The following is a 115,343-nucleotide window of genomic DNA, read 5'->3' on the forward strand; positions in this document are numbered from 1 at the left end:
GCGCTAACCCCCCACCCACCGCTGCACCCACCCCAAAACGCAGGGTGCCAGCCAGTGAAGCTGCCGTACCGGCCATATGTGGGAAGTCCTCTAAAATAATCGCCATCGCATTAGAAGAGATCATAGAAATGCAGCCCATATAACCCGCAACGCCAATCACCAAAGACCAAAAACCCAGTCCGGCGACCAGAGAAAACACCAACCACATTCCCATAATAAACTGAACGGTTAGCCCTAAACGCAACATTTTAACCGCCCCCATACGACGGACATTGCGACTGTTAATCGTTGTCATAATAAACAGACAAACGATGTTTAAAGCAAAGTAATAGCCGAAATTTTGCGGTGATACACCATTCAAACCAATATATACAAACGGACCGGCACTCAAAAAAGAGAACATACCGGCAAAAGAGAATGCGCTGGATAACATATAGCTAATCACCCGGCGATGGCGAAACAGAGAGGCAAAGTTACGCAGCGTGGTCATAAAATTGAATTTCTGCCGATTCTCTTTACGCAGCGTTTCCGGAATGCAAAACTTAACCAACAATACCGCTAATAATGCGGTACCACTTAATACCCAGAAAATAGCGTGCCAACTGAACCAAATCAGTAAAAAACCGCCAATAATCGGCGCCATTAGCGGGGCGATTGTCATCACTAATGTCACAAATGACATCATGCGTGAGAATTCTTCTTTACTGAACATATCGCGCATTAATGCACTAATGACCACGCTTGCAGAAGCAGCAGCCAGCCCGTGCAAACAACGTAATAAAATGAGTTGCTCCACCGTTTGTACCAGCGCACAGCCTGCCGCAGCCAAAGCAAACACAAAAACGCCGCCGATAATCACCGGCTTACGACCAATACTATCCGCCATCGGGCCATAGAACAGTTGTCCAACGGCAAATCCGATAATGTAGGCACTCAGCGTTAACTGTACCATGCCATCACTAACGCCAAAATCCAGCGCGATGCCAGGCATAGCCGGTAAATACATATCGATAGATAGCGGCATTAACATCGATAACAGGCCAAGAATGAATATCAGGCCACGTCGGGAACCTCCCGGCGTTATCTGCTCAGTCGTATATTGTGGTGCAGGATTTGACACTAAAAACGTTCTCCTGATACAGGACGTATCTATTAATAACGGTAAACTCAGGCGTTGGACTCGCTCCAACTAATGACGCAAATCACTACTATTTGCTCAGCCCAACGCTATCGATTTCTTGCTGCGTTAGCGCACGATACTCACCAGGCTGCAAATCTTCATCCAGAACAATATCGCCGATTCGCTCGCGATGCAGCTCAACCACATGGTTCCCTACCGCAGCAAACATTCTTTTAACCTGATGATAGCGTCCTTCCGAGATGGTCAGGCGTACCAGATTATCTTCAACCTGCTCAAGCAAAGCCGGTTTAGTCAGATTCTTCTCGCCGTTAAGCTGAATACCAGCAGCAAACTGCTCAGCGGTATTTTCCGCCACAGGATGTTCCAACGTCACCAAATATGTTTTTTCACAGTGATGACGAGGCGACGTTATTCGATGAGACCATTGCCCATCGTCAGTTAAGAGCACCAACCCGGTTGTATCCATATCCAGACGTCCGGCGGAGTGCAGCTTTTCCGCAACCGGTTCATCAATAAAATAGAGGATGGTCGGATTGATTGGATCGTCAGTGGAACAAACATACCCTTGAGGCTTATGTAACATAAAATAACGCGGCCCACTGAGCTGCTGGAGTGAATTGCCATCGTATGCCACATCATCTTCCGGCTGAATTTTATAAGAACCGCTTTTCGCGATTTCACCATTAATTGTCACCAGCCCAGAACGCAATTCACGCACCACTAAGCTACGGCTAATACTTAACTGTTGTGACAAAAACTTATCCAATCGCATGCATTGTATACCCAATAATAAAGTAGCCCATTAGTATACTCTTTCCCCTTGTCCAAACCTATAAAGACTCGCCCTGAATACATAGGAAAGGCATAATAAACAGAATTTCTCGTTAACTCCGGAGATAAAAATGTCTTCAATTCATGGTCATCAAGTATTGGAAATGATGATTGCTGCTGATGAACTCTATACCACGGAAAGTCTGATTGCGGCTATCCAACAACGTTTCGGTCAAGAAGCCCGCTTTCATACCTGTGCTAAACAAGGCCTGACCGCTGCTGAGTTAGTCGATTTTCTGGCCTCTAAAGGTAAATTTATTCCTGCCAATAGTGGTTTCACCACGAATATCAGTAAAATCTGCAATCACTGATGGCTTTTACCTTACGCCCTTATCAGCAGGAAGCGGTTGATGCAACGCTGAATTATTTCCGCTCACGCCAGGAACCGGCGGTCATAGTCTTGCCTACAGGGGCAGGAAAAAGTCTGGTGATCGCGGAATTAGCCCGCCTTGCCCGCGGAAAAGTGTTGGTGCTGGCCCATGTTAAAGAGCTGGTGGCGCAAAACCACGCCAAGTATTGTGCTTACGATCTGGAGGCGGATATCTTTTCCGCCGGGCTACAGAAAAAACAGAGTTCCGCCAAGGTGGTATTTGGCAGTATTCAGTCCGTTGCCAAAAATCTCCACGCCTTTAATGATAAATTCTCTTTACTGATTATCGACGAGTGCCATCGCATCAGCGATGACGGCGAAAGCCAATATCAACAGATTATCCAGCACCTGCGTCAACAGAACCCTAAACTCTGTCTGCTGGGATTAACCGCAACCCCTTATCGACTAGGTAAAGGTTGGATATATCAATATCATTATCACGGAATGATTCGCGGTGACGAAAATTGTCTGTTCCGCGATTGTATCTATGAACTGCCGCTGCGCTATATGATTAAACATCACTTTCTGGTACCACCAGAACGATTGGATATGCCCATTGTGCAATATGATTTTAGTCGACTGGAAGCCAGCAGCAATGGACTATTTCGCGAGGTTGATCTTAACCGCGAGCTAAAACAGCAGCAGCGTATTACTCCGCATATCGTTAGCCAAATTATGGAGTATGCGCAAACTCGTAAAGGGGTGATGATCTTTGCCGCTACCGTTGAACACGCCAAAGAAGTTTATCACCTATTACCCATCGGTAAAGCGGCGTTTATCAGTGCTGAAACGCCATCAGATGAACGCGATCGGCTGATAGAAGAATTTAAAGCACAGCGGTTACACTACTTGGTTAATGTGGCAGTACTGACTACCGGATTTGACGCGCCACACGTTGATTTAATTGCCATATTACGCCCAACGGAATCGATCAGTCTGTATCAACAAATTATCGGACGCGGGCTACGCCTGTCACCGGGTAAACAAGATTGCTTGATTCTGGATTATGCCGGTAATCCTTATGACCTGTTTACCCCTGAAGTTGGCGGAGCCAAACCAAAAAGTGACAGTCAACCGGTGCAGGTTTTTTGCCCATCCTGCGGTTTCGCCAATATGTTCTGGGGGAAATGTAGTCCAACTGGAGAAGTCATCGAACATTTTGGCCGCCGCTGTCAGGGAATATTAGAAGATGATGAGGGCAATCGCGAACAGTGTGATTATCGCTTTCGCTTTAAAACCTGTCCGCACTGCGGAGCAGAAAATGATATTGCAGCCCGTCGCTGCCATCAATGTCAGGAAGTATTAGTCGATCCTGACGATATGCTGAAAGACGCGCTCAAGTTAAAAAATGCCAAAGTTTTGCGCTGTAGCGGCATGCAGCTAAAACGCGGACAGGATGATAAAGGGGAATGGCTCAGTATCACTTATTATGATGAAGACGGAGCGGATATTACCGAACGATTCCGCTTAAAAACCCCAGCCCAACGCACGGCATTTCAGCAGTTATTTATGCGCCCACACCAAAAAGCGCCTGGTGTTCCTTTGCTATGGAACAATGCCAACGACGTTATTCGACAGCAAGATTTGCTCCGCGCCCCTGACTTCGTTATCGGCACGCTACGTGGGGAGTTTTGGCGGGTGCGCGAAAAAATGTTCGACTACCAAGGACGCTACCGCCGAGCCAATGAACTACGTGGATAACGGTTTTATTTGCCGTAGGCGGTGAATTCCGTTAGAATCCCGTCCGCTTAAAAAGCAAGATCGCTCAACCTGCTGCTGGGTCGCCTGTAGCGGGATTTAACATTCTTTAAGAGAAAAGAAAATGTTTACTATTAATGCTGAAGTACGTACCGAGCAGGGAAAGAGTGCGAGCCGCCGCCTGCGTCATGCTAACAAGTTCCCTGCTATCGTTTATGGCGGAGCTGAGAAGCCAGTTACCATTACACTGGATCAAGATACTCTGATGAACATGCAAGCTAAGCCAGGCTTCTATGAAGAAGTTCTGACTCTGGATATTGCTGGTAAATCAGTAAAAGTTAAGATTCAGGCGACACAACGCCACCCGTTCAAACCAAAATTCGCTCATATCGACTTCGTTCGCGCTTAATTGCTTGATGTCATGAGTGCTGTTAATTGTTAAATTAACAGTGAACGTAAAAAACGCCGCATTAGCGGCGTTTTTTGTGGGTAATAACCACTAAAATGACGATTAATTATCACCACCGCTTAAACGGCGCTGTAATTGATCGCGTAAGTTTGGTGGCAGCCCTTTCAAGGTCAATGAATCACTGGCCGGATCCCAGAAAATTCTTTCCCCCAACAGCAATGCATCAAAGCTGATGGTCACTCCGCCACCGCTGCCGGAGAACTTGGTTAACTGACGCAATGTCCCACGGTCTGCAGGAAAGTGTTCTTCTAGCTCATAACCATTATCATTGGTAAATTGCTGAAAATCCTTCTCCCCTACCGGTGGTAACTCTTTCGCCAAATCTTCAATGGCAATCTCTTCCCCTGCCTGTAGCTGACCATTGCAGTAGGTATAAACCTGCTGGCGATAAGATTGACGCTCATTCTTATTCAGTTGGCCTTCCGCACAGTAATCATCCACCGCCTGAAGTAAACCACGGTTCTGTGCTTTAGCATCCAGCCCTTCGCTAGCCGACAGAAAATCCATAAAGAAATCGGAGACTTTTCTTCCTACTCGCCCTCTGAGGAAAGTCAGGTAGCGCACAGATTCCGGATTGGTTTCCCATTCAGTTAAGTCTACTCGAGCAACGATATCTGCCCGATCGATATCCAGATAATGGGTTGTGGTAATATCTAGCTGATCGTTAACCAGCATACTGTTACAGCTGCTTAATACAGCAACCAGCAGATATTCAACTGCAAGATAGCGGTACTGACAAAAAACAACGATACCGCCTTCGGCAAAAGGGTATTTCGCCAGTTCATCCCGTAATAGCTCAGTGCTGTTACGAGTGAACTGTAGAAAGGTCTCATCACCTTTACGCGCGCTTTTTAATGCTTCGGCGAACTGGCTCTCGACATTAAATAATCCGAATGCTTTACTTTTTCCGCTATAGACTCGGTGCAGCTCTGCCACCATGTCTTCCGTAGCCTGATTATTAGTTAACGGTGAATCACGCAGTACAACATCAAGCGTTTGTTCATCACGTTTAATCAACTGATGTAAAACAATCTGATCAAGATCCAGACTCATAAAAACTCCTCTCAGCATCCCAAAACACGGTGCTTAACGACCTCAAATAATGGCGTACATCATAACAGATGCCATTGTGCAAATTCAGTATTAAATGCTCGGCTTCGCGCAGTTTTGTTTTATAGGCTATATACCTTATATCAGCAAATAACCTTTTTCCTGAGAAGGGTAATCGCTCTATTCGTCTTATTAATCAGGATTAGAAGTAAGATTTTCTATATAAACTACAGAAAAGAATCTATCTATACGTTAAGATAGGCGACTTTAAATCATTAGATAAGTACATAAAGCACAAACTTATGCCACAAGCTTCCCGTTATAGTGATGAACAAGTAGAACGATTACTCACCGATCTGGTTAACGTTCTGGAAAAAAACCATACGCCGACTGATCTGTCGCTGATGGTTTTAGGTAATATGGTGACTAACCTGATTAATACCAGTGTTGCACCCGCCACCCGACCGGCGATTGTTCGTTCTTTTGTTGAAGCGTTACAAGCTTCCATCAGAGATGATAAGGCCCATTAATTTGTTTACCCGAAAGTGAATATGGTAACAAACCGTCAGCAATATAAAGAGAAAGTCTCCCAGATGATAAGCTGGGGACACTGGTTTACTCTCTTTAATATCATACTCAGCCTGGTGCTGGGCAGCCGTTATTTGTTCATTACCGACTGGCCAGGCACCCTATTTGGCCGAATATATGCGTTGGTAAGCTGGCTGGGACATTTTGGCTTTATCACTTTCGCGGTTTATCTACTGATTCTGTTCCCGCTGACGTTTATTATTATGTCTCAGCGGTTGATGCGGGTGATCTCTGCGATTCTGGCTACCGCCGGACTAACCTTACTCATTATCGATACTGAAGTATTCTTCCGCTTCAGGCTACATCTCAACCCTACCGTCTGGAGTCTGTTAATCAACCCGGACGAGAGTGAACTGGCTCGCGACTGGCAAATATTGTTTATCAGCGTACCGATTATCTTCCTGATTGAGATGCTGTTCGGCACCTGGAGCTGGCAGAAATTACGCAGTCTGAACCGACAAACGTTCGGCAAGCCATTGGCCGGTATTTTTATCAGCGCCTTTATTTTTACTCATCTGGCCTATATCTGGGCAGATGCTAATTTCTATCGTCCGATCACTATGCAGCGGTCCAATCTACCGCTGTCTTATCCGATGACCGCTCGCCGTTTTCTGGAAAAACACGGTTTATTGGATGCTCAGGCCTACCAAAGCAAACTCACCCAGCAAGGAAATCCTGAAGCGGTTGAGGTTGAATATCCACTGGCAAAACTGAGCTACCTCGATAGCCAAAGCAATACCAACCTATTGATGATTGTGGTGGATGGGATACGCAATCAGAGCATCGCTCAAGATATGCCTAATTTGGTATCTCTGGCTGATAGCAACGTTCAATTTACTAACCATTACAGTACCGGCAACCAGCAAGATACCGGTCTGTTTGGCCTGTTTTACGGCATTTCCCCCACGTATATTGATGGAATTTTAGCCGGCAGAAAACCTTCGGTGTTAATTAGCGCCCTTAGTGAGCGTAATTATCAGTTTGGCCTGTTCTCTTCATCTGGATTTAATACCCCACTTTACCGTCAGGCTCTACTGTCAGATTTCTCATTACCACAGCCAATTGCTCAGGCTAACCAATCAACTACAGCCCAGTGGCAAGAATGGTTAGAAAGAGTATCGGGTAACTCGCCTTGGTTCTCTTATATCCAATATAGCAATAATGATATCCAGAAGATCAACGGTAACACCGCCCCTAATAGCTTTATTAAGGCATATCGCTCTTCAGTTCAGGATATTGACCAACAAATATCTGATGTGATGCAAACCTTATCACAACGTGGTTTGCTGGATAAAACCGTGGTTGTGATTACTGCGGCCCATGGTGTGGAGTTTAACGACTCAGGCCAAAATAATTGGGGATTTGGTCAAAACTACAGTCGTTATCAATTACAGGTTCCGCTGGTGATTCACTGGCCGAATACGCCTGCGCAAAAAATTGATAAGCTGACCAATCACGAAGATATTATGGCCACGCTAATGCAGCGTTTGTTACAGGTAAAAAATGCCGGTAGCACCTATACCCAAGGTGAAGACCTATTTAATGCTCAACGCCGCTACCCATGGATTACCGCTGGGGATGGAAAACAATTGGTAGTCATTGAACCCAATCACACTATCTTGATTGGCACGGATGGCCACTATAAGACTTACGATGCCAATTACCATCGCCAGAAAGATGAAAAACCGAGTCTGGCGCTGCTACTACAGGTGCTAACCGAAGTTAAACGTTTTATCGCTAACTGATTAAAACTAAAGCAATCGTTGCGTTCTACTCTTGCAATAATGATAATAAACGGTAGTATTACCCACTGTGTTCGGCACGTAGCGCAGCCTGGTAGCGCACCGTCATGGGGTGTCGGGGGTCGGAGGTTCAAATCCTCTCGTGCCGACCAAATTACCCTGAATAATCAGCCTATTATGGCTGATTTTTTTATGTCTGAATTTAAATTAGGGTAAAACTAGGGTAAAAACCATATCAAAAAACCCTCCGAAGAGGGTTTGGTTTAATGGGTTGGGTTTTCTCTGGTGTCTTCCTTCTCAAGTGCTCTCAATATTTCAAATGCAAGTGTGAATAACTCATTCTTGTTGAAATAACCGGAGCAACGCAGAAAGGAGCATAGCTGAAAAATTGACACTTCTTGATTACCATCCAGGTGTAAAGTCTCCATCATGCCAACCCCCTCTGTTCATTAAACAGAGTATGTAGCTTGGTTAACCCCTTACCCGTGACCAATGTAGTGATAGATTGCTGTAATCCATTTTCTGGATGATTGTATTTGCTGATCTTCACATCCAGAAGGCCAGCTTCAATCTTAGACTGGTACGGTTCGTTTTTTCGCGTCATCCAGCCTTTCTGGCGCATAAATGAGCATAGGCGATTACGACCAGTGTTTAATGACTTAGCAGCCTGAGCAATACTGATTGCATCCTCCGCCACTGCTACCGCATCGTGAAACAAGGCTTTAGTTGCTAACTCTTGGTTTTCTATTAATAACTTTTGCTCTACCTCATCAGCCCAAGCCCGTGCAGCTAAAGCAGAATTATTAAAATCAGGAAGTGATACAGATGCTTTAACTTCATTAGACTCCAGAGTAAACAACAGCGTTGAACATGATTACTCAGTCAGTACTATGTACTCGTCACTTACTCTCTATTCGTGACAACTCCACCTAGCCCCTCTTCGGGGGAGGTAATCATTATCAAGCCCACGCAGTGAATGAGCTTTGTAATAAAAGCCGGAAATGAAAAAGCCCCGACAGATGTCAGGGCTAAACTTTCATTACGGATATAGTTATTCGATACCGTATTTGTTATTGGTTACAAATTTTGGTTCTTTCCAGTTCGGGTCTTTTTCTGGAAGCGGTTTTCCATTTTCTAACAACTTACCTTCGCGGATTACTCGCTGATATGTTTCCAATAAATGACCATTCGCAACAATCTCGAATTTGTAATTAACATACATCCGATCGATACTTGGGTAAGGAGTTCGTGGAGCAAAATGCAGAAGAACATCTTCTACACTCTCGTTTTTATAAATACCTTCAAGATCTAACATCACTTTCCCTCCTCTGCTTTGCGATAGGCTTCCTCAGCCTCAGGCGTATATAACGAGTGCATTTTCTCATTAATCTTATAGTCTTCTAGAGTGGCAGTATGGGTGTTATTCCAAACCTCAGATGGATTTTTGGGGCGTTCACCATCTTTAATCCCCAGATTTCTATAGCGTTCAAGTTCCCTGATCTCATGGGTATAAAAACGCTTATCGGTATCAGTGACTGCAAGTTCACCTTTCAGGATCTTTTCCAAGCGGTCAATCTTAGCCCCTTTCCAGTCCATATTCTGGATCGGACCACCGGCCTTATCCGTATTGTAGTTACGCCCGCTATACTCACCCTTTGCGTTAGGTAGAACACAACAGCTTTTCCATCAATTTTAATGAGTATTGGGTCTGGTAATTCAATGGCAATACTTTTGAGAATTAGATCCCAAATATTAGAAAAGCTCTCCCATTTTTGAGATATATCTAAATTAATATATTACCCATCTTCTTTACTTAATCGATATGCCGCGTGGTCGTGAGTTTCAGATATCATTTTCTCAAACTCTTTCCGTGATTGTTCCATAGCTAAGCCTTCCAAATTAATACGATAATAACGATAGCGCTGGAGATTGCACCGATGCTGTATGCGAACGTTTCAGGCCAGTTCATTACCACTCGCCTTCAGACGTAAAAAAGGCCACCGATAGCATATCGACAGCCTGTTGTACAAGTTCACCATTGATTAGAAGGGGAGTATTAGATTACTTTGCAGTTAAACTCATTCTTAGAGAACTATATGCACCACATGTATCACAGGTCAGATGCCGCTCAAATTCTAAAGGATTAGCTTTATTTTTTACATCCTGCACTTTTAAAAAACCTTGTTGGCAAACGGGGCAAAGAGTTTTTGCTGTTGAATCTGCTTTTAATGCTATTGCTGCATCAACCCATCGTTTTGTTATTTCACTATTCATACTACTTACTCCTTAAAGTACTAGATGCTTTTTCTGCAAAATCATAAGCTGCGTAAGTCTCTTGAGAAGCTAAAGCCTCAGAAACTCCGTTACCAGAATTTGAGGTATTTAATCGATATAATTCGTGTAACACCGTTTTTTGTAATTCAACTTTTGATTTAAAGGCTTCAGGTCCAAGATAGAAACCATTGTCACCAAACATTGTCATTCCTGAAGCTGGTAAATTAGGTTCGTATTGTATTATCCGATTATTAATCACAACAGTTACTGCCTGACCTTTTGAGTGTGCTTGCTTGATCTGATCCATAACTTTGGAATCTAAAATTCCCTGAGCCTCATTGATGATTTTTATTTCAGTTTGATTAAAACCTTTTGATGCATCGCCATTACTACTAACCACCACATAAACCGGCTCAACCCCTGAGCCCTTAGCATCCAGTTGCCAGTAAATAAAGTCAAACGTTTCATCTGGTACTGGTGTGGTGAGGATCAGCGGCTTATCAATCGTCTCGATTGTCGTACCGGTATGCACCGGCGTGACCGGCTTCGGCGAACTGTTTCCGGTATGAGGGGGAAACATTGGCCCCGTTGGTGCTGGATTGATCAGGATAGTTCGTTCTGGTACTCCACCCATAGCGGGTATAATGATACTGTCCAGTCCGGTCACTGCATCCCGTACCGCATTAAGCACTGGTACCGCTTTTGACAGTGCCCCACCTGTTTTCAGCAGTTTAAACTCAAGCTGGTTGCCATTCATCATCAACGAACCCCGGGCAGGTAAGTCGATGGTTGGCCTGCCCGGCAAGACGGTCTGTTTTCCTGACAGGGTTGTCAATGGTAAGGATAATAGCGCCAGATTTTGCCCGTTCCATTTATCACTGCCTTGTCCAGCCTCTGAAGGCCACATTCCCATGACGACTGCCGCTGCAATTGGACCCGCTGTACTTGCCGTCGCTGTTGCGGCCAATGCCGCAAGTGCGCGTGCAATGGCTCCGGACACAGCGCTCGCAACTTGTGTAACGGGGGTCAATACCCCGCTCCCTGCAATTGAGAACTGTATCGCTCCCGGTGCACGACTTAACGCCATAATGCCCGCTGCCTTTAATGCATTGCTCGACGCAGTGGCCATTTCTGGGGTATAAACAGGCACAGGTTGAACGCCGGTAAGCTTAAATAAAGCCAGGCAATTCTCTTCCTCCGTGGTAAAACACAATGAAATACCCCCTCTATTGTTATCGGCAACCCAGCCTAATGGATGCATATAGCAGGCTGCGTCCTGTGACTTAAATTTAAATTTTCCCTCTCCGAGATAATTAATAATAGGTTCCTCATCACGGGATGAGAGGGTACGGCTCTCTTTACTCATGTATTAACTCCTTTTTGAACCAATGATAACTGTATATATATACAGCACCATTAATATACAACTAATAGTTGTTAACACCTAATAAAGGAGATCTCGTATTTCACTAAACTTCAGCATAAAACAAAACGAATATCGTAATCATCAGCATAATGCACGATAGATTTACCTTATATCCCTAAGTTTCTAACTGACTTACGGCTTACCCGTCAACAAGATTGAATCACCTCCCGCGAGAGTTATCCACCTTCTCTATCGCTGATATCTGGTTATTACACTGCTCAATCACTGCCAGCAGCTCAGCGACATAACAGGGATAATCGCCGTAATAACGCACCTGATAATCAGGGGCTAGGCACGGTCGAAATAGCGCCTTTGGTATTAGCAGCGGTGGCCTTGACCTCGGCGACTCGTTCACGCAGCCGCTGAGTGACAGAGTCAGGCACAGTAACGCACTTACTATTGACCTGCGTGGCTGTAAGTTGTTTTTGCAGATCTTGGTCCGATTATCACTAACCTGCTTTTGCTCAGCCACATTATCTATCACCTCCTAAATCTGCCGGTGCTGTTTCTGGAGTTTGGCTGAATAAGCCCGCTCCTCTGCTAACGCCACCACAGCCTGTTGCTTCTCATTTCTTAACTGGCTCAGTTGATTACCAAGCCAGCAGGCATGGAGCAGCAACAAAACAATGCATCATAATTGCCCCTGAGTTAATGGCCCCTAACAAGCTGAGTGACATCTCTTTCGAACTTAACGAGATCAACTTTAAGCAATTGTTCAGCTTCTATCGCGGTAATGATATCGCCACACCTAACACCCTCAATGTGTCCGTATCCGATCGTTAACACACCAGCTGGACAAACATCAGCTTTCAATTCCCGAGACTCGAAACCTTAATTAGGTCGATGCCCTTTTGACTAATTATCATCGCCTTGACCTCCGATTCTTTTAAGAAAACGCTTTTCGAGCACTTTGATAAATTCAGCTCCAGACCAACCAGCTAGGCCAGCAATACCACTGGCAAACTCAGCTGCCCATGTGTAATAACTCGCGGCAAGCAAAACCAGAGCACCAGCAAAAATAGCGACAATCGCCTGTAGTAGAAGAATCGACCAGCGGAATTCTTCACCGTTTAGGATTCGATAGGCGTAGCTTGCAACGGCACCAAGCAACGTCATGACTAAAATCAGCACATAACTAAATGAGCTGTAGTTTTGGGGTTCTTTTATTGGCATATGTATTTATCCCCTTCAAGGGGAGCGGTGTGGAAGATAACCAAAATCACGTTGATTAATGACAAAAGCATTTGATTTTTTAGCTCGCCTTAAGCAAGCGGTGCCGAGTCACATTGAACCGAAGTTTAAAACCGCTGATGAACTGAGGGCGTGGCACGATGAGCAAGGCCTCATTGCTAGCGCTCAGATCGCCGAGACTATCAAGCAAGCTAGAATCCGCACAGTGATGGGACGCTCAAGCATTCAGAAATTATATGAGAACTGTACACTCGATAACTACAACGCAGAAACGGAAGGGCAACGGAACGCGTTAACGAAGGCGAAACCATTAACCAGTTAAGTTAGAAACAGAATAAATTACCAGCGTTACAATATATTAAAAATCTCTGTAATATAACGTTATACAACGTTAAAAATCATATATTTTTATTATCATGATTTATTTATAGAAACAGAATTAACATTATAATAAATATTTCAGAATAAATAAGAGATTTATAAAAACATTTATTCCTATCTGGACACCTCCTTCAAAACCCATCATAAAAAACATTATAAAACCTGTGGTTATAATTAGATTTTGGATAAACAAAACACCTTACAAGATATAAGTAAAAAATACGCCATACTCTAGGAAAATAATTAGCACTAAGAATCAAGAAAATAAATAAAGATAAATCCCATAAGATTAATGACCAGCAGTTATGTACTATACGAATGCAACAAAATAAATACTATTTTTTATCATTCTTATAAGGAAGTACATAATGAAAGAATTAACTCTGGCAGAAATTGAAACGGTAAATGGCGGATTTGGCTTATTAGCAGTACCAGCTGGAATTGGTCTTAGTTTGTTTATTCCGACCATCGTTTTGGGAGCAATTAGTGGGCCGCTTACCGGTGGTCTGGGTTTCGCAGTTATGGCGGCAGGGATTGTCGGGACTAGCCTCTCTGGTGCCGCAATGGTAGCAAGTATTGCCCTTCCTATTCTTTAATAACCTATAAATCCAAAGCTGCTGATTTATTAGCAGCTTTTATTTTGCGATATTATATAAAACTTACTACCGAATAATCAGTGGCAAGTAACTAGTTAATTCCATCGATAACTTTATTTTCTATCAACAGCTTCACAATGTGACATTCATCCGATTTATATATGCTATTCGCTGACTATAATAATAATTCGTACATTATTTTAGGGAGGTGTTATGTTTCCAGAATACAGAGATCTAATCTCTCAGCTTAAAACTACTCATACTCGTTTTCATTCGCTGTTCGATAAACATAATAAGTTAGACCACGAAATCCTCCGGCTAGAAGCCGTCAGCCGTAATACGCTTAACGATCAAATTTCACAGTTAAAAAAAGAAAAGTTGCGCATCAAAGATGAGCTCTACAATATCTTGCGCGAAGAATCTAACGCCTAGACTTTCGGCGCAGTAAGAACCCGCTCAATGCGGGTTCTTTTAAGTTATTATCATTCTTCCTATGACCAACATCGCTCTTCTCCATGAGTTTTCCCCTTCCGCAAATTAAGATATCAGAATGAATATCCTTAACTAAAGCGCGTTTACCTCATTATACGCAAACAATACTTATGGATATCTTAATGAAATTATTATAGTTATTGCAATAAACAGCCTATTGACCGCGTTAAAAATCAATATCCTGTTGCATTATAAAATCGCCTTAATATACTATATATATATACAGTATTTTAAACAGTGCTATTGAGGTTCAAGATGCAAGTTGAAATTTCTATACGCAAAGAAGATCGATTGCCAGCAGGGGCTGAAGCCGCATTAAAGGAAGAGCTTGAAAAACGCCTGTTTTGTCATTTTGCCGATGTTCGGGTCAGGGTTCGTCGTGGCACCGCCAATGACGTTACCGTGCTGGGCGGAATGAAAACGGATAAAGAACTGGTCACTGAAATCTTACAGCAAACTTGGGAAAGTGCAGATGACTGGTTTGATGCTTACCAGTAATGCTTAAGTTTAAGTTATCAAGCAATCTACAAGCACATAAATATGTGTATACAAAAACTGCACCTTAACCAGTTGATATCCAACTTTTTAGGTGCAGTCTAGTTTTTCTAACAATTCGCTATAATAACGTTGCTTATTGAGAGCGTATCGCTAGTATCGTAGCTCTATTTTCGATTAAATGATCGACCGATGTATCTGACAATTTAACCGTAAAAGTACTGTCTTTTTTCACGGCCAGATCGCTGTAAATAATAGGCGTATATTTCTTATCACCAAAATTTACATACGAAGATAAGAAAATTAATTTTAAGTCGCTGGCTGAATCGTTTTTTACTTCAACTAAAATATTAAGCTTTGTTACACCCAGCGATAATCTATCCATTGATTTCTTTATCTTATTTTTAAAAGACTCCGAAATAGCAATACCTAAACCAATATTTTCATTGCCGTAAAATAGAACGTCTTGTGTAATATTTCCGTCAACCACTTTACCCGCATGGAACACGGTGTCAAAAACAGCCAGAGACTTCATATTACTGGTGTAACACTCTTTAAATTTAGCTCCAGCAAACACACCTGGGATCTTAGTCTTAGCTTCAGTCAATGACTTGGATTCTTTTCTTGAATCTCGATAGTCGTTACAAGCAGGAACTTCGACGGTAATCATACCCGATACTTCTTTGGGCGTTTCTGACGTTAAATCAGAAAAATTCATCTTTGATGCCATATCAATTTTACACGCCGAAAGCGCTAAAATCATAGGAACAACCAGTAGTATTTTTTTCATCCCTACCTCAAAAATTATAATTAATATTAGTATGTTATTTTCTTTTTCATCATATCAATAGCAAATGTAAAACTCACCAAGCGAAAAAATTCAATGCATTATTCTTGAACGAGCTCACACATTTAAGACACTAAAAAATCAACATTATCAAATAAATAGGAAAATTTAATAATAAAAACCCTATTACTTAAAAACCAATAAGAGTAGTTAATTAAAAGATATTATTATATTTTTATATCACTAGCTTCAGCCGGTAGTATTTTATTCAATTTATATATACCGCTTATATCGATGACCAAACCACTTACTCCCGATAGCTGATTTAACGCTTAAATAACAGCCAACAAAAAAGCCAGCATTATGCTGGCTTTTTTAATAGATTAAGCTGACAGATTATTCGTCTTTCGGCTCATCTGTAGCATCACCGGCAACGTCTGCTGATGGTGCATTCGACATTTCTTGCTCATCTTCATCACCGCAAGAAATTTCTTCATCATCGTCTTCAGGCTCAACAACGCGCTGCAGACCAACCACATTCTCATCTTCCGCTGTACGAATCAGCGTTACACCTTGAGCATTACGGCCAACTACGCTAACTTCCGATACGCGAGTACGCACTAAAGTACCTGCATCGGTAATCATCATAATTTGATCGCAGTGATCGACCTGAACCGCACCGACAACATTACCGTTGCGCTCACTCACCTTAATCGAGATAACGCCTTTAGTACCGCGAGACTTGACTGGGTAGCTGGACAAAGGCGTACGTTTTCCGAATCCGTTTTCAGTTACGGTAAGAATATCGCCAATACCAGTGGAAGAATCTTCCTCTGAACCATCAATATCTTCATCTTCTTCAACGATTAACTCTTCGGCTTCGATATCTTCAATATCCAACGCTTCAATATCAGCATTTTCAATATTGAGATCTTCAGCATCGCTTACCAGTAGTTCATCAGTATTGCCGACTAAAACAGCACCATCAATATTAGGAATGATCAGTGAAACCACTCTATCATCATCCGCTAATCTAATACCGCGAACGCCACCAGCGGTACGTCCCATAGAACGTACGTGTTTCTCAGAGAAGCGAACCACTTTACCTTTGGCAGAGAACAGCATGACTTCACTACTACCATTAGTTAAGTCAACGCCAATAAGCTCATCGCCTTCCTTCAGATTAACCGCAATAATACCAGCGCTACGTGGGCGGCTGAATTCAGTTAATTGCGTTTTCTTCACGGTACCGCTAGCGGTAGCCATAAAGATGTTCAGCCCAGCTTCATATTCACGCACCGGTAGAATGGCGGTAATACGCTCATTCGGTTCCAGCGGCAGAATATTAATGATTGGACGACCGCGGGCTCCGCGGCTGGCTTCTGGCAACTGATAAACTTTTAGCCAGTACAAACGACCACGGCTGGAGAAGCAAAGAATCGTATCATGGGTATTGGCTACCAACAGACGATCAATAAAGTCTTCTTCTTTAATGCGTGCTGCTGACTTACCTTTACCACCGCGACGCTGTGCTTCGTAATCAGACAGAGGCTGATACTTCACATAGCCCTGATGCGATAAGGTCACAACCACGTTTTCCTGCTCAATCAAATCTTCGATATTGATATCGGCAGTATTCGCAGTAATTTCAGTGCGACGTGGATCGTTATACTGATCGCGAATGGCTTCAAGCTCTTCACGAATCACTTCCATTAAGCGCTCTGGATTTTCCAAAATAAAGATCAGTGCCGCAATTTGCATCAACAGTTCTTTATATTCATCCAGCAGTTTTTCATGCTCAAGGCCGGTCAAACGGTGTAAACGCAGCTCAAGAATAGCCTGTGCCTGTTGTTCGGTCAGATAATACTGGTTATCACGAATTCCAAACTCAGGTTCCAACCACTCAGGGCGAGCGGCATCGTTACCAGCGCGCTCAAGCATCGCTGCAACGTTACCCAGATCCCATGCCCGAGCCAATAGTGCGACTTTTGCTTCCGCAGGCGTCGACGCAGAGCGAATCAGTTCAATAATCGGATCAATATTGGCCAGTGCAATCGCCAGACCTTCCAGGATGTGTGCACGCTCACGGGCTTTACGCAGTTCAAAAATAGTCCGGCGCGTAACCACTTCACGGCGGTGGCGAACAAACGCCTCCAACATTTCTTTCAGGCCCAACAATTTTGGCTGTCCCTGATGCAGGGCAACCATGTTGATACCAAAAGTGACCTGAAGTTGAGTTTGTGAATAAAGATTATTCAGCACGACTTCCGCAACGGAATCACGCTTCACTTCAATCACAACACGCATACCGTCTTTGTCCGACTCGTCGCGCAGAGCACTAATGCCTTCAACTTTCTTGTCTTTTACCAGCTCGGCAATCTTTTCGATTAAGCGAGCTTTGTTCACCTGATACGGGATCTCATGAACAATAATCGTTTCACGACTCGTCTTCTCATCGGTTTCGATTTCAGCACGAGCGCGGAGGTAAATTTTACCACGGCCAGTTCGGTATGCTTCTTCGATACCACGACGGCCGTTAATAATCGCGGCGGTCGGGAAGTCAGGTCCTGGGATGTGTTCCATCAGCCCTTCAAGGGTAATGTTTTCATCCTCTATAAAAGCCAAACAACCGTTGATGACCTCAACCAGGTTATGTGGCGGTATGTTAGTTGCCATACCGACCGCAATACCAGAAGAACCATTAACCAGCAGGTTAGGTATTCTGGTAGGCAATACGGTAGGAATTTGTTCTGTTCCGTCGTAGTTTGGCCCGAAGTCAACGGTTTCTTTATCAAGATCCGCCAACAGGTCGTGAGCCATCTTCGACATACGAATTTCGGTATAACGCATTGCTGCGGCTGAGTCACCGTCAATGGAACCAAAGTTCCCTTGACCATCGACCAGCATATAACGCAAGGAGAATGGCTGTGCCATACGAACAATCGTATCGTAGACAGCACTATCACCGTGCGGATGGTATTTACCGATTACGTCGCCGACTACACGCGCCGATTTTTTATATGGTTTATTCCAATCATTACCGAGTACGTTCATTGCGAATAATACGCGACGGTGTACTGGCTTCAGTCCATCTCGAACATCTGGTAATGCGCGCCCAACAATAACGGACATCGCATAGTCAAGATAAGAGTTTTTAAGCTCATCTTCGATATTGACCGGCATAATTTCTCTGGCAAGGTCGCTCATGGAGCCGCTATCCCTCTAATATTATCAGCCCGGAAAAGGTGCAAAATTATATCACATAACGCAGCTTGTTTCTAATTTTCACCGCTTTATCTTAGTCTACGAAGATAAATCTTCACACCCTATGATAAGTAAGGTCTTATCAACGCTGATGAATCCGGAAAAGCTAACGCATTTATTTAGTTAGAAAAAACAGTTCACAAAGACAAGATGACAAATTTATTATGAACTCAGGTATAATTGCCCTTCTCTAATATCACCCATTCAGGTATGCCGTATGAACTCATCAGAAAACGTCGATCACAAAGAGATTGCTAAATTTGAAGCAGTCGCCTCACGCTGGTGGGATCTCGAAGGTGAGTTTAAACCATTACACCAAATAAATCCGCTGCGTCTGGACTATATTCAGCAACGCGCCAACGGTATCTTTGGCAAGAAAATTCTCGATGTCGGCTGCGGTGGCGGTATTCTGTCTGAAAGTATGGCCAGAGAAGGTGCACTGGTCACGGGATTGGACATGGGCTCAGAACCTTTACAGGTTGCCCGTTTGCATGCACTGGAAAGCGCCCTACCGGTTGAATATGTTCAGCAAACCGTTGAAGCCCATGCCACAGAACACGCCGAACAGTACGATATTGTAACCTGTATGGAAATGCTGGAGCATGTTCCCGATCCGGCATCGGTTGTCCAAGCCTGTGCCCTGTTAGTCAAACCAGGTGGTCATGTATTTTTCTCAACCATTAACCGTAATACCAAAGCTTGGCTCATGCTGGTGGTTGGTGCAGAATATGTGATGAACATGGTGCCGAAAGGCACCCATGACGTTAATAAATTTATTCGTCCATCCGAACTAATAAGCTGGATTGATAGCACTACGCTACGTGAACGCCATATGACCGGGTTACATTACAATCCCCTCATGAAGTCATTTAAGTTAGGCGGAAATGTTGACGTTAACTATATGGTTCACTGTACGCGCGATGAATGATTATTATGTTGCTAAAGCGTTAACAACGTCGTTTGTCAACGCTTATTGTTGAGTAAAAGTCCAAGTGTTGAATAAAGCGGCAGTTGAAAAATATTTTACCAAAAATAAGTATCCTATTATCATAAGACCATTGGTTAATAACCTCCGATACCACGGTAACTTAGCGCGCTTATCCCAAAAGTTATCCACACATTTGCCCGATTTTGTTCACTTGCAAAAAACATCATAGAACACTATCTTGTAGCTTATATTCCTAAACACCCCTATATATTGTGTTTTAGTTACGAAACCACACAAGGCTCGTAACATTACGAATACCTGAATTAAATCACACAGTCCTTACGGAAAGGTAGTATTACGCTATGAATCAAAGTCTATTAGTCACTAAACGCGATGGCAGCAAGGAACGCATTAATCTCGATAAGATTCATCGGGTTCTCGACTGGGCAGCGGAAGGCTTAGAAAACGTTTCTGTTTCTCAAGTTGAGCTACGCTCACACATCCAGTTTTATGATGGGATTAGAACGTCCGACATCCATGAGACGATTATCCGAGCTGCGGCAGACTTAATTTCACGTGACTCTCCTGACTATCAATATATGGCAGCCCGTCTGGCCATTTTCCACCTGCGTAAAAAAGCCTATGGTCAGTTTGAACCACCAGCGCTATACGCACATGTGAAAGACATGGTTGAACAAGGCAAATACGATAAACATCTGCTGGAAGATTATACTCAGGAAGAGCTTGAGCAGATGGATTCCTTTATCGATCACTGGCGTGATATGAATTTCTCCTATGCGGCCGTTAAACAGCTGGAAGGGAAATATCTGGTTCAAAACCGCGTTACTGGTGAAGTATACGAAAGTGCCCAGTTCCTTTATATTTTAGTGGCGGCCTGCCTGTTCTCACGTTACCCACGCGAAACCCGTTTGGATTATGTGAAACGTTTTTATGACGCCATTTCCACGTTTAAAATCTCACTGCCAACCCCGATTATGGCTGGCGTGCGTACCCCTACTCGCCAGTTCAGCTCTTGCGTATTAATTGAGTGTGGCGATAGTTTAGATTCAATCAATGCCACTTCTAGTGCCATTGTTAAGTATGTTTCTCAACGCGCAGGTATCGGGATTAATGCCGGTAGAATCCGTGCTCAAGGTAGCCCGATTCGCAACGGTGAAGCATTCCATACTGGCTGTATCCCATTCTATAAACACTTCCAAACGGCGGTAAAATCCTGCTCTCAGGGCGGCGTACGCGGCGGAGCAGCCACCGTATTTTATCCGTTATGGCATTTGGAAGTGGAAAGCCTGCTGGTATTAAGAAACAACCGCGGAGTGGAAGAAAACCGCGTGCGTCATATGGACTACGGTGTTCAGTTGAACAAACTGATGTATCAGCGTTTGGTTAAAAACGAAAGTATTACTCTGTTCAGCCCGTCAGATGTTCCGGGACTGTACGACGCCTTCTTCGCCGATCAGGACGAATTTGAGCGGTTATATACGAAATATGAGGCTGATTCCTCTATTCGTCAGCGTCAGATAAAAGCTGTTGAACTGTTCTCTCTGATGATGCAGGAACGTGCTTCTACCGGCCGTATTTATATTCAAAACGTTGACCACTGTAATACCCATAGCCCATTTGATCCGACTGTTGCACCGGTTCGTCAATCTAACTTGTGTCTGGAAATTGCCCTGCCAACCAAGCCGCTGGACGATATCAATGACGAAAAAGGTGAAATTGCCCTATGTACGCTTTCAGCCTTTAACCTGGGTGCTATTGACAGTCTGGATGAATTAGAAGATTTAGCTGTGCTGGCGGTTCGTTCTCTGGATGCATTGCTGGACTATCAAGACTACCCGATTCTGGCCGCTCAACGCGGTTCTATGGGGCGTCGTACCTTGGGTATTGGCGTGATTAACTACGCTTATTATCTGGCTAAAAACGGCGTACGCTACTCAGACGGCAGCGCCAACGGCCTGACCCACAGAGCTTTTGAAGCCATTCAATATTATTTGTTAAAAGCCTCCAACGAACTGGCTCGTGAACAAGGCCCATGCCCATGGTTTAACGAAACGCGTTACGCCAAAGGTATTCTGCCCATTGATAACTACAAAAAAGATCTGGATTCATTATGTAATGAACCACTTCATTATGATTGGGAAGCACTGCGCCAAAGCATTAAAACTCATGGTTTACGCAACTCCACGCTGTCAGCCCTAATGCCATCAGAGACTTCATCGCAGATCTCTAATGCCACTAACGGTATTGAACCACCGCGCGGTTATATCAGTATCAAGGCATCGAAAGATGGTATTCTGCGTCAGGTAGTACCGGATTACGAAAAACTGCACAATTCCTATGAATTATTATGGGATCTACCGAGCAACGACGGTTACCTGCATCTGGTTGGCCTAATGCAGAAATTTATCGATCAGTCGATTTCCGCCAATACTAACTACGATCCAAGCCGCTTCCCGGGTGGAAAAGTCCCGATGAAGCAACTATTGAAAGATCTGCTAACGGCTTATAAATATGGTGTAAAAACCCTTTACTACCAAAACACCCGTGATGGTGCTGAGGATTCTCAGGAAGATTTATTACCGGCTAAGCAAGACGACGATGGCTGCGAAAGCGGCGCTTGTAAGATCTAATGAATTTCAGGGGGGCATTTGCCCCCTTATGACAGGGATAAATTATGGCTCACACTTACACGACGTTCTCTCAAAATAAGAACGATCAACTACAAGAACCCATGTTCTTTGGCCAGCCAGTTAACGTGGCCCGCTACGATCAGCAAAAACATGAGCTGTTTGAGAAACTGATTGAAAAACAACTCTCTTTCTTCTGGCGTCCGGAAGAAGTGGATGTCTCGCGCGATCGTATTGACTATCAAGCCTTGCCTGAACACGAAAAACATATTTTCATCAGTAATCTGAAGTATCAGACCCTACTGGATTCTATTCAGGGCCGTAGCCCAAACGTGGCTTTTCTGCCGTTGATCTCTATTCCTGAGTTAGAAACCTGGGTGGAAACCTGGTCATTCTCCGAGACCATTCACTCCCGTTCTTATACTCATATTATCCGTAATATCGTTAATGACCCTGCAATTGTCTTTGACGATATCGTGTCTAACGAAGAGATTCTCAAGCGCGCCAAGGATATCTCCGGCTATTACGACGATCTGATTCGACTGAGCAACTACTATCATTTGCTGGGTGAAGGTACCCACCAAATTAATGGTAAAAGCGTTACCATAAGCCTGCGTGCCCTGAAAAAGCAGCTTTATCTGTGTCTGATGAGCGTTAACGCACTAGAAGCCATTCGTTTTTATGTTAGCTTCGCCTGCTCATTTGCTTTTGCTGAACGCGAACTGATGGAAGGTAATGCCAAAATTATCCGTCTGATTGCCCGTGATGAAGCGCTGCACTTAACCGGCACCCAGCATATGATTAATCTGATGCGTTTGGGTAATGACGATCCGGAAATGGTGGAAATTGCCAAAGAATGCCAACAGCAATGCTACGACCTGTTTGTGCTGGCTGCTCAGCAAGAGAAAGAATGGGCTGACTACCTGTTCCGCGACGGCTCGATGATTGGCCTGAATAAAGATATTCTGTGCCAGTATGTGGAATATATTACTAATATTCGTATGCAAGCGGTTGGGCTGGAATTACCGTTTGAAACTCGCTCTAACCCAATTCCGTGGATCAATGCTTGGTTGGTCTCTGATAACGTTCAGGTCGCCCCACAGGAAGTAGAAGTGAGCTCTTATCTAGTCGGCCAAATTGACTCTGAAGTTAATGCTGACGACCTGAGTGATTTTGAACTATAAGTTTTTATCACTCGAGTAAACAGCAGACCGACAGTGAAGTTATACCTCATTGACGCCGATATCCCGGTTAAAACCGGGATATCGATTAACATTCAATACACTTTAACTACTCATCAAAACCGCGAAGCTGTGGCTTATGTAGTTTCGCTACCCATTCGCCATCAGTTTTCACAAAGCCTACCTTATCGCGATTACTTCTGACTTCATGAGATCCCGCCGGTTTAAAATCAGAATAAACGTCACACACCATCGCATCCGGTTCCTGAATTTCGCAATTATCAACCGCCATAATCTGTAAGCTACCAATATCGTTTTTTACCATATCCATTGCCATTGAATTATCATGCTGTTTGGCATCGTGTAAAAACGCATTTTTTACCGCACTATCAGCTTCAGAGATGGTCGGTATCATTGCTTCCTCATTCGGAGCAACACAAGCCGTTAATAACAGAATGCATATCCCTACCCAATAACGCTTTTCCATAAATGTCCTTATATCTGTCATTTCACCATTACAATTTGCCTACACAATAATGGACTAACTCTTTCATTTCCTTCGATATGGTCAAGTTTTCTGTTATTAACTGATAAAAAAATCAGAGGTCATGAACCTACATAACTAACAAAAATCCCTACAACATCATATTAAGCATGCTGTAGGGATTAGGGTAACTATTAATTGCGATTAATGAGCCAGAGTTTCAGCCTGTTCCAGCCACTCGTAATGACCAAAAATAGTGCGCTGGTTTAACCAGCGAGACAACATATCTAACATCAGCATCACACTAACATCTTGCTGAACCTTCACGCTGTGGTGACGAGGCATATAGCGTACGCGTTGAGCATAGCAACCGGTTGGGGTATAAAGCGCCAAAGACAGACAGCCTTCATGATACTGGCCAATCGCCATACCAATCTGGGCATTATTTTTCACGGCAATATCTGAAGCACGGGAAAGCAGTGTTTCCAGCGTCTGCTCATCCCCCTTAACGTAAACTTCTGCCCCGTTGAGTACTGTTCCTACCAAAGACAGATTCCAACTGAGTAAACCCGCACTAAACTGTTCACTTAAAGCAACTTGCAACTGCCGTTGATGCAAAGCACGACTCACTAAAACCGGTAACCCTTCGGTTCCTTCATATAATAGATTGTCATCGACGCCTTGCTTGATGATCTGCCAGTTTCGTAGCATTTCCTGTCGCTGGCTAGCCGGGCCGGTCAGTTTCAATTCAATAATTGGCATTGAAGAGCGGTAGCCCATCACACAGCCTTCCGGCAACGTCAGGACATCAAACTGCTGAGCCAGACTACTTTCGGTACGACCAAAGCTGGTTAAACGCAAACAAAGAGGCGGCTCATCCAAAGTATAACGCTGGCGTAAGCGCGGTAGAATTTGGTCTTTTACCATCACTTTGAATTCTGAAGGCACCCCTGGCGTAAAAAACATCAGACAATCATTAAGCATAAATGAGAAACCACAGGCCGTACCCACCGGATTATCCACTAATTCTGCACTTGCCGGGATCATCGCCTGCTTACGGTTAGTATCAGACATCACGCGCCCACGGGATGCAAAATAGTTTTCCATATAGGCTATCCACTCAGGGTGTTCAACCAACCCTTCTCCCAGCGCCGTTGCTGCCGCCAGTGCGCTCAAATCGTCACTGGTTGGCCCTAAGCCACCGTTAACAATCAGTACATCCGCATGATGACTGCGCTCAAGGAGCGTATTCACCAGGCTATCCAAATCATCCCCCACAGTTGTCCGGCTACTGAGTGGTAATCCCTGTTGGAAGAAACAGTCTGCCAGCCAGGCTGCGTTGGTATCAACGATTTGCCCATGCAGAACTTCATCTCCCGTACTTAACATCTCAACCACTAACATCTTAATGACTCCTGTTCACGATGACTGGATTACCCCGCCGCTGGTCAATCTATTTTATGCTGGATAAAACCGACATTCAGCTAAAATAATACGCTCAACGATGCATTTATTTGTTTATTTAATCAGCTCAATGGTTAAATAAAAACCACAAACTCAGCTTAATGTAAAGATAAAATTACACCTCGTATCAATAGTTTGACAGCTTTGATTATCTCACATACCCTACTTCAACCCTCCGGTAGCCATGCTTTCGGGCTATCGAGCAATGAATAAACAATGAATAGCTACAGTGCTATTTTGTCGTTTATCAAACCTATTCACATAACGAAAATAAATCGAGGTTCGTGTGAGGAATCGCACCCTAGGCAGTATATTTATCGTCGCAGGTACCACCATCGGTGCCGGTATGTTAGCTATGCCACTCGCTGCGGCAGGCGTCGGATTCGGCGTAACCTTTGCTATGTTGGTTATTCTATGGATGATGATGTGCTACACCGCCTTACTGCTGGTGGAAGTTTATCAATACAGTGATGCCGATGACGGCTTGGGGACTTTGGCTCACCGTTATCTGGGCACCAAAGGAAACCTGATCGCCGGGTTTGCCATGTTATTTCTGATGTATGCTTTGGTCGCTGCTTATATTAGCGGTGGTGGTGAATTACTGTTAGTTAGTATGAATGATTCCCTCAGTCTCGATTTACCTCATATGTCCGGGCCACTGATCTTTACCATCGTTGGTGGTGGCGTGGTTTGTATCGGTACCCATTCCGTAGACCTTATTAATCGCTGTTTATTTACCGCCAAAATTGTTTTTCTGGTGATCATGCTTTCCTTAATGATGCCACACGTACAGAGCGTCAACCTGACCACGCTACCGCTGGAACAAGGTTTGGCTATTTCAGCCATTCCATTAATTTTCACCTCATTCGGCTTCCACGGCAGCATTCCCAGTATTGTGAAATATATGGGAGGGGATACCGCCAAGCTGCGTAAAATCTTTATTATTGGTAGTGCCATTCCGCTGGTAGCTTACATTTTATGGCAACTGGCTACGCTGGGCGCTATTAGCTCAACCACGTTTGTCGGTATTATTGCTGCGGAATCTGGCCTTAACGGGCTCCTGCAAGCGGTGAAAGAAGTGGTGAATACTCCAAGCGTTGAAATCTCGGTGCGCTTGTTCTCCGCATTGGCATTAGCCACCTCATTCTTAGGCGTTGCCCTGGGATTATTTGACTATCTGGCTGACCTGTTTAAGCGCAACAATAGCACCTCGGGTCGTTTACAGACGGGCCTGATCACCTTTTTACCACCGCTGATGTTCGCCCTGTTTTATCAGAAAGGTTTTATTATTGCGCTAGGTTATGCGGCGATTGCCCTGTCGGTTCTGGCGTTGCTACTACCAGCTATGCTGGTCATTCAAGCGCGTAAACAGCACACCGAAGGTTACCGGGTACCTGGTGGGTCTTTGGGGGTAATACTGGCTCTGTGTTTTGGCGTTGCTATTATTTTTATCCAAATAGGTATCGTATTTGGCCTGCTACCGCAGGTTTGATATCCCCTAATCGGTTCCCCTGATACGCTTTGCCCGCCTTTAGTCATATGGCGGGTTTAAGTCAGGGGAATATCAATTTCTGTCATTTAATCAAACGGCGTTAGCACTCAGCCCAGAGCAGCAACGCATCAAAAACCGCACTGCGGCGTCAGATTAAAAGAGCGGCCATCATGCAATGGCCACCCTACTTCCATTATTTCCGATTAAGTTGATAAGCTTGCTGTATGGCTAACAGACTCATAAACCCGACGACAATTAAATAATAACTCGGGGATAAGTTGTCTCCAGTCATGCTAATCAATAAGGTGCAGAACATCGGTGCAAAACCACCAAATAGCGTGACGGCTACGTTATAGCTGACGGCCATACCGGTAGCTCGCGTTCTGGTTGGGAAAATATCGGCCATCATCGAAGGCACGGTGGCAAAATAAATCGACTTTAATATCGCCAACCAACCTACCAGTAAAATTAATGATACTGCGCTGAGGTAGTGAATCATTAACCAGAATCCAGGATACACGGTGATCAATAACACCACCAGCGAGCCGACCATCAACGGGAAACGACCTTTTTTCTCCGCCCACAAGCCCACAAACGGCGTCAATATCATGAGAATAGCGCCGGAAACGATCGTTGCACCAAATGCAGTCGTCGCAGGCAAGCCCAGCGTTTTAGTGGCATAGGCGGGAATATAGTTCAGCATATAGTTAATCGCCGTGGAAATAACCATCAGTCCGCTGGCAATAAAAAACAGTTTCTTCTGCGTCTGAACAATCTCTTTTATCGGATTTGCCGACTTCTCCGCCTGAGAAAACGTTTTTGACTCATGCACATGTCGACGAATGTACAGTCCTACCGGGCCGATTATCAAACCAAAAAAGAATGGAACGCGCCATCCCCAATCATACAATTGTTCTTGGGTTAATACGCTGGACAAAACAAAGCCAAATAGTGCAGCCAATAGGGAGCTCACGCCTTGAGTCGCAAACTGCCAACTGGCAATAAACGTTTTACGTTCTGGAAAATGCTCAACTAAAAATGCCGTGGAACTACCAAATTCACCACCGGCGGAAAATCCTTGAATCAACCGGGCAACCATAATCAAAATTGGCGCACTAATACCTATGGTGGCGTAAGTGGGCATCACGGCGATCATCAAGCATCCCAGCATCATTAATGCAATGGACATCAAGAGTGACGCCTTTCGCCCCGCTCTGTCAGCATAAGCCCCCAGAATGACAGCACCAAAAGGTCGGATTAAAAACGACAGTCCAAAAGTACCGAAAGTAATAATTAACGAAATAGTTTCATTTTCATTGGGGAAAAATGCCCGCGCAATGTAACTGGCAAAGAAAGCGTAAACCGCAATATCAAACCATTCCAGCGCATTACCAATGCAAGTGGCAAACAGCGTTTTATATAGATGAGGTTGGTTATTCTGTTTATTTATTGATGCATCCATGACTATCCCTTAGGTTTACCTGTTGTTGCTTGATATTGCTTGTGCTGGTTAATAATTTGTTCTCCTTGCTCACCAAGTTGCCAAAACAATCGCGCCATAATGTGCAATCCTTCATAAGCGATGCTTTTTAGCATATGTTCATTGACGGCATGTTGACCACAGGCCGGGTAAGAGTGAGGGATCCAGAGCGTTGGTAGCCCTAATATGTCACTGAAAATATCATTCGGTAACGATCCACCTAAATTAGGAAGCAAGGCTGGTACTTTATTGGTTGCCTGCTGCATGATATCTAATGTCCAGTTCACCAATGGATCGGCTGGGTCAAAACGGGTGGCCGGAGTCATACCACCAATTTCTACATCGACCATGGTGAAACCATGCTGGTCTAAATGCTGTCGCAGGTATTGAGCAATATTCTTATAGTCGGTACCCACCACAAAGCGTAACTGACAGGTAGCCTGAGCTCGTGCGGGAATCGCATTCATCGGGGCTTGGGGGTTACCGGTGGTATAAGCCAACACTTCTAAACTGTTCCAAGCAAAAAGCTTTTCCGCCGCCGTCAGCCCGGCCTCTCCCCAATCATGATTGACTTCAGGATCGCCTTCTTGACCTGCGGGTTCAATATCACTAAGAATCTGACGAACCGTTTGGCTTATCGCCGGTGGCTTGAGTCCTTCAACTAAAATGGCGCCACTGGCGCTAACCAATGATGCAATGGCGTTGGCTAACTGAGTCCCCGGATTCGTCAGTAATCCGCCCCAATTCCCCGAGTGATAAGCCTGCTGTCTGGCATGAATTGATAAAGAAAAATTTACGCATCCTCGGGAGCCCAAAAATAACGTTGGTCGCTGTTTATTCAGGCGAGGGCCGTCAGAAGCAATAAAAACGTCTGCCTTAAGTTGTTCTTTATAGCGCTGAGCAATTTCTGCTAAACCTGGGGATGATATCTCCTCACCCATTTCAAACAGAATTTTGCAGTTAAAGCCTAGCCGCTGTTGACGGGCATGATAGACCTGCTGTAACGCTGATAGATTAATCGCATGCTGTCCCTTATTATCGGCGCTTCCCCGCCCATACCAGCGTTCCTCCTCTTCAACCAGCTGCCAAGGGGATAATCCTGCTCGCCAATTTTCCGCGTCACCCCAAACCACATCGCCATGTCCATAACAAAGTACGGTTGGTAACGCCGCATCTTCTATTCGTTCGGCAATCAATAAAGGGCGGCCTTCCACGATAGGATTATCAACTTTCTGTAGGGTAAATCCCATCGAGGTTAACTCTGGAGCAATCACCTCATCCAGATAACTATCAATAGCCGAATTACTGCCTATTTTCTGGCTTTCTGTTTGGTAAGCAATTTTTTGTGCCAGTCGATCTTTAAATTCATTTTTAAAAAAATCATCAATATTATTTAATAGCACTTGAAACATAATGTTTCCCCTGAATTTACTTTAGAATCAACTTATACCACATCAAAATGATACTTACGATTCTAAGCTAATGTTACGTAACTCCCTTGGTATTAAAGGCGTTAACACCCCCCAATCAACAGGCTTAATATTCACCAGATTGACTACACTGATAGTGACAATAGGCAGTAACAATTAGCTATCCCTGACGAATAACCATACTAATAGTAGAGATTTCCAACGATAGTCTCTGACAGTTTTACCGTGGTACGACAAATATTTGTCCGATGTTTAACAGGAGAAAGTGATGAGTGATAAGAAATTAACGACGACAGCCGGTGTACCCGTAGTAGACAATAATAACGTAATAACCGCAGGCCCCAATGGCCCAATGTTATTACAGGATATTTGGTTTCTGGAGAAGTTGGCACACTTTGACCGGGAAGTGATTCCTGAACGCCGCATGCACGCTAAAGGTTCCGGTGCTTACGGTACTTTTACCGTAACTCACGATATCAGCAAATATACCCGAGCCAAGATATTTTCCGAAGTGGGTAAAAAAACCGATTTATTTGTCCGTTTCTCTACCGTTGCCGGTGAACGTGGTGCCGCCGATGCCGAACGCGATATCCGCGGCTTTGCTATCAAGTTCTATACCGAAGAAGGCAACTGGGATCTGGTGGGTAACGATACCCCGGTATTCTATTTACGCGATCCGCTGAAATTCCCCGACCTCAACCACGTGGTGAAGCGCGATCCGCACACTAACCTACGCAACCCAACCTACAAATGGGATTTCTTCTCTCAGCTACCTGAATCTCTCCACCAATTAACGATTGATTTCAGCGATCGTGGATTACCAAAATCCTACCGTCATATGCATGGTTTCGGTAGCCATACGTTTAGCTTTATCAGCGCCGATAATCAACGCTACTGGGTGAAATTCCACTTCCGCTGCCAACAGGGTATCGAAAACCTGATGGACGATGAAGCCGAACTGCTGATTGGTAAAGACCGTGAAAGCTCACAGCGCGATCTGTATAACGCTATCAAAGAAGGTAACTTCCCGCGCTGGAAGCTGTTTGTTCAGGTCATTGCTGAAAAAGATATCGGTAAACTCTCTTACAGTCCATTTGACCTGACTAAAGTCTGGTTACATAAAGATGCACCATTAATTGAAGTGGGCGTTATGGAGCTAAACCGGAATCCGGACAACTACTTCGCCGAAGTTGAGCAGGTTGCCATGAATCCAGCAAACATCGTTCCCGGTGTCAGTTTCTCGCCGGATAAGATGCTGCAAGGTCGTCTGTTCTCCTATGGCGATGCCCATCGCTACCGTTTAGGCGTCAATCACCATCAGATTCCGGTGAATGCGCCACGTTGCCCGTTCCATAACTACCATCGCGATGGCGCGATGCGCGTTGACGGCAACAGCGGTAACACCGCAACCTATGAGCCAAACAGCTTTGGCTTATTTAAAGAACAGCCTGACTTCAGCGAGCCACCATTGAGTCTCGAAGGCGCAGCCGACCATTGGACTCAGGATGATGATTACTTCAGCCAGCCTCGTGCACTGTTCAACCTGTTAAGTGCCGAAGAACATCAGCGCATGTTCAAGCGTATCGCCGGTGAACTGTGTGAGGTTCCATCAGAAATTCAGCAGCGCCAAATTGCTCTGTTTACCAAAGTCCACCCTGACTATGGTAACGGTGTAGCGAACGCGCTGAAAAACATGAAGTAATCACCATGTATTAGCCCTGTGCCCGTTGATTAATCATCAACGGGCACTTTTCGGTCTTCCTATTCCCTTTGCTTTGGTTAGAATAGCCACCTTAATCCATTGACCATAATGCGCCGTTTGCTACCGCCGATCTTCTTATGATTCTACTGATTGATAACTACGATTCCTTTAGCTACAACCTGTACGACTATCTTTGTCAATCTGGTGCTCAGGTCGAAATCATCAAAAATGACCAGCTCTCGCTACCACAAATTGCGACGATGAATCCGGCTGCCATCATTATCTCTCCCGGCCCCGGCACGCCAGAAAATGCCGGAATCACACTAGCTGCCATTCGACAGTTTGCTGGCAAAATCCCTATGTTAGGCGTTTGCCTTGGTCATCAAGCTATTGCTCAGGCTTTTGGCGCAAAAATAATTAAGTCACCGGCACCGGTTCATGGCAAAACTGAACAAATAAAACACGATAATCAGACCCTATTTCATAACTTGCCTAATCTGCTTCAGGTCACACGCTATCATTCACTGATGATTGATCCTTCCTCGCTATCCGATAAGTTCACTATTTCAGCGGCTACCGATGACGGGATTATCATGGCGATTCGCCATCATCAATGGCCGTTGGAAGGGGTGCAGTTTCATCCGGAAGCAATACTGACCGAGTGCGGTTTGCAGCTACTAAAACAATTTTTAACCACTTATACCCATGAGATTGCCTGATATGACACTACGCTTCGATTTTCATCAGCAGCCTCTATTTTTTCATCATCCTGAGAAGATTATCCAAACCTCAAAAGTTGATGAAGTTATCGAAAAACTGGCTCAGGTAGAGCAAGCCGTTGCCGATGGATTTTATGCCGCTGGTTATCTTGCCTATGAAGCCGCCTCGGCATTTCAGCCCTACTATCAAACCCCACCGCAGGGAAATATGCCGCTATTGTGGTTTGGTATTTATACTAAACCAGAAACAGACTGTTCCGACTCCCCGAACGAGTTTCCTCCCAATAGCTTAAGTCCATGGCAGCCGCTCACCAGCGTAGATGAATATCGTCAGGCTATTACCCGTATCAAATCAGAAATAGAAGCGGGCAACACCTACCAGACCAACTACACTATTCGGTTGACTGCCGATATTACCGATGCCAGTGATAACGCCAGCTATGAGTTTTATCGTTATCTGCTTAATGCTCAGCAGGCCAACTATGCGGCCTATCTGGATATCGGTCGGTTTAAAATTCTTTCCGCCTCACCAGAGCTGTTTTTTCACTGGCGGCAAGGAACCCTGACCGCGAAACCAATGAAAGGAACCGCGGAAAGAGGCACCAGTTCAGACAACGATTTATTGCATCAGCAAATGCTGGCGAACTCGGTCAAAGATCGGGCGGAAAACGTGATGATCGTTGATTTGCTGCGAAATGATATGAGCCAGGTGGCCATTCCCGGCACGGTGAAAGTTCCTTCCTTGTTCGATGTGGAGCAATATCCTACCGTCTGGCAGATGACCTCAACCATAACCGCTCAAACCAAACCGGAAACTCAATTAACCGATATTCTACGGGCGCTCTTTCCTTGTGGTTCTATTACCGGAGCCCCTAAAGCCAGCACCATGAAGCTGATTTCACAGTTGGAGCCTCAGGCACGGGAAGTTTATTGTGGCGCGATTGGTTATATTACGCCACAGCGAGAAGCGCTGTTTAGTGTACCCATTCGTACCGTGGTATTTGATAGCCAAACAGCCAGAGCCAGCTATGGCGTTGGGGGAGGAATTACCTGGGATTCAACGGCGGAAAATGAGTATCAGGAAGTATTAAATAAAGCGCAAATACTGCGTGGTATTACCCTGCCTCAACAATTATTAGAAAGCCTGTTACTGCGGGATGGGCAGTATCACTTGCTGGAACTGCACCTAAAACGTCTGGCCGCCTCTGCCCGTTACTTTAGCTTTAACTATCATCATCAAGCCATTACGCAACAGCTTAAAGATTTTTCATCAACCCGAACCAAGGGAAGTTGGAAAGTACGACTGCTGCTTAATAAAACAGGCGCTCTCACGCTAACCGGTGAACAGATCCAACCATTAACCGAGGTTCTGAGCGCAAGCTGGGCAGCAGAGCCCATCAATAGCCATAATCGTCTGCTCTATCATAAAACCACTCGCCGCGAATTCTACCCATCGGCTACGCTACAACATGAGTTTTTACTGTATAACCAGCACGATGAAATCACTGAGTTCGTAAACGGCAATGTGGCATTATTGATTGATGGTCAATGGCTAACGCCAGCACTTTCCTGTGGTTTACTGGCAGGTACCGAACGTGAGTCTCTATTGCTGGCGGGAAAAATTAACGAAGCGGTATTACCAAAAGAAATGCTGAATAAAGCGGAGAAAATCGCTTTTATTAATAGTGTCAGAGGATGGCGGGAAGTTAAGTGGCAGAATAACCATTAATCAGCAAAGCCATTGTAGGCTAATCAACAATGGCTTTGCCGTTATTTATGCTGAGGTAATCCGGTTACCCATTCCTTTAACGCCTGACGTGAAATTTTAATGCCGCCAGACTTCAAATGTTCGGGTAAAAGGTAATAAAAATCGGGCTTTTGAAAACTGGCAACTTTGCCCTCTAACCAACCCGTGAGTTGAGCGAGTTCCAATCCGGGCAAGGCATCAATCACCGCAACCGGGCGTTGGCCAAACTCTTGGCTCGCAACGGGCACTACAAATGCTTGCTCGATCAATGGATGACCAACCAGCACCCGCTCAATATCTTCCGGCTGAATCCCCTCTCCGGCACTGAAGAACAGGTTATCCAGACGACCAACAATATACAACTCACCGTCTCTCATCTCACCGCGATCGCGAGTATGAAACCAACCTTGCTCATCACACAATGGGCGAATATCACCGTTCAACCAATAACCTAACGCTTGACCACTGCCGCGTAACCAAATCTCATGATCAACAATACGCAGCTCTCGGCCCGGCAATGGCAAGCCTACGCCAGATGTTGCATCGGCGGGTTTAGCGCAGGTCGTCGATGCCATTTCGGTCATACCATAACCACACCAACAACCAATACCCGCCTGTTGAGCACGCTCGGTTAACTCAACGGGAATAGCCGCACCACCCAGTAGAACCTGTTTTAACGACAGACTATTAGCATCATGTTCAAGCAGCCGCCACAATTGAGTGGGCACCAAAGAAGCATGAGTACAGCCGCTCAACGCCGCTGATAAAGGATGCATATGGCGTTGAACCAAGGTTGCCCCTTTTAATAGCCAGCGCCATAACACGCCCTGCCCCGACACATGAAACAGCGGCAACGATAGCAGCCAGCTGTCTCCTGCTTCAAACCGCATACGCTGCAATAATCCATGAGCATTGGCTAAATGAATCTGTGGCGTATGTACCGCCGCTTTTGGTAATCCACTGGAGCCGGACGTCAATGTCATGGTTAACGCCGGTTGATCAGACCAAGACGCGGTAGCGGTAGCAATAGCATCTGACTCAGGAATATTTTCCCAGCAAAATTCGGACAGTGGTTTAACACCGGGGGGCCAACTGCCTTGCTGAGCACACCAGCCATAATCGATATTCAGCATGGGTAGCAGTTGAGTTTGTAATGATATGGGCAGTTGAGGATTTAACGGTAAAACTCGCGCCCCTAACTGAAGTAGCGCTAAATAGGCTAAGAGCAGTTCAGGACTATTTTTCCCTCTCAGAGCAACGCCATTTCCCTTTCTTACGCCATCGCGATAGAAAACAGCGCTGAGGGCATTTAATTCATCAGCCAGCTGCTGCCAGCTAACTGAACGTTGTTCTCTGATTAGCGCCGTGGCATCTGGGCGCTGTTTTGCCCATTGTTGCCACGGCCAGTCATCAAACTCAGGACAATCTAACGACGCCATACCACGTCCAGCGAATCCACATCCAGCACCGGTAACTCACTCTCCGGCCAAGGACGTACCAGCTGAGATTTCATCAAAGACAGCGTATCTAATCCAGGAATGGTATCCGGGGTCAACCAAGCCGCCATTCGAGCTAACTGGGTCAGACCAAGGCTGCTTTCAATAGAAGAGCTGATAACCGCTATTAATCCCGCTTGATGCGCTTGCTGTACCAGCATCTGGCAATACTGAATACTCCCCACCAGCGTTGGTTTAATCACGATTGCCGCCAACCCGGACTCGGCCTCTACCATGAAATCTGCTTCGCGCACGCTTTCATCCCAGGCAATGGCAATACCGGTATCGCGGGCAAACTCACGAGATTCATCGCGAGTTTTGCACGGCTCTTCCAGAAACTGAATGCGGCTACGAAACTCTGGCTGCACGTATTTGGCGAAACCGTCGGCTTTAGCTCGAGTCCAGCTACGATTAGCATCCAAACGCAGCTTCAAATCGGGAATCGCTTCCAGCAGCAAATTGACAATCATACCGTCACGTACCGCTTCATATAGACCGACTTTGACCTTAGCGACTTTTTCCCCAGGCATACTGCCTAATGCGGCAAACAGTTCATCAGGATCGCCGTTACACAAAGGAGCTTTACGATAATCAGCCTTTTGCGGTAAAAAACCATTCAGTTCCGCCATGGCACAGCTTAAACCAAACGCCACCGACGGTAACGCACTCTCAAATGCCTGCTCACCGTTAACCCAGCTATGTAGCCATCCTAGCGTTGAGGCCTCAGCTTCATCCAACGTCTCTTCAGAAAACTCCGGCAGTGGGGAGATTTCTCCCCAGCCCTGCTTACCGTTTTCCGTCAGGCAAACCAGAAGTCCATCACGCGTTTTCAGCCGCTGATGACGTAGAATCACCCCTGCCTCCATCGGCAGGCTAAAGCGGTAAAGTTCAACCTTACGCATTATGGATTACGCTTAAATTTAGTGAAGTCTGGCTGGCGCTTTTCATTAAACGCATTGCGTCCTTCCTGACCTTCATCGGTCATATAGAACAACATTGTGGCATTACCCGCCAGTTCCTGTAGACCGGCCTGACCGTCACAGTCAGCGTTCAGAGCAGCTTTCAGACAACGCAGCGCCATCGGGCTGTTTCTTAACATTTCACGACACCAGCGAATGGTCTCTTTTTCCAGATCGGCAACCGGTACCACGGTGTTAACTAATCCCATATCCAACGCTTCCTGAGCGTTATACTGACGGCACAGGAACCAGATTTCACGGGCTTTCTTCTGACCAACAATACGTGCCATGTAGGAAGCACCCCAGCCACCGTCAAACGACCCAACTTTAGGACCGGTTTGGCCGAAAATTGCGTTTTCTGCGGCAATGGTCAGGTCACACATCATATGCAATACATGACCACCGCCGATAGAGTAACCAGCAACTGCGGCTACAATAGGCTTAGGACAGGTACGGATCTGGCGCTGGAAATCCAGCACGTTCAGGTGATGCGTACCGCTGTCATCTTTATAACCGCCGTAGTCCCCGCGAATTTTCTGGTCTCCGCCGGAGCAGAATGCTTTTTCGCCCTCACCAGTGAGAATAATGGTACCAATCTGATCGTCATAACGGGCATCTGCCAGCGCCTGAATCATCTCTTTCACCGTCAACGGACGAAATGCATTACGCACCTCAGGACGGTTAATGGTAATTTTAGCGATGCCGTCAGCAGACTTATGGTAACGAATGTCCTGAAAACCTTCAGAGCAGTCCTGCCATTCAATCGGTGCGTATAGTTCCTGTTCACTTGGATAAAGCATAGTTAGCATTCCTTCAAAAAATTAATCAATTGATCGGCAAACCCCTTCGGGTTAGCAACGTGTGCATTGTGGCCCGCAGCAGCAACGATACGCAGTGGAAAATGGTTCTCCAGCGCAATCTGTTGAAACTTTGCATCCTGTTCACCACATAAATAACAAAAAGGTAAATTCCGTTGTGTTACTAACTGACTAAGCCGTTCCGTCAACCAAGGCTGTTGACCCAGAGACGTTGACTCCAGCATCTTTGCCACCTCTGCACCGCTATTGGTACCACGGCGTAAAATCAACCGTTGGCGAGCCTCTTCATTTAAGCTGGCAAATACTGGCTGGCGATACCATTGGTCCAATACGTCAGGTAACGGATGGTGACGAAATTTATCCGCCCAGAGCTGGTCATGTGCCTGACGCTCATCCCGCTGTTGTTGATTGATTAATCCGGGATTTCCTCCTTCAATCACCAACCCCGCTAAGCCATCATCAGCGGAAAAACAACCATGATACATGGCACAGCGTCCACCTAATGAATAGCCAATCAGTATATAACGTTGAATGTCATGAGCCAGCAAGGTTTCCCTTAGTTGGTCGCTCATTTGTTCAAAGTTCTCTACCGCAATCGGCTTCGAGCCACCGTGCCCCGGTAAATCAATTGTCATACAGGACCAACCGCTGATGTGAGGTAACACCTCTTGCCAGTCCTGACCATCACCTAACAAACCGTGAATAAATACCAACCAAGGCTGACACTTATCAGCTCCCTCTGCTGGATAACACTTCGCCGCCAACATCAAAACTGAGCCGCGTCTTGAACCATTTGGCTCAACGTTTGTGCTCCGTCATGGGGCGCAACCTGTAATTCCAACAGGAGTATGCCGCCTTGCTGCCAGCATTGTTTAACCGCCGCTTGCAGTTCATCCCAGTTTTGTGGGCTGGCATAGTTTAAACCAAACATGGCGGCGGCATGTTTAAAATTCACACCGTGCGGCATACGGTAGAAACGTTCTCGTTCTGCTTGCGGCGTGGGTAACAGGGAGAAAATAGAACCGCCATCATTGTTTACCACTACCAGCACGGTTGGCGCCGTACATTGGCTTATTAAAGACAATGAGTTCAGGTCATACAACGCGGAAATATCGCCTATCACCGCCAGCATAGGTTTATCGACCGCGCGCTGAACGCCAGCCGCGGTAGACAGTAGACCATCAATTCCACTGGCGCCCCGATTACTGTAAACCGGATAGCCTGCGGGAAGCTGCCCCAGCGCATCAACTAATCGAACAATTAAGCTATTTCCAGCCCAGAAGATACCGTCTTCAGGCAGTAAACGTTCCAATCGGCTGGCCATCTGGGCTTCACCAAATTTATCAACCAATTGCTTCGCTACATACGCTTTGGCGGTATTAGAGATTGATTCCAGTTCAGGAGCCCATGGTAAATTCTGCTTCGCGGGGTGCAACTGCAACCAAGCCGAGATATCCGCCACCAAACGCCGTCCACGATGGTTTGCCGGATCCAAGCGACCACTAAAGTTATCAATTAACCAATATTCCTGCGGCTGGCAATTAGCCTGCCACTGCAACATACGTTTGCCCGTCAGGCTGGCGCCAAACTGCACCACAATTTCAGCCTGTGCTAATAGCGCCTGGGCTTTAGGATTATTTAGCCATAAATCGGCGCAGGGTAACGGTTGTCCTGAGCTGGACAGTACATCCCCTAACAGTGGCCAACCTAAAGTCTGAGCCCATTGCGCGACCTGACACCCCTGCTCCGCACTCATTCTCGCCGCCACAACAACGCCACGGCGCTGCTGCCAGTTGCCCCAATCGGGCTGCTTAGCCAGCGTATATTCTGCGCCGGTGATTAACCACGGCTTATTGCTTTGCCACCAGTCACCCAGCGTATCTGACCATTCAGCATAGGCTGATGTCTCTCCACCATATAACGGTTCGGCAAACGGGCAATTAATATGTAAAGCCCCTTGCTTGAGTTCGCCCATAGCCCGATCGACGGTAGACGTCAGCCAAGCCGCCGAAATATCCGGCGTTGGACGAGGTAACGAAACCGATTGAGTTAAATGATGGGAAAAAATTTCTTGCTGATAAATCGCCTGATTAGCACCGCAGTCAATCAGTTCTGGCGGTCGATCTGCCGTTAACAGCACCAGCTTTTCTCCGGTTAATCCGGCTTCAATCAGTGCCGGATAAAGATTAGCCACCGCGGTACCAGAGGTCACAATCACCGCTACCGGCGCCTGTGTAACTTTAGCAATACCCAGCGCTAAATGCCCCAAACCGCGTTCATCAAAGTGGGTATGACAAATTATTTTAGAATTAGCCGCTGCTTCCAGCGTCAGAGAGGTAGAGCGAGACCCCGGAGCAATACAAACATGTTGAACCCCGTGACGGGTCAATGTTTCCAATAGTACTGCCGCCCAACGGCGGTTAAACACACTTATCGACATGGGGAACTCACCGAAACTCAGCTTAATCGATTGATTTTGCTAAGGAATAGAATTCATAATTGACACATATCTTACACCAACACCCCATGAGCGACAATAAAACCAACAGGATGAAAAGGGTTACGAGTAAAACGTATTGATTTTTAAGTCAATCTATCGATATTAATAAACCATATTTTATCGTTACAGCCATCGCTAAGTTATCAATAAGTGAAATAAAACGGTTTAGGTAACAATCAGACACATTTAGTTTCCGTTGATAACAGTTGGTATCGTTGGGGATAGTCACTTAATTCAGCTGAACAACGGGAGAATCCAGCAGCGCACTTAACCGCACCTCGCTGTTTTCCGGCTCTTCATCATGATCGTAGACCAGTACTTTAAAATCCTGATATTTTGGAATCGCCTCATATTCCGGCGTTTGTAGAAACTCAATCATAAGCTGCGCCAACAGGCTCAACCAATATTGGTATTTTTGTTCTTCATTAATCTCAAAATAGGAATAATCAGGATCTTCAACGCAGTTCATACTGCTAAAGCACTGATACTGCCAGTCACCGGTATTGTATTTCAGGCTTAAAATGCCCTCATCAGACTGGTAGTAGGCTCTACGGGCGCCTGTTTGGTAGTAATGCAGGATGTCATTCAGATGACTATGAGTGGTTAGACATAAATTCAGCTCTACGCCTTCTCGGATATGGCAGTCAAAAGCAAAAGCGGAGAACACCTCTCCTGGATGAGCGTTAACAAACTGGCTCACTTCATTTTTGACAAATAGCATAATCTTATCGGCAGAGGCCTGATTATATTTATCCAAGGCGGATAGTCTCCTGTCCATAGAATCCGAATTAATGATAATACCAATCAGGCTCCGTTTCGCCCGCATTGGGATGGCTGTTATATACCGGTACTAATGATGGATAAAACCACAAACTGGCTGGTGTAACGGTCTTTCTGTTCCAGGGAATCGAACCTAAAAACCAAAAGTGCCAGAATTGTAACTTCGCCTCAGGATTACTACTGAGCAGTTGGTCAAAAGTTTCAAGTTTCCCTACCGATATTGCTAAGGCATGGCGATAAATATCGAAAACAAATTTGGAACAAAACTGGCGGGATGACTCATAGTTAAACCCGGTGTGATAGAGCACGTTCAAACGAGGCGGCACTTCTTCCACCAAGGCCTGTTTTTGCTGTTCGGATAACCCACCCTGCAAGCGACGGACGCCATAACGACCGTCAACAGAACGGGCAACAAATTTAGTTAACGTGGTGGTTTGCGACAGCGGCACTCGGCTTTCTGCCACGATATAATCGTTCCCATCGTGACCGATAATCACACCAACATGATTACTCCAGCAGGCAGAGGCGGCAGAAATCTGGCGAAACAGTACATTACCAATACAGGTAAAAACCACATCGCCCACTTCGTAGGGGGTAGGATAATTAACGTTCATAGCGATTCCCTTAACTGACAGACGTTTTATCTAATCCGATATTTCCCACAAATTAGCCAGAGTTCGGTCAGGAATCAACGGCAACGACAAACCTTTACCCTGCCTGACAAATCTTATACATCAGTAAGTTAGTGACTATTCATTCTCGTTTGAATCCCTGTCGTCTTCCTGAACTTCCAGCACATAATAGGCTACGGCACAGAATAAAGAATTCAGCCTGCGCATATCCGCCAACAGTCCCATATGCAATGAGCTGGTTTCCATGCTCTGTACATTTTGCTGATGAAGACGATCGACGTGCGCCAGTGCATAACGCTGATTCACTAATCGAAAACGGTGCTTAGCTCGACGTAAGCGCTTAGCATTATCAATATCACCGGACAAGAATACTGACATCGCCAGATCCAGATTTTTCACCAGACGCACATGCAATGTATTCAGTTCCTCAATGCCCTTGATGGAGAAAGAACGATTCTTACTCAGCGACTTAGAAGCCATTTCTGACGTCATACGGTCAATAATTTCACCGGCCTGCTCTAGATTTACGGTGGTCTCAATAATCTCTGCCCAACGACGGGAATCCACATCACTGAGCCCATCCTGAGGAAGGCGTGCCAGATAGAGCTTAATCGCCCCATATAGCATATCGCTTTCGTCTTTCAGGTGTGCCACTTCCCGTTTATGCTGCTGGTTTCCCTGCAATACTTCATTAAACCCTAACAGCATTTGTTCAATGACATCCCCCAACCTCAGCGTTTCTCGTACCGCATTAGCTAGCGCCAATGATGGCGTATCTAAGGCTGCAGTATCCAGATAACGTGGGGTTAATTGACTGGTCAGCGTCGGGTCTTCTGAGATGAGACGCGTCGTTAGTCTGGCCATCGGCTCCACTAAAGGCAGCATCAGCAAACAGCGCAACAAGTTGTAAATGACATGAAAATAAATCACCACTTCCGCCGGAGGAAGTGAGTACTGACGAAGCCACTGGGTAAACAGACCAATCCACGGCACCACCAAAATACAGCCGATAATTTTGAACAGCAAACTACCCAGAACTAAACGGCGAGATATGGCACCTTGACCTCGGCTACTCAGCATGGCCAAAAATCCACTGCCAAGATTAGAGCCAATCACGATACACAGCGCAATATTTAAGGGAACCAAACCCGTTGCTGCCAGCGTTGCCGTCAACAAGACCGCCGCCAGACTGGAATAGCTGATCATCGCAAACAACGCACCAATCAGCAAAGCCAGAACGGCATCTCCCGCCAGCGATGAAAACACTTCGCGCACCGCGCTGGCCTGAGTGATCGGTTCAGCGGATACCACGATCAATTGCAGGGCCAGTATTATCAATCCCAAACCGATACAGGCACGACCAACCTGACCAATACGATTTTTCTTCTGGCTGAGAAAGGTGATTACCCCAAACAGTATTAATAACGGCGAGAGCCAAGACAGGTCAAAGGTTAATACCCGCGCCATCAGCGCAGTCCCCACATCGGCACCCAACAAAATCACCAGCGCTGGGGACAACCCGATCAATCCCTGAGCAACAAAAGAAATCACCAGCAACGCTGTCGCGTTACTGCTCTGCACCAGTGCCGTTACGCCAACGCCAGCAACAAATGCTCTGCCCTTCTTCTGGATGCTGGCACTCAGCACCCGACGCAGATCCGAGCCAAATACCCGCATAACGCCAGTACGCACAATATGCGTCCCCCAAACCAGCAGGGCCACCGAGGAAAGCAAATGAAGCAAAGTCAGCATAACAATATCCTGTTATTCAATGTCAGGAAAACAACCCTTACTGATTAAATGAGATCGACCACCTGTTTGAAATTCAAATAAAATAGAGACATAAGACGCAGATGATAACGTCCTATGCCTATTATGGACAATTAACGATAAATATTCAGATTATGATGAATAATTGACAATAATTTTTGATTATCTACGTTTTCCAATACGGTAACCGGTTTACCTTGCGGTGGCGCAATTCCCACATCTAAACGAAGATTATGCGGATCACGCTGCCAGGTCGTCCCGCGAGTCAATACCCCCTCCAGCGCAACATCCACGTATCGAGTCACTGTCGTCGCGACACGATGATCCAATAACCAAGCCACCACCAAAACATCATGAATCCAACAACCGGGCAACTTGCGAGTTTGGATAGAATAATCAATCCACGGGCGTATGGTTTCAACCAGAAACTCACTCAGCGGTGTATTGATCTCAGCAATCCGATCGAGATCCTGATGTAACATCTGTGTTTGAACCGTCGCATCCATCGGCACCAGAGTAATATTAGCTCCACTGGTCAACACCACGTGCGCCGCTTCAGGATCAATACCAAAATTGGTATCTTTGATATAACCCTCTACGTTAAATACGCCGCCCATAATCACAATTTCAGCCACCGCATTAACCATCTCAGGATAAAGCTGTATCGCATGAGCGATATTAGTCAGTGGGCCGATCGCCACCAGCGTAATCTCTCCCGGGTTATTGCAGATCAGCTCACCAATCGCGTGCGCTGCCGCTGGCGCTTCATAAGGTGCAATACTGGGTGCAGGTACGCCACGCCATAAGTCAATCAGACCGCTGCGTTCAGCACCATGATCGAGCCTGTCCCGCCACGGTGCGGCTGGCTCCACCAGCGCTTGAGACGCCCCACGCCGCACGGGAATATCTAACCCTAAACGTTCCACCATCGAGCGGGCAACGGAAAAACCCACCGCGCTGGCGGTATTACCCGCCACCGTCGTAATCAATTCTAAAGAAATATTTGGTGCGGCAATGGCTAACGCTAACGCCAGACCGTCATCAACATTGGCACCTGCTACGCCATTTCCCGGATCGCAATCAATAATTAAACGCATATATTTATCTTTTCAGTTTAACGGAGTGTGCCGGAACTACTGGCGAACACCCACAAGATTCACCAATCTGCAAATCAAAAGCAAACTCACGTAAGTCAGGAGAATTATTCCAGTTTTTCAGCATTTCAATGGCCGCTTTCGCCATTTTACTAACGGGTTGGCGCACGGTGGTTAATGAGGGCACATTAAACTGTGACTCATCCGTCCCGTTAAAACACACCAATGCCAGTTCATCAGGAACTGAAATCCCTTGTTCCGACAGCGCCCGTAAGCAGCCTAGCGCCTGTAGTTCATTGGTCGTAAACAGTGCTCTGGGTAACGTTCCTTTCAGCATCTGCTGCGCAGCCTGATACCCCCCTTCACGGGTATAGGTAGTCGCGAAGATCCATTCTTCTCTAACGGTTAAGCCTGCATGTTGTAATGCTTCACGCCAGCCGCTAATGCGATCCTGAGTGTTTAGCATATCTCGTGGACCACAAATAATGGCAATGTCTTGATAACCATGTTCAATCAAATGAGAGGTGGCCTGAAACGCCGCCGCTTTTTCATCTACCCGAATAGAACTAACGTTCATCTCGGGATCAACCCGATCCAACATAACAAATGGTGTACCGCTGGCCTGAATCAATTCAATGTAAGGGTGACGGTCAACGCTGGTATACAGCAAGCCATCAACCTGTCGAAGTAACAGGTTATTTATTAGTTCCAATTCTCGTTGGCGATCGTCACCGGCATCTCCCAATAACAACACCTGCCCATGCTTAAACGCTTCTTGTTGCAGTGCATGAGCCATAGAAGAGATAAACGGGTTAGAAATATTGGGTACCACCAAACCATAGGTGCGTGTTGTTCCGGAAGCTAACGCCCGCGCAATCCCATTCGGGCGGTAACCGGTTTTTTTAATCGCAGCCAACACGCGTTGCCGGGTTGCCTCTGCAACCGGGCGCGGCCCGTTATTCATCACATAGCTGACGACAGCAACCGATGTTCCTGCTTCACGCGCCACATCAGAACGCGTAACCCGGCGAGAATGTTGATTCAACACTGAATGACTCACTTAATCTACCCAATAAGTATCACGAATACTGGATTATCAAACGGTTATATAGGGTAAAACGCCCTACTGACGAAAAATACCCGGTTCAGGCAGTAACATACCATTTTACCGGGTATTAATCGGTACTCATTGTGTTAAATTGCGTCGTCCGGCAAATTGAGATCGCGTCCGCGCGTTTCTGGCGCAAAGAACGTCGTTACCAGACCAATACCGGCCATAAACATAAAGTAAGCCGCAATAGGCCACCAGTGACCGGTATACGACAACATAGCAGAAGCAATCAACGGAGCCGTACCGCCAGACATAATGGAACCCAGCTCTTTAGCTACTGCCATCTTGGTATAGCGATTGGTCACGCCAAACAGTTCAACGCCCCATGCTGCCTGTACGCCAAAGATACCTAACGATGCCAAGCCCATACCGACAATAATGGTGCCGATAACAATAATAGGCTCACGAGTTTCTAACAGCATAAAGGCCGGGAATGCATACAGCACCAACAGAATACAGAACCAACGATAGGTAATACGACGACCGAAACGATCAGATAACCAGCCCGCCAGTGGGATAATCAAGAAACCAAGCAGCGAAGCAATAAATACCGCCATGGTTGGTACCGATTTATCCACCATCAATACTTTGGCGACATAACCAATAATAAAGCCTTGTGCCAGATAAGAAGGGCCATTCTCACCGATACGTAAACCCACCATAATCCAGAACGCTTTGGTACGTTTCCAGAAGCTACGGGTATCTTTCTCTTCAATATGCTTACGCCCTTCTTCCAACGCCTGACGACGCTGTTGCTCCAGCAGTTCTTTCTGGCGTTCAAATACTGGGGTTTCACGCATATTACGACGAATAAATAGCGCTACCGCAGCAATCAGAATGCTGGAAAGGAACGGAATTCGCCATCCCCAATCCAACAGGGTTTGCTTATCCATCTGTAGCACAATCAGCCAGACCAATGACGCCAGCAATGTCCCACTGTTTGATCCCAGCGCAATAATCGAGGAAACCAAACCGCGCTTCTCAGCTGGCGCATATTCCCCTAGCATCACCGCACCGCCGGATAATTCAGCACCAGCCCCCAAACCTTGCATAAAGCGCAACAGAGCCAGACAGGCTGGCGCCCATAGGCCAATAGCCGCATAGCTTGGAATTAAACCGATTAAGGTGGTTGAAGCCCCCATCAGGGTAATGGTTATCACCATGACCGTCTTCCGGCCTTTGCGATCCCCTAACCAGCCAAAAAACAATGCGCCAATCGGCCGGGCAACAAAGCCAACTGAATAGGTTGCGAAGCTGGAAATCAACGCCACTACCGGCGTGGCATTCGGGAAGAATACATCACCAAAAATAATACCCGCCGCCAGACCATACAAAGCAAAGTCAGCATATTCCATGGTTGTACCAAGCCAACATGAGAATGTGGCTCGCCAGAAATCCTTGCGCCCTTCCTGTGTCGATAGCCTTTCGTCGGCAGCCAGCATTTCTGTTGGTGCCTGAGTGGCTGACTCAGAATGATTTATTATTGTCATTAACGATCCCCTGCATTAATACAGATTAATTACCGGTTTTCCCGGCGATCACTTGGTTAAACCGTGCGGTTCTGATAAACACCAACACTGATAAAAATAGAATGGATCCGTCCACCATTCTGTAAAGTTTATCTACTCGCGTAGATATATCAAATCTACCCGCGTAGATTTTGATGTGATTCACAGAATGCGTTGTTTTTTACTCTGGGAATATGACAAATAGATGAATCAGGAAAAAATATTAGATCACAACCAGCGCCGAACTCGCTTACGGTAAGCCTGATAACGCTCACCAAACACGTCCATCAGGGCTTTCTCTTCAGGAAGAATCTGAAAGCGTGTAATAAACAGCACAAAAAACAGCATGCCCAGCGCGGTCCACGGATTAGCCAAATACAGACAGACGCTCAACAACAGTAAAGCTAACGCTAAATACATCGGATTGCGGGAAAAAGCATATAGCCCATTCACTACCAGAGTACTGGCTGATTGCACTTTAATCGGATTAACCGTGGTCTTCACACGTATAAAAGCCCTCAGGCTGATTAAGCCAATCAAGCCGGAAGCCAGAAAACTTACACCACAAAGTGCCATTAACAAGGTTGTTTGAGGGAAATTGACGGGCAACAGCCAGTTCAATAAAGCAATTAATAATAGGGAGATCATAAAAATGATCGGAGGTGGGATGCGTAGCTCTAAACAGGACAGATTCATGTTGTTCTCCACAATTAACATTTAACGGGAACAGAGATCGGACAATTACTCCCCTTCTCTCTCCAACAACGTTCTAAGCCCAGCCGCTTTATTCTCTATCTCCAGCCATTCTTGCTGTGGATCCGACTCTGCAACGATACCCGCCCCAGCATACAGGTGAATATTGTTACCCTCTATCAGCGCAGAACGCAGAGAAACCGCAAACTCAGTCTGATTTAAAGAAAGATACCCGGCTGAACCGGCATACCAGCCGCGAGTAAAAGGCTCAAACTGCAGAATAAACTGACGGGCCGGTTCGCGAGGTAGTCCTGCAACCGCTGCGGTTGGCTGTAAGCGCTGTAAGCTATCAGCATCATCGATCTTGGCCAAATCAGCATGAATGCAGCGACGTAGATGTTGAACCTTACGCAAACGCACGATCTCCGCAGGCAATACATCAATAACCAAAATACCGCCCTGCAAGCGCTGACAAATATCATCGACTACCAGCAAGTTCTCATGCTGGTTCTTCTTGTCCCGCATCAGCCAATCGCCCAATCGCTTGGCTTCCTGATTATCCGGCGAACTCGCCACGGTTCCCGCCAGCGCTTCCGTCGTCAAACTACGCCCCATGCGTAAGAACAAACATTCTGGAGACGAGCCCAGAAAGGCGGTTTCGCGATCCATACGCATCATAAAATGGAAACAGTGATGATTGACCGCAGCACTGGCGTTCAGAAACGCCGCAGGATTCAAGGGCGCATTGAGGGAAAGTGTGGACTGGCGAGCTAATACCACTTTCTCAAACTGACCTTGGCTAATGGCTTCCAGTGCCTGATCCAATAAATCACACCATCCCTGCTTTTCAGGTTGATGGTGAACCGCATTAATTTTTACATTAAGAGGAGCCAATGGCTCACCGGCGGTTAATAACTTCAGGCTTTGCTGTGCAAGAGCAACATCATCCGCCAGCGATGTTTCACTGTAGAGATTCACCACCAAACGAGCACCGTCGGCATCGCGTAGCATCTCAATACGCGGTAGAAATAACGCGCTTTTTGGCCTATCCGCCGATGGCGCTTCAACCTGATCAAAGGTATTCAGCCCCCAGATACGCATGTTGCCAACGTCATTGCTAATCAGAAATTGACGGGCTGAAGCGGCATCATTAAATCGCACCACTTCACCGCATACTGCGGCCTCTTCTTTATCGTCACGCTGACGCCAGTAGAACTGAGGAAAAATCGGTTGTGCTGCCAGCCAAGGCAGTAATGAAGAGCGTTGTTGAAGCGTTAAAGGAACCGAAATACGTTCCCTTCCTGGTTGCGGGCGAGCAGCCTCTTGCAGGCGCTGATGCAGCAGCTTTACCAGTTCAGACATTTGCTTCACTACAACCTCTCGGGACATAAAACTAAAGAAACGGATTATACGGCGGATTTCGTCGAAAATCAGATAAAAAAACACCTGCCCACATCGAGCGATATTATCAAATTGATGAAGAAAGGTATTAATTGCCAAACGACAGGGGCGATTTACAGGCTACATCCTATAACCTGCCCTTCGGGCCAACACTTCATGTTGTTCAACGCCATTCCTGACGGCGGTGTCCGTGGGGGGGCGTAGGAAATCCAGGCCTGTCGCACTCCACGACTAAGTATTGGTGATTTTCCGACTACGCACGATGATCATATTCATGCTTGTTTTTTACCGCCGGAACGTTCACCACACTTAATAAAAAATTTGTCCACAATATAAAATACCGGCCATATTGGCCGGTATTTTATTATCTGAAAATCAACCAGAATTACATTGGCAATGCGTATTTGGCTAACGCAATCAATGGCTCCGGATACAGACCGAAGAACACCACCGCCAGCGCAGACAATAGCACCACGACACCACCGGCCGTTAATGCCCAATTGCTTGGCGTATCACGGCGCAATTCCTGAGGTGCGTCCAGATACAGACTGACCATAACGCGCAGGTAGTAGTACAAGCCAATCGCACTACCTACCACCACAGTGGCAGTTAACCACCACAGATCGGCGCTGACACCAATGGCGATAATGTAGAACTTACCAATAAAGCCTAATGTCATCGGCACACCGGCCAAAGAAAGCATCATCACGGTTAATACCGCAGACAGAATCGGCTTATGCCAGAACAGACCGCGGTAAGAGAACAGCGACTCAGCATCAGGGCCAGTATACGGACTGGACATCAGGCTAACTACACCAAAGGCACCCAAGCTGGCAAACAGGTAACCTGCCAGATAGACGTTAACCGTTTCAATGGATAGCTGATTACCCTGAACAGCAATCAGTGCCACCAACAGATAACCAAGATGGGCAATAGATGAATAACCCAGCATGCGTTTAATGTTGCTTTGGGTGATAGCCAGAATGTTGCCAAATAAAATTGAACAGAAGGCAATAATCGCCAGCACAGTACGAACGGACTCACTGTCGGCAACCGGTGCGTACATAAACATACGCACTAACGCGCCAAAAATTGCAATTTTACTGGCGGTTGCCAGGAAAGTTGATACCGGCGCAGGCGCGCCTTGATAAACGTCTGGCGTCCATAATTGGAATGGCACTAATGACAGCTTAAAGCCGAAACCAACCAACATCAGACCTAAGCCAATAATCAGCAGCGGTTGATGCAGCGCCTGATCGCCCATCGCCCGACCAAGGTCAGCGAAGGACAAGCCACCGGTTCCGGCATACAGCAGCGCCATACCAAACAGCAGGAAAGACGATGCAGCAGCGGACAGAACCATGTACTTAATGGCCGCTTCCAAAGAACGACGCTGGCGATAGGCATAGCCCACCAGACCAAACAACGGCAGTGAAAGCAGTTCGATACCGATAAACAGCGATGCCAGATGGTTGGCGCTAGCTAATACCACGCCACCCAATGTCGCAATCAGCACCAGTAGATAAAACTCTTCTTTATTATCTGGGTAACCACTCAACCATGGGTAGGCAAAAGTACAGGTAGCCAGACTGGCCAGCAGGACCAGAGCAGTAAAGAAGATGGCAAATCCATCGACTCTTAATAGCGGCGTCACATCCATTGCCGGTTGCTGTCCAACAATGAACAGCGAAAGCAGCGCAACGTTGAGGCCGATAACCGCAATAGTTGCATTAATGAAGTGATCGCGTCGCCACGCAATGGATAGCATCACAACGACCACGGTCAATCCAACGATTAACAGCGGTAACAGAGCAAGCATATGTTGTGCAGTTAGTGTCATGGCGATTTACTTTCCTATAGACATGTCTGGAGATACGGAAGCCGCAGCGTTATACCATTGAGAAATGGTGCTAACCGCTGAATGTGACGTATCCAGAACCGGCTGAGGGTAAACGCCTAACAGTACCAGCAATACCACCAGCAGCAGAACCATCGACAATTCTCGTGCGTTCATACCAGCAATGGGCTTATCGGATTTTGGTGCACCGTAGTAAGCACGCTGCATCATAACCAGTGAGTAAACTGATGCGAATACCAGACCAAAGGTTGCCACAACTGTAATAACCGGAACTACAGGATAGCTACCAAACAGAATCATAAATTCACCAACAAAGTTACCGGTTCCTGGCATACCTAAAGTGGCAACCGCGAAGAACAGCGACAGTGCAGGTAAATAACGGATGCGTTTCCACAAGCCACCCATTTCACGCATATCACGAGTATGCAGGCGCTCATATAACTGACCGCTGATGATAAACAGGCCAGCAGCTGACAGGCCGTGGGCAATCATCTGCACCACTGCGCCTTGATAAGCCAACACGCTGCCGCTATAAATAGCGATCATCACGAAGCCCATATGGGAAATACTGGTGTAGGCAATCAGACGCTTAATATCGGTCTGAACAAATGCCATCCACGCACCGTAGAAAATACCCAGTACGCCCAGCCACATTGCTATTGGCGCAAATGCCTGAGAAGCTTCCGGGAAAAACGGTAGGCTGAAGCGCAGTAAACCATATGCCGCGGTTTTCAACAGCAGACCGGCTAAGTCAACGGAACCCGCAGTTGGTGCCTGACTATGGGCATCCGGTAGCCAACCGTGTAACGGTACAACCGGCATTTTCATCGCAAAAGCGATAAAGAAACCCAACATCAACAGATACTGCACTTCATAAGACATTGGCGTGTTCAGCAAATCTTCATAGTTGAAGGTCATAACGCCAGTGGCTTTAAAGTGAACAAACACCAAACCAATGATGGCAATCAGCATGAACAGGCTACTGGCCTGAGCATAAATAAAGAATTTGGTCGCGGCACCGATACGGGTTTTACCGTCGGATCCTTTATGACCCCACAGGGCAATCAGGAAGTACATCGGAACCAGCATCATCTCCCAGAAGAAGAAGAACAGGAACAGATCCACCGCCAAGAACACGCCCATAACCCCGCCAAGAATCCACAGCAGGTTTAAGTGGAAGAACCCTTGAGAACGCTGACCTTCTGTCCATGAACAGACGATAGCCAGCAAGCCCAGAAAAGCCGTCAAAACAACCATCAGCAATGACAGTCCATCTAATGCCAGATGGATCTGAATGCCAAGGCTTGGGATCCAGTTGATACGGAAAGGTTCAACTAACCACAGATTCTGTGGAGAGGTCACGGTAAATCCGCTGTCCATCCACAAATACAGGGAAAGAACCAACGTTAACCCCATCGTTATCAGCGCAACCCAGCGAGGTACTGCTTTGCCCAAGCGCTCACTCGGCCAGCAAAGAAAACCGCCGATAAAGGGTAAAAGTATTAGCCAAGGTAGTAGCATGGCGTTTTATGTCCTTTATTTGAATAAACTTTATTAGAAAACGTTAAATTTTTCGCGTCTAAGTTATTCAGTTAAACCAACAACAACAGAGCCAATACGACCACTGCACCCAAACCTATTGACGCGGCATACCAGCGCAACAGACCATTCTCACTGACGACCAGCGTACGATTGCATAAGCGAACAAACATCGCGGTCAGATTCATCAGAGAGTTCAGTGGATCGCGTTGCAGCAGTTTGGCCACGGCCAGATAAGGTTTAACAAATACTTTGTCATATAACCAATCAAAGCCCCACGCGTTATACCACCAAGTAGAGAGCAGTTTGCCCGGTCCACTTTGTGCAATGCTGGTCACCAGCTGACGTTTGCCAAGGTACAGCATTGCTGCCAGCAAGATACCTACGATGGCCACGCCGCCGGATACCATCTCCAGAATCAGTTTGCCCTGCTCCGGCCACTCATGAACGGGTAACACACCGTTCAACGGTAGCGCGACAAAGGCACCAATCGCAGTAGACAACACCAGCAGAACCACCAGCGGTAAACTATGAGCAATACCACCAACGGCATGCGCCTTAGTCTTCTCTTCACCGTGGAACACGATAAAGATCATCCGGAAGGTATACAGTGAAGTCAGGAACGCCCCAACCAAACCGGCCAGCATAAGATTAAAGTGACCTGATGCGTAGGCTTCAAACAGGATCTTATCCTTACTAAAGAAGCCAGAAGTCACCATTGGCAGCGCAGACAACGCAGCGCCACCTACCAGGAAGCAGATATAGACCAGTGGAATCTTCTTACGTAATCCACCCATCTTGAAAATATTCTGCTCATGATGACAGGCTAAAATCACCGAACCGGATGACAGGAACAACAGCGCTTTAAAGAACGCATGGGTCATCAGGTGGAAAATTGCCGCATCCCACGCCTGAACGCCCAGAGCCAGGAACATATAGCCCAGTTGACTCATGGTTGAATAGGCCAGTACGCGTTTGATATCAGTCTGTACCAGTGCAGCAAAGCCAGCCAGCAACAGGGTTACACCACCAATCACACCGACCAGATTCAGCACATCAGGCGTCAGCAGGAATAAACCGTTGGTACGCGCAATCAGATAAACACCGGCGGTCACCATGGTTGCGGCGTGAATCAGCGCAGATACCGGAGTTGGACCAGCCATCGCATCCGCCAACCAGGTTTGTAACGGTAACTGAGCCGATTTACCGACCGCACCGCCAACTAACATTAGCGTTGCCCAGTTCAGTGCCGTTGAGCCCACTGCGAATTTCTGCGGAGCCAGTTCCATCATGTCACGAATATTCAACGTACCTAATTCGTGATACAGGATAAACAGGCCAATTGCCAAGAACACGTCACCCACTCGGGTAACGATAAAGGCTTTCATTGCCGCAGCGCCATTGCTTGGGTTGGTATAGTAGAAACCGATAAGCAGATAGCTGCACAGCCCTACCCCTTCCCAGCCCAGATACATCAGCAGCAAGTTATCAGACAGTACCAAAATAACCATACTGGCGATAAACAGGTTGGTGTAGGCGAAGAAACGGGAGTAACCCTCTTCACCGCGCATATACCAAGACGCATACAGGTGAATAAAGAAGCCCACACCAACCACCACGGATAACATGGTGACTGACAGACTATCCAATATTAGCGTTACGCTAATATCAAAATCGCCCACCTTCATCCAAGTCCAAAGCGGCTGATCGACAACGGCAGCGTTATCACCCAGAGAAACAAAATTGAATACTATCCACGCTGTGACTAGCGCCGCCAGACCAATAGAACCCACACCAACAATGGCAGAGGTGTTCTCAGACCAGCGACCTCGCGAGAATGCCAACAGCAAAAAGCCCAGCAGAGGTAGCAGAATAGTTAAAAATAGTAGGTTATTCATCCGCGCATCTCACTGACAGAGTCTATATTCAGGGTTTGACGACGACGATGAAGCTGTAACAACAAAGCAAGACCAATACTGGCCTCTGCCGCTGCCAGGCTGATAACCAGAATGTACATTACCTGTCCATCCGGTTGTTGCCAAAAGCTACCCGCCACTACAAACGCCAACGCTACGGCGTTAATCATGATTTCAAGGCTGATCAACATAAACAACATATTACGGCGAATCAGCAGACCGGTCAGACCCAGCGCAAACAAAATCGCGGCGAGTATCAGACCATGTTCCAATGGGATCATGCTTGTTCCTCCGTCTTGTTGATTGACGCTTCAGCGCTCTTGTTTTCACGACCTAAGTGGTAGGCAACAACAAGACCAGCAAGAAGCAACATCGATGCTAGTTCAACCGCCAGAACATAAGGCCCAAACAGTGCAATACCCACGAGCTTAGCATCCACCATCTCACCGTGAATAGGTTGACCGGCTGCGCTATAAATACCAATACATATGATAACCAACAGAACCAAGCAAAGTGCCGCAGGACCAATCCATACGCTAGGCTTTAACCACTCACGTTCCTGATTATTCACTTTATCGCCAAGATTAAGCATCATCACGACGAAGACGAACAGCACCATAATGGCACCGGCGTAAACGATAATCTCAAGCGCAGCAGCAAAGTAAGCGCCCAGTGAGAAAAACACACCAGAGATCGCTAACAGTGACACAATTAAATAAAGTAATGCGTGTACTGGGTTGGTATGAGTAATTACCCTTAGCGTCGCCAGAACGGCAATCGCCGCTGAAATATAAAATGCAACTTCCACGTTCCGCTCCTTTAGGGTAACAGACCTTTGAGGTCAATGGGTTTAGACTCGTTTTCCGCTTCGCCTTTACCCTTGCCGTCAATCGCCATACCGGACATACGGTAGAAGCTATATTCAGGGTATTTACCCGGACCAGAAATCAGCAGATCTTCTTTTTCGTACACCAAATCCTGACGCTTAAAGTCAGCCATTTCAAAATCTGGCGTTAGCTGAATTGCCGTGGTTGGGCAAGCCTCTTCACACATTCCGCAGAAAATGCAGCGTGAGAAGTTAATACGGAAAAACTCCGGATACCAGCGGCCATCCTGCATCTCGGCTTTTTGCAGCGAGATACAGCCAACCGGACAGGCAACCGCACACAGGTTACAGGCTACACAACGCTCTTCCCCATCAGGATCGCGGGTCAGGACGATGCGGCCACGGTAACGCGGCGGCACATAAATAGGTACATCGGGATACATCCTCGTGTCACGCTTATGGAACGCGTGAAGAAAGATCATCCACAGGCTACGCAGTTGGGTACCAAAGCCAACCACCAACTCTTTTAATGTCATGGTTATCTCTCTCCCTTATTGCGCTCTTAGCAAGATGACGGCTGCAGTGACCAGCAGATTAAGTAACGTTAGCGGCAAACAAACACGCCAGCCGAAGGACATCACCTGGTCATAACGAGGACGCGGTAGCGACGCACGCACCAGAATAAACATCATCATAAAGAACCCGGTTTTCAGCGCAAACCACACAATCGGTGGTAAGAATGGCCCCTGCCAGCCGCCGAAAAACAGCGTCACAATTAAGGCAGAAATGGTCACGATACCGACATATTCACCCACAAAGAACAAACCGAATTTCATACCGGAATATTCAATGTGGTAACCATCGGCCAGTTCCTGTTCAGCTTCTGGCTGGTCAAACGGATGACGGTGACAGACGGCAATACCGGCGATAACAAAGGTCACGAAGCCGAAGAACTGAGGAATAACAAACCAAACGTCGGCCTGTGCTTCAACGATATCGCGCATATTAAAAGAGCCGGTCACCGCAACAATACCCATCAGAGACAAACCCAGGAACACTTCATAACTCAAGGTTTGTGCTGAGGCGCGCATCGCCCCCAACAAAGCGTATTTGTTGTTACTTGACCAGCCAGCAAACAGCACCGCATAGACCGCCAAACCTGCCAGCATAAAGAAGAACAGAATGCCGATATTCAGGTCGGATGCACCCCAGGTTGGGGTGATCGGTACAATAGCAAACGCCAACAGCATCGAGCTGAAAGCAATAATCGGCGCCAGCGTAAAGATCATCTTGTCAGAGAAGTTGGGAACCCAGTCCTCTTTAAAGAACATTTTGATCATATCGGCAACGATTTGCAGTGAACCAAACGGCCCTACGCGGTTCGGTCCATAGCGATCCTGAAACAGAGATAACAAGCGGCGCTCACCGAAACTCATCAGCGCGCCACAGGTTACCACGACCAGCAGGATCACTACGGCTTTACCAACTGAGATTAAAATGTCGGTAACTTCCGGAGTCAGCCAACTCATACTGTTGCCTCCTTCAGATTTTCTACGCGCTCACCAACCAATGCAGGAGAGATACCCGGCAGGCCTAGTGGTAAACCGATTAACCCTTGCTCCAGCGACTCACTGATTTTTACCGGCAGCTTCAGATCGGAGCCTGAACAGCTGAAGGCAATAACCGAACCGGCGCTAACGCTAAGTTTCGCCGCATCCTGAGGATTCAACATGGCATAGGCTTCAGGCATACGCTCTTGAATCACGTCTGAACGCTGAGAGGTCTCATCACTACCAAACAAATGGTAGTAAGGCGCTACACGCCAGCTATTTTCATCACCGGCTTTCGCCTGCACTGCCGCATCAAAGTAAGCGAAAGAAGCGTTGTCAGGTTTCTCAAATAAGCGAATACCCGGATCTCCTGCACGCAGCTTACCACCCACTTCAGACTGGAATTTATTCCAGGCCTGCGGTGAGTTCCAGCCTGGAGCCCAGGCAAATGGAATTTGCTGACGGTTAGCTTCAGGAGCACTGTAGCCTTCCATCGAGTATGAAAACGCTGTGTCGTTATCCTGAGGCTGACGTTTTTCATGTACGCTCACATCAGCCATCATCGCGGTACGACCGCTGTAACGGTGAGGTTCACGGGCAAGTTTCAAGCCTCTAATGCGGAAAGAAGCATCCGGAGCAGCATTCACAATACCGGCTAAATGCGGGAACTCTTCAGCCACTGCGCTGACAACGTGATCCAACAGCGTCCAGTCAAGACGACGGCTGTTATATACGCTATCCAGCGAATGCAGCCAGCGCCAACTTTCCAGAATATAGGTTTTCTTGGTCGGGTCTTTATCGTAGAAAGATGGCTCATAAACCTGGAAGAAGCGCTGAGCACGTCCTTCTTGGTTCACCAACGTCCCATCGCTTTCTGCGAAGCTAGCCGCAGACAGAATCACCGTTGCCTTATCCATTAGCTCAGTACGCTGATGGTCAAGTACGATCAGATTCTCTAATTTAGCCAGTGCGCTATCGATACGGGCTTTAGAGCCGTGACGATAAAGGTCATTTTCCATCACGATCAGGGTATCAGCATCACCGCTTTCGATTTGCGCCAATGCCTCATCAATAGAACTGCCGCCTAACATGGCGACGCCCATACTGTTTGCTTCAGCAGCCACAAAAGTGATGCCAGTTTCCAAACCCTGCTTATTCAGAGCCAGCGCAATATTGGTAGCTGCCTGAATAATCGCGTCGCTGCCAGCACCGCTGCCGGTAACAATCAGTGGTTTCTTCGCACCGGACAGTGCCTGAACGATGATATCCACTTTACCTTTCAATTCGGCCGGTAAATCAGTTGCCGGAGCAGAACCGTCGATGGCGTGTGCAATAGCAAAGCCTAAACGAGCCTGATCTTCAACTGAAGCGCTGTAGTTCCACGCGGCAATATCGTCAAGACGGGTTTTATCTACGTTGGTCACAAACAGCGGATACTTAGCGTGTTGGCCAATGTTCTGTACCGCAGCGATTTGCCAGTCGGCAACGCGCTGGGCAGCCGCCATGGCGCGAGCTTTACCCTTAACTGCCTGACGCAGCGCCAGCGCAATACGTGCGCCGGTTTGCGTGACGTCTTCACCCAGCACCAGCACCGCATCGTAGCTTTCCATATCGCGCAGTGAAGGCGTATGCAAACCGCTGTCACGCAATACTTGCTGCATCAGTTGAACGCGAGCTAATTCGCCAGCTTCCATACCGGTAGAGAAATTCTCTGCGCCAACCAGCTGACGTAACGCATAGTTACTTTCCAGACTGGCACGCGGTGAGCCGATACCAACGATCTTCTTCGCCTGACGCAATACGTCTGCGGTACCCTGCATCGCCTGTTCCGGATTCAGTGCAATCCAGTCCTGACCGCGTAACTGCAGCGGACTACGAGGACGATCTTTCAGGTTGACATAACCGTAGCCGAAACGACCGCGGTCACATAAGAAATAGTGGTTTACCGTACCGTTATAGCGGTTTTCGATACGGCGTAATTCGCCATAGCGTTCACCCGGGCTGGTATTACAGCCGACGCTACACTGCTGACAAACGCTCGGAGCGAACTGCATATCCCATTTACGGTTATAGCGTTCAGAGTGCGTTTTATCAGTGAATACACCGGTCGGACACACTTCAACCAGATTACCTGAGAACTCGCTTTCCAGCGTGCCGTCTTCCGGACGCCCAAAATACACGTTGTCATGGGCACCGTATACGCCAAAGTCTTCACCACCCGCATAATCTTTGTAGTAACGCACGCAGCGATAACAGGCGATACAGCGGTTCATTTCATGGTTAATGAAAGGCCCGAGATCCTGATTGTTATGGGTACGCTTGTTAAAACGATATTTGCGGAAGCTATGACCGGTCATCACGGTCATATCCTGTAAGTGACAGTTTCCGCCCTCCTCACAGACCGGACAGTCGTGAGGATGGTTTACCATTAAGAACTCCACGACGGCTTCGCGGAATTTTTTGGCTTCTTCATCTTCAATAGCAATATAGCTACCGTCAGATGCCGGTGTCATACACGACATAACCAGACGCCCGCGTTTATCATCAGGCCCCTGGAACTGCTTCACCGCACATTGGCGGCAAGCGCCGACGCTACCCAGCGCCGGATGCCAACAAAAGTAAGGAATATCGAGGCCCAGTGAGAGACATGCTTGCAGCAAGTTCTCCGCACCATCAACTTCGTATTCTTCGCCGTCTACATGAATCGTTGCCATAGTCAGCATGCTTCCTGTAGCCCGCAACTGCGGGCATATAACTTTAAAAAATTCGTTCCCGGATCCTGTCGTCTATATGACTAACTTTACCAACGCTGCTTCAGCAGGTTTGGTTGGATCCCGGCGATCGGATTCAGGTTATTAAAGGTTTTCTCTTTAATGCCCGCTTCAAACTCTTCACGGAAATACTTAATCGCGCTCTGTAGCGGCTCAACGGCTCCCGGTGCTAATGCACAGAAAGTATGGCCTGGAGACAGGAAGCGACACAGTTGCTCAAGGGTTTCAACATCCCCCGGCTGGCCCTCTCCCCGCTCTAACGCGGTTAAAATCTTCACGCTCCACGGCAGACCGTCACGGCATGGCGTACACCAACCGCAGGACTCGCGCGCGAAGAACTCCTCAAGGTTGCGGGTCAATCCAACCATACTTATTTTGTCATCGACGGCCATTGCCAACGCAGTACCTAAACGGCTACCCGCTTTGGCAATATTGGCAAAGTCCATCGGTAAATCGAGGTGCGCGTCGGTCAGGAAGTCGGTTCCTGCCCCACCCGGCTGCCAAGCTTTCAGCTTCAGACCGTCCTGCATCCCACCGGCGTAATCTTCCAGCAGCTCACGTGCAGTAATACCAAAAGGCAGTTCCCACAAGCCCGGATTTTTTACCCGGCCGGAGAAGCCCATCAGTTTAGTACCCGCATCTTCACTCTTACCGGCAGACAAACCGCGGTACCAGTCTGGACCGTGCTGTACAATTGACGGCACGTTACACAGGGTTTCCACGTTGTTTACGCAAGTCGGTTTACCCCATGCGCCGGACGTTGCCGGGAATGGAGGCTTAGAGCGAGGATTGGCGCGACGACCTTCCAGTGAGTTAATCAGTGCAGTTTCTTCACCGCAGATATAACGACCGGCGCCGGTATGCACAAACAGCTCAAAATCAAAGCCGCTACCTAGAATATTTTTGCCTAAGAAACCCGCCTGTTTCGCCTCTTCAATGGCACGACGCAGGTTTTCTGCCGCTTCAATATACTCGCCGCGTAAGAAGATATAGCCACGATAAGCTTTCAGAGCAAAACCACCGATAAGCATACCTTCAACCAACAGGTGAGGCAGTTGCTCCATCAGCAGACGGTCTTTATAAGTGCCCGGCTCCATCTCATCCGCATTACACAGAATGTAACGGATATTCATGCTTTCATCTTTCGGCATCAGGCTCCACTTAAGACCAGTGGAGAAGCCCGCACCGCCACGACCGCTTAGGCCAGAATCTTTAACCGTTGCTACCACGTCATCAGGTGCCATCCCTTTAAGGGCTTTCTCTGCACCAACGTAGCCACTCTTACTACGATATTCTTCGAACCACACCGGCTGCTGGTCAGCGCGCAAGCGCCAAGTCAGCGGATGCTGCTCTTCAGTAAGAATACGTTGAGTTCCTAATAATGTTGGCCCGCTCATTGATATTGCTCCAGTAGTTTCTCAATATCTTCCGGCTTCAGATGCTCGTGTGTATCTTCATCGATCATCATGCTTGGTCCTTTATCACAGTTACCTAAACAGCAGGTTGGTAACAGCGTAAAGCGGCCGTCAAACGTCGTTTGACCCGGTTTGATATCCAGTTTTTTCTCAAGAGCAGCCTGAATTCCCTGATATCCATTGATATAGCACACCACGCTATCGCAATAGCGAATCACATGACGGCCAACCGGACGGCGGTAAATCTGGCTATAGAATGTCGCAACCCCTTCAACGTCACTGGCCGGAATGCCTAATACTTCAGCAATAGCGGGAATGGCGCCATCCGGAACCCAACCACGTTTCTTTTGCACTAGCTTCAGTGCTTCGATTGATGCTGCACGCGGATCTTCGTAATGATGTTTCTCGTGCTCAATCGCCTCGAGTTCTTCCGCGCTCAGCGTGAAATTTTCTTTATCGGTCATAACTAGCGATCCACGTCTGACATAACAAAATCAATACTGCCCAGATAGACAATTAAGTCGGATACCAGGCAACCACGAATGACGGACGGGATCTGTTGTAAGTGTGCATAGCTTGGCGTACGAACCCGGGTACGGTAGCTCATGGTGCTGCCGTCGCTGGTTAAGTAGTAGCTATTGATCCCTTTCGTTGCTTCCACCATCTGGAAAGATTCATTGGCCGGCATAACCGGACCCCATGACACCTGTAAGAAGTGGGTAATCAACGTTTCGATATGCTGTAGCGAACGCTCTTTCGGCGGCGGCGTAGTCAGTGGATGATCTGCTTTAAACGGCCCTTCAGGCATGTTTTTCAGGCACTGATGCAAAATACGCAGACTCTGACGTAGCTCTTCAACTTTCAACATCACGCGGTCATAACAGTCACCGTTGTGACTAACCGGAACGTCGAATTCAAAGTTTTCATAACCAGAGTAAGGACGCGCTTTACGAACGTCGAAATCAATACCCGTAGCACGCAGACCAGCACCGGTAACGCCCCATGCCAGCGCTTCTTCAGCACTATACTGGGCAACACCTACGGTACGGCCTTTCAGAATGCTGTTTTGCAGCGCGGCTTTCACATAGGAATCGAGACGCTTCGGCATCCACTCCAGGAACTCCTGTAGCAGCTTATCCCAACCTTTTGGTAGATCGTGTGCAACGCCGCCAATGCGGAACCAGGCCGGATGCATACGGAAACCAGTGATGGCTTCCACAATGTCATAGATACGAGCACGGTCACTAAAGGCGAAGAACACCGGTGTCATCGCACCAACGTCCTGAATATAGGTCGAGATGTACAGCAAATGGCTGTTAATGCGGAAAAGTTCAGACAGCATCACGCGGATGGTTTTTACTCTGTCTGGAACTTCAATACCGGCCAGTTTTTCAACTGCCAGTACATAAGGCATTTCGTTAACGCAGCCGCCCAGATATTCAATCCGGTCAGTAAATGGAATATAGCTATGCCATGACTGGCGCTCACCCATTTTTTCAGCGCCGCGATGGTGATAACCGATATCCGGTACACAATCGACGATCTCTTCACCGTCTAACTGCAGAATGATACGGAAAGCACCGTGAGAAGATGGATGGTTAGGACCCAAGTTAAGGAACATAAAGTCCTCATCTCTGGTTCCGCGCTTCATACCCCATTCTTCAGGTTTGAAGGTTAATGATTCCATCTCCAGATCTTCTTTTGCCTTAGTCAGAACAAAAGGATCGAATTCAGTCGCACGAGCCGGATAGTCTTTACGCAGCGGATGCCCTTCCCAAGAGTCAGGCATCATGATGCGACGCAGATTTGGGTGACCATCGATGGTAATACCAAACATTTCCCAAGTTTCACGCTCATACCAGTTAGCGTTCGGGAACAGGCTGGTGACTGTTGGCACATGCAGATCGTTTTCCGCCAGCGCAACTTTCAACATAATGTCTTTGTTGCGATCGATAGAGATCAGGTGGTAGAAAACGGAAAAATCCGCAGCCGGTAAACCGTTGCGGTGGGTGCGTAAACGTTCGTCCATACCGTGTAAGTCAAATAGCATGACGTACGGCTTTGGAAGTTTACGTAAAAAGGTCATTACCTCTAAAAGCTGCTCGCGTTTAACCCACACTACCGGTACGCCGGTACGGGTAGGTTGAACGGTAAAGGCATCTGGCCCAAAACGGTTGCGCAGTTCACCTATTACCGGATCATCAAGATGATCCCTGGTTTCCCAAGCGGGTTGGGCGAGCTCTTGCGTCATCGGTTCTGTCATAATTGTTTTCGCCGCTCATTACTCAAATAAAATTCTGGTGTTTACTTAATCATGCTGATTCAACACGGATTAAATTTCGTCAGGGGTACGCAGATTTGTTACAGCAATACGCTCAACGCGTTTGCGTTCTTTTTCTGACTGCATCTCTTTACGATAAACGCCCTGCTCACCGACAACCCATGAAAGCGGACGACGTTCCTGACCGATAGAATCACGTAATAACAGCAGAGCCTGCATATAGGCTTCCGGACGAGGCGGACAACCGGGAATATACACATCAACCGGAATAAATTTATCAACGCCTTGAACGACCGAATAAATGTCGTACATACCGCCGGAGTTAGCACAGGCACCCATGGAGATAACCCATTTAGGTTCCAGCATCTGATCGTATAAGCGCTGGATAACCGGAGCCATTTTCACGAAACAGGTACCGGCCACCACCATAAAGTCAGCCTGACGCGGAGAAGCACGCAATACTTCTGCACCAAAGCGAGAAACGTCATGAACGGCGGTAAAAGAGGTCACCATTTCTACATAGCAACAGGAGAGGCCAAAGTTAAAAGGCCAAAGAGAGTTTTTACGCCCCCAGTTCACCACATCATGAAGGGCATTATCGAGCTTGCCCATGAAAATGCCTTTATGGGCATCTTGTTCCAAGGGATCGGTGACAATTTCCTGTTTTTGTAGCGGATAACGGTCGTTTTCACCGTCAAGATCTACGCGAGTGAGCGTATATTTCATCTTCAAGCCTCGCTTTACTGCAAGTTACTGGGGTTGTTCTTGATTTGCCGTTTAGAACGCTGTGGCGTCCAATCCAGCGCACCGATGCGCACCAGATAAAATAATCCGGCTAACAGAACAAAAATGAAAATGGCAGCTTCGATAAAGCCAATCCAGCCGCTTTCACGCACAGATACGGACCAAGCGAACAGATACAGGGCTTCTACATCGAAGATAACGAAAAACATGGCAACCAGATAAAACTTAGCGGAGAGGCGCAAACGCGCGGATCCGACTGCGTCAATACCTGATTCATAAGGCGTATTCTTTGTTCTTGCTCTGGCGCGACCGCCAAGGAAATAAGCTGCAGTTAACATGACGGCACAAAGGCCCAGTGCAACAACAATAAATACGGCAAAAGCCCAATGATGGGCGGCGACTTCAGTACTTGTAGGCATATGCTCTTACTACTCTTTAAAAAAATAGTATTTACCGGGTTGTTCTCAGGGAGCCAATCCGATGACTACGACAATTAAAAGGGAGATAAAACGTCCGTACCTAAAACATCTTCAGGTTCATTGTCTTACGCAATGATTAGCGTGGAGCTTCACTCTTTTTCACAACATTCTATCAACATCGACAAAACATTTTCTAATACAAATCACAAAACAGAGATAAAAACAGCCGATCTAACTAAATCGAGTCAGCTGAGAAATAACTGAACTCAATCAAACGACTATTCTGACAGAAATAGATATTTTTACCACCATTGCACAAGAAGTTTTTCTTTGATGTAGAGCACATCATTAAACATTTTTAGCCTAAATCAGGCATATCTATAGTGTCTCGTTTTCTATTATCCGCTTTCTACGCCTAATCGCAAAGAAATGCTTGGCATAACTAAAACTATCACTATTGGAAATAATTCTAAGAGAAATGAATAGCACCGTTAAGACGTGTTCACACCGTAGTAACATTACTGGTAATTATCTTGCAAATGAGAATGGTATCTCTCATTGTTCTGAGGCCGTATACATTATGCTAATACCCTTTATTAATGAATAAAATCACTAATTCGGCTAATTTCCACTCACTTCTTTCTCTTAATTAGCAATCAAATCCACTATTAATGGTATAACTTACTTTAAATACCAACGTATAAAATCAAAAAACCAATCACAAAAGCCAGTAAAAACAAAAAAACCAGTTCATAACTCTAATAAAATCCTTTCCTCACCAAATAATCATATATTTTATGCTAAAAGGCTTGCGTAAAACCTGTCAATCATAGAGTATCCACTTCGAATAGTAATCCACTGAAATTTTTACTCTCAGGAGAGGAATAATTCACTTTATTCAAGAAAAGTGAATTTAAATTCATAAAGAGTGGGTTACTGCATAATAAACTATTAGAAACCGGTCACTGAATTGATTGTTTATTAATCTAATCAATCTATTACTGGTTTTTGTACGACAAGGAATAACTCATGACCCAGCGTTTAAGCCGAGCCGATACCATTGGTTTAGGTTTGATGACTTTCGCTTTCTTCTTAGGTGCCGGTAACATTATTTTCCCTCCTCTGGAAGGTCAATTGGCAGGTACCAATGTTCTTTCAGCGATGTCTGGTTTTCTACTCACTGCCGTAGGTCTTCCTCTTATCTCGATTATTGCCGTTGCCAGCGTTGGCGGTGGCCTGCCATCGATGACTAAGGATTTACCAAGAGGCACCGGTACTTTTGCCGCAGTACTGCTGTTTATTATTATCGGCCCTGCTTTTGCGACCCCGCGTACTGGACTCGTCGCTTATGAAATGGCTATCAAACCGCTATTTGGTACTTTTAGCGATAACCAACTCCTATGGTCTGAGGGTGTTACGCTGGATAAAACTCAGGCGATGGTAACAACACTGTTCTTTATCGTTACCCTGATGTTTTCATGGAGTCGCGGTAAGCTGATCGATAACATCGGTAAAATTCTGACCCCTGCACTGTTCCTGCTGCTGATTTGTCTGGCTATTGGCGTTATTGTTGCCCCACAAGGTGAACTGACTGCTCCGGTTGCCAGCTATCAGGATACCGCCTTTACTAAAGGTTTTATCGGTGGTTATAACACCATGGACACTTTCGCCGCCCTGATGTTTGGTATGCTGTTGGTCGATGTTCTGCGTGGTAAAGGCATCACCGAGCAGAAAGCAACTTATAAATATCTGGTCATCGCTGGCTTTATTGCCGCGGCCGGGCTGGCATTTGTTTATATTTCACTCTTCTGGTTAGGTGCAACCTCTTCAACCGTCGCACCCGATGCTGCAAACGGCGGCGTCGTGCTGGCCGCTTATGTGCAAGCTCTGTTTGGACAACCAGGCCAGTGGATTCTTTCCGGCGTTGTGTTATTAGCCTGTTTGACCACTGCGGTTGGTTTAGTCAGCGCCTGTGCCGATTATTTCTCAACGCTGACATCTCTACGCTATCGTCAGTGGGTTATCCTTCTGTGCATTATCTGTGCTATGGTTGCCAACGTTGGCTTAAAACAGTTAATTGAACTATCAGTACCAGTTCTGTTAGCCCTTTATCCACTGACCATTGCATTGGTGGTGCTGACATTCCTTCGCCGCTGGTTACCTAATCCTAAATACGCCTTCCGCACGGTAATGTTTGTCGCGCTGATTTTCAGTCTGTTAGACGGTATGCGCGCTATTTCTTCTTTACAGAAGGTTACTTGGGTTAAAGGTCTGTTGGATAGCCAAACTAAATATATGCCGCTGGCTGAGCAAGGTATGGCGTGGATGATACCGACCGCTATTGTTATGGTGTTAGTATTCCTGATACCTGCAAGTAAAAAGCAGGCTGATATTAAGTAATCTGGTTGTTGTTTTTGATTAAGGCAGCGAAAACGCTGCCTTATATTTTTGACCGGTCCAGTTAAATAATGGTGGATGTGACTCATGTCATTGCTGGAACTCGCCTTGATGGAGTAACGTAAACATTGTTCTAGTTGCTCCGCAGGAAGACAATTAGTACTCAATACCAAAGTGCGTCGGGCCTGGAATGGCGACGGGCACTCCGACAGCTTTCGCTGCTACGACCCCCACGCCATTCCCTCCCGCCGATTGAGTGTATTAAAGTAAGTTAATCATCAACCTAACACAGATTGTTTTATTGTTTAAAAACCGCTTTACACCCTAATTTGCTAGCCAATTATGTATATACATCCCAGTCGTTAATCCGCTAAAAATGCAGAGCCATTCTTTTTCTTCGATAAAAGCAAACAATCCCTTGTCAATTTGTATATCCAGTAGTAGGATTTTGCCATATACAGAATGATATACATTTTATTAAGGCGGTATAGCATGACGGTTTCAAACGAGTGGATTGATCTAACCTCTTTCAAAAGCGGTAATTCACAGGCTCTGCGTTTAAAGAAAGAGCTGTTGGATGCGGCTCCAGCTTTTGCTTCCGGGGCGACGTTGCGTCTGCTGTCTGATAATACGGGTATTATCGTCGCATCAGAAGAGAATCAGGTTGAGCAGCCGAACAATGATCCAATGGTTAACGCTATGTTGGATGCAGCCGAACAAAGTCTGACCACACCAAAGATCGCCCCTACCGTTACCGTTGATGCTGCCGGTCATAAAACCATTGAAAAATCCAGAAAGCTGGATAATGTCTGCTATGACATTCGTGGTCCAGTGCTGAAAGAGGCTAAACGTCTGGAAGAGGAAGGCAACAAAGTCCTTAAGCTGAATATTGGTAACCCGGCTCCGTTTGGTTTTGAAGCACCGGATGAAATTCTGGTAGACGTTATCCGTAATTTGCCAACCGCTCAGGGCTATAGCGACTCAAAAGGTCTGTACTCTGCTCGTAAAGCGATCATGCAGCATTATCAAGCACAGGGCATTATGGATATCACCGTTGAAGATATCTATATCGGTAATGGTGTATCAGAACTGATTGTTCAGGCGATGCAGGCTCTGCTTAATATGGGCGATGAAATGCTCATCCCTGCACCGGATTACCCATTATGGACCGCAGCGGTATCTCTTTCCGGTGGTAACGCCGTTCACTATATGTGTGATGAAGAATCTGACTGGTTCCCAGATCTGGATGATATTCGTAAAAAGATTACTCCACGTACCCGCGGTATTGTCATTATTAACCCTAACAACCCAACGGGTGCGGTTTACAGCAAAGAATTACTGTTAGAGATCGTTCAGATTGCCCGTGAACATAACCTGATTATTTTTGCCGACGAAATCTACGACAAGATTCTTTATGATGATGCCCAGCACCACTCTATTGCAGCACTGGCACCAGATCTATTGACCGTAACCTTTAATGGTTTGTCTAAAACCTATCGCGTTGCTGGTTTCCGTCAAGGTTGGATGGTGCTAAGTGGCCCGAAAGGACACGCTAAAGGCTATATCGAAGGTCTGGAAATGCTGGCCTCGATGCGTCTGTGTGCTAACGTGCCAATGCAACACGCTATCCAAACGGCAATTGGCGGCTATCAGAGTATCAATGAATTTATTCAACCGGGTGGCCGTCTGTATGAACAGCGCAACCGCGCTTGGGAATTAATTAATGATATACCAGGTGTATCCTGCGTGAAGCCGAAAGGTGCGCTGTATATGTTCCCAAAAATTGACGCTAAACGTTTTAATATTCATAACGACCAAAAAATGGTGCTTGACCTGTTATTACAACAGAAAGTTCTGCTGGTTCAGGGCTCCGGCTTTAACTGGCCATACCCTGACCATGTGCGTATCGTTACCTTACCTCGGGTAGACGAACTGGAAATGGCGATTGGTAAGTTTGCCAAATTCCTTGAGACCTATAAGCAAGCATAATCTGTTCGCTTTGGCGGTGAGCTTTTCACCGCCATATACATTTCTTGATTCCCCCACCAGTTAAAAATATTCACATATTCAGTTTGCACTCTGCGCAATAACTCCCCACAATCTAGCCCTGTTTTATACCTACTGAGGTGCCCATCATGAGCCAGAACCAAAGTCATTTTTTTGCCTATTTATCCCGACTGAAACTGATTAGTCGCTGGCCTCTGATGCGAAATGTGCGTACTGAAAACGTCTCTGAACATAGTTTACAAGTAGCCTTTGTTGCCCATGCGTTAGCAGTAATTAAAAACCGTAAGTTCAACGGTAATCTAAGTCCCGATCGGGTGGCGCTATTAGCGATGTATCACGATGCTAGCGAAGTCCTGACCGGCGATATGCCGACGCCAATCAAGTACTACAATCCGCAGATTGCCCATGAATATAAGAAAATTGAAAAAGTCGCCCAACTCAAACTAATTGAGATGTTACCGGAAGAAATTCAGCAGGATTTCCGCGCTATTCTGGATGACGATTATTACAACGAAGATGAAAAACTGGTTGTGAAACAGGCTGATGCCCTGTGCGCTTATCTGAAGAGCTTAGAAGAACTGTCTGCGGGAAATAAAGAGTTTAAACTGGCTAAACAGCGGCTGGAAAAAACCCTTAAGCTACGCCATAGCCCGGAAATGGAATACTTTATTAAAGTATTTGTGCCTAGTTTCAGCCTGTCGCTGGATGAGATTAGTCAGGATAGCCAGCTATAGCTAAATGAACTGGTTATCATCCAACAAGATGATAACCAGAATCAGTGACTAGCCTCTTAGCGCCTGAGCCGGAGAATAGCGATAGGTCAACAATGCAGGAACCAGCAAAATTACCGCTAAAACACCCCACATTATTGCTATCATCAGCAAATCTTGCTGTTTAATCTCAACCGGCAGCGCCATACCGTAACGCGTGGTAATGTTCGCCGATATCCATAGAGTCGCCAGATATCCAATCAGCACACCCCACGCCATACCGATGGTCATTATCAGCATCAAACCGCACCAAACCAACGAAATGACTCCCCTCTGTGGTGCGCCAAAAGCCCGTAGAGCCCCCAGTTGACGCTTGCGCTGCTCTAAATGAATAACTACTACCATCAAAATAGCCACCACGACCAGAAATTGAGTACCGGTTGCTACCCAGGACAGAATTTGTCGGGCGTCCCCCAGTGTGCCATATAACCGCACCAGTACTTCGCCCGGGAAAACCGCTTGGCTTTCTCCTCCGCGATATTGCGTTCTGAGCTGATAAGCCCCGGCGATGCTTTTTGGTTTAACGATTATTGCCGATATAGCGCCAAATTGCTCATCATGAGTATCCCCCTCTTTATGAACCACATGGTGTAAATCCCATACTGATTTAATGGGAACCAAAATCGCCTTATCCCACGTATCGTGACTTAGCGGTAACACTTTGGTTACGGTATAGCTGGCCTCATTATGTTGATGCGCACCTTCAGCGCCAATTTGACCGTGAATCGGTATAATCTTGTCGCCAATAGCCAGTCCACTCGCCCCACCAACAATCGCATCATGATCACTTTGGAAAACTTTATCACTGGTCGATAAACGATCGGCGATAAGATGGTCATCAGTACCGATAACCGGCATTCCCATATAGCTATCGCCAAAAGCGAGCGGAGCGGCCCACTCCACCAGCGGATTATGTTGTAATTCACTGAGCACTTTTCCATCCAATAAAGGCAGCAAAGATGGTTGAAGAAAGACGGTAGACAGAACGAGCTGCGTTTCACTGCCTGCGGCGCCAATCACCAAATCAAAGCGATCGGCAGCTCTGGCACTGCCTTCACGCAGCGCTCTTTCCTGAAGATTCACCACCATACTAAAAGCAATGGCGCACGCGATCAGGATAATCAAAACCAATGCACCGCCCCACAAACGTTTAAAGTCTGCGTATATCACGCCAAAAGGGATCATAATGGCCTTCCTACGGCAATATCCTTCACCGGTCGGCCGTTCTGCAGAGTGATATGGCGGTACATCTCGTTAGTCAGGCGAGAATCGTGGGTAATACAGATGAGTGTTGATTTTTCTTCTCGCGCAAAATGAGTCAACAGTTGTATAACCTGTAAACCATTTTCCTCATCCAGACTAGCGGTTGGTTCATCAGCAATCACAATAGACGGCTGTGGTAACAGCGCTCTTGCAATAGCTACCCGCTGTTTCTCACCGCGAGATAACGTGTCAACGCACTGCTTCCCTTGCCGAATACCCACCTGCTCCAACAGGTCTTCCGCTCTGGCTTTTAACGTCGACGGGATACGCCAGCGATAAAAACGTGACGCTAGCAATACATTATCCAATGCACTTATTCCCGGATAAAGATGAAAGTCCTGCATGACAAGGCCTATTCTGGCCGCTCGCCAACGGTCGCGTTTGCTTTCTGACAATCGACCAATATCCTGCTCATCCCAGAAAACCTGCCCGATATCGCATCGCTCAAGACCACTGATGGCATTAACCAGCGTGGTTTTACCACTACCTGAAACACCGGTTACCGCCACATGAGAGCCTGTGGCTACCACCAATGTTGGGATAGACAATGCAGCCTGTAAGCTACCGTTAAATCTTACCTGTAGTTGATTAATAAACAGTTCTGACATGATTCCCCCTGATTAAAGCTGGCTGAACTCGGCATCTCTTAGCCGCAGTAAGCTGACAAATCCGCTCTGTGGATCGCGCCATGTGCCGTACTCTAACGTTCCACTCACCTTAATCATGCTGTTATTCTGCACAAAGGTTTGCCGCTTTGTCAGATACACCACCAAAATGTCTTCCGGCCAATCTGCGTCGGATGAACAGAATGGGCACAGCGCCATTGGCATCTTAGTTAACACAAAGAACTGCGACTCCGCTTTCAAAGGTGGTGCCATAAATCCCTTTATCTCTATCTCTTGACCAGATAGCTGTTTAACCCGATCGGAAAACTCCAAACCTAAAACGCCAACATGACCATAAAACTGTTCAAATGACAGCGTAGGTTTAGCTTTAAGTTGAATGGAAATCAGACACAGCAGCAGGAGTAGAAAAGCGCAGTAAACGGCAGAAACCTTTTTAAAACCGATAGGGCCGGGATTATCCCGGCCGCTGTTATCAACAATCGTCATGATTATTGCCCTTGCTTACCATGACCTAATGACAGTGCATCGGTAATTACTCGAAACAGTTCGGTATTATCCATATAGCCACGAATACGTTCAGAACCAGGACCGGATGCTTGAACAATCATGTCATCGACGGAATGTACGCCAGTGTCGGCATCACGGGGAATATTTCCGGTTCTTAATACTGCTCCCGGAACATCTTTATAGGCCGCATTGGCAATATACTCACCTTTCTCATTCTGAATGGCCGGGACAAAACGTCCATCCAGCTTAGGCCGGAAAGTTTCATAATAGTCAGGGAAGTTATTGAAGAACACTGCCAGGCGTTTGGATACATCGACTTTATCCGGATAACCGTCGCCATTTTTATCCTGATAGTTCGGATAGCCTGCCGTCTCATACACCCCAACCTTTTCACGCATGTCGCTACCCGGTTTATTATCGTCAACGGTACCAATAATTGAGATACCGTGAGTATGATCGCCAGTGACGATAATCAGCGTATCTGGGTGAGTTTCGGCAAATTTCTTGGCCACGGCTACCGATTGATCCAGCATGATGGTGTTATAGATGGAGCGCTCCCAATCCAGCGGATGAGACGCCTTGTCGATCAAGGCTGACTCTACCATCAGGAAGAAGCCATTATCATTTTTCGACAGTACATCCAACGCCGTTTGCGTCATTTCCGTCAGATCTGGCTGGTTAGGGAATTTTTTGGTGACATCATTTTTCAGAAAACGACGATCCAGCACATCATCCATATTACCGGTATGGAACAGTCCCAAGAGTTTACTGGCACTGGCTCCCTGTTGCTTGAGGGAATCAGCATCGGTAGCTAATTGATATCCCGCCTGCTGAAAACGTTCAATATAGTTTTGGTCATCTTTACGCTTAGAGCCCGGCGTGGTTTGCGGCAGGAAATAGGCCGAACCTCCTCCCAACATCACTTCCGGTTTGACGTCATAAAACATGCTAACGATTTCAGACTTATCCGCACGACGACGAGTATGGGAAACAACGGCAGCAGGTGTGGCGTCTTCCAGTTCTGCATCACTCACAATACCCACCGACATATTGGTCGTGCGTTTCAGAAGTTCCCCTAACGTTTCCTGCTTGGGATGATTAAGGGAATCTTTGGCGCGGCTGACGTAAACGCCCAACGCGTTAACGCCAGATTTATGGCCAGTCATATAGGCGCTCATGGTATTGGCGCTATCAGCAGCAATTGAGTCGGTGCTGGAGGTGCCAATAAAGGCCATATTCGATAAATCATCCATCGCCAGACGACCATCGGCTTTTCCTTCGGTAATGCCCTTGGACAGAATACGAGCGCCGGTACGATGCGCTACGGAGAGGCCATCACCGATAAACAGAATCACATTTTTAGCCTGGCGTTTTGCTGGGGTTTGATAGATATTCCAGCTTACGCTGCCTTTTTCATCACCGGCAGAAACCTCCACTTTATAAGCACCCGGTGACGTTAAATCGACGTTTTTCACTACCAATGAAGAGGCTTTAGCACCGTCTTCATTTTTAATAAATTCACTCTTCTTGCCCCAGACCTGCTGGTAATCCTTTCCGTTGATTTTTACGCTAACCTTTTCGGGGTTAACTTCCTGCTCAAACTCAACTTTAAAATCAAATTTTCCACCGGTTAGCATCGTTGCGCGATCGATAGGATAGATATTCACGGCAGACGCCGTAACGGGAACTAAAACCGGTACCAATGCCAAAGTCATGGGAATAAACCAACTTGCCTTCATCCTGTTTCTCCTGATGTTTTCATTTTCAGAAGCAAGATTACTCAGCGTAAATGTCAGTTTTATGAACGAATGATGACTGAAATATGTATCAGAACGGGAACAGTAACGGAATAATGACCACGCTAATCACCATCACCAATAGCGTAAACGGTACGCCAATACGGATAAAATCGCTAAATTTATATCCCCCCGGCCCCAATACCATGGTATTCACCGGTGAAGAAACAGGCGTCATAAAAGCTGCCGATGCAGCAACCGCCACCACCATCGCAAAAGGTAAGGCTGAAACACCCATTTGGTTAGCAGCACCGATCGCAATCGGTGCCATCAATACTGCCGTTGCGGTATTGGATATAAACAAACCAATCACAGCACACAGAACAAACAGGCTAAGTAAAACCACCCTCGGCCCCATATCCCCGACGGTATCCATCAAACCCTGTACCACTAAATCAATACCGCCGGTTTTTTGCAGGGCCTGAGCAAACGGCAACATACCGACAATCAGTATCAAAGTTGGCCAGTGAATGGATTTATATGCCCCTTCCATATCAATACAGCGGAATTTTCCCATCAGCAAACAGGCCAACAGTGCGGCAATCACGTTTGGCACAATATCGGTCACCATCAGGAAAATCATTAAAATCAAGCAAAGCAGCGCATGAGGAGCCTGACTGGTAGCTGGCGCGACCTCGTCGACTTCGGCAGGTAAATTCATCACCAAAAAATCGCGAGTATTGGTTTGTAATTGACGAATCTGACGCCAGTCACCAATAACCAACATCATATCGCCAACCTTCAGCTCTTCATCTATTTGGCTGTTTTCAATCAATTTGCCATTGCGACGTATACCGATAACGTTCAAATTATAGCGGGTACGAAACGTCATCTGGCGCAAGGTCTTGCCAATATATTCAGAATCCGGAATGAGAGACACCTCAGCCATACCCACTTCACGCGCCTGTTCAGAAAAATACTCACCGCGCAAAATCATCGGCTCAAGCAGCTCTTCGGTACAAAAATGGCGTACGTCAACTTCCGGACCGTGAATATCCACCAGCAAAATATCATGTACCCGCAGTTCAGTGGCGGCAAAGGCGCTAATCATCACCCGACGAAATTTACGCCAACGTTCAATACCAATAACGTTGGCACTGTAGCGCGAGCGTAGATGTAGTTCATCCAACGAGCGCCCAATCAGCGGAGAACCCGGACGAATTGACAACCGACGAGCGCGGCCGCTGAGTTTATAATCATGAATCAGATCGCGCATGGTACGACGAGAGCGAGATTTAGGGCTGGTCTGATCCACCGGCTTCACCAACCAACGCCGCACCAGCAGCATATAGCCAATACCAAACAACAAAATCAAAATGCCAATGGGCGTAAAGCTGAAGAAACTGAATTGTCCGGCACCATAGCGTTCCAATTCACTGTTAACCACCAGGTTTGGCGGCGTTGCTACCAGCGTCATCATACCGCTGATAAGGCCAGCAAAAGCCAGTGGCATCATTAAACGACCCGGTGGCCGTTCCATACGAGAAGAAACACTCATCACAACGGGAATAAAAATGGCCACTACGCCGGTTGAGCTCATCACCGACCCCAAACCAGCAACGGCCAGCATAAGCAGCACCAACAACTTAGTTTCGCTGCTGCCCGCGACTCGCACCAACCAGTCTCCAACCTGATAAGCAATACCGGTACGTACCAGCCCCTCGCCGATAACAAAAAGTAAGGCAATCAGAATAACGTTAGGATCGCTGAAGCCGGAAATAGCTTCAGGAAGAGTAAGAATACCGCTGGTGACAAAAACAGTGATCAGCAATAGCGCGACAACGTCCATTCGGACTTTATTGGAAACAAACAAAATGATTGCGACAAACAGGAAGCATACCACCCAGAAAAGCTGGCTATCGGCTAAGGTACCCATCATGGTTAGTAATCGATCAATCACGGTTGCTCCCTACTGTTTAGCTAAACATACTGCTCCACATCAATATATTATTAGAATTCAAGTTATATAAAATACCCGGTTCAATGCCGTTTTTTATTATGAATGACAAAGTTAACCTATTTTTAACCATTAAAGTGAAAAAATATGCGATTTAACTTAAAAAATTAAAATAAAATACGTTGTGAGATGAATTTCAATGAAAAGAAAAATCTTCAACCATCATAATGAAGTTACAGATAAATTCTATTTTCAAGGCGATAAAAAAAGCTCCTTAATATGGAGCTTTTTTAGATTTATGCGGCTAATAACGCATTGGACTAGCGAAATTGGATTCTGACAATGTTATCAGCATAATCTAGCGTAATCTGCTCAAGTGAATCCAATACCTTATCCACTCGTGCCAGCTCTGGCGTATTCGCCGGTACGTTAACTGCAATCACTTGGCAACCTGCCGCCAAACCGGAGGCCAGACCTGCCGCCGCATCTTCCACGGCGATACAGTGAGCAGGCTCTAATCCTAAACGTTGCGCGCCGAGTAAATAAGCATCCGGCTCCGGTTTACCACGCGCCACTAATTCAGCGGTAATAAACACCTCAGGAAATGGAATACCCGCCGCTTTACATCGAGCATGAGCAATCGGCACCGTACCGGATGTCACAATAGCCCATGGAATACTTAATGTATCCAACTGATTAAGCAACTCTATCGCACCCGGTAACGCCACAATCCCCTCGGTATCAGAGGCTTCGATTTGTTCCAATCGGTCAAACTCATGCTTAATCTCTTCATCACTGCGCCCTTTCATAAAGTGGCGTAGGGAAGTGATAGCCTGTTTACCGTGGATAAAATCCAGTACTTCCTGAGGATCGGCGTTTAGACGTTGCGCCAATCCCAGCCACGCCCGCTCAACAACCGCCAGAGAACTGACCAACGTACCATCCAGATCAAACAGAAAACCTTTACCTTTCAATTCGCTATTCCCATCAATAAATATCATTACACTCGATACCCTATCGGTTTAAACCGATAGGGTATCGAAATCTATTAGGCATTAATGATTTGTGAAATCTCGATAGCGCACAAATGGTACTGGCGCGGACAGGATTGCCAGATTGCCAACATGCGCTGATATTTATCCCACATTTTAGTCTGTGCGTTAAAACCGTGGGTGCCGGAGTCAAAGTGAGTATAACGACCTTCGGTATTGACCAGGAAGCGAACATAGCTTAAGTAGCGTGCTTCTGTGGCGGCATCAAAACCGAGAAATGCGATACGGCGTTCATCAATTTCCGCTTTATCTTTCAGATGGTCGCGCAGGTTTTCAAAGGAAACGCCTAGCGCATGATGCATTTCCATAATATTAATAATAGTACGGCAGGTGTCTTCATTCAGTTCACCGAACTCTCGCTCCAGTTCCTTCATCTGCAAACCAAAACCCCGCTCGATAATGGTCTGTAAACGACGATAGCGCTCGGCGTTTTCAGGATCCATCATGGTCATCATTTTATATTGGTTTGAGAGGATTAGCCGTTGGGCATTAGTCATTTCCACGATAACAACTCCTAAGATTCAAAAATAAAAAATAAATCTGTGTGTGAATAAAAACACCATCACTAATGCCTAGAGAATGTCATATTGCGCAACAGAGTGATACACATTCAGTGTAATTTTTTGTTTAGTCTATGGGTGATAAATGAGCAGGAAATAGAGGTGGATGGGTATCAGGATAAGTGAGCGTATCGTTAATTTATTGATTAAAGTTATTCACAGCACTCACATCGTCATCCTAACGAAAGCCAGGATCTCGCCCTTAAGCCAAATGCAGCCATTAAGCTAAAATCCAGATTCCGGTTTTCACCGGAATGACGAGGATGTTTTCAACTGTTCTAAGCTGTCAAACTAAAGCTCATCCAGAAAGGTTTTATCCAACTGCTTAAAGGCGTGGTTTAGTAGTTCAGCCAAATGCTGATAGGTAGGTTCCTGCTCCAACGGTGCGATTTCCTGCCCCGCCTCATTCAGTTTGTCACATAATTCATGAAACCATTGCTTTAACGTTGGTGGCAAAGTGGAAACGGATCGTTTTCCCAACCACCATAGTCCTTGCATCGGTAGGCTACAGGCAAAAATAGCTGCGGCTATTGCTGGCCCAAGTTGGCCATTCATTGCAATCTGCCATGCTAAAGTAAAGATGGCGATGGGTGGCATAAAACGTACCCCAAACCGCGTTGCAGTCGTAATGCGGTTTTCGGGAAAGACTACCGCCAAACGTTTTTCATTCGGCCATGTCTTCATGTAGGTTTGCCCACGTTGAAATATCTGCACCCAACGAATAGGACCTGATGAACGTAACATTTTGTTTGCCGCCTTTGATTTCAGAACGCGCTAATATGTACATTATGTCGCCATCCGGATTATAATGCACTTTCAAATAATTTCGTAAATTTTAAAACATTTGCATAAAAAACTTGATGTAGTTTAATAAATATCAATTTTTTTTGCATTTCAGTTTTGCTTTTACACTGGCAGGCATTATCCTAGCAGCGGCCTTTCGGCCATGTATTATGATTACGAATTATTGTGGATAAATAATTACCAATAACCTGTCTTCAGGCAATTGTGTACAATAATAAAGATCAATACGCGGGTACGCAGCAAACGATCGCTTTTAGGGTTCGCCCATAATTGTGATGCTACGCTTGCCCTACTTTTGTTTTCCCAATCACGAATAAAATAGGTACTTCTTATGTCGAGTAAGCTGGTTCTGGTTCTTAACTGTGGTAGTTCTTCTCTGAAATTTGCCATCATTGATGCTGCCAATGGCGAAGAACACCTTTCTGGTTTAGCCGAGTGTTTTAACCTTCCAGAAGCCCGTATTAAATGGAAAATGGACGGCGGTAAACACGAAGAAGCCCTTGGAGCTGGTGCGGCACACAGCGAAGCTCTGAATTTCATTGTTAATACTATTCTGGCTCAAAAACCGGAACTGTCAAACAACCTGACGGCTATTGGCCACCGTATCGTACACGGCGGAGAGCAGTTCACTCAATCAGCCGTTATCAACGCGGATGTGTTGAAAGGTATCCAGGCTGCTGCGCCATTTGCGCCTCTGCATAATCCGGCTGGTTTAATCGGTATTGAAGAAGCATTCAAAGCGTTCCCTGCCCTTAAAAATAAAAACGTGGCCGTTTTTGACACTGCCTTCCATCAAACAATGCCTGCAGAATCTTATCTGTATGCTCTACCGTATAGCCTGTACAAAGAGCACGGTATCCGTCGCTATGGCTTCCACGGTACCAGCCACTACTACGTTAGCCGTGAAGCAGCCAAAATGCTGAACAAGCCGGTAGAAGAATTGAACGTGATTACCTGTCACTTAGGTAACGGTGGTTCAGTTTCCGCTATCCGTAACGGTGAATGTGTTGATACTTCTATGGGTCTGACTCCGCTGGAAGGTTTGGTCATGGGTACTCGCAGCGGTGATATCGATCCAGCGATCATTTTCCATTTATACGATGTAATGGGAATGAGCATGGAACAGATCAACACCATGCTGAACAAAGAATCTGGTTTACAAGGCCTGACCGAAGTAACCAGCGACTGTCGTTATGTTGAAGATAACTATGCAGACAAAGAAGACGCTAAGCGTGCTATGGACGTATTCTGCCATCGTTTAGCTAAATATATCGGTGCTTACTGCGCATTGATGGATGGTCGTCTGGATGCCGTTATCTTTACCGGTGGTATTGGCGAAAATGCGGCAATGGTTCGCGAATTAGCCTTAGGTAAATTAGCCCTGTTAGGCTTTGATATTGACCATGACCGTAACTTGGCTGCCCGTTTTGGCAAATCAGGTAACATTGCTAAAGACGGTACCCGTGCTGCATTAATCATTCCAACTAACGAAGAATTAGTTATCGCTCAAGACGCCTCCCGTCTTACAGCGTAAAAACAATAACACCGTCAGCTCATGCTGGCGGTGTTGTTTTGACGAAAGCATAACCTAAAAGAGGTTTAGTCGTGTCTCGTACCATTATGTTAATCCCTACCGGCACCAGCGTCGGGCTGACCAGTGTTAGCCTAGGTGTCGTTCGCGCTATGGAGCGCAAAGGTGTCCGTTTAGGCGTCTTTAAGCCAGTAGCCCAATCCCGTTCTGGTTCTGATGTGCCAGACCAAACCACTACAATTCTTCGTGCCAATTCGAATGCGGTTACCGCACAGCCGTTAAGCATGAGTCAGGTGGAAAGCCTGCTGGGTAGCAATAAACAAGACGTCCTGATGGAAACGATTGTTGAACGTTACCAGGAATGTGCCAAAAATTCTGAAGTGATACTTATTGAAGGTTTAGTGCCCACTCACCAGCACCAGTTTGCTAATGCACTAAACTATGAAATTGCTAAAACGCTGGGCGCAGAAATTGTGTTCGTTATGGCATTAGGTAATGATTCTCCGGCGCAGTTAAAAGAACGCATTGAATTAGCCCGTTCCAACTTCGGCGGCAATAAAAACGAAAACATTACCGGCGTTATTATCAATAAACTGAATGCTCCGGTTGATGAACAAGGCCGTACTCGCCCTGACCTGTCAGAAATGTTTGACGATTCATCGGCTAAACAGCCGATCACCGTTGTAGATACGGCACAATTATTTACTAATTCTACGCTGCCAATTTTAGGCTGCATCCCGTGGAATCTGGATCTGATTGCTACCCGTGCTATTGATATGGCTCATCACCTTAAAGCTCGTATCATTAACGAAGGTCAAATTCGTACTCGTCGTATCAAGAGCGTCACTTTCTGTGCTCGTAGCATTCCAAATATGCTGATGCACTTCCGTCCAGGTTCACTGTTAGTAACCTCTGCCGATCGCCCTGACGTTCTGGTTTCAGCTTGCTTAGCTGCAATGAACGGCGTAGAGATCGGTGCGATTCTGTTAACCGGCGACTATGAAATTGACGAACGCATACACAAACTATGTGAACAAGCGTTTGAAACTGGCCTACCGGTATTTATGGTGAACACCAATACTTGGCAGACCTCTCTGTCACTGCAAAGCTTCAGTCTGGAAGCACCAGCAGATGACCATGAGCGTATTGAATTATCACAGGATTATATTGCCAGCCACATCAATAGCGAGTGGATTGATACGCTGACGGCTAACTCTGAAGGTTCCCGCCGCATGTCTCCTCCTGCCTTCCGTTATCAGCTCACAGAGCTGGCACGTAAAGCCGGTAAACGCGTCGTTTTACCTGAAGGTGATGAGCCGCGTACCATCAAAGCTGCAGCTATCTGTGCAGAGCGTGGTATTGCGCAATGTATCCTATTGGGTAATCCGGAAGAAGTTAAGCGCGTTGCTGAAGCGCAAGGCGTTGAGCTGGGTAAAGGCGTAGAAATCGTTGATCCGGCAGAAGTCCGCGAGCGTTATGTTCCTCGTTTAGTGGAACTGCGTAAGAGTAAAGGGATGACCGAGGTAGTTGCCCGTGAGCAACTGCAAGATAACGTGGTTCTGGGCACTCTAATGCTGGAACAGAGCGAAGTTGACGGTCTGGTTTCCGGTGCTGTTCATACCACCGCTAACACCATCCGCCCACCGCTACAGTTAATTAAAACAGCACCGGGAAGCTCACTAGTTTCTTCTATCTTCTTCATGCTGCTACCTGAACAGGTTCTGGTTTACGGTGACTGTGCGATTAATCCAGATCCAACCGCAGAGCAACTGGCTGAAATTGCTATTCAGTCCGCTGACTCCGCCGCTGCTTTTGGTGTTGATCCTCGCGTCGCCATGATCTCCTACTCTACCGGCAACTCCGGTACCGGTAGTGATGTTGATAAAGTCCGTGAAGCAACCCGTCTGGCTCAGGAAAAACGTCCTGACCTGGTGATTGATGGTCCGTTACAGTATGACGCCGCCATTATGGAAGATGTTGCCCGCTCTAAGGCACCTAATTCTCCAGTTGCCGGTAAAGCGACCGTATTTATCTTCCCTGACCTGAACACCGGTAACACCACTTATAAAGCCGTTCAGCGTTCTGCTGATTTGGTTTCTATCGGTCCGATGTTACAAGGTATGCGCAAGCCAGTGAACGACTTATCTCGCGGTGCACTGGTTGACGATATCGTGTATACCATCGCACTGACGGCTATTCAGGCTGCACAGAACCAGAACTAATCTGCTATTGCAGGCATAAAAATGCCGGGCTCTGATAAAGAGCCCGGCATTTTTTATGACCGAATAGAACGTTAGCCTGATTAATTTACTGTGATTCGACCTGTTCCTGCTCCATCTGTTGTACAGGATTTCGGGTCAACCAGAGATTCAGCGCTTTTAGCGAATCCGGCGTAAATTCATCAGCTCGGCTCTGAATATCTTCCAGCGTCAACCAGTGTACGCTTTCAATCTCTTCTTCCTGTAAGGCAAACGGGCCGTGTGACACACAGCTAAATAACGATCCCCAAACCATACAGCTATCTGATTCGTAATAAAAAGTGCCATGGTCGGCAAAAGGAACATCCGCAATCCCCAGCTCTTCTTCTGCTTCACGACGAGCCGATGCCAGCATATCTTCACCCTGCTGTACCACTCCGCCTGCAGTCGCATCCAGCCATCCCGGATAGAAGTCTTTTATATCAGTACGACGCTGAACCAAAATTCTTCCCATACCATTATGAACCACAATATAGGTGGCTCTGTGGCGCAAGTTTTTCTCTCTCATTTGCATACGGGTAACTTGAGCCATCACGTTATTGTTTTCATCAACAACATCGACCCACTCAACCTGTTCGGTCTGGTTTTGTTCTTCCATCTATGAAAGCCTTTTTATAACGATGCCTGAACAATGGGTTCCGCGTGCTGCAAACTCAACACTTGCAGTTCCCCATCCCTCAACATACCAAAACTTGCTGGGTATCCACCTTTCGGTAAACTGGCAGACCCCGGATTAAATAGATAAACATCCTGCCGCTTTTCGGCCTGCGGGATATGTGTATGCCCATAAACAAAAACATCCCCGGCACGTAGCGGAGGAAGTTTATCAGGGTAATAGTGATGGCCATGGGTCAAAAACAAGCGCCGCTCGTTGAGCAATACCTGTTGCCATGTTGCCTCTATAGGGAAGTTTAATAGCATTTGGTCAACTTCACTATCACAATTCCCACGAACCGCAACAATTCTATCAGCAAACCGATTAAGTTGCAGTGCCACTTCTGCCGGATTATAGCTATCCGGCAATGGGTTACGTGGCCCGTGATAAAGCAAATCCCCCAATAAAATTAACCAGCCGGCACCTGAATGCTCAAACCGCTCTAATACCTGATGAGTAGCAGATAAAGAACCATGTAAATCAGAAGCAAACATCAGTTTCATTGGTCATGACCCCAAGTATGAAGTGAATTTGGGTTAATATTTTATGATTAATCGCTTGATAAAAAGGACCTAAGTCAGCGCATTCTACTGCATAAAAATCATCTTATCTCGTCATAATATACATAATGGCATTAAGGAGAAACTAAGCGAATCGGTTTGTCTCAGACGTTTATGGCATGAACAGCGCCAAAATGAGGTCCCCCCCCTCAATTCGCGGCCAAAAGCACCATTACCTTAATCAGCAGCGATCGATCATCATTGCACAAAAATACAGATTAACGAGCAATGATCAGGTTAAAAAATAAAGTTGTGAGCAAAAGGAGTATTTTACGCTAACTATCCGCTATTATTATCAATACAGACAAGACGGTTTCATTGCTTATGACTGCTTTAGGAGTTCCCTCATGCATATACTGATCACAGGTGCCACAGGACTCATTGGTCGCCATCTGACGAAAAACCTGCTATTGCAGTCTCATCGCATTACTGTCCTCAGCCGTAATCCGCTGCATGCTCACACCCTTTTTGATGATAGCGTTAATTATCTGGATTCGCTGGATACTCTAAATTCACTGGATGGATTTGATGCCGTCATTAACCTTGCTGGTGAGCCTATTGCCGATAAACGCTGGACCAGTGCACAAAAAACACGCCTGTGTAACAGTCGTTGGCAGTTGACCGCTCAACTCAGCAAATTAATTACCCAAAGTGAAAATCCACCATCGGTGTTTATTTCTGGCTCTGCGGTAGGCTATTACGGTAATCAGGGGCAAAGCGTAGTAACCGAAGATGACAGCCCCCACCCTGAGTTTACCCATACCCTATGCCAACGTTGGGAAGAGGAAGCCTTGCTGGCCAAAAGCCCGCGCACCCGGGTCTGTCTGATACGTACCGGTATTGTGCTCTCTACTGAAGGGGGAGCATTAGCCAAAATGCTACCCATTTTTAAAATTGGCTTAGGTGGCCCTCTGGGTTCAGGTTTGCAGTATATGCCGTGGATTCATATTAACGACATGGTGGGTGCCATCATATTTTTGCTCACCACTCCCGGTCTTGAAGGCCCATTTAATATGGTTTCACCTTATCCGGTACATAATGAGCTATTCACCGATCTACTCACATCGGCTATCGACCGACCCCACTTCTTCCGTACCCCTGCATTTGTAATTCGTCTTCTGATGGGGGAATCGGCTGTTTTGGTGCTTACTGGTCAGCGAGCGCTGCCGAAACGTCTGGAGAATGCGGGCTATCGTTTTGAATTTACGGAGCTGGATAAGGCGTTTGAGAATCTTTTCCAGAATAAGTAAAGCAAGGTCGGTGTTCATTTCGTCATCCCGGTGAAAGCTGGGATTTGCTCTTAGGCTATCCGTTGCTATTAAGCTAAAACCCAGATTCCGGCTTTCGCCGGAATGACAGGGGTGATGGGAGTAATGAGAGTAGCGAAAGTGGCGGGCGATAATGACTCAGCTTATCCATTCAAGTCTCCCCACAGTACTCATATTGTCATCCCAGCGAAAGCTCTGATGAATCCCCAGAAATTTTTTCTTTGGGGATTCAAAGGATTAAAGTGGGTATTTTGTGAGCGATTTATTCCACTTATTAGTGACTCATTCAGAATATGCTCGCATTCCCCCCTTCGTCGTTCCGGTGAAAACCGGAACGCGTAGCCGCAGGCGTAGCAAACATTCGCATAGCGAATGGCCCGAAGGGGAGCGCAGCGAATCATCTAATGTTTTAGCTTAACGACAACGCTTGGCTTAAGAACGAGGTCCCCGCTTTCGCAGGGATGACGGTATAAATGCGGGAATGACAATATAAATCATAGTTAAGAATTCATGTTTATTTTTCTGGGAATTCCTCAGAGCGAAAGCTGGGATCTGTCCTTAGACTACCCGCTGCTATTAGGCTAAAACCCAGATTCCGGCTTTCGCCGGAATGACTGGAAGCTATGGGAATAATGAGAGTGGCGGAAGTGGCGGAAGTGGCGGGCATAATGGCTCAGCTTATCCATTCAGGTCTACCTATAGCACTGATATCGTTATCCCAGTGAAAGCTGGGATCTGCCCTTTTTAATCACGCAACACATTTAATTTCTTGATTAACCATCAAGACTTACCCTGCCAGCGTTTAAACAGGTCCTGCTCCAACTGAATATCAAACTGATCTAACACCCGGTTAATCGTCTGATCAACAATATCCATGATGCTTTCAGGGCGATGATAGAAAGCCGGTACCGGAGGCATAATCACCGCCCCCAGCTCGGCGGCCTGAGTCATTAAGCGCAGGTGTCCAAGGTGTAGCGGGGTTTCTCTCACGCACAATACCAGCGGTTTTCTCTCTTTCAACGCTACGTCAGCCGCTCGGCTTAATAGGTCATCGGTATAACTGTTAACAATGGCCGACAGGGTTTTCATTGAACACGGTAAAATAACCATTCCATGACAGCGGAACGAGCCAGATGAAACGGATGCAGCAATATCACGAACATCATGCACCACCGAAGCCAACGATGTGACATCCTTCAGGCTGAAATCCGTTTCCAACGCCAGCGTTTGGCGCGCGGCATTACTCACGATCAAATGAGTTTCAACCTCCGGGCAATTTTGCAGTATCTGCAATAAACGAATGCCATAAATCGCACCGCTGGCACCAGAAATGCCGATAATTAAACGTTTCATGATAAAGACTCTTTTGCATTCGCTGATAATGGAAGACTGTGCCGCAATCATTAAGGTTAATCAATCATAATCAAACAGCAATAAAAATGCCGGACTGAATCATTCACCCCGGCACAGTTTAGCAGAGAACGATTTACCCTTCGTTATACAACTCCAGATTTTCAGCATTGTGCTGTTCGGTATCCACTTTAGTATCGTCGCTACGCAATGTATCAAGATAATCGAGATAATTCTGATCGATATCTTTTGTCACATAGATACCGTCAAATACTGAACACTCAAACTGCTCAATATCGTGGTTATCATCGCGAACTGCCTCGATCAAATCATCAAGATCTTGGAAAATCAACGCATCAGCACCGATAATCGCATTAATCTCCGCCACTTCCCGACCATGTGCAATCAGTTCATTAGCGCTTGGCATATCAATACCGTAAACGTTAGGAAAACGCACTTCTGGCGCAGCCGAAGCCAGATAAACCTTCTTCGCCCCCGCTTCTCTTGCCATTTCAACAATCTGTTCAGATGTGGTACCGCGCACAATGGAATCATCCACCAGCAGGACATTCTTATCACGGAACTCTGCACGATTGGCATTCAATTTACGGCGAACTGACTGTTTACGCGCCTGTTGGCCGGGCATAATAAAAGTACGACCAACATAGCGATTCTTCACAAAGCCCTGACGATAAGGTTTATCAAGAATACGCGCAATCTCCAGCGCAATATCACACGATGTTTCTGGGATAGGAATCACCACATCGATATCTAAATCGTCCCATTCACGGGCAATTTTCTCTCCCAGCGTTTTCCCCATACGCACACGAGCGCTGTATACCGAAATTTTATCGATAAATGAATCCGGTCGAGCAAAATAAACGTACTCAAACAGACAAGGGTGGCTTTCAGGATTGTCGGCACATTGTTGAGTAAACAATTGCCCTTGCTCAGTGACGTAGATAGCCTCTCCCGGCTCGACATCGCGAAGGAACTCAAAGCCCAATGTATCTAACGCGACGCTTTCTGATGCCACCATATACTCAACACGGTTATCCTCTAGCTTACGTTTACCAATAACTAGCGGACGAATGCCATTAGGATCGCGAAATGCCAGCATACCGTGACCAATAATCATCGCCACACAAGCATACGCGCCACGAATCATCTTATGAGTATTACGCACTGAGGTAAAAATATCTTCCGCCGTTAAGGGGTAATGGCGAAAGTTATCCAGTTCACTGGCCAGAATATTCAGCAATACTTCAGAATCAGAAGTGGTATTGATATGGCGACGAGCCACTTCAAACATCTTCTGTTTCAATTCATGGGTATTGGTCAGATTACCATTATGGGCCAGAGAGATACCATAGGGGGAGTTAACGTAGAATGGCTGCGCTTCAGAAGCGCTGGAACCTCCGGCAGTAGGATAGCGAACGTGGCCGATGCCCATATTGCCTTGCAAACGCTGCATATGCCGCATTTCGAACACATCTTTTACCAGTCCGTTGGCCTTTCTTAAGCGAAAACTATTATTTGCATCTATCGTTACAATCCCTGCTGCATCTTGCCCACGGTGCTGAAGCACCGTAAGCGCATCATAGATGGATTGGTTAACGGGCGTAAAACCAACAATACCGACAATACCGCACATGTTGTCTTTTCCTCATCAGTATCACCGCACGCCCATCTAACAATCATGCTATTACATAGTGTGCGGCAAGAAACTCGACGAACTCTGCAAGTAGTCAAAGAACCACTTGATAATATGGCTAAACTGCGGGATTAGCTGGGATTGAGCCCAGTCTGAACTATGTGAGAACGATGTAAACGAGTCGAGGAAAAACAGTAGTGCTGCCACAATCAGGGCGCCACGCAATGCACCAAAACAGATGCCTAAAACGCGGTCAGTACCTGAAAGGCCAGTATGTTTTACCAGCGATCCGATCACATAGTTAACAATAGCGCCCACAATCAGCGTCGCAATAAATAGCGCGGCAATAGCGATTCCATTACGTACCAGTTCATCCTGAAACTGGGTAAAGTAAACCGTTAGATATGGGTAAAACTGACTGGCAACAAAGAACGCTGCTACCCAAGTCACTAACGACAAAGCCTCGCGAACAAATCCGCGAATCAGGCTGACCAGTACTGAAAAGCCAATAACACCAATAATGACATAGTCAACCCAATTCAACATACGTACATCCATGCATTTATATTGTGAAACTTCATAAAATCAGCCTATATAAAAACTACGCCATCTGATTTTCAGCGCATTCTAACAGAAAAAGGAAACGTTTGCGTATCGATTTTATCATTACGCAAACGTTATCGTACGGCACTATATGCTTTAACCTGTCCACTCAAACCCGTCAAGCGTTTAAGTTCAGGCAATGCAGCCTCAAGCTTTTGCTTTGATGGATCCGGACCTACTACCAACCGGGTAATTTTCCCCTGCACCGGCGTTGCTGGGATCGTATAAACCCGATGGCCTGACAAACGAAGCGTTGCGACCAACTCATTAACTTTGTCCGCATTCTTTAGGGCACCAAGCTGAACAATATAGGCCTGACCTACCGGAGGTTTCTCTTTCGGTTTTTCCGACTCTACCGGTTTATTATTGGCAACGGGCTTTTGCTCAGTTGGCTTCGGTACAACAGGTTCAGGTTTGGGTTCAGGTTTACTCTCTGGGGGCTTAGTTTGAGTGACCTGGGGTAGCGTTTCCGGCTGAGCATTTACCGCTGTATTACCAGCGGTAGTCGAAGCCAGCGGCGGTGGGGCTATCCCGGTGTTCGCATTATCAACGACTTGACCGTTGCCCACTGTCGCCGTTGCACCAGGATTAACCGGCGGCAAATTATGGTTTACCGAAGGTAAAATTTCGGTATTCCGATCGTCACCTTCTTTTGGTACCAACGGTATTGCCGCAAACTCTTCTTCATAGTGTTTCTTCTTACCATCAAACAAACTGGGAAGTACGATGACACCAATAGCAACAATAATGACGGCCCCTACCAATCGGTTTTGAAATTGACTAGCCATCCTGTTCTCCTGTACTTGACGCCAGTATTTCCATCACATGTGCAACGGTATGGAAAGAACCACAGACGATAATCGTGTCCTGACTACCGGCATCCTGTAGCGCCTGTTGCCAGGCCTGTTTAACATCAGTAAACACGCTTGATTGCGGTAAATATTGAGCCAGTTGCTCTGCGTTAGCGCCACGAGGTCCTTCTAGAGGCGCGCAGTACCAGATATCTACCTGAGGCTTAAGCAACGCCAGCGTGCCTTCTATATCTTTATCTGACAACATTCCCACTACAGCATAGACTTTTCCATCACGATGCGGCAGTGCCGCAAGACGCTGGGCTAAATAGCCAGCGGCATGAGGATTATGGGCAACGTCTAATATCCTCAACGGTGATTGTCCAATAACCTGAAAACGTCCCGGTAAGGCAGCCTGCATCAACCCTTGACGGATGGCCTCATGACTCACTTTCAAAGATGAATAATGCAATGCTGATAGCGCTGTCGCCGCATTAGGCAGAGGAACGTTTGGTATCGGTAAGCCTGCAAGTTTTTCCTCAGCAGCCTGCCAGCACCAGCTCTCGCCCGACGCTTCCAGTTCAAAGCACCAGTCATATCCACGACGATACAGCGGAGAACCAAGTTCAGCAGCAACATCAGCAATGCTTTGCGGCATATCAGGTTCACCCACTACCGCAGGTTTATCTGCACGGAAAACGCCAGCCTTCTCACGGCCAATACTCTCACGGTCGAAGCCTAACCAGTCGGTATGATCCAGCGCAATACTGGTCACTACAGCCACATCTGAATCCACAATGTTGGTGGCATCCAGACGCCCACCTAAGCCAACCTCTAAAATCACCACATCCAAATTGGATTGTTTAAACAGTTGAAGGGCAGACAGAGTACTAAATTCAAAATAGGTTAAAGACGTCTCCCCTCTTCCCTGCTCAATCAAAGCAAAGGCTTGGGTATGCGCACTCTCAGGTAGTTCTTGCCCCTGTATTCTTGCTCTTTCAGTATAGCGAATCAGGTGCGGGGAACTGTAAACACCCACGCGAAACCCTGCTGCCATAAGAATCGTTTCCAGAGTGCGGCAAGTGGTACCCTTGCCATTAGTACCGGCAACGGTGAAGACATAAGGCGCGGGTTTAAGCAGGTCGAGGCGCTCTGCAACAGAACGAACACGTTCCAGGCCTAGTTCGATAGCCTGATTATGCAGATGCTCAAGATAATAAAGCCACGAGGCAAGAGGCGACGTGGCTTGAGGTATATCTAGATCTTTCATGATTCCCGTTCACTTAGCTACGGTTTCACTCTTGTGCAACCCGACCAGATAATCATGGCCGGGTTGTTCGTTTATAATTAATGAAGTAACCAATACGGCTTACTTTTCAGTATCTGATACAGATACTGAAGCCTCGGCTTCATTAACACCTTCATCAGGCAGAGGCTGATTAGTCATTTTGGCTAACAGACTCGCCAAACGTAGGCGCATTTCAGGACGACGTACAATCATATCAATCGCCCCTTTCTCAATCAGGAATTCACTACGTTGGAAGCCCGGCGGTAACTTTTCACGCACGGTCTGCTCAATAACCCGTGGACCAGCAAAACCAATTAATGCTTTAGGTTCAGCCACATTAACATCACCTAACATCGCTAAACTGGCTGACACGCCGCCCATCGTTGGGTCGGTCAACACGGAGATGTAAGGCAGTCCGCGTTCTTGCATTTTAGCCAGTGCAGCACTGGTTTTCGCCATTTGCATCAAAGAAAACAGCGCTTCTTGCATACGGGCACCGCCGCTGGCAGAAAAACAAACCAGTGGACAATTATCTTCTAATGCCTGCTCAACGCCGCGAACAAATCGAGCGCCAACCACGGATGCCATTGAACCGCCCATAAATGAGAACTCAAACGATGCCACAACCACTGGCATACCGTACAGCGTTCCCTTCATGACGACTAAGGCGTCTTTTTCATTGGTTTCTTTTTGTGCAGCCGATAAACGGTCTTTGTATTTTTTAGAATCTCTGAACTTTAGCAGATCTTTCGGTTCAAGCTCACTACCCAGCTCGACTTCACTCCCCTTGTCCAGGAAACTGTGCAGGCGCACGCGGGCACCCATACGCATGTGATGATCGCATTTAGGGCAAACGTCTAAATTACGATCCAACTCAGCGCGATAAAGCACTTGTCCGCAGCTGTCGCATTTGGTCCAAACCCCTTCAGGGATATTAGCTTTACGCGTTGGAGCGCTACTTTTACTTAAAATTCGTTCAATCCAGCTCATTGATGACCTTTCTGTTTAAACCAAGCATAGCGTTGGTCAGCTATTCAGACGGATATCTTCCCGTGATAATGACTGTCAATGTCAGACACAAAATACGCCGCCCATTAAACCATATCACCCTGACAGATTGGACTAAAACTTGTCAGGGCCCCTTTATTCTCTCTGGCAAAAAATATAATCGATTGAATTATTGTATTTTTTTATTTTTTGCTGCAGCTCGCCGATGGCGTAAAACTTCAATTACCCCAGGCATAACGGAAATAATAATGATGGCAACAATCAATAATTTTAAATTTTGCTGCACAATTTGCAAATCCCCGAAAATATATCCTGCATAGGTGAATAGCACAACCCAAACCACCCCACCGATAATATTATATGCGGCGAAACGACGATAGCTCATCTCACCCATACCCGCAACAAAAGGGGCAAAAGTGCGGATAATCGGTACAAATCGCGCCAGAATGATGGTTTTTCCACCGTGGCGCTCATAAAATTCGTGGGTTTTAACCAAATAGCTGCGGCGAAATATTTTGGAGTCCGGATTTTTAAACAGTTGGGCGCCAAATAATTTACCGATGGTGTAGTTTACCGCATCACCTAAAATAGCTGCAGCAATCATCAATCCTACCATTAAATGCACATTAATATCATTGCCCGGTAAAGCGGATAATGCACCTGCGACAAACAGCAATGAATCTCCGGGTAAAAATGGCGTAACCACTAAACCGGTTTCACAAAATAAAATCAAAAACAGAATGCCATAAACCCATGGGCCGTAATTTTCAAATATCTGAGCCAGATGCACATCAATATGAAGAATAAAATCAATCAAGTAAGTAATATATTCCATAAAGGGTGTTAATCATCCACAAAAATTATCGTTTAAAAAAAGCGGCCCTAAAGGCGATTTAGGTAATTGAAAGGTATCCGGATAATCTACCGCAACCAAATACAATCCTTCCGCTTTCGCCGTTGCTGCAGCTAAAGTGCGATCTTTTTCGGCCAAAAGCTCAGCCATCCATTCTTCACTTTGGTTGCCACAACCTATTTCCAGCAAACTACCAACAATATTTCTAACCATATGATGAACAAAGGCATTAGCCTTAATATCTACCACGACATAGGCACCCTGTCGTGTCACCTTTAAATGTTTTACATTACGCCATGGCGTACGCGACTGACATTGAACAGCCCGAAACGAAGTAAAATCATTTTCACCCAATAAACATTGCCCGGCACGGTGCATACGCGACTCATCCAGCGGTAAATGAAAATGCGTTACCCCGTGACTCAGTATAGCTGGGCGTAAACGATGGTTATAAATAATATAGCGGTAACGGCGTGCCGTTGCACTGAAGCGTGCATGAAAATCCTCATTAACGCTTTTCATCCATCGTACCGCAATATTAGAGGGTAAGTTAGCATTTACCCCCATCGTCCAAGCGACATCTTTTCTGATGACATCGGTTTCAAAATGCACCACTTGCCCGGTCGCATGCACACCTGCATCCGTCCTGCCGGCACAAAAGACGCTAACGGGCTGATTAGCCACCGTCGTTAAGGCTTTTTCCAAATGCCCCTGAACACTGGCGACTTCTTGCTGACGCTGCCAGCCGTAATAACCACTGCCATCATATTCAATGCCGAGCGCAATCTTCGTTTTGCCTACGGCAGACATTAGTACATGTACTCCTGAATCAGGCTTTCTGCTGTTTTAACCGCCATTAGAGCACCACCAAAACGCACATTATCCGCCACAGACCAGAACTGTAATTGTTCAGGAATGCCATAGTCATTGCGTAAGCAGCCAATACTCAAGTGTGGATTACCGGTCGCATCCCCTACTTGGGTAGGATAATCATCCGCTTCACTGATTTGCAAATCATCGGCATTCAGCAGTTCACCCATCGCCTCTTCGGCGGACAATGGACGCAGACCTTCCATATGTACCACCTGCGCATTACCGTAGAACACCGGAGACTGGATGCAGGACACTGAGATAGCCAGACCGTCATCCTGTAATACTTTACGAGTTTCATCCACGATGCGGCGCTCTTCTCGCACACTGCCCTCTGAATCTGGCAACAGCGGTAATAGGTTAAACGCCAATTGTTTACGGAAAAATCCCTCTTCTACCGGTAAACCGTTCAGTAAACGCGCACTTTGTCCCGCTAGATCGTCAACCGCGGCTTTACCATGAGCCGAAGCAGACAACATGGCGATAACTTGAATACGTGACAAACCAGCCGCTTCAGACAATGGTTTAATTGCGGTTAACAGTTGGCTGGTTAAGCTATCCGCTACTGCAATAATATTGCGATTACGATACTCTGCCAGTGCATGATTGTTCACGCCCGGCACCACTAACGGCACATCATGCTCCAGAGCAAACAATCCACTGTTATCAATCACTAAACAACCGCTATTAGCCGCTTCTTCAGCATAGCGAGCCGCAGCTTCTGCGCCGCCCACAAAAAATGCCAATTGAGCCTGTGACCAATCGAATTCAGCCGCATTCTGTACAATAATACTTTTGCCATTAAAACGAACTGTTTCACCAGCAGTACGCTCACTGGCTAACAGATAAAGCTCTCCTACCGGGAAATTACGCTCTTGTAATAGCTCAATCAGAGCCTCTCCCACAGCGCCAGTAGCACCGAGCACGGCAATTTGCCAACCATCAGTCATGCTGAATTCTCCGAAATAATTGCATTATGCGTTTCCCAACAAACTCTCTCTGTTATTCAGAGAAAAAATGTTTAAACGCTATTTGATCGTCTTGAGTCTGGTATTAGGCCAGCCTGGCGCTGAAACCCAGTTGCTGTAGCAGTGCAGCGCTGTCTGCATTATCACACGCTACGGTTAGCGAGGACCACTCTCTGCGCTCAACATACTCTTTACGTAAACGGTCAAATTCACCACGTTGACCGGCACCCCGTCTTAACGGGGCGTCATCACGACGCACATCATACACCAGATGGATTAATCGTTTTAGCCTGTGTTCATCCAATTCACCATTAAAGGTTATATGATTGAACTCGGCCTGAGGTAATAAGCCGGTTAGGTCAACGCTTTTGGGTTGGCCGAGAAACTCACTGAACGCCTGATAAATCTGAGTAGTGCCGCGCGCTTTGCCTTCCAGGGTATAACCAGCAATATGTGGCGTCCCAATATCCACCATCTTCAGCAGGGGCAGTAATAAATCGGGTTCGGGTTCCCAGACATCGAGTATGGTGCTGAGGCGCTTGCCTTTTTCTAAGGCTCTCATCAAAGCAATATTATCAACAACCGCACCACGACAGGCATTGATCAAAATACGCCCCGGTGGCAGTGCCGCCAAGACCGCCTCATCAACCATATGGAAGGTTTTATCAATCCCATCTTTATACAGCGGCGTATGAAAGGTTAATATATCCGCTTCTTTGACCAGCTTTTCCAGCGGCCAAAATGTTTCGCTGTTATCGGTTCTGGCGCGAGGGGGATCGCACAATAGCGTTTTAATACCCAGCGCCTTCAGGCGATGATTCAATCGAGAACCAACATTGCCAACCCCGATAATCCCGATAGTTTTATCCGCAAGCCGGAAGCTATCCCGTTCCGCCAACATTAACAGGGAAGAAAATACGTATTCCACCACCGCAATGGCATTACAGCCCGGCGCGGCAGAAAATCCGATGCCGTTCTGCTTTAACCAAACCTCATCAACATGATCGGTGCCTGCTGTAGCTGAGCCAACAAAACGCACCTTAGAGCCACTGAGCAGCGCCTGATTGACTTTGGTGACTGAACGCACCATCAAGGCATCAGCATCCACCAGTGATTCACTATTTAGCTGACGACCAGCCACCAAACGTACATCGCCCAATTGCCCAAACAGCGCCGGGGCATAAGGCATATTTTCATCAGCCAAAATTTTCACGTGATTGTTCTCTTTTTAATTCTGCATCGGCTTAAATAATCCATTGCGTTGGAACCATTGATAATAAAACATGGCATCAATGACCGCCAGTCACTATGATAAACGGGTTTATCAGTACTAAAGTTTGCCTATTACCCTATTAACAGCCGCTAACTCACACAATGTAATCAAGAAACCATCTGTTGTACACGCATTCCCTGATTTATCATGGTGAGAAGTAAGTGGTTATTAATGTATTAGCCGATCGATTAAGTATTACTGCTATTTAAGTTGCAAGGATATGGAGTTTATATGAAACGTGCAGTTGTGGTTTTCAGTGGCGGTCAGGACTCAACAACCTGTCTGATTCAAGCGTTAACACAATATGATGAAGTGCATTGTGTCACGTTTGATTACGGGCAACGTCATCTGGCCGAGATAGAGGTCGCCAGAAATTTAACCAAACAGCTTAACGTTGCCGCCCATAAAGTGATGGATGTGGGTTTATTAAATGAATTAGCCATTAGCAGCCTGACGCGGGATAATATTCCCGTTCCGAAAAGCTCAGATAATGGCATTCCAAACACCTTTGTTCCTGGCAGAAATATTCTGTTCCTGACGTTGGCAGCCATCTATGCCTATCAAATTAAAGCAGAAGCGGTGATCACTGGCGTGTGTGAGACCGATTTCTCCGGCTACCCTGATTGCCGAGACGAGTTCGTTAAAGCGCTTAACCATGCCGTTGCTTTGGGCATGGATTACCCGGTCCGTTTTGATACGCCGCTGATGTGGCTGGACAAGGCCGAAACCTGGGCGTTAGCTGACTACTATGGAAAACTGGATTTGATCCGCAATCAAACCTTGACCTGCTATAACGGTATTCAAGGTGATGGCTGTGGTGAATGCCCTTCCTGCCATTTAAGAGCCAATGGTCTGAAAACTTATCTGGCAAATAAACAGCAAACCCTGCAACAGTTAAAAATTAAGCTGAAACTCAACTAATATCCAATGATGCAACAGCGAGCCCCGTTACTTAACGGGGCGATAAATAGATCGTTTATCTCCCTTGATTATAGATGGCTAAACCTGACGCTTTCATTATCAGTGTTATGCTATCTCAAAGCTTAAGGCGGGATAAATTACGCTCTACGGTCGCTATACCAATCCCCGGCACCTCTTGTAACTGCTCCAGACTGGCAAACGGGCCATTCTGCTCACGGTAGTTAACAATATTTTGAGCTTTCTTAATCCCAATACCGAGCATCACCTCAGCAAGCTGTTCAGCGGTGGCCTGATTAAGGCTAACCTGAGGTTCTAACACCTCTTTCGCTGTACTGGAGGATTGAATACTGGCAACAGGTGCCGTTTCCTGAACCGAACCTTGCTCCGGTGCAGCATTGCTTACTGCGGGCAATAATAATGCGCTGATAAACAACATATGGTGTAATTTCATAACTGATTTTTTCATACGGATATCCTTATATAAATTCACTGCGTCATCTGGCAGTCGCATTACATTGTCAATATCGGTAAAAACAGACAATCGGTAGATTACAGATATGCAAAAGGCCGCGCGAGCGGCCTTTGACTATAAGGAACGGTTACATATAAATGCGGTAGTTACCGCATTTATTCCTATTACTGTGCCAGTTCGCCAATCTTGATTTTCGCTTGCTCACGCAAATTACCGACCAGCGCATCCAGAATCACACCGCTATCCTGTTGTACCAGTGAGGCATTGAAAGCCTTGGTCTGGTCTGCATCCAATTTACCCGGATGTACCGCATCCAGAGCAACCAAAATCACAGCATCGTTCTTATCGGTAGAAACGCCATAAACCGGCTGCCCTTCTTTTGGCAACGCTAAAGCAAATACGCTGTCGGCCAATTGGGTATCTTCCGATAAACGGGTGATCACTTGCTTATCACCGAACTTAACGTTTGCTGCCTTCAGAGCTTCATCCCCTTTACCAGCTTTCAGTTCAACCAAAAGTTGGTCTGCTTGTGCTTGCGCCATCTTCATCACGTTCTGACGCTTCAACAATGCAGTGATATCCCCAGAAACCTGTTCAAACGATTTGATCGCTTCCGGACGATGATCGGCAATACGCAGAACAAATGCACGATCGCCTTCCACGGTAATCAGCTCAGAGTTAGAGCCTGGTGCCCCTTTAACTCCAAACAGTTCACCACCAAAAACGGCCTGAGCAACTTCCGGATAAGAAAGCGCTTTTGGCATATTGTCGCGAGTGAACCAATCACTTTCTAATGCTTTCAAACCAGATTGCTTTTCAGCATCTGCCAGTGACAGATTATTACTACCCGCACCATCAATAAGCTTAGTCTGCAGGTCTTCGTATTTTTGATAGGATTTATCCTGTAATAGATTCTGCGCGATTTCATTTTTCACTTCATCCAGCGGTTTTTCTTTTGCCGCCTGAGTATCGTTCAAACGCACAATCAAATAACCCATATCTGAATGAATAACGCCAGAAAGCTGACCTTTTTCCGTCAACTTGGCATTGGCAATTTCATCAGGAACCGCAGTGGCCTCTAACCAACCGATATCACCACCTTTAGCAGCGGAGTCTTTCTCGATGGATTTTTCTTTGGCTAGCGTCACAAAATCAGTACCATTCTTCAGCTGTTCCAGTGCGTCTTTTGCTTCGCTTTCTTTTGCCAGCACAATAATGCTGTAGCTAGTCCGCGCTTTCTGAACATACATCGGTTTATTTTTTTGGTAGAAATCCGCTATTTCCTGATCGCTCACTTTCAAACCATCAGCCAGCGATGCAGCATCAACCTCAATATAGCTAACCTTCACGCTTTCAGGGGCAGTAAAACGATTTTTATTCTGCTCGTAAAACTCTTTCACCTGCTGCTCTGAAGGCATCGCCTCTTTTTTATCTGCCAGCGCTTTCATATCAATGTTGGCTAAACGTACATCACGCTGTTGATGAATCAGGGCAATAACCGATTGAGCTTCTGTAGGCAGCGCAAAGTTGCTTCCGGCAAATGCCGCCAGCAGTTGTTGTGTTAACAGCTGTTTACGCACCATCTCAGCATACTGTTCAGGCGCTATCCGAAAACGATTTAATAAATCGCGGTATTTGCCGTTATCAAATTTGCCATTGGTGGCAAACTCTTCTGAATTTTGAATATTTAACTTAACCTGATCGTCACCAATCGCTAAACCGATCTTAGCCGCATACTGGTCGAGCAGCGTGTCATTGATCATACGGTTAAGAACCTGTTGACGCATTTGCTTTACGTAGCTTTCATTGCCGGCCAGCTGAGAAAATTGCTCGCCAAGCTGCTGTTGTAAACGGTTTCGCTCATCGATAACAGCATTCTCAAACTTAGCGCGGTCGATTTCTTGCCCGTTCACTTCAGCAACAGATGAATTAGAGCCGCTGCCCAGGTAGCTACCTACACCGGTTAAAACAAACGACAATATAATCAAAGCAAGGATAACTTTAAGCACGACACTATTCGAGGCCGCGCGTAGATTGTCCATCATAGGGTGACAACTCTCCGCTGTAATAGGCTAAATCATGAAACGAGCAGATTAGCCGTTCATTAACGACTGACCAACCGGTTTACGTCCACCTTTAAAAGGCATAAAAAAAGCGCACCATCATGATGCGCCTCTATTCTATCAGTTCATTGCCCGAAGGTAATACCTAACTGAGCAAAAACCGCTAAAATCTTAGTTAACAGCGTCTTTCAGTGCTTTACCAGCGCGGAATGCTGGAACTTTTGCTGCTGCAATTTTGATTTCTTTGCCAGTTTGTGGGTTACGGCCAGTACGGGCAGCACGCTCACGAACAACAAATGAACCAAAACCAACCAGAGAAACCTGATCGCCTTCTTTCAAAGCGTCAGTTACTGCATCAATGATGGCATCTAATGAACGGCCAGCTGCAGCCTTGGAAATATCTGCTCCCGCAGCAATTCGGTCGATCAATTGTGATTTATTCACTATAAAATCCCCTTAACGATAAATTGTCGTCCCTGATCATCGATAGGGATACGACACCACTGCTTTTATATCAAGCCAGACAAGCGATAGCAAGTAAGCTCAATGCATTAATTTAACGATACTCAAAAAAACTGGCAAGAGAGAAATCCCTTGCCAGCCCTGATTTTATCAACAAAATTTGCTCTGCATCACTTTTTTGACTTTTTTGGTGCCACAGGTTGGGCTCCAAAAGCAGGATTTTGTAGCGCAAGCGCCAGAACCTGCTCAATGCTTTCCACTGGATGGATATCCAAATCAGCAATAACGTTATCCGGAATATCTTCCAAATCACGTTTATTTTCCGCCGGGATCAGCACCGTTTTAATTCCACCGCGATGAGCAGCCAACAATTTCTCTTTCAGGCCACCAATAGGTAATACCTGACCACGCAGCGTAATTTCTCCTGTCATGGCAACATCGGCACGAACCGGATTGCCAGTCAAACAAGAAACCAGTGCAGTACACATGGCAGTACCCGCGCTTGGGCCATCTTTCGGCGTAGCACCTTCAGGTACGTGAACGTGGATATCACGTTTCTCGTAGAAATCACCGTTAATTCCCAGCTTCTCGGCACGCGCACGAACCACGGTTAAAGCGGCCTGAATAGATTCCTGCATCACTTCGCCTAACGAACCGGTATAGGTCAATTTACCTTTACCCGGCACACAAGCCGTTTCAATAGTCAGCAAATCACCACCAACTTCGGTCCATGCCAGGCCCGTTACTTGACCTACGCGGTTTTCATTATCGGCCCGACCATAGTCAAAGCGTTGAACGCCCAGAAACTCTTTCAGATTATCGGCATTAACCGTAATGTGTTTGGTGTCCTTGTTCATCAATAGGGTTTTTACTGCCTTACGACAAACTTTGGAAATTTCACGCTCTAAACTACGTACCCCAGCTTCACGCGTATAATAGCGAATCATGGAAACAATGGCGGAATCGTCCATTGTTAACTCACCTTTTTTCAACGCATTACGCTCAATTTGTTTTGGCAACAAATGTTGTTTGGCAATATTGAGTTTTTCATCTTCGGTATAGCCCGACAGACGAATCACTTCCATACGGTCTAACAACGGCGCAGGGATATTCATCGAGTTAGATGTAGCCACAAACATCACATCAGACAGATCGTAATCTACTTCCAGATAGTGATCGTTAAAAGCGACGTTCTGCTCAGGATCCAGCACCTCCAGTAAAGCGGAAGCCGGATCGCCACGCATATCGGAAGACATTTTATCAATCTCATCCAATAGGAATAACGGGTTTTTTACCCCGACCTTGGCCATTTTCTGAATCAGTTTACCCGGCATAGAGCCAATATAGGTACGACGATGCCCACGAATTTCCGCTTCATCACGCACTCCGCCTAATGCCATACGGACATACTTACGTCCGGTCGCATTAGCAATAGATTGCCCTAATGACGTTTTACCTACGCCTGGAGGCCCGACCAAACACAAGATAGGCCCTTTGATTTTGCTGACTCGGCTCTGAACCGCAAGGTACTCAAGAATGCGATCTTTAACCCGATCCAAACCATAATGGTCAGTATCCAAAATCTCCTGAGCTTTATTCAGGTCTTTTTTCACTTTGCTGCGGGCATTCCACGGCACCTGAATCATCCAGTCAATGTAGCCGCGCACCACAGTGGCTTCGGCAGACATTGGTGACATCATTTTCAGCTTTTGCAGTTCCGCTTCGGTTTTTTCCCGAGCGTCTTTCGGCATTTTGGCCGCTTCAATTTTACGCTTCAGCGTTTCAATTTCATCCGGCGCATCATCCATTTCACCCAGCTCTTTCTGAATGGCCTTCATCTGCTCATTCAGATAGTACTCACGCTGGCTTTTCTCCATCTGCTTTTTAACGCGGTTACGAATGCGCTTTTCAACCTGTAACAGGTCGATTTCAGATTCCATCATCGCCATCAGAAATTCCAGACGCTCTCCCACGTCGATCATTTCTAATACGGTTTGTTTGTCACTGAGTTTCAGCGACATATGAGCAGCGATGGTATCCGCCAGACGAGCCGGATCTTCAATACCGTTAAGAGAGGTCAGAACTTCCGGTGGTATCTTTTTATTTAATTTAATGTAGCCATCGAACTGATTCACCGCCGTTCTGATCAGCACTTCCTGCTCTTGCTCATCAATGCTGGTACTCGGCATATATTCAGCCTGAGCAGCAAAATGTTCGCCGTTATCAGTCAATGTGGTAATACGCGCGCGCTGCAAGCCTTCTACCAATACTTTTACCGTACCATCAGGTAGCTTCAGCATTTGCAAAATAGAGGCAACGGTTCCCACAGAGAACAAATCGTTAACGCCAGGATCGTCCATCGTGGCATCTTTCTGCGCAACCATCAGGACCTTTTTATCCTGCTCCATTGCCGATTCAAGACAGCGAATAGACTTTTCCCTGCCGACAAATAGTGGAATTACCATGTGCGGATAAACCACAACATCTCTCAGTGGCAGTACGGGGATTTCAATGCGTTCGGAACGCTCAGTATTCATAGAGCTCTCTCTTTGTTCGTTTTCCGCCAACCCAAAAATGTTAACGAAAATGGGGATACGCTATCAACGTAATACATGCAAGAGTATATGGGGACAATTAATTTACATTCAACGGTCAGTAAAGATAAAAAAACAGGAGAATAACATTCTCCTGCTTTTTACGCTTAACGCAGAGATAAGTAACAAAATTGTTGCACCAATTTGTTATTGCCCCTGACGCTCATTTACTCACCAGAAGCCTGAGCTTCTTGTTTGCTATAGATAAGCAAAGGTTCTGAATTATTATCAATCACCGATGCATCTATGACCACTTTCTCGACGTTTTCCATTGAAGGAATGTCGTACATGGTGTTCAACAATGCCGCTTCAACAATAGAACGCAGACCACGAGCGCCGGTTTTACGTGACATTGCCTTCTTCGCAATCGCATTCAGCGCTTCATCACGGAATTCCAGCTCCACATTTTCAATGTGGAATAGCGCTTGATACTGTTTGGTTAAGGCATTTTTCGGCTCTTTTAAAATCTGAATCAGTGCCGCTTCATCCAGTTCACCTAGCGTAGCAACCACGGGTAAACGGCCGATAAACTCAGGAATCAGACCAAACTTAATCAAGTCTTCAGGTTCAACCTGTCTGAATAGCTCACCGGTTGAAGCTTTATCTGATTCTTTCTTCACCTTAGCACCAAAACCTATGCCAGAACCTGTATCAACCCGTTGGCCAATCACTTTATCTAAACCGGCAAATGCACCACCACAGATAAACAGAATCTTGGAGGTATCTACCTGTAAAAACTCTTGCTGCGGATGTTTACGACCACCTTGAGGTGGAACAGCAGCAACGGTGCCCTCGATCAGTTTCAGCAGAGCCTGTTGTACACCTTCGCCGGAAACATCGCGAGTAATTGACGGATTATCAGACTTACGGGAGATCTTATCAATTTCATCGATATAGACGATACCGCGCTGTGCTTTCTCAACGTCATAATCGCATTTTTGCAACAGTTTCTGGATGATATTCTCTACGTCTTCACCCACATAACCAGCTTCAGTTAACGTTGTCGCATCAGCCATGGTGAAAGGCACATCCAGTAAACGCGCCAGCGTCTCTGCCAACAACGTTTTACCGCTACCGGTCGGTCCGATCAGCAAAATATTACTTTTGCCCAGTTCGATATCGCTGTTACCGTCACCGTTACGCAAACGCTTGTAGTGATTATAAACTGCGACCGCAAGAACCTTTTTAGCCTGATCCTGACCGATTACATAATCATCCAGATGCTGGCGAATTTCATGTGGCGTCGGTAACGCATTGCGTTCTCTGTGTGGTATCAGCTCTTTGATCTCTTCACGAATAATATCGTTACATAAATCAACACATTCATCGCAGATATACACTGACGGGCCAGCGATTAACTTGCGAACTTCATGCTGGCTTTTACCACAGAAGGTACAGTACAGCAGCTTTCCTGAACCGTCTTTGCCCTTATCTGTCATCAGTCAACCTCATAAATTTAATCTTTTCTTGGTGCATCCTGCGTCATTCCCCTGAATCAACGAGAGGTATACGACCTATTATCACTATAGTATACCCAACTTTTCATATAGCCTGATAAATCTATATATGGTGTTCAGGGGTGATGATTACAACCGAGTAGTGACAATTTCATCGACCAAGCCGTATTCCAGAGCTTCCTGTGCTGACAGGAATCTGTCTCGATCGGTGTCTTGCTCAATCTTATCAAGCGGTTGTCCAGTATGATGAGCCATTAGCGTATTCATACGGTTTTTAACTTTTAACATTTCTTCCGCATGAATTTGAATATCTGAAGCCTGTCCCTGATAACCACCGAGCGGTTGGTGAATCATAACGCGCGCATTCGGTAAACACAGACGCTTACCTTTGGCACCCGCAGTCAACAGGAAAGAACCCATTGAGCATGCCTGCCCCAAACACATGGTACTCACATCCGGTTTAATAAACTGCATGGTGTCATATATCGCCATACCTGAAGTGATAACACCACCCGGTGAGTTGATATATAAGAAAATATCCTTTTCCGGATTTTCTGATTCTAAAAACAATAACTGCGCCACAATCAAGTTAGCCATATTATCTTCAACCTGACCGTTCAGGAAAATAATACGCTCTTTTAGCAGGCGGGAGAAAATGTCATAGGAACGCTCTCCGCGAGAAGTTTGTTCAACGACCATTGGCACCAAAGCCATGCTCTGCTCCATACTTGATGAAATATTATTTAGATTGCCACTGTAGGACATTAGAATCTCCTGATAGAAAAATGGCCCGGAAACAGAGCCCCCGAGCCATATTTGCAGAAGAATAGCGACGAAGTCAACTATCTACCTGCTCTCAAAGCAATATTATGCCGCTGGAGTTTGATTCATTAACTCGCTGAATGACATTGCTTTTTCAGTTACTTTAGCGTTAGCCAGCAGAGTCTCTACTGCTTCTTCTTCCAGAGCAACGTTACGCATATTGTTCATCAGTTCGCTGTTCTTATTATAGAACTCGATCACTTCTTGTGGATCTTCGTAAGCAGAAGCCATTTCTTCAATCAGAGCGTTAACGCGAGTTTGATCGGCTTTCAGCTCATGCTTGCGAATCACTTCACCTAATAATAGACCAACGATAACGCGACGTTTAGCTTGCTCTTCGAATAATTCACGCGGCAATTGCATAGCTTGTTCTTGGTTTCCACCAAAACGCTGTGCAGCCTGCTGACGCAATACATCGATTTCGCCATCAACCAGTGAAGCAGGAACATCAACTTCATTAGTTTTGATTAGACCGTCAATAACCTGAGTCTTAACGCGGTTACGGATTGCGCCTTTCAGCTCACGCGCCATATTTTTACGCACTTCAGCCTTTAAGCCATCCAGCGTACCGTCACTCACGCCAAAGCGAGAAATGAATTCTGGAGTAAATTCAGGCAGTTCACGTTCTTCAACTTTCTTCAGAACGATAGCAAACTTAGCCGCTTTACCTTTCAGGTTTTCAGCATGGTAATCTTCAGGGAAAGTCACTTCGATAACGAACTCTTCACCTGCTTTGTGACCAACAACGCCTTCTTCAAAGCCAGGAATCATACGGCCTTGACCCATTGCCAGTGCAAAATCAGTCGCTTCACCACCTTCGAACACTTCACCGTCAATTGAACCGGTGAAATCCATGGTGACGCGATCTTCAGCAGTCGCTGCGGCTTCGGTTTCTTTCCAGGTTGCCTGCTGCTTACGTAAAGTATCCAGCATAGTCTCAACGTCGGCTTCACCTAATTCAACTGTTGGTTTTTCGACTTCAATACTGTCTAAATCTTTCAGTTCAACTTCTGGATACACTTCAAACTCAACTGCATAGCTGAAGTCTTCACCCAGTTTGTATTCGCCCGGTACATATTTTGGTGCACCAGCCGGATTAATTTTTTCTTTGATGATGGCATCAATGAAATTGCGCTGCATCAGCTCACCCAGCACATCCTGACGTGCAGAAGCGCCATAACGCTGAGCGATGATGTTCATTGGTACTTTTCCTTTACGGAAACCATCAATGCGCACTTTTTTAGCGATATCAACCAGCTCTTTTTTTACTGCTTCTTCAATCATGTCTGCTGCGACAACGATTGACAGACGGCGCCCTAGGCCTTGAGTTGTTTCAACTGAAACTTGCATCTTGTTACCTCAAAAAATCACAGTGCTCGGTCAACTCCAGAAGCTATTTTCAATATATGCACTGAGCTATTTTGAAAACGCCTCTTAAGACCGGGACGGCCGCGCTTTACGGTACCCTATCCCTTTTGTCAGAAGCATCCCGAATAAAGTCCGGAAAATTAGACGCAGCATTATAGCCGCGCATTGTTAATGAGTCGAGAAAAGAGAAGGGATAGATGCCAGATAAATCACAATTATGCCCCCAAATCCTGACCCAACGTGGCCTGACAAGGTGGAAAAAAAACCATCACCACCTATTTTTAACGCCAATTTTCACATAAATTCATGTTGTTATGCGTTCTTACTGCCGCCTCGACATTCTGGAGAAGCAGGAATAGCATGCTGCTGAGTTTGCCACTCTTCTGGCGTATGAGTATGCAGCGCCAGTGCATGAACCTGTTGCTGTAGCTCTTGCGCCAAAATTTGATACACCATTTGATGACGTAGAACCGGACGTTTACCTTCAAACGCAGCGGACACAATCACCACTTTAAAATGGCTCTCGGAACCTGCGGGAACATTATGTCGATCGCTTTCGTTGATGATCTTTAAATAAACCGGCGATAGCGCTGCTAATTTTTGCTCAATTGTTTGTTGCATCATGATTCATTCAATCCCATACGCTTTTCAGTCGGCGTCAATAGTAGCCTTTTTTCAGCAGAGTTAATATTAAGACGATAATTTTCCCCCTTAAATCCAATCAAACCGGTTCAGGCATGAAAAAAATCGCTTAACTTAACTGAATTCACTCTGTTCCCTCTTCCCCACCACCAGAGCAATGATATGATATAGCCCGTTTTGCTCTTTGCGCATTTTTCCATGCCATAATGAATGAAACGTGCTGTTGAACTAATAAGCCATTGTTGGCTCTTATTGTTCAGGTATCAGCTGCTGATGCAACCATCAAAGCGGTACAAATGGAATAACAATTGAATCTAAAAGGTTTACCGTGAAAAAAATGACTATGTTCCAACGCATCCTTTTCCCATTACTGGCCCTATTTATTTTAGCCGGTTGTTCAAACCGTCCGAATACCACATTGAATATTAATCCGACCATGAATGTACCCCAGCAAGATCCAAGCCTGATGGGGGCGACAATCAGCATTACCAGTGCCGATCTACGTCAGGATAGCGCGCTAGCTAAAGTAAACCGTGAAGGTCAGATGCTGTCTTTAACGCCGTCGCGCGATATGCGGTTCCTGTTACAGGAAGCGCTGGAAAAACAAATTCGTGCCCGTGGTTATATGGTTGGCCCAGAAGGCAGCGTGAGTGTTCAAGTGGTGATTAATAACCTGTTTGCTGATGTTCAAGAAGGTGATTTGCGCTATAACATTACCACTAAAGCCGATATTTCCATTATCTGCCAGGCTAAAAACGGTTCCCAGCAGACCAAAAATTTCCGCTCTACTCACAATACTAAAGGGGCCTTTCGCGCCACCAATAAGAATATCGAGAACGTAATCAATGATGCGTTAACCGACCTCATCAATGAAATGTCTCAGGATACCAGTATCAGTGACTTCATTCGTCAAAACGCCCGTGGGTAATCTGACACAATCCCCTACTTTCAACGGTAGGGGTTAACAAACCTTATGACTCATCACTATTTTAAAGTTTTTACTCAACGCAATACCGCGGTTCTCCTGTTGCTTGGTTTCGCTTCAGGTTTACCACTGGCGTTAACATCCGGCACCTTACAAGCATGGATGACCGTGGCTGGGTTGGATTTGACCACCATTGGTTTTTTCTCATTGGTTGGTCAGGCCTACGTTTTCAAGTTCCTCTGGTCTCCGTTGATGGACCGCTATAGCCTGCCATTTCTTGGTCGTCGCCGTGGCTGGATGCTGTTAACTCAGGTATCGCTGATCATTCTGATTTTTGCTATCGGATGCTTGAATCCACAGCATGACCTTTGGCTGATGGCGGCGTTAGCGGTCATGATTGCCTTCTTTTCGGCCTCACAAGATATTGTTTTTGATGCCTATAAAACCGATGTCCTCAGCGCCGAACAACGGGGAAACGGAGCGGCGATTTCAGTGCTCGGCTATCGCTTAGCGATGCTGGTTTCCGGCGGTTTAGCTCTGTGGATCGCTCACTATTATATCGGCTGGCGTTCAACCTATTGGTTGATGTCATTACTGATGTTTATTGGTGTTTTCGCTACGTTATGGGCAAAAGAACCTGAATCCGAGATCGCTACACCACGCACCATTGAACAGGCCATTGTTGAGCCACTGAAGGACTTTTTTGGTCGCAATAACGCATGGCTAATTCTGCTGCTGATCGTGTTATATAAGATGGGTGATGCCTTTGCTGGCAGCCTGAGCACGACATTTCTGATTCGCGGCGTTGGTTTTAATGCCGGTGAAGTGGGCTTGGTGAATAAAACCCTTGGCCTGCTTGCCACCATCATTGGCGTACTGATTGGCGGCATCCTGATGCAACGCTTAACCTTATTCCGTGCCCTGATGCTATTTGGCATCCTGCAAGCCGTATCCAACTTCGGTTACTGGATACTGGCGGTGACGGATAAAAACATCATGACCATGGGCAGCGCTATTTTCTTCGAAAATCTGTGTGGCGGGATGGGAACCGCGGCTTTTGTGGCCTTGCTGATGACCCTGTGTAACCGGTCATTCTCTGCTACGCAATTCGCCCTGCTATCCGCGCTGTCTGCCGTTGGTCGGGTTTATGTTGGCCCCGTTGCCGGCTGGTTCGTCGAACATTACGACTGGCCGCTGTTTTATCTGTTCACCATTGTTATGGCCCTTCCTGGCTTATTCCTGTTGGCTATTTGCCGACAAACCCTGGAGTACACCCAGAAAAACGATAGCTTCCTGCCTCGCCTGCACTTTTCACAGCAATATCACTCCGCCATTCGTCTGGTTATTGCTGGCGCAGTTTTACTAGGCACTTGGTTGATTCTCCTGTTTTGGTCCGCGGCAGACTTCAGTGCTTTTTACTATCTCAAAGAGGTGCTGCTGAGCCTTGGCGGTTTGCTGTGCTTGATTGGCATTATTATGGGATGTCTACTGGATTATTTGGCGATTCGACAAAAAACTGCCAACTAAAAAGGCCATCTGCGGTTCTTTTTAGATCGGGTAAAACAAAAAGGCCTCAACAGAAATGAAACCTGCTGAGGCCAATTCAATCGGGATAACGGCTTAGTCGCGGAAATTATTAAACTGGAACGGCTGCCCCAATTCACCATTCTTCACTAGCGCCATCACACCCTGTAAATCATCACGAGACTTACCAGTAATACGCACCTGGTCGCCCTGAATTTGTGCCTGAACTTTCAGCTTGCTGTCTTTGACCAGCTTAATAATTTTTTTAGCGATATCTGATTCAATACCCTGCTTTAACTTCACTTCAACACTGTAGGTTTTGCCGCTGTGATCCATACTATCCGGGATCTCCATAGAAGCCCCTTCAATGCCTCGCTTAGATAGCTTGTCACGCAGAATATCCAACAGTTGCTGTACCTGAAACTCAGATTCACTGGAAACTTTAATCGTTTCGTTCTTTTCATTCAGATCAAAACTGGCTGGCACATTGCGGAAATCCCAGCGGTTGGTCAATTCACGGCTCGCATTCTCAACGGCGTTACGAACTTCTGGCATCTCAATTTCGGAAACAATATCGAAAGATGGCATAATTTATTCCTTTTTAATTCTGGCTATTTTAATGACAGATCATACTACCCATAAAAAATGGCCAATGAAAATCATCAAATATTATTATAATTAATAAATTAGAATAAAATCAAAGCGCCTGCATGCCGATTGTTTATACCCTAAAGAATTCATACTGTTGTTTTATCTGCCGCCCTCAACACAGCTGTGGGCGGCAAGATGTCAAAAAACTACTTATTGCCGCTAGCTTTGATCTCTTCAGCGGCCTTGATTATCTCATCAGCGCTCTTACCACCTAGCGCTTTAAGCAGTGCTTTTTCCCCTTCATCTTCTGACTTGGCTGACATCATCTCTTTTAATGAAATCAACACCAGAGAACCAGCAAACTCTTTCTGTTTTTCCTCAGGTAATGCTTTCATAATTTTCTCAACAGAGGCTTCCATTGCCGCCCGATTTGAGCCATCAATTTTATCACCACCACACCCTGCCAACATAAAAACAGCCGCACAAACTAAAATAAACTTTTTCATATCTTATTACCTATTATTAATGTAAGTGGGGATAATAGCAGGTGTAAAATTTGTTTAAATCGAAATAGTAATAAAACTTGCGCTTTGTCGCTGAAACGCGGTTAAAATCAACATGATGTTTACATCAATTTTAAATCTTCTACTTTTAATTATATAATCTACAAGTATTTTTCTAACCCCCACGCGATGACATCGGCAACATTTTTGACCGATAGTCTTATTGATTAAGGAACATCACATGGCACCAAGAGCATTAGTCTGTCTGGCCCACGGTAGCGAAGAAACTGAAGCCGTCACCACTATCGATCTATTGGTGCGCGGTGGCATCGAAGTGGTTACCGCCAGTGTAGAAGGTGACGGCTGTCTGCAAATTGTCTGTTCCCGCGGCGTTAAACTGCTCGCTGATTACCCACTGGTCGAAGTCGTCGATCAACATTTCGATGCCGTGGTTTTACCCGGTGGAGTGAAAGGGGCAGAATGTTTTCGCGATAGCCCGCTCTTGGTAGAAAGAGTACGCCAAACGCATATGAGTGGAAATATTGTGGCGGCCATTTGTGCCGCACCCGCACTAGTCTTGGAACACCATAATCTGTTTCCGCTTGGTAATATGGCGGTCAATCCGAGCTTTAAACATCTTATCCCGGCCGATAAATGGGTTGATCGACGGGTCAATTTTGACGCTCGCGTCAATTTAGTCACCAGCCAAGGGCTGGGCACCTCTATCGATTTTGGGCTAAAGCTAATTGAATTACTGGTTAATCGGGAAAAAGCAGCGGAAGTCGCAGAACAGCTGGTGGTTGCCCCCGGTATCTATGCCTATCTCTAAATGATTAAGCGGAGCATATTGCTCCGCTTAAAAACACCGATGATTGATAACCAGAATGCTGGTAAAAACGCCCAACATCCTGCTATATCAATAAAATCAGGCGCGATACACTTTCACATTATTGTATCCTTGCTCTTGTAGATAAAGTGCCTGTAACCGGCTCATTACCCCACGATCGCAATACAATAGGTAAGTTCTGGATTTATCCAGTTCACTGAATGCGCTCCCAAGCTTATAGAATGGGATATGTTGTACCGTAACGCCTTCCAGTTGTAACGGCTGGCTTTCATGCTCTTCAGACGAACGAATATCAATAATCACATCTTTAGCACCAAAAGCAGCGACGGTCTCAACCTCAGTAATCTGCTGCTGAGCCTGCTCGGCAATCTGACGGATATCAATATTCACCGCTTCTGCCACCACACGCTCTAAAATAGTGAAATCAAATTTGGCCTCTTCAGCCTCAATTTTCTCTTTCACTGCTTTCACCGTTGGGCTTTTGGAAATCACACCACAAAACTCAGGCATGGTTTTAGCAAAATCTTCTGTGCCAATCTGACGAGCCATATTAATAATATGCTCTTTATCATGGGAAATGAGCGGACGCAGAATTAACGTATCGGATGCATTATCAATCAGACGCAAATTGGTTAATGTCTGACTGGAAACCTGACCTAACGCTTCACCGGTCACAATCGCTTGCACGCCATAACGCTCGGCAATTGCAGATGAGGCTCTGACCATCATGCGTTTTAGCACCACGCCCATTTGGCCATCGTCCACTTTCTCCAGAATTTCGCCAACCACTGGAGCAAAATCCACGGAAATAAAGCGTACTTTGTGCGAACTGCCAAAACGGTTCCAAATATAGTGAGCCACCTGTTTCACCCCAATTTCATGGGTTGCCCCACCTAAATTGAAGAAACAGTAGTGCACACGACAGCCGCGACGCATCAACATATAGCTGGAGACGCCAGAATCGAAACCGCCGGAAATCAGAGAAAGTACATCTTCCTGAGTACCAATCGGGAAGCCACCTAAACCTTCATAACGCGCCTGAACCAGAATCAAACGATCGTCTTCAATTTCTAAACGCACCGTGACCTGAGGCTTGGTCAAATTAACTTTGGCCGATTCAATATGTTGATTCAAGCCACCGCCAACGTAACGCTCTACGTCCTGCGAGTTAAAAGGTTGCTTACCGCGACGCTTTACACGTACACAGAAAGTCTTGCCTTCCAATTGCTCGCGATAGTTCGCTAACGTCTGCTCGAAGATATCATGCATATCCGTATACGGACGTTCATCCACTTCCAGAATATGGTGAATACCCGGAATTCGCGTCAATGCCTCACGAATAATCGGCGCATTTGACTCATCTTTGGTTCTGACTTCCAGATAATCCCAGTGGCGCACCACGGCACACTCTTCAATCTGCTGCCTTAATACGTTACGGACGCTTCCGGTGAGTATTTTAATAAAGCGCATACGAACAGACTGGCTTTTGATGGTAATTTCTGGGAACAGCTTAATGATAAACTTCATGATAGTTGCGAATACTTACGTAGTTAGAACAAAAAAAGGATGGGTGTATTTTCTGGGCGAGGAGTATACACCCTGAAGGGGAACCGGCGCACTAAACAATCAACGCCGGCGGCGATATTTTACCAATTTCACCAAAAAATCAGCTGGAACAGGAAATTTCCAGCGTTTTTCCCCATTCCGGCGGCAGCGCGGTAAGGTCATCAAATTCAGTAGCGTCCTGATAAGGCACCTGCAATCCCTGATGAAGGTGAGCCAGTATGCTAATGTCATCTTGCTCTGCGGCTTCGATAGCTTGCTGGGCAAGATAGTTGCGCAGAATACGCTGAGGATTAGCTGACTTCATGGTCTGCTGGCGCTGTTCATCACTCACCTGTTCCTGCTGCAAACGCCCTCGATATGCCTGATACCATGTATCAAACGCTTGGCGATCGATAAATTCATCACGTAGGGCAACCTGACTATCAGACTGTTCTACCTGACTGAGTAAACTAAATGTCCGGGTATAATCTCGTTTTTCTTTGGCCATTAAATCCAGCAGTTGATTTAATAAATCATTATCCTGCGTATCTGTAGTAAACATACCCAGTTTGGCGCGCATCAGTTGACCATAAGCGCTCATTAACGCAGGCTCATACGCGGCCAATCCGGCCTGCAACTGTTCCATGGTCATCAATCCAGATAACGCATTCGCCAGTTTATGTAGATTCCAATAGGCCACCGATGGCTGATTATTAAAAGCGTATCGCCCATTATAATCACTGTGATTACAGATATACTGCGGGTTGTAATCATCCAGAAAACCGTAAGGGCCAAAATCGATGGTAAGCCCCAAAATCGACATATTGTCGGTATTCATCACCCCATGGGCAAAACCGACGGACTGCCACTGGGCAATCAATCTGGCGGTACGTTCAACGATATCTTTAAACCATAGAAAATAGCTATCGCTCTGACCAACCAACTGCGGCCAGTGATGAGCAATCGCGTAGTCAGCCAATTGTTGAACCTGCTCCTGCTGATTGCGATGATAAAAATGTTCAAAATGACCGAAGCGAATATGGCTTTCCGCAATGCGCATTAACATGGCACCACGTTCCGGCTGTTCACGAAATACTGGTTGTTGGCTGGTGACAATCGTCAATGCTCGGGTGGTTGGAATGCCAAGATAATGCAAAGCCTCAGAAGCCAGAAATTCTCGAACTACCGAGCGCAACACCGCTCTGCCATCCCCCATTCGTGAATAAGGTGTGAGCCCTGCCCCTTTCAGGTGCCAGTCCACTTTAGGCCCATGTTCAGGTAATTGCTCACCCAATAAGATACCGCGCCCATCGCCTAATTGACCGGCCCAGACACCAAACTGATGACCGCTGTAAACTTGTGCCAGCGGTTTCATACCCGGCAGCAGTCGTTCCCCTGACCATATTTTCTGGTTATCGCCAACAAACAGTGCGTTATCCAATCCCAGTTCTTGCGCTAACGGCTGACTATGATACAGCAGCCTAGACTGTGTTAAAGGCGTTGGATTAAGCTCGGTATAGAAACCCGGCAGTTCATCGTAATAATCGTGGCTAAATGTTGGCATCATCAGAAAATGCATCCGTTTATCTTTAACAGGTAAATCAGTGTAGAGCCGTTGAACACAAATTAACACGGACTAATCATGGGGAAATTAAGATTTATCGCCTTTGGCGGTATGGACGCTAGGTTACTTATTCAACTTATTCATGGGTAACATGTTAATATTATGTACAAGAGCACAATTTCATGGTCAAAACACATTCTTATAAGCCATTTAATGGTAAACTCCGTTACATTGATAAGGTATGGTTTAACCATCGCCAATAGAATAATCAGCGTAAGGCCACATTAGTGGTGTTATGATTAGCGACAACACAAAGATATCAAATCACCCGTGATTGCTTACAACATTTAATCGAAACCACTACTAAATATGCCCAAAATGCCAAAAAAAGCGCCTCAGCCAGCCAGTTTTGAAACTGCGCTCAGTGAACTGGAACATATTGTTAATCGCCTTGAAAGCGGTGATTTACCGCTGGAAGACGCGTTAAATGAGTTTGAACGCGGTATCCAACTGGCACGTCAAGGTCAGCAACAGCTACAGCAAGCAGAACAACGGGTACAAATCCTGTTGAACGGCGATGCACAGGCTCAACTTTCACCTTTTGAGCCGGATGAAGCCTGATGAGTTCGTTTATTGAGCTTCAAACCCAACATCGCCATCGTGTTGATCGCGCCATTGAAGGATATATTTCCTCTCTGCCGTTTAATCAATCAGCAATGGTAGAAGCCATGCGTCACGGAGCCCTGCTTGGGGGAAAGCGGCTAAGACCATTTTTGGTCTATGCCACCGGAGAAATGCTTGGGCTGTCACCAGATAATCTTGATGCGCCGGCAGCAGCGATTGAATGTATTCACGCCTACTCCCTGATTCACGATGATCTACCGGCGATGGATGACGATGACTTACGCCGCGGCCAACCAACCTGTCATATCAAATTCGGCGAAGCCCATGCCATTTTAGCCGGTGATGCGTTGCAAACGCTGGCATTTTCGATTTTGTGCGATGCGCCAATGCCCGACGTTCAGATCGCTGACCGCTTGGCCATGATCGGTGAACTGGCTCATGCCAGTGGCGCTGCCGGTATGTGTGCCGGACAAGCGCTGGATCTGGAGGCAGAAAAACGTAAGGTTAATCTGCAAGAGCTTGAACGCATCCACCGCCATAAAACGGGTGCCCTGATTCGTGCCGCTATCCGCTTGGCCGCTTTAGCCGCAGGCGAACCGGGCAAAGCGGCGTTGCCATTGTTGGATCGCTATGCTAATGCTATCGGTCTCGCCTTTCAGGTGCAGGATGATATTTTAGACGTAGTTGGCGCAACGGAAAAAACCGGTAAGCGTCAAGGTTCCGATCTGCAACACGAAAAAAGCACCTATCCAGCGTTACTGGGTATCGCCGGCGCACAGACTAAGGCTTTAGATCTGTACCGGGAAGCAATGGATTCGCTATCCGAATTAGCTGCGCAGTCTTATAATACCGCGGCACTGGAAGCACTGGCCGGTTTTATTATTGAACGTGATAATTAAACTGTACTTTTAAGCACACTATTTTAGACGAGTTTTGGATGAGTCTTGATATAACCCAATACCCAACGTTGGCGTTAATAAATAACCCCGACGATTTACGACTGATATCAAAAGATAAGCTGCAGTTGCTTTGCGAAGAGCTGCGTCAATATCTGCTGAACAGCGTTAGTCGCTCCAGTGGTCATCTGGCCTCTGGGCTGGGGACGGTAGAACTGACGGTAGCATTACACTATGTTTATAACACACCGTTCGACCATATCGTCTGGGACGTAGGTCATCAGGCCTATCCGCACAAGATTCTGACTGAGCGGCGCGATCGCATGCCGACCATTCGCCAAAAGGATGGCCTCCATCCTTTCCCATGGCGTGAAGAAAGTGAATACGATGTGTTATCGGTGGGTCATTCCTCGACTTCTATCAGTGCAGGTCTGGGTTTGGCCGTTGCTGCCCAGCGGGAAGGCAAAGGCCGTCGCACCGCCTGCGTTATCGGTGATGGCGCGATTACCGCCGGTATGGCATTTGAAGCGATGAACCATGCTGGTGATATCAAACCCGATATGCTGGTTATTCTGAATGATAATGAAATGTCGATTTCAGAAAACGTCGGGGCTTTGAATAATCATCTGGCGCAAATTCTATCCGGTAAGCTCTACTCAACTCTACGCGAAAGCGGCAAGATGATGTTATCCGGCTTACCGCCAATTAAAGAGCTGGTAAAGCGCACCGAAGAACATCTGAAAGGCATGGTCGTTCCCGGCAC

The 115,343-nt window shown here is 46.3% G+C and carries 103 protein-coding genes, 1 tRNA gene and 1 pseudogene (2 of these 105 running past the window's edge); 30 read left to right on the plus strand and 75 right to left on the minus strand.

Annotated elements, in window-relative coordinates:
• Positions 1–1,030 carry the 5' portion of a Bcr/CflA family multidrug efflux MFS transporter gene (locus EL341_RS11120; protein ID WP_082119030.1) on the minus strand. The gene continues 104 nt to the left of window position 1, outside the view, so only the first 1,030 of its 1,134 coding nucleotides appear in the window; the start codon lies at positions 1,028–1,030; its stop codon lies beyond the left edge, outside the window.
• A 178-nt stretch (positions 1,031–1,208) separates the two neighbouring features.
• The gene (rsuA, locus tag EL341_RS11125) at positions 1,209–1,913 is read right to left on the minus strand and encodes a 16S rRNA pseudouridine(516) synthase RsuA (RefSeq protein ID WP_074822764.1); all 705 of its coding nucleotides are present in this window, start codon (positions 1,911–1,913) and stop codon (positions 1,209–1,211) included.
• Positions 1,914–2,043: 130 nt separating this feature from the next.
• Here rsuA and EL341_RS11130 point away from each other — a divergent pair, with 130 nt between their 5' ends.
• The 3 genes from EL341_RS11130 (at position 2,044) to rplY (ending at position 4,449) form a co-directional block, all read left to right on the plus strand.
• Positions 2,044–2,283, plus strand: coding sequence for a YecH family metal-binding protein (locus EL341_RS11130; protein ID WP_047781427.1), 240 nt, complete (start codon positions 2,044–2,046; stop codon positions 2,281–2,283).
• Positions 2,283–4,043 (plus strand): DEAD/DEAH box helicase, encoded by a 1,761-nt coding sequence (locus EL341_RS11135; protein WP_126467794.1) that lies wholly within the window; start codon positions 2,283–2,285, stop codon positions 4,041–4,043. Before EL341_RS11130 ends, EL341_RS11135 begins: the two co-directional genes overlap by 1 nt.
• A 121-nt stretch (positions 4,044–4,164) precedes the next feature.
• On the plus strand, positions 4,165–4,449 hold the full coding sequence (rplY, locus tag EL341_RS11140; protein WP_047781429.1) for a 50S ribosomal protein L25: 285 nt from the start codon (positions 4,165–4,167) through the stop codon (positions 4,447–4,449).
• A gap of 102 nt (positions 4,450–4,551) precedes the next feature.
• Here rplY and yejK read toward each other — a convergent pair whose 3' ends face one another.
• Positions 4,552–5,562, minus strand: a complete 1,011-nt coding sequence (gene yejK, locus EL341_RS11145; RefSeq protein ID WP_047781430.1) for a nucleoid-associated protein YejK — start codon at positions 5,560–5,562, stop codon at positions 4,552–4,554.
• Between the two features lie 299 nt (positions 5,563–5,861).
• Between yejK and EL341_RS11150 the strand changes: the two genes are divergently transcribed.
• The 3 genes from EL341_RS11150 to EL341_RS11160 all read left to right on the plus strand — a co-directional run bounded on the left by EL341_RS11150 (position 5,862) and on the right by EL341_RS11160 (position 8,041).
• A complete protein-coding gene (locus EL341_RS11150) occupies positions 5,862–6,089 on the plus strand; it encodes a YejL family protein (RefSeq protein ID WP_047781431.1) in 228 nt (75 codons plus the stop codon).
• Between the two features lie 21 nt (positions 6,090–6,110).
• Positions 6,111–7,892: an LPS biosynthesis-modulating metalloenzyme YejM gene (gene yejM / locus EL341_RS11155; protein WP_074822751.1), complete on the plus strand. Its 1,782-nt coding sequence runs from the start codon at positions 6,111–6,113 to the stop codon at positions 7,890–7,892.
• A 72-nt stretch (positions 7,893–7,964) separates the two neighbouring features.
• A tRNA-Pro gene (locus tag EL341_RS11160) sits at positions 7,965–8,041 on the plus strand.
• A gap of 275 nt (positions 8,042–8,316) precedes the next feature.
• Here the strand turns inward: EL341_RS11160 and EL341_RS11165 are convergent.
• From EL341_RS11165 to EL341_RS11195, 8 genes and pseudogenes are all read right to left on the minus strand, one after another.
• Positions 8,317–8,748, minus strand: coding sequence for a phage antirepressor KilAC domain-containing protein (locus EL341_RS11165; RefSeq protein WP_164720459.1), 432 nt, complete (start codon positions 8,746–8,748; stop codon positions 8,317–8,319).
• 192 nt (positions 8,749–8,940) lie between these two features.
• Complete coding sequence (locus tag EL341_RS11170) at positions 8,941–9,204, minus strand: immunity protein (RefSeq protein ID WP_074822740.1); 264 nt, start codon at positions 9,202–9,204, stop codon at positions 8,941–8,943.
• Positions 9,204–9,548: pseudogene (locus EL341_RS11175) on the minus strand (S-type pyocin domain-containing protein); the annotation flags it as partial. The pseudogene EL341_RS11175 and the gene EL341_RS11170, both read right to left, overlap by 1 nt.
• Positions 9,549–9,950: 402 nt before the next feature.
• Complete coding sequence (locus EL341_RS11180; protein ID WP_074822736.1) at positions 9,951–10,163, minus strand: hypothetical protein; 213 nt, start codon at positions 10,161–10,163, stop codon at positions 9,951–9,953.
• Position 10,164: 1 nt separating this feature from the next.
• A complete protein-coding gene (locus EL341_RS11185) occupies positions 10,165–11,529 on the minus strand; it encodes an S-type pyocin domain-containing protein (protein WP_074822733.1) in 1,365 nt (454 codons plus the stop codon).
• A 220-nt stretch (positions 11,530–11,749) separates the two neighbouring features.
• The gene (gene lysC, locus EL341_RS17850; protein ID WP_428480393.1) at positions 11,750–12,073 is read right to left on the minus strand and encodes an Rz1-like lysis system protein LysC; all 324 of its coding nucleotides are present in this window, start codon (positions 12,071–12,073) and stop codon (positions 11,750–11,752) included.
• A gap of 164 nt (positions 12,074–12,237) precedes the next feature.
• A complete protein-coding gene (locus EL341_RS17820) occupies positions 12,238–12,375 on the minus strand; it encodes a glycoside hydrolase family protein (protein WP_408634905.1) in 138 nt (45 codons plus the stop codon).
• A 69-nt stretch (positions 12,376–12,444) separates the two neighbouring features.
• Positions 12,445–12,762 carry a phage holin family protein gene (locus EL341_RS11195; protein WP_074822728.1) on the minus strand — a complete coding sequence of 106 codons (318 nt, stop codon included), beginning with the start codon at positions 12,760–12,762 and terminating at the stop codon, positions 12,445–12,447.
• A 58-nt stretch (positions 12,763–12,820) separates the two neighbouring features.
• Between EL341_RS11195 and EL341_RS11200 the strand changes: the two genes are divergently transcribed.
• The 4 genes from EL341_RS11200 to EL341_RS11215 all read left to right on the plus strand — a co-directional run bounded on the left by EL341_RS11200 (position 12,821) and on the right by EL341_RS11215 (position 14,747).
• On the plus strand, positions 12,821–13,102 hold the full coding sequence (locus EL341_RS11200; protein ID WP_074822725.1) for a P-loop NTPase family protein: 282 nt from the start codon (positions 12,821–12,823) through the stop codon (positions 13,100–13,102).
• A 427-nt stretch (positions 13,103–13,529) separates the two neighbouring features.
• Positions 13,530–13,757 carry a hypothetical protein gene (locus tag EL341_RS11205; protein ID WP_047781433.1) on the plus strand — a complete coding sequence of 76 codons (228 nt, stop codon included), beginning with the start codon at positions 13,530–13,532 and terminating at the stop codon, positions 13,755–13,757.
• Positions 13,758–13,970: 213 nt separating this feature from the next.
• Entirely contained in the window at positions 13,971–14,189 is a 219-nt protein-coding gene (locus tag EL341_RS11210; RefSeq protein ID WP_047781434.1) for a DUF465 domain-containing protein, read from the plus strand.
• Between the two features lie 315 nt (positions 14,190–14,504).
• Positions 14,505–14,747, plus strand: coding sequence for a DinI-like family protein (locus tag EL341_RS11215; protein WP_047781435.1), 243 nt, complete (start codon positions 14,505–14,507; stop codon positions 14,745–14,747).
• A gap of 133 nt (positions 14,748–14,880) precedes the next feature.
• On the opposite strand, the gene EL341_RS11220 is transcribed toward EL341_RS11215, so the two are convergent.
• Together EL341_RS11220 and gyrA are read right to left on the minus strand one after the other, a co-directional pair.
• Positions 14,881–15,534, minus strand: coding sequence for a DUF7424 family protein (locus tag EL341_RS11220; protein WP_074822721.1), 654 nt, complete (start codon positions 15,532–15,534; stop codon positions 14,881–14,883).
• Positions 15,535–15,927: 393 nt separating this feature from the next.
• On the minus strand, positions 15,928–18,738 hold the full coding sequence (gene gyrA / locus EL341_RS11225) for a DNA topoisomerase (ATP-hydrolyzing) subunit A (RefSeq protein ID WP_126467798.1): 2,811 nt from the start codon (positions 18,736–18,738) through the stop codon (positions 15,928–15,930).
• A 274-nt stretch (positions 18,739–19,012) separates the two neighbouring features.
• On the opposite strand from gyrA, the gene ubiG reads away from it, so the two are divergent.
• The 3 genes from ubiG (at position 19,013) to nrdB (ending at position 23,555) form a co-directional block, all read left to right on the plus strand.
• Positions 19,013–19,723: a bifunctional 2-polyprenyl-6-hydroxyphenol methylase/3-demethylubiquinol 3-O-methyltransferase UbiG gene (gene ubiG / locus EL341_RS11230; protein ID WP_126467800.1), complete on the plus strand. Its 711-nt coding sequence runs from the start codon at positions 19,013–19,015 to the stop codon at positions 19,721–19,723.
• A 362-nt stretch (positions 19,724–20,085) separates the two neighbouring features.
• Positions 20,086–22,374: a class 1a ribonucleoside-diphosphate reductase subunit alpha gene (gene nrdA / locus EL341_RS11235; RefSeq protein WP_047781438.1), complete on the plus strand. Its 2,289-nt coding sequence runs from the start codon at positions 20,086–20,088 to the stop codon at positions 22,372–22,374.
• Positions 22,375–22,418: 44 nt separating this feature from the next.
• Positions 22,419–23,555: a class Ia ribonucleoside-diphosphate reductase subunit beta gene (gene nrdB / locus EL341_RS11240; RefSeq protein ID WP_047781439.1), complete on the plus strand. Its 1,137-nt coding sequence runs from the start codon at positions 22,419–22,421 to the stop codon at positions 23,553–23,555.
• Between the two features lie 106 nt (positions 23,556–23,661).
• On the opposite strand, the gene EL341_RS11245 is transcribed toward nrdB, so the two are convergent.
• Together EL341_RS11245 and EL341_RS11250 are read right to left on the minus strand one after the other, a co-directional pair.
• Positions 23,662–24,039 (minus strand): hypothetical protein, encoded by a 378-nt coding sequence (locus EL341_RS11245; protein ID WP_074822712.1) that lies wholly within the window; start codon positions 24,037–24,039, stop codon positions 23,662–23,664.
• A gap of 201 nt (positions 24,040–24,240) precedes the next feature.
• Positions 24,241–25,440, minus strand: coding sequence for a nicotinamide mononucleotide deamidase-related protein YfaY (locus EL341_RS11250; RefSeq protein WP_126467802.1), 1,200 nt, complete (start codon positions 25,438–25,440; stop codon positions 24,241–24,243).
• 346 nt (positions 25,441–25,786) lie between these two features.
• Here EL341_RS11250 and tyrP point away from each other — a divergent pair, with 346 nt between their 5' ends.
• A complete protein-coding gene (gene tyrP, locus EL341_RS11255; protein ID WP_047781442.1) occupies positions 25,787–26,992 on the plus strand; it encodes a tyrosine transporter TyrP in 1,206 nt (401 codons plus the stop codon).
• 193 nt (positions 26,993–27,185) lie between these two features.
• Here the strand turns inward: tyrP and EL341_RS11260 are convergent, their stop codons facing one another.
• On the minus strand, positions 27,186–28,454 hold the full coding sequence (locus EL341_RS11260) for an MFS transporter (RefSeq protein ID WP_047781443.1): 1,269 nt from the start codon (positions 28,452–28,454) through the stop codon (positions 27,186–27,188).
• Positions 28,455–28,456: 2 nt separating this feature from the next.
• The gene (locus EL341_RS11265; protein WP_047781444.1) at positions 28,457–29,884 is read right to left on the minus strand and encodes a M20 family metallopeptidase; all 1,428 of its coding nucleotides are present in this window, start codon (positions 29,882–29,884) and stop codon (positions 28,457–28,459) included.
• Between the two features lie 286 nt (positions 29,885–30,170).
• On the opposite strand from EL341_RS11265, the gene EL341_RS11270 reads away from it, so the two are divergent.
• From EL341_RS11270 to pabB, 3 genes are all read left to right on the plus strand, one after another.
• On the plus strand, positions 30,171–31,604 hold the full coding sequence (locus tag EL341_RS11270) for a catalase (protein ID WP_074822707.1): 1,434 nt from the start codon (positions 30,171–30,173) through the stop codon (positions 31,602–31,604).
• A gap of 137 nt (positions 31,605–31,741) precedes the next feature.
• Positions 31,742–32,323 (plus strand): anthranilate synthase component II, encoded by a 582-nt coding sequence (locus EL341_RS11275; RefSeq protein ID WP_126467806.1) that lies wholly within the window; start codon positions 31,742–31,744, stop codon positions 32,321–32,323.
• A gap of 1 nt (position 32,324) precedes the next feature.
• Positions 32,325–34,052 carry an aminodeoxychorismate synthase component I gene (gene pabB / locus EL341_RS11280; protein WP_197723505.1) on the plus strand — a complete coding sequence of 576 codons (1,728 nt, stop codon included), beginning with the start codon at positions 32,325–32,327 and terminating at the stop codon, positions 34,050–34,052.
• A gap of 41 nt (positions 34,053–34,093) precedes the next feature.
• Here pabB and menE read toward each other — a convergent pair whose 3' ends face one another.
• From menE to EL341_RS11410, 26 genes are all read right to left on the minus strand, one after another.
• On the minus strand, positions 34,094–35,509 hold the full coding sequence (gene menE / locus EL341_RS11285; protein ID WP_126467810.1) for an o-succinylbenzoate--CoA ligase: 1,416 nt from the start codon (positions 35,507–35,509) through the stop codon (positions 34,094–34,096).
• The gene (menC, locus tag EL341_RS11290) at positions 35,497–36,468 is read right to left on the minus strand and encodes an o-succinylbenzoate synthase (protein ID WP_126467812.1); all 972 of its coding nucleotides are present in this window, start codon (positions 36,466–36,468) and stop codon (positions 35,497–35,499) included. Before menC ends, menE begins: the two co-directional genes overlap by 13 nt.
• On the minus strand, positions 36,468–37,325 hold the full coding sequence (gene menB / locus EL341_RS11295) for a 1,4-dihydroxy-2-naphthoyl-CoA synthase (protein WP_047781450.1): 858 nt from the start codon (positions 37,323–37,325) through the stop codon (positions 36,468–36,470). Before menB ends, menC begins: the two co-directional genes overlap by 1 nt.
• A 2-nt stretch (positions 37,326–37,327) precedes the next feature.
• Entirely contained in the window at positions 37,328–38,110 is a 783-nt protein-coding gene (gene menH, locus EL341_RS11300) for a 2-succinyl-6-hydroxy-2,4-cyclohexadiene-1-carboxylate synthase (protein ID WP_126467814.1), read from the minus strand.
• On the minus strand, positions 38,110–39,783 hold the full coding sequence (menD, locus tag EL341_RS11305; protein ID WP_126467816.1) for a 2-succinyl-5-enolpyruvyl-6-hydroxy-3-cyclohexene-1-carboxylic-acid synthase: 1,674 nt from the start codon (positions 39,781–39,783) through the stop codon (positions 38,110–38,112). The genes menH and menD overlap by 1 nt, the downstream gene beginning before the upstream one ends.
• A gap of 289 nt (positions 39,784–40,072) precedes the next feature.
• Positions 40,073–40,600, minus strand: a complete 528-nt coding sequence (locus tag EL341_RS11310) for a DUF4303 domain-containing protein (protein ID WP_164720460.1) — start codon at positions 40,598–40,600, stop codon at positions 40,073–40,075.
• 31 nt (positions 40,601–40,631) lie between these two features.
• Positions 40,632–41,237 (minus strand): YebB family permuted papain-like enzyme, encoded by a 606-nt coding sequence (locus tag EL341_RS11315; protein ID WP_047781453.1) that lies wholly within the window; start codon positions 41,235–41,237, stop codon positions 40,632–40,634.
• 135 nt (positions 41,238–41,372) lie between these two features.
• Positions 41,373–43,007, minus strand: a complete 1,635-nt coding sequence (locus tag EL341_RS11320; RefSeq protein ID WP_074822690.1) for a Na/Pi cotransporter family protein — start codon at positions 43,005–43,007, stop codon at positions 41,373–41,375.
• Between the two features lie 131 nt (positions 43,008–43,138).
• A complete protein-coding gene (locus EL341_RS11325) occupies positions 43,139–44,122 on the minus strand; it encodes a nucleoside hydrolase (protein WP_126467820.1) in 984 nt (327 codons plus the stop codon).
• Between the two features lie 4 nt (positions 44,123–44,126).
• Positions 44,127–45,167 carry a LacI family DNA-binding transcriptional regulator gene (locus EL341_RS11330; RefSeq protein WP_126467822.1) on the minus strand — a complete coding sequence of 347 codons (1,041 nt, stop codon included), beginning with the start codon at positions 45,165–45,167 and terminating at the stop codon, positions 44,127–44,129.
• A gap of 146 nt (positions 45,168–45,313) precedes the next feature.
• The gene (locus EL341_RS11335; RefSeq protein ID WP_047781456.1) at positions 45,314–46,720 is read right to left on the minus strand and encodes an MFS transporter; all 1,407 of its coding nucleotides are present in this window, start codon (positions 46,718–46,720) and stop codon (positions 45,314–45,316) included.
• A 246-nt stretch (positions 46,721–46,966) separates the two neighbouring features.
• Positions 46,967–47,434 (minus strand): methyltransferase family protein, encoded by a 468-nt coding sequence (locus EL341_RS11340; RefSeq protein ID WP_164720461.1) that lies wholly within the window; start codon positions 47,432–47,434, stop codon positions 46,967–46,969.
• 45 nt (positions 47,435–47,479) lie between these two features.
• Complete coding sequence (gene menF / locus EL341_RS11345) at positions 47,480–48,802, minus strand: isochorismate synthase MenF (protein ID WP_126467824.1); 1,323 nt, start codon at positions 48,800–48,802, stop codon at positions 47,480–47,482.
• Between the two features lie 415 nt (positions 48,803–49,217).
• On the minus strand, positions 49,218–50,672 hold the full coding sequence (gene nuoN, locus EL341_RS11350) for an NADH-quinone oxidoreductase subunit NuoN (RefSeq protein ID WP_047781458.1): 1,455 nt from the start codon (positions 50,670–50,672) through the stop codon (positions 49,218–49,220).
• Positions 50,673–50,678: 6 nt separating this feature from the next.
• Positions 50,679–52,211, minus strand: a complete 1,533-nt coding sequence (gene nuoM / locus EL341_RS11355) for an NADH-quinone oxidoreductase subunit M (protein ID WP_126467826.1) — start codon at positions 52,209–52,211, stop codon at positions 50,679–50,681.
• Between the two features lie 71 nt (positions 52,212–52,282).
• Positions 52,283–54,127, minus strand: a complete 1,845-nt coding sequence (nuoL, locus tag EL341_RS11360; RefSeq protein WP_074822682.1) for an NADH-quinone oxidoreductase subunit L — start codon at positions 54,125–54,127, stop codon at positions 52,283–52,285.
• Entirely contained in the window at positions 54,124–54,426 is a 303-nt protein-coding gene (gene nuoK / locus EL341_RS11365; protein WP_047781461.1) for an NADH-quinone oxidoreductase subunit NuoK, read from the minus strand. Before nuoK ends, nuoL begins: the two co-directional genes overlap by 4 nt.
• Positions 54,423–54,953: an NADH-quinone oxidoreductase subunit J gene (nuoJ, locus tag EL341_RS11370; RefSeq protein WP_047781462.1), complete on the minus strand. Its 531-nt coding sequence runs from the start codon at positions 54,951–54,953 to the stop codon at positions 54,423–54,425. The genes nuoK and nuoJ overlap by 4 nt, the downstream gene beginning before the upstream one ends.
• An 11-nt stretch (positions 54,954–54,964) precedes the next feature.
• Positions 54,965–55,507, minus strand: a complete 543-nt coding sequence (gene nuoI, locus EL341_RS11375; protein ID WP_047781463.1) for an NADH-quinone oxidoreductase subunit NuoI — start codon at positions 55,505–55,507, stop codon at positions 54,965–54,967.
• A 15-nt stretch (positions 55,508–55,522) separates the two neighbouring features.
• Positions 55,523–56,500 (minus strand): NADH-quinone oxidoreductase subunit NuoH, encoded by a 978-nt coding sequence (nuoH, locus tag EL341_RS11380; protein WP_047781464.1) that lies wholly within the window; start codon positions 56,498–56,500, stop codon positions 55,523–55,525.
• Complete coding sequence (gene nuoG / locus EL341_RS11385; RefSeq protein ID WP_126467828.1) at positions 56,497–59,235, minus strand: NADH-quinone oxidoreductase subunit NuoG; 2,739 nt, start codon at positions 59,233–59,235, stop codon at positions 56,497–56,499. The genes nuoH and nuoG overlap by 4 nt, the downstream gene beginning before the upstream one ends.
• 86 nt (positions 59,236–59,321) lie before the next feature.
• Positions 59,322–60,689, minus strand: coding sequence for an NADH-quinone oxidoreductase subunit NuoF (nuoF, locus tag EL341_RS11390; protein ID WP_047781466.1), 1,368 nt, complete (start codon positions 60,687–60,689; stop codon positions 59,322–59,324).
• Positions 60,686–61,171, minus strand: a complete 486-nt coding sequence (gene nuoE, locus EL341_RS11395) for an NADH-quinone oxidoreductase subunit NuoE (protein WP_047781467.1) — start codon at positions 61,169–61,171, stop codon at positions 60,686–60,688. The genes nuoF and nuoE overlap by 4 nt, the downstream gene beginning before the upstream one ends.
• A gap of 2 nt (positions 61,172–61,173) precedes the next feature.
• Positions 61,174–62,970: an NADH-quinone oxidoreductase subunit C/D gene (gene nuoC, locus EL341_RS11400; protein ID WP_074822675.1), complete on the minus strand. Its 1,797-nt coding sequence runs from the start codon at positions 62,968–62,970 to the stop codon at positions 61,174–61,176.
• 69 nt (positions 62,971–63,039) lie between these two features.
• Positions 63,040–63,714 (minus strand): NuoB/complex I 20 kDa subunit family protein, encoded by a 675-nt coding sequence (locus EL341_RS11405; RefSeq protein ID WP_126467830.1) that lies wholly within the window; start codon positions 63,712–63,714, stop codon positions 63,040–63,042.
• Positions 63,715–63,728: 14 nt separating this feature from the next.
• Positions 63,729–64,151 (minus strand): NADH-quinone oxidoreductase subunit A, encoded by a 423-nt coding sequence (locus EL341_RS11410; protein ID WP_047781470.1) that lies wholly within the window; start codon positions 64,149–64,151, stop codon positions 63,729–63,731.
• Between the two features lie 1,029 nt (positions 64,152–65,180).
• Between EL341_RS11410 and brnQ the strand changes: the two genes are divergently transcribed.
• The 3 genes from brnQ to yfbR all read left to right on the plus strand — a co-directional run bounded on the left by brnQ (position 65,181) and on the right by yfbR (position 69,289).
• Positions 65,181–66,551, plus strand: a complete 1,371-nt coding sequence (gene brnQ / locus EL341_RS11415) for a branched-chain amino acid transport system II carrier protein (protein ID WP_126467832.1) — start codon at positions 65,181–65,183, stop codon at positions 66,549–66,551.
• A gap of 489 nt (positions 66,552–67,040) precedes the next feature.
• Entirely contained in the window at positions 67,041–68,537 is a 1,497-nt protein-coding gene (locus EL341_RS11420) for a pyridoxal phosphate-dependent aminotransferase (protein WP_232036558.1), read from the plus strand.
• A gap of 146 nt (positions 68,538–68,683) precedes the next feature.
• Positions 68,684–69,289 (plus strand): 5'-deoxynucleotidase, encoded by a 606-nt coding sequence (yfbR, locus tag EL341_RS11425; protein ID WP_074822665.1) that lies wholly within the window; start codon positions 68,684–68,686, stop codon positions 69,287–69,289.
• A gap of 48 nt (positions 69,290–69,337) precedes the next feature.
• On the opposite strand, the gene EL341_RS11430 is transcribed toward yfbR, so the two are convergent.
• The 8 genes from EL341_RS11430 to yfbV form a co-directional block, all read right to left on the minus strand.
• Positions 69,338–70,510, minus strand: a complete 1,173-nt coding sequence (locus EL341_RS11430) for an FtsX-like permease family protein (RefSeq protein ID WP_126467834.1) — start codon at positions 70,508–70,510, stop codon at positions 69,338–69,340.
• A complete protein-coding gene (locus EL341_RS11435) occupies positions 70,507–71,196 on the minus strand; it encodes an ABC transporter ATP-binding protein (RefSeq protein ID WP_074822659.1) in 690 nt (229 codons plus the stop codon). Before EL341_RS11435 ends, EL341_RS11430 begins: the two co-directional genes overlap by 4 nt.
• Positions 71,197–71,208: 12 nt before the next feature.
• On the minus strand, positions 71,209–71,700 hold the full coding sequence (locus EL341_RS11440; protein WP_074822657.1) for a hypothetical protein: 492 nt from the start codon (positions 71,698–71,700) through the stop codon (positions 71,209–71,211).
• Between the two features lie 2 nt (positions 71,701–71,702).
• On the minus strand, positions 71,703–73,460 hold the full coding sequence (locus EL341_RS11445; protein ID WP_074822654.1) for an alkaline phosphatase: 1,758 nt from the start codon (positions 73,458–73,460) through the stop codon (positions 71,703–71,705).
• An 88-nt stretch (positions 73,461–73,548) separates the two neighbouring features.
• The gene (locus EL341_RS11450; RefSeq protein ID WP_074822842.1) at positions 73,549–75,393 is read right to left on the minus strand and encodes an SLC13 family permease; all 1,845 of its coding nucleotides are present in this window, start codon (positions 75,391–75,393) and stop codon (positions 73,549–73,551) included.
• A 341-nt stretch (positions 75,394–75,734) separates the two neighbouring features.
• Positions 75,735–76,388 (minus strand): sugar phosphatase, encoded by a 654-nt coding sequence (locus EL341_RS11455; RefSeq protein ID WP_074822839.1) that lies wholly within the window; start codon positions 76,386–76,388, stop codon positions 75,735–75,737.
• Between the two features lie 74 nt (positions 76,389–76,462).
• A complete protein-coding gene (locus EL341_RS11460; protein WP_074822651.1) occupies positions 76,463–76,969 on the minus strand; it encodes a YfbU family protein in 507 nt (168 codons plus the stop codon).
• Positions 76,970–77,317: 348 nt separating this feature from the next.
• Positions 77,318–77,770: a terminus macrodomain insulation protein YfbV gene (gene yfbV / locus EL341_RS11465; RefSeq protein WP_074822647.1), complete on the minus strand. Its 453-nt coding sequence runs from the start codon at positions 77,768–77,770 to the stop codon at positions 77,318–77,320.
• 391 nt (positions 77,771–78,161) lie between these two features.
• Here yfbV and ackA point away from each other — a divergent pair, with 391 nt between their 5' ends.
• On the plus strand, positions 78,162–79,364 hold the full coding sequence (ackA, locus tag EL341_RS11470) for an acetate kinase (RefSeq protein WP_047781478.1): 1,203 nt from the start codon (positions 78,162–78,164) through the stop codon (positions 79,362–79,364).
• A gap of 71 nt (positions 79,365–79,435) precedes the next feature.
• Positions 79,436–81,583 (plus strand): phosphate acetyltransferase, encoded by a 2,148-nt coding sequence (pta, locus tag EL341_RS11475; protein ID WP_047781479.1) that lies wholly within the window; start codon positions 79,436–79,438, stop codon positions 81,581–81,583.
• 85 nt (positions 81,584–81,668) lie between these two features.
• On the opposite strand, the gene yfcD is transcribed toward pta, so the two are convergent.
• Positions 81,669–82,217, minus strand: a complete 549-nt coding sequence (gene yfcD / locus EL341_RS11480) for an NUDIX hydrolase YfcD (RefSeq protein WP_047781480.1) — start codon at positions 82,215–82,217, stop codon at positions 81,669–81,671.
• 14 nt (positions 82,218–82,231) lie between these two features.
• The gene (yfcE, locus tag EL341_RS11485; RefSeq protein WP_047781481.1) at positions 82,232–82,777 is read right to left on the minus strand and encodes a phosphodiesterase; all 546 of its coding nucleotides are present in this window, start codon (positions 82,775–82,777) and stop codon (positions 82,232–82,234) included.
• A gap of 404 nt (positions 82,778–83,181) precedes the next feature.
• Here yfcE and EL341_RS11490 point away from each other — a divergent pair, with 404 nt between their 5' ends.
• Complete coding sequence (locus tag EL341_RS11490; protein WP_074822644.1) at positions 83,182–84,084, plus strand: TIGR01777 family oxidoreductase; 903 nt, start codon at positions 83,182–83,184, stop codon at positions 84,082–84,084.
• A gap of 798 nt (positions 84,085–84,882) precedes the next feature.
• Here EL341_RS11490 and EL341_RS11495 read toward each other — a convergent pair.
• From EL341_RS11495 to pdxB, 10 genes are all read right to left on the minus strand, one after another.
• Positions 84,883–85,455 carry a UbiX family flavin prenyltransferase gene (locus EL341_RS11495; protein WP_074822641.1) on the minus strand — a complete coding sequence of 191 codons (573 nt, stop codon included), beginning with the start codon at positions 85,453–85,455 and terminating at the stop codon, positions 84,883–84,885.
• Positions 85,456–85,588: 133 nt separating this feature from the next.
• Positions 85,589–87,106, minus strand: coding sequence for an amidophosphoribosyltransferase (purF, locus tag EL341_RS11500; protein ID WP_074822638.1), 1,518 nt, complete (start codon positions 87,104–87,106; stop codon positions 85,589–85,591).
• A gap of 51 nt (positions 87,107–87,157) precedes the next feature.
• Entirely contained in the window at positions 87,158–87,649 is a 492-nt protein-coding gene (gene cvpA, locus EL341_RS11505; RefSeq protein WP_047782696.1) for a colicin V production protein, read from the minus strand.
• Positions 87,650–87,783: 134 nt separating this feature from the next.
• On the minus strand, positions 87,784–88,497 hold the full coding sequence (gene dedD / locus EL341_RS11510) for a cell division protein DedD (RefSeq protein WP_126467836.1): 714 nt from the start codon (positions 88,495–88,497) through the stop codon (positions 87,784–87,786).
• Complete coding sequence (gene folC / locus EL341_RS11515; RefSeq protein ID WP_126467838.1) at positions 88,490–89,770, minus strand: bifunctional tetrahydrofolate synthase/dihydrofolate synthase; 1,281 nt, start codon at positions 89,768–89,770, stop codon at positions 88,490–88,492. Before folC ends, dedD begins: the two co-directional genes overlap by 8 nt.
• Positions 89,771–89,869: 99 nt before the next feature.
• Positions 89,870–90,778, minus strand: a complete 909-nt coding sequence (gene accD, locus EL341_RS11520) for an acetyl-CoA carboxylase, carboxyltransferase subunit beta (RefSeq protein WP_047781487.1) — start codon at positions 90,776–90,778, stop codon at positions 89,870–89,872.
• Between the two features lie 187 nt (positions 90,779–90,965).
• Positions 90,966–91,631, minus strand: a complete 666-nt coding sequence (locus EL341_RS11525; RefSeq protein ID WP_047781488.1) for a DedA family protein — start codon at positions 91,629–91,631, stop codon at positions 90,966–90,968.
• Positions 91,632–91,643: 12 nt separating this feature from the next.
• Complete coding sequence (gene truA, locus EL341_RS11530; protein WP_047781489.1) at positions 91,644–92,459, minus strand: tRNA pseudouridine(38-40) synthase TruA; 816 nt, start codon at positions 92,457–92,459, stop codon at positions 91,644–91,646.
• Positions 92,459–93,469 carry an aspartate-semialdehyde dehydrogenase gene (locus EL341_RS11535; protein ID WP_047781490.1) on the minus strand — a complete coding sequence of 337 codons (1,011 nt, stop codon included), beginning with the start codon at positions 93,467–93,469 and terminating at the stop codon, positions 92,459–92,461. The genes truA and EL341_RS11535 overlap by 1 nt, the downstream gene beginning before the upstream one ends.
• 103 nt (positions 93,470–93,572) lie before the next feature.
• Entirely contained in the window at positions 93,573–94,700 is a 1,128-nt protein-coding gene (pdxB, locus tag EL341_RS11540) for a 4-phosphoerythronate dehydrogenase PdxB (RefSeq protein ID WP_126467840.1), read from the minus strand.
• Between the two features lie 291 nt (positions 94,701–94,991).
• Here pdxB and queC point away from each other — a divergent pair, with 291 nt between their 5' ends.
• Entirely contained in the window at positions 94,992–95,681 is a 690-nt protein-coding gene (gene queC, locus EL341_RS11545; protein ID WP_126467842.1) for a 7-cyano-7-deazaguanine synthase QueC, read from the plus strand.
• A gap of 115 nt (positions 95,682–95,796) precedes the next feature.
• On the opposite strand, the gene EL341_RS11550 is transcribed toward queC, so the two are convergent.
• From EL341_RS11550 to bolA, 8 genes are all read right to left on the minus strand, one after another.
• Positions 95,797–96,147, minus strand: coding sequence for a ComEA family DNA-binding protein (locus EL341_RS11550; protein WP_047781493.1), 351 nt, complete (start codon positions 96,145–96,147; stop codon positions 95,797–95,799).
• Positions 96,148–96,317: 170 nt separating this feature from the next.
• Positions 96,318–98,198, minus strand: coding sequence for a peptidylprolyl isomerase (gene ppiD, locus EL341_RS11555; protein WP_126467844.1), 1,881 nt, complete (start codon positions 98,196–98,198; stop codon positions 96,318–96,320).
• 189 nt (positions 98,199–98,387) lie between these two features.
• The gene (hupB, locus tag EL341_RS11560; protein ID WP_047781495.1) at positions 98,388–98,660 is read right to left on the minus strand and encodes a nucleoid-associated protein HU-beta; all 273 of its coding nucleotides are present in this window, start codon (positions 98,658–98,660) and stop codon (positions 98,388–98,390) included.
• Positions 98,661–98,848: 188 nt separating this feature from the next.
• A complete protein-coding gene (gene lon, locus EL341_RS11565; RefSeq protein WP_047781496.1) occupies positions 98,849–101,215 on the minus strand; it encodes an endopeptidase La in 2,367 nt (788 codons plus the stop codon).
• Between the two features lie 224 nt (positions 101,216–101,439).
• Complete coding sequence (clpX, locus tag EL341_RS11570; protein ID WP_047781497.1) at positions 101,440–102,711, minus strand: ATP-dependent protease ATP-binding subunit ClpX; 1,272 nt, start codon at positions 102,709–102,711, stop codon at positions 101,440–101,442.
• Positions 102,712–102,858: 147 nt separating this feature from the next.
• Positions 102,859–103,494, minus strand: coding sequence for an ATP-dependent Clp endopeptidase proteolytic subunit ClpP (gene clpP, locus EL341_RS11575; protein WP_047781498.1), 636 nt, complete (start codon positions 103,492–103,494; stop codon positions 102,859–102,861).
• A 102-nt stretch (positions 103,495–103,596) separates the two neighbouring features.
• On the minus strand, positions 103,597–104,901 hold the full coding sequence (gene tig / locus EL341_RS11580) for a trigger factor (protein WP_047781499.1): 1,305 nt from the start codon (positions 104,899–104,901) through the stop codon (positions 103,597–103,599).
• A 330-nt stretch (positions 104,902–105,231) separates the two neighbouring features.
• Entirely contained in the window at positions 105,232–105,543 is a 312-nt protein-coding gene (gene bolA, locus EL341_RS11585; RefSeq protein WP_175474939.1) for a transcriptional regulator BolA, read from the minus strand.
• 361 nt (positions 105,544–105,904) lie between these two features.
• On the opposite strand from bolA, the gene EL341_RS11590 reads away from it, so the two are divergent.
• Together EL341_RS11590 and ampG are read left to right on the plus strand one after the other, a co-directional pair.
• Positions 105,905–106,489, plus strand: coding sequence for a YajG family lipoprotein (locus EL341_RS11590; protein ID WP_126468270.1), 585 nt, complete (start codon positions 105,905–105,907; stop codon positions 106,487–106,489).
• Between the two features lie 45 nt (positions 106,490–106,534).
• A complete protein-coding gene (ampG, locus tag EL341_RS11595) occupies positions 106,535–108,013 on the plus strand; it encodes a muropeptide MFS transporter AmpG (protein WP_126467846.1) in 1,479 nt (492 codons plus the stop codon).
• Between the two features lie 93 nt (positions 108,014–108,106).
• Here ampG and EL341_RS11600 read toward each other — a convergent pair whose 3' ends face one another.
• Both EL341_RS11600 and EL341_RS11605 read right to left on the minus strand, forming a co-directional pair.
• Positions 108,107–108,598 (minus strand): YajQ family cyclic di-GMP-binding protein, encoded by a 492-nt coding sequence (locus EL341_RS11600; protein ID WP_047781502.1) that lies wholly within the window; start codon positions 108,596–108,598, stop codon positions 108,107–108,109.
• Positions 108,599–108,807: 209 nt separating this feature from the next.
• Positions 108,808–109,107 carry a DUF6694 family lipoprotein gene (locus EL341_RS11605; protein WP_047781503.1) on the minus strand — a complete coding sequence of 100 codons (300 nt, stop codon included), beginning with the start codon at positions 109,105–109,107 and terminating at the stop codon, positions 108,808–108,810.
• A 238-nt stretch (positions 109,108–109,345) separates the two neighbouring features.
• Here EL341_RS11605 and yajL point away from each other — a divergent pair, with 238 nt between their 5' ends.
• Positions 109,346–109,933 carry a protein deglycase YajL gene (gene yajL / locus EL341_RS11610; protein WP_074822619.1) on the plus strand — a complete coding sequence of 196 codons (588 nt, stop codon included), beginning with the start codon at positions 109,346–109,348 and terminating at the stop codon, positions 109,931–109,933.
• Positions 109,934–110,029: 96 nt separating this feature from the next.
• On the opposite strand, the gene thiI is transcribed toward yajL, so the two are convergent.
• Both thiI and EL341_RS11620 read right to left on the minus strand, forming a co-directional pair.
• Entirely contained in the window at positions 110,030–111,478 is a 1,449-nt protein-coding gene (gene thiI / locus EL341_RS11615) for a tRNA uracil 4-sulfurtransferase ThiI (protein WP_074822615.1), read from the minus strand.
• Positions 111,479–111,617: 139 nt separating this feature from the next.
• Positions 111,618–113,060: a protein adenylyltransferase SelO gene (locus tag EL341_RS11620; RefSeq protein WP_074822837.1), complete on the minus strand. Its 1,443-nt coding sequence runs from the start codon at positions 113,058–113,060 to the stop codon at positions 111,618–111,620.
• 378 nt (positions 113,061–113,438) lie between these two features.
• On the opposite strand from EL341_RS11620, the gene xseB reads away from it, so the two are divergent.
• The 3 genes in view from xseB to dxs are tightly spaced (at most 38 nt apart) and all read left to right on the plus strand, a layout consistent with a single transcriptional unit that may run on beyond the window.
• Complete coding sequence (xseB, locus tag EL341_RS11625) at positions 113,439–113,681, plus strand: exodeoxyribonuclease VII small subunit (RefSeq protein WP_074822835.1); 243 nt, start codon at positions 113,439–113,441, stop codon at positions 113,679–113,681.
• Entirely contained in the window at positions 113,681–114,583 is a 903-nt protein-coding gene (gene ispA / locus EL341_RS11630; protein ID WP_047781506.1) for a (2E,6E)-farnesyl diphosphate synthase, read from the plus strand. Before xseB ends, ispA begins: the two co-directional genes overlap by 1 nt.
• Before the next feature lie 38 nt (positions 114,584–114,621).
• Positions 114,622–115,343, plus strand: the beginning of a protein-coding gene (gene dxs / locus EL341_RS11635; protein WP_074822612.1) for a 1-deoxy-D-xylulose-5-phosphate synthase. Its footprint extends 1,144 nt past the window's final position; only the first 722 of its 1,866 coding nucleotides appear in the window; the start codon lies at positions 114,622–114,624; the stop codon falls past the right edge of the window.

It is taken from the genome of Pragia fontium (genome assembly GCF_900638655.1).
GTDB classification, from domain to species: domain Bacteria; phylum Pseudomonadota; class Gammaproteobacteria; order Enterobacterales; family Enterobacteriaceae; genus Pragia; species Pragia fontium.

Bases quoted from the DNA above. Each gene is read 5' to 3' on its own strand.
- EL341_RS11200 (WP_074822725.1), top strand. From the start codon at position 12,821: ATGACAAAAGCATTTGATTTTTTAGCTCGCCTTAAGCAAGCGGTGCCG.
- EL341_RS11335 (WP_047781456.1), bottom strand. From the start codon at position 46,720: ATGACAATAATAAATCATTCTGAGTCAGCCACTCAGGCACCAACAGAA.
- nrdA (WP_047781438.1), top strand. From the start codon at position 20,086: ATGAATCAAAGTCTATTAGTCACTAAACGCGATGGCAGCAAGGAACGC.
- EL341_RS11185 (WP_074822733.1), bottom strand. From the start codon at position 11,529: ATGAGTAAAGAGAGCCGTACCCTCTCATCCCGTGATGAGGAACCTATT.
- EL341_RS11135 (WP_126467794.1), top strand. From the start codon at position 2,283: ATGGCTTTTACCTTACGCCCTTATCAGCAGGAAGCGGTTGATGCAACG.
- dedD (WP_126467836.1), bottom strand. From the start codon at position 88,497: ATGGCTAGTCAATTTCAAAACCGATTGGTAGGGGCCGTCATTATTGTT.
- menH (WP_126467814.1), bottom strand. From the start codon at position 38,110: ATGTTGGCGGCGAAGTGTTATCCAGCAGAGGGAGCTGATAAGTGTCAG.
- nuoL (WP_074822682.1), bottom strand. From the start codon at position 54,127: ATGAATAACCTACTATTTTTAACTATTCTGCTACCTCTGCTGGGCTTT.
- menD (WP_126467816.1), bottom strand. From the start codon at position 39,783: ATGTCGATAAGTGTGTTTAACCGCCGTTGGGCGGCAGTACTATTGGAA.
- nuoG (WP_126467828.1), bottom strand. From the start codon at position 59,235: ATGGCAACGATTCATGTAGACGGCGAAGAATACGAAGTTGATGGTGCG.
- EL341_RS11340 (WP_164720461.1), bottom strand. From the start codon at position 47,434: ATGAATCTGTCCTGTTTAGAGCTACGCATCCCACCTCCGATCATTTTT.
- nuoM (WP_126467826.1), bottom strand. From the start codon at position 52,211: ATGCTACTACCTTGGCTAATACTTTTACCCTTTATCGGCGGTTTTCTT.
- lon (WP_047781496.1), bottom strand. From the start codon at position 101,215: ATGAATACTGAGCGTTCCGAACGCATTGAAATCCCCGTACTGCCACTG.
- yajL (WP_074822619.1), top strand. From the start codon at position 109,346: ATGGCACCAAGAGCATTAGTCTGTCTGGCCCACGGTAGCGAAGAAACT.
- EL341_RS11450 (WP_074822842.1), bottom strand. From the start codon at position 75,393: ATGGGTACCTTAGCCGATAGCCAGCTTTTCTGGGTGGTATGCTTCCTG.
- ppiD (WP_126467844.1), bottom strand. From the start codon at position 98,198: ATGATGGACAATCTACGCGCGGCCTCGAATAGTGTCGTGCTTAAAGTT.
- menE (WP_126467810.1), bottom strand. From the start codon at position 35,509: ATGGCGTCGTTAGATTGTCCTGAGTTTGATGACTGGCCGTGGCAACAA.
- yejM (WP_074822751.1), top strand. From the start codon at position 6,111: ATGGTAACAAACCGTCAGCAATATAAAGAGAAAGTCTCCCAGATGATA.
- queC (WP_126467842.1), top strand. From the start codon at position 94,992: ATGAAACGTGCAGTTGTGGTTTTCAGTGGCGGTCAGGACTCAACAACC.
- EL341_RS11620 (WP_074822837.1), bottom strand. From the start codon at position 113,060: ATGCCAACATTTAGCCACGATTATTACGATGAACTGCCGGGTTTCTAT.
- EL341_RS11410 (WP_047781470.1), bottom strand. From the start codon at position 64,151: ATGCCTACAAGTACTGAAGTCGCCGCCCATCATTGGGCTTTTGCCGTA.
- folC (WP_126467838.1), bottom strand. From the start codon at position 89,770: ATGAAAGATCTAGATATACCTCAAGCCACGTCGCCTCTTGCCTCGTGG.
- EL341_RS11250 (WP_126467802.1), bottom strand. From the start codon at position 25,440: ATGTTAGTGGTTGAGATGTTAAGTACGGGAGATGAAGTTCTGCATGGG.
- ackA (WP_047781478.1), top strand. From the start codon at position 78,162: ATGTCGAGTAAGCTGGTTCTGGTTCTTAACTGTGGTAGTTCTTCTCTG.
- EL341_RS11210 (WP_047781434.1), top strand. From the start codon at position 13,971: ATGTTTCCAGAATACAGAGATCTAATCTCTCAGCTTAAAACTACTCAT.
- EL341_RS11130 (WP_047781427.1), top strand. From the start codon at position 2,044: ATGTCTTCAATTCATGGTCATCAAGTATTGGAAATGATGATTGCTGCT.
- EL341_RS11260 (WP_047781443.1), bottom strand. From the start codon at position 28,454: ATGGATGCATCAATAAATAAACAGAATAACCAACCTCATCTATATAAA.
- EL341_RS11325 (WP_126467820.1), bottom strand. From the start codon at position 44,122: ATGCGTTTAATTATTGATTGCGATCCGGGAAATGGCGTAGCAGGTGCC.
- ampG (WP_126467846.1), top strand. From the start codon at position 106,535: ATGACTCATCACTATTTTAAAGTTTTTACTCAACGCAATACCGCGGTT.
- yfbR (WP_074822665.1), top strand. From the start codon at position 68,684: ATGAGCCAGAACCAAAGTCATTTTTTTGCCTATTTATCCCGACTGAAA.
- yfcD (WP_047781480.1), bottom strand. From the start codon at position 82,217: ATGGAAGAACAAAACCAGACCGAACAGGTTGAGTGGGTCGATGTTGTT.
- EL341_RS11605 (WP_047781503.1), bottom strand. From the start codon at position 109,107: ATGAAAAAGTTTATTTTAGTTTGTGCGGCTGTTTTTATGTTGGCAGGG.
- EL341_RS11320 (WP_074822690.1), bottom strand. From the start codon at position 43,007: ATGCTGACTTTGCTTCATTTGCTTTCCTCGGTGGCCCTGCTGGTTTGG.
- accD (WP_047781487.1), bottom strand. From the start codon at position 90,778: ATGAGCTGGATTGAACGAATTTTAAGTAAAAGTAGCGCTCCAACGCGT.
- EL341_RS11430 (WP_126467834.1), bottom strand. From the start codon at position 70,510: ATGATCCCTTTTGGCGTGATATACGCAGACTTTAAACGTTTGTGGGGC.
- nuoN (WP_047781458.1), bottom strand. From the start codon at position 50,672: ATGACACTAACTGCACAACATATGCTTGCTCTGTTACCGCTGTTAATC.
- rsuA (WP_074822764.1), bottom strand. From the start codon at position 1,913: ATGCGATTGGATAAGTTTTTGTCACAACAGTTAAGTATTAGCCGTAGC.
- rplY (WP_047781429.1), top strand. From the start codon at position 4,165: ATGTTTACTATTAATGCTGAAGTACGTACCGAGCAGGGAAAGAGTGCG.
- EL341_RS11525 (WP_047781488.1), bottom strand. From the start codon at position 91,631: ATGGAATATATTACTTACTTGATTGATTTTATTCTTCATATTGATGTG.
- EL341_RS11245 (WP_074822712.1), bottom strand. From the start codon at position 24,039: ATGGAAAAGCGTTATTGGGTAGGGATATGCATTCTGTTATTAACGGCT.
- EL341_RS11220 (WP_074822721.1), bottom strand. From the start codon at position 15,534: ATGAAAAAAATACTACTGGTTGTTCCTATGATTTTAGCGCTTTCGGCG.
- nuoK (WP_047781461.1), bottom strand. From the start codon at position 54,426: ATGATCCCATTGGAACATGGTCTGATACTCGCCGCGATTTTGTTTGCG.
- gyrA (WP_126467798.1), bottom strand. From the start codon at position 18,738: ATGAGCGACCTTGCCAGAGAAATTATGCCGGTCAATATCGAAGATGAG.
- EL341_RS11420 (WP_232036558.1), top strand. From the start codon at position 67,041: ATGACGGTTTCAAACGAGTGGATTGATCTAACCTCTTTCAAAAGCGGT.
- yfbV (WP_074822647.1), bottom strand. From the start codon at position 77,770: ATGTTACGTTCATCAGGTCCTATTCGTTGGGTGCAGATATTTCAACGT.
- brnQ (WP_126467832.1), top strand. From the start codon at position 65,181: ATGACCCAGCGTTTAAGCCGAGCCGATACCATTGGTTTAGGTTTGATG.
- EL341_RS11180 (WP_074822736.1), bottom strand. From the start codon at position 10,163: ATGAATAGTGAAATAACAAAACGATGGGTTGATGCAGCAATAGCATTA.
- pabB (WP_197723505.1), top strand. From the start codon at position 32,325: ATGACACTACGCTTCGATTTTCATCAGCAGCCTCTATTTTTTCATCAT.
- yejK (WP_047781430.1), bottom strand. From the start codon at position 5,562: ATGAGTCTGGATCTTGATCAGATTGTTTTACATCAGTTGATTAAACGT.
- EL341_RS11440 (WP_074822657.1), bottom strand. From the start codon at position 71,700: ATGACGATTGTTGATAACAGCGGCCGGGATAATCCCGGCCCTATCGGT.
- EL341_RS11445 (WP_074822654.1), bottom strand. From the start codon at position 73,460: ATGAAGGCAAGTTGGTTTATTCCCATGACTTTGGCATTGGTACCGGTT.
- purF (WP_074822638.1), bottom strand. From the start codon at position 87,106: ATGTGCGGTATTGTCGGTATTGTTGGTTTTACGCCCGTTAACCAATCC.
- EL341_RS11535 (WP_047781490.1), bottom strand. From the start codon at position 93,469: ATGACTGATGGTTGGCAAATTGCCGTGCTCGGTGCTACTGGCGCTGTG.
- EL341_RS11490 (WP_074822644.1), top strand. From the start codon at position 83,182: ATGCATATACTGATCACAGGTGCCACAGGACTCATTGGTCGCCATCTG.
- bolA (WP_175474939.1), bottom strand. From the start codon at position 105,543: ATGATGCAACAAACAATTGAGCAAAAATTAGCAGCGCTATCGCCGGTT.
- EL341_RS11195 (WP_074822728.1), bottom strand. From the start codon at position 12,762: ATGCCAATAAAAGAACCCCAAAACTACAGCTCATTTAGTTATGTGCTG.
- menB (WP_047781450.1), bottom strand. From the start codon at position 37,325: ATGCTTTATCCAAGTGAACAGGAACTATACGCACCGATTGAATGGCAG.
- EL341_RS11275 (WP_126467806.1), top strand. From the start codon at position 31,742: ATGATTCTACTGATTGATAACTACGATTCCTTTAGCTACAACCTGTAC.
- EL341_RS11435 (WP_074822659.1), bottom strand. From the start codon at position 71,196: ATGTCAGAACTGTTTATTAATCAACTACAGGTAAGATTTAACGGTAGC.
- nuoC (WP_074822675.1), bottom strand. From the start codon at position 62,970: ATGACAGAACCGATGACGCAAGAGCTCGCCCAACCCGCTTGGGAAACC.
- EL341_RS11205 (WP_047781433.1), top strand. From the start codon at position 13,530: ATGAAAGAATTAACTCTGGCAGAAATTGAAACGGTAAATGGCGGATTT.
- tig (WP_047781499.1), bottom strand. From the start codon at position 104,901: ATGCAAGTTTCAGTTGAAACAACTCAAGGCCTAGGGCGCCGTCTGTCA.
- EL341_RS11265 (WP_047781444.1), bottom strand. From the start codon at position 29,884: ATGTTTCAAGTGCTATTAAATAATATTGATGATTTTTTTAAAAATGAA.
- nrdB (WP_047781439.1), top strand. From the start codon at position 22,419: ATGGCTCACACTTACACGACGTTCTCTCAAAATAAGAACGATCAACTA.
- EL341_RS11150 (WP_047781431.1), top strand. From the start codon at position 5,862: ATGCCACAAGCTTCCCGTTATAGTGATGAACAAGTAGAACGATTACTC.
- clpP (WP_047781498.1), bottom strand. From the start codon at position 103,494: ATGTCCTACAGTGGCAATCTAAATAATATTTCATCAAGTATGGAGCAG.
- ispA (WP_047781506.1), top strand. From the start codon at position 113,681: ATGAGTTCGTTTATTGAGCTTCAAACCCAACATCGCCATCGTGTTGAT.
- nuoF (WP_047781466.1), bottom strand. From the start codon at position 60,689: ATGAGCGGGCCAACATTATTAGGAACTCAACGTATTCTTACTGAAGAG.
- clpX (WP_047781497.1), bottom strand. From the start codon at position 102,711: ATGACAGATAAGGGCAAAGACGGTTCAGGAAAGCTGCTGTACTGTACC.
- ubiG (WP_126467800.1), top strand. From the start codon at position 19,013: ATGAACTCATCAGAAAACGTCGATCACAAAGAGATTGCTAAATTTGAA.
- EL341_RS11495 (WP_074822641.1), bottom strand. From the start codon at position 85,455: ATGAAACGTTTAATTATCGGCATTTCTGGTGCCAGCGGTGCGATTTAT.
- EL341_RS11215 (WP_047781435.1), top strand. From the start codon at position 14,505: ATGCAAGTTGAAATTTCTATACGCAAAGAAGATCGATTGCCAGCAGGG.
- EL341_RS11550 (WP_047781493.1), bottom strand. From the start codon at position 96,147: ATGAAAAAATCAGTTATGAAATTACACCATATGTTGTTTATCAGCGCA.
- nuoH (WP_047781464.1), bottom strand. From the start codon at position 56,500: ATGAGTTGGCTGACTCCGGAAGTTACCGACATTTTAATCTCAGTTGGT.
- EL341_RS11590 (WP_126468270.1), top strand. From the start codon at position 105,905: ATGTTCCAACGCATCCTTTTCCCATTACTGGCCCTATTTATTTTAGCC.
- thiI (WP_074822615.1), bottom strand. From the start codon at position 111,478: ATGAAGTTTATCATTAAGCTGTTCCCAGAAATTACCATCAAAAGCCAG.
- nuoE (WP_047781467.1), bottom strand. From the start codon at position 61,171: ATGACCGATAAAGAAAATTTCACGCTGAGCGCGGAAGAACTCGAGGCG.
- EL341_RS11270 (WP_074822707.1), top strand. From the start codon at position 30,171: ATGAGTGATAAGAAATTAACGACGACAGCCGGTGTACCCGTAGTAGAC.
- yfcE (WP_047781481.1), bottom strand. From the start codon at position 82,777: ATGAAACTGATGTTTGCTTCTGATTTACATGGTTCTTTATCTGCTACT.
- EL341_RS11600 (WP_047781502.1), bottom strand. From the start codon at position 108,598: ATGCCATCTTTCGATATTGTTTCCGAAATTGAGATGCCAGAAGTTCGT.
- truA (WP_047781489.1), bottom strand. From the start codon at position 92,459: ATGTCTGCCGTAGGCAAAACGAAGATTGCGCTCGGCATTGAATATGAT.
- EL341_RS11170 (WP_074822740.1), bottom strand. From the start codon at position 9,204: ATGTTAGATCTTGAAGGTATTTATAAAAACGAGAGTGTAGAAGATGTT.
- xseB (WP_074822835.1), top strand. From the start codon at position 113,439: ATGCCAAAAAAAGCGCCTCAGCCAGCCAGTTTTGAAACTGCGCTCAGT.
- menC (WP_126467812.1), bottom strand. From the start codon at position 36,468: ATGCGTAAGGTTGAACTTTACCGCTTTAGCCTGCCGATGGAGGCAGGG.
- EL341_RS11405 (WP_126467830.1), bottom strand. From the start codon at position 63,714: ATGAAATATACGCTCACTCGCGTAGATCTTGACGGTGAAAACGACCGT.
- nuoI (WP_047781463.1), bottom strand. From the start codon at position 55,507: ATGACATTAAAAGAGTTGGTGGTTGGCTTTGGTACCCAACTGCGTAGC.
- EL341_RS11315 (WP_047781453.1), bottom strand. From the start codon at position 41,237: ATGAACGTTAATTATCCTACCCCCTACGAAGTGGGCGATGTGGTTTTT.